General features: G+C 40.2%; 96 protein-coding genes and 2 tRNA genes (2 of these 98 running past the window's edge). 50 read left to right on the forward strand and 48 right to left on the reverse strand.

Going from position 1 to position 115,343, the window contains the following annotated elements; all coding sequences use genetic code 11:
• From DUT71_RS04160 to DUT71_RS04175, 4 genes are all read right to left on the reverse strand, one after another.
• Positions 1-342 carry the beginning of a histone deacetylase family protein gene (locus DUT71_RS04160; RefSeq protein ID WP_113661273.1) on the reverse strand. The gene continues 567 nt to the left of window position 1, outside the view, so the window shows 342 of its 909 coding nt (coding positions 1-342); the start codon lies at positions 340-342; the stop codon falls past the left edge of the window.
• 107 nt (positions 343-449) lie between these two features.
• Positions 450-1,310 carry a bestrophin family protein gene (locus DUT71_RS04165; protein ID WP_113661274.1) on the reverse strand — a complete coding sequence of 287 codons (861 nt, stop codon included), beginning with the start codon at positions 1,308-1,310 and terminating at the stop codon, positions 450-452.
• The gene (gene kynU, locus DUT71_RS04170) at positions 1,297-2,595 is read right to left on the reverse strand and encodes a kynureninase (protein WP_113661275.1); all 1,299 of its coding nucleotides are present in this window, start codon (positions 2,593-2,595) and stop codon (positions 1,297-1,299) included. Before kynU ends, DUT71_RS04165 begins: the two co-directional genes overlap by 14 nt.
• An 81-nt stretch (positions 2,596-2,676) precedes the next feature.
• Positions 2,677-3,618, reverse strand: coding sequence for a 3'-5' exonuclease (locus DUT71_RS04175; RefSeq protein WP_113661276.1), 942 nt, complete (start codon positions 3,616-3,618; stop codon positions 2,677-2,679).
• Positions 3,619-4,258: 640 nt separating this feature from the next.
• Between DUT71_RS04175 and DUT71_RS04180 the strand changes: the two genes are divergently transcribed.
• The 8 genes from DUT71_RS04180 to DUT71_RS04220 all read left to right on the forward strand — a co-directional run bounded on the left by DUT71_RS04180 (position 4,259) and on the right by DUT71_RS04220 (position 17,068).
• Positions 4,259-4,837: an RNA polymerase sigma factor gene (locus tag DUT71_RS04180; protein ID WP_113661616.1), complete on the forward strand. Its 579-nt coding sequence runs from the start codon at positions 4,259-4,261 to the stop codon at positions 4,835-4,837.
• Positions 4,838-5,222: 385 nt separating this feature from the next.
• Positions 5,223-6,320, forward strand: coding sequence for a FecR family protein (locus tag DUT71_RS04190; protein ID WP_113661278.1), 1,098 nt, complete (start codon positions 5,223-5,225; stop codon positions 6,318-6,320).
• Positions 6,321-6,462: 142 nt separating this feature from the next.
• Positions 6,463-10,101 carry a SusC/RagA family TonB-linked outer membrane protein gene (locus DUT71_RS04195; RefSeq protein ID WP_162795935.1) on the forward strand — a complete coding sequence of 1,213 codons (3,639 nt, stop codon included), beginning with the start codon at positions 6,463-6,465 and terminating at the stop codon, positions 10,099-10,101.
• A gap of 11 nt (positions 10,102-10,112) precedes the next feature.
• Positions 10,113-10,796: a RagB/SusD family nutrient uptake outer membrane protein gene (locus tag DUT71_RS04200; RefSeq protein WP_113661280.1), complete on the forward strand. Its 684-nt coding sequence runs from the start codon at positions 10,113-10,115 to the stop codon at positions 10,794-10,796.
• A 5-nt stretch (positions 10,797-10,801) separates the two neighbouring features.
• Positions 10,802-11,572, forward strand: a complete 771-nt coding sequence (locus DUT71_RS04205) for a RagB/SusD family nutrient uptake outer membrane protein (protein WP_162795936.1) — start codon at positions 10,802-10,804, stop codon at positions 11,570-11,572.
• A gap of 46 nt (positions 11,573-11,618) precedes the next feature.
• Positions 11,619-13,028, forward strand: coding sequence for a TlpA family protein disulfide reductase (locus tag DUT71_RS04210; RefSeq protein ID WP_113661282.1), 1,410 nt, complete (start codon positions 11,619-11,621; stop codon positions 13,026-13,028).
• 165 nt (positions 13,029-13,193) lie between these two features.
• Complete coding sequence (locus tag DUT71_RS04215) at positions 13,194-15,170, forward strand: DUF3857 domain-containing protein (protein WP_113661283.1); 1,977 nt, start codon at positions 13,194-13,196, stop codon at positions 15,168-15,170.
• Entirely contained in the window at positions 15,170-17,068 is a 1,899-nt protein-coding gene (locus tag DUT71_RS04220) for a DUF3857 domain-containing protein (protein WP_113661284.1), read from the forward strand. Before DUT71_RS04215 ends, DUT71_RS04220 begins: the two co-directional genes overlap by 1 nt.
• An 81-nt stretch (positions 17,069-17,149) precedes the next feature.
• Here the strand turns inward: DUT71_RS04220 and DUT71_RS04225 are convergent, their stop codons facing one another.
• The 7 genes from DUT71_RS04225 to DUT71_RS04255 all read right to left on the reverse strand — a co-directional run bounded on the left by DUT71_RS04225 (position 17,150) and on the right by DUT71_RS04255 (position 23,943).
• Positions 17,150-18,298 (reverse strand): T9SS type A sorting domain-containing protein, encoded by a 1,149-nt coding sequence (locus tag DUT71_RS04225; protein WP_113661285.1) that lies wholly within the window; start codon positions 18,296-18,298, stop codon positions 17,150-17,152.
• Between the two features lie 121 nt (positions 18,299-18,419).
• A complete protein-coding gene (locus DUT71_RS04230; RefSeq protein ID WP_113661286.1) occupies positions 18,420-19,034 on the reverse strand; it encodes a thioredoxin family protein in 615 nt (204 codons plus the stop codon).
• Positions 19,035-19,056: 22 nt separating this feature from the next.
• On the reverse strand, positions 19,057-19,539 hold the full coding sequence (locus tag DUT71_RS04235) for a TlpA family protein disulfide reductase (protein WP_113661287.1): 483 nt from the start codon (positions 19,537-19,539) through the stop codon (positions 19,057-19,059).
• Between the two features lie 85 nt (positions 19,540-19,624).
• On the reverse strand, positions 19,625-20,188 hold the full coding sequence (locus DUT71_RS04240) for a redoxin domain-containing protein (protein WP_113661288.1): 564 nt from the start codon (positions 20,186-20,188) through the stop codon (positions 19,625-19,627).
• The gene (locus DUT71_RS04245; protein ID WP_240186850.1) at positions 20,188-20,685 is read right to left on the reverse strand and encodes a C40 family peptidase; all 498 of its coding nucleotides are present in this window, start codon (positions 20,683-20,685) and stop codon (positions 20,188-20,190) included. The genes DUT71_RS04240 and DUT71_RS04245 overlap by 1 nt, the downstream gene beginning before the upstream one ends.
• 356 nt (positions 20,686-21,041) lie before the next feature.
• Positions 21,042-23,651, reverse strand: coding sequence for a DNA mismatch repair protein MutS (gene mutS, locus DUT71_RS04250; RefSeq protein ID WP_113661289.1), 2,610 nt, complete (start codon positions 23,649-23,651; stop codon positions 21,042-21,044).
• Positions 23,652-23,658: 7 nt separating this feature from the next.
• On the reverse strand, positions 23,659-23,943 hold the full coding sequence (locus DUT71_RS04255; RefSeq protein ID WP_162795937.1) for a hypothetical protein: 285 nt from the start codon (positions 23,941-23,943) through the stop codon (positions 23,659-23,661).
• 542 nt (positions 23,944-24,485) lie between these two features.
• On the opposite strand from DUT71_RS04255, the gene DUT71_RS20335 reads away from it, so the two are divergent.
• From DUT71_RS20335 to DUT71_RS04270, 3 genes are all read left to right on the forward strand, one after another.
• Positions 24,486-24,890: a hypothetical protein gene (locus DUT71_RS20335; RefSeq protein WP_205313838.1), complete on the forward strand. Its 405-nt coding sequence runs from the start codon at positions 24,486-24,488 to the stop codon at positions 24,888-24,890.
• 195 nt (positions 24,891-25,085) lie between these two features.
• The gene (locus tag DUT71_RS04265) at positions 25,086-25,466 is read left to right on the forward strand and encodes a response regulator (protein WP_113661291.1); all 381 of its coding nucleotides are present in this window, start codon (positions 25,086-25,088) and stop codon (positions 25,464-25,466) included.
• Between the two features lie 207 nt (positions 25,467-25,673).
• Complete coding sequence (locus DUT71_RS04270) at positions 25,674-26,102, forward strand: CBS domain-containing protein (RefSeq protein ID WP_113661292.1); 429 nt, start codon at positions 25,674-25,676, stop codon at positions 26,100-26,102.
• A 95-nt stretch (positions 26,103-26,197) separates the two neighbouring features.
• On the opposite strand, the gene DUT71_RS04275 is transcribed toward DUT71_RS04270, so the two are convergent.
• From DUT71_RS04275 to mqnE, 4 genes are all read right to left on the reverse strand, one after another.
• A complete protein-coding gene (locus tag DUT71_RS04275) occupies positions 26,198-26,713 on the reverse strand; it encodes a hypothetical protein (RefSeq protein WP_113661293.1) in 516 nt (171 codons plus the stop codon).
• Positions 26,714-26,760: 47 nt separating this feature from the next.
• Positions 26,761-27,486, reverse strand: a complete 726-nt coding sequence (locus tag DUT71_RS04280) for a menaquinone biosynthetic enzyme MqnA/MqnD family protein (RefSeq protein ID WP_113661294.1) — start codon at positions 27,484-27,486, stop codon at positions 26,761-26,763.
• Positions 27,487-27,491: 5 nt separating this feature from the next.
• Complete coding sequence (locus DUT71_RS04285; RefSeq protein WP_113661618.1) at positions 27,492-28,109, reverse strand: histidine phosphatase family protein; 618 nt, start codon at positions 28,107-28,109, stop codon at positions 27,492-27,494.
• Between the two features lie 71 nt (positions 28,110-28,180).
• Positions 28,181-29,329 (reverse strand): aminofutalosine synthase MqnE, encoded by a 1,149-nt coding sequence (gene mqnE, locus DUT71_RS04290; protein ID WP_394341135.1) that lies wholly within the window; start codon positions 29,327-29,329, stop codon positions 28,181-28,183.
• Between the two features lie 230 nt (positions 29,330-29,559).
• Between mqnE and DUT71_RS04295 the strand changes: the two genes are divergently transcribed.
• Both DUT71_RS04295 and DUT71_RS04300 read left to right on the forward strand, forming a co-directional pair.
• Entirely contained in the window at positions 29,560-29,979 is a 420-nt protein-coding gene (locus tag DUT71_RS04295) for an acyl-CoA thioesterase (protein WP_113661296.1), read from the forward strand.
• Positions 29,980-30,236: 257 nt separating this feature from the next.
• Entirely contained in the window at positions 30,237-31,661 is a 1,425-nt protein-coding gene (locus DUT71_RS04300; RefSeq protein ID WP_113661297.1) for an MATE family efflux transporter, read from the forward strand.
• A gap of 129 nt (positions 31,662-31,790) precedes the next feature.
• Here the strand turns inward: DUT71_RS04300 and DUT71_RS04305 are convergent, their stop codons facing one another.
• A complete protein-coding gene (locus DUT71_RS04305; protein ID WP_113661298.1) occupies positions 31,791-32,771 on the reverse strand; it encodes a D-alanine--D-alanine ligase in 981 nt (326 codons plus the stop codon).
• A 167-nt stretch (positions 32,772-32,938) separates the two neighbouring features.
• Between DUT71_RS04305 and DUT71_RS04310 the strand changes: the two genes are divergently transcribed.
• The 8 genes from DUT71_RS04310 to DUT71_RS04345 all read left to right on the forward strand — a co-directional run bounded on the left by DUT71_RS04310 (position 32,939) and on the right by DUT71_RS04345 (position 39,340).
• Positions 32,939-33,709 (forward strand): PASTA domain-containing protein, encoded by a 771-nt coding sequence (locus DUT71_RS04310; protein ID WP_113661299.1) that lies wholly within the window; start codon positions 32,939-32,941, stop codon positions 33,707-33,709.
• Between the two features lie 4 nt (positions 33,710-33,713).
• Positions 33,714-34,763, forward strand: coding sequence for an endolytic transglycosylase MltG (gene mltG / locus DUT71_RS04315; protein ID WP_113661300.1), 1,050 nt, complete (start codon positions 33,714-33,716; stop codon positions 34,761-34,763).
• Positions 34,763-35,170 carry an acyl-CoA thioesterase gene (locus DUT71_RS04320; RefSeq protein ID WP_113661301.1) on the forward strand — a complete coding sequence of 136 codons (408 nt, stop codon included), beginning with the start codon at positions 34,763-34,765 and terminating at the stop codon, positions 35,168-35,170. The genes mltG and DUT71_RS04320 overlap by 1 nt, the downstream gene beginning before the upstream one ends.
• Positions 35,171-35,302: 132 nt before the next feature.
• A complete protein-coding gene (locus DUT71_RS04325) occupies positions 35,303-36,283 on the forward strand; it encodes a YihY/virulence factor BrkB family protein (RefSeq protein ID WP_113661302.1) in 981 nt (326 codons plus the stop codon).
• A gap of 4 nt (positions 36,284-36,287) precedes the next feature.
• A complete protein-coding gene (gene bla / locus DUT71_RS04330) occupies positions 36,288-37,043 on the forward strand; it encodes a subclass B1 metallo-beta-lactamase (protein ID WP_113661303.1) in 756 nt (251 codons plus the stop codon).
• A gap of 657 nt (positions 37,044-37,700) precedes the next feature.
• Positions 37,701-38,228: a hypothetical protein gene (locus DUT71_RS04335; RefSeq protein ID WP_162795938.1), complete on the forward strand. Its 528-nt coding sequence runs from the start codon at positions 37,701-37,703 to the stop codon at positions 38,226-38,228.
• Between the two features lie 257 nt (positions 38,229-38,485).
• A complete protein-coding gene (locus tag DUT71_RS04340) occupies positions 38,486-38,884 on the forward strand; it encodes a lipocalin family protein (RefSeq protein ID WP_113661305.1) in 399 nt (132 codons plus the stop codon).
• A 33-nt stretch (positions 38,885-38,917) separates the two neighbouring features.
• The gene (locus DUT71_RS04345) at positions 38,918-39,340 is read left to right on the forward strand and encodes a hypothetical protein (RefSeq protein WP_113661306.1); all 423 of its coding nucleotides are present in this window, start codon (positions 38,918-38,920) and stop codon (positions 39,338-39,340) included.
• 160 nt (positions 39,341-39,500) lie between these two features.
• On the opposite strand, the gene DUT71_RS04350 is transcribed toward DUT71_RS04345, so the two are convergent.
• Positions 39,501-39,585 (reverse strand) — tRNA-Ser (locus DUT71_RS04350).
• Positions 39,586-39,867: 282 nt separating this feature from the next.
• Between DUT71_RS04350 and DUT71_RS04355 the strand changes: the two genes are divergently transcribed.
• Positions 39,868-41,031: a serine hydrolase domain-containing protein gene (locus tag DUT71_RS04355; protein ID WP_205313839.1), complete on the forward strand. Its 1,164-nt coding sequence runs from the start codon at positions 39,868-39,870 to the stop codon at positions 41,029-41,031.
• A gap of 246 nt (positions 41,032-41,277) precedes the next feature.
• On the opposite strand, the gene DUT71_RS04360 is transcribed toward DUT71_RS04355, so the two are convergent.
• Positions 41,278-41,362: transfer RNA gene (locus tag DUT71_RS04360), tRNA-Ser, on the reverse strand.
• A 191-nt stretch (positions 41,363-41,553) separates the two neighbouring features.
• Between DUT71_RS04360 and DUT71_RS04365 the strand changes: the two genes are divergently transcribed.
• Genes DUT71_RS04365 through DUT71_RS04375 form a run of 3 tightly spaced genes read left to right on the forward strand, consistent with a single transcriptional unit; the run spans position 41,554 to position 44,044 of the window.
• Positions 41,554-42,723, forward strand: a complete 1,170-nt coding sequence (locus DUT71_RS04365) for a hypothetical protein (protein ID WP_113661307.1) — start codon at positions 41,554-41,556, stop codon at positions 42,721-42,723.
• A 7-nt stretch (positions 42,724-42,730) separates the two neighbouring features.
• A complete protein-coding gene (locus tag DUT71_RS04370; protein ID WP_162795939.1) occupies positions 42,731-43,441 on the forward strand; it encodes a hypothetical protein in 711 nt (236 codons plus the stop codon).
• Between the two features lie 12 nt (positions 43,442-43,453).
• Entirely contained in the window at positions 43,454-44,044 is a 591-nt protein-coding gene (locus DUT71_RS04375; protein ID WP_162795940.1) for an XAC2610-related protein, read from the forward strand.
• Between the two features lie 12 nt (positions 44,045-44,056).
• On the opposite strand, the gene DUT71_RS04380 is transcribed toward DUT71_RS04375, so the two are convergent.
• Entirely contained in the window at positions 44,057-44,596 is a 540-nt protein-coding gene (locus DUT71_RS04380) for a hypothetical protein (protein ID WP_113661310.1), read from the reverse strand.
• Between the two features lie 217 nt (positions 44,597-44,813).
• Between DUT71_RS04380 and DUT71_RS04385 the strand changes: the two genes are divergently transcribed.
• The 7 genes from DUT71_RS04385 to pgl all read left to right on the forward strand — a co-directional run bounded on the left by DUT71_RS04385 (position 44,814) and on the right by pgl (position 50,888).
• A complete protein-coding gene (locus tag DUT71_RS04385; RefSeq protein WP_113661311.1) occupies positions 44,814-45,374 on the forward strand; it encodes a hypothetical protein in 561 nt (186 codons plus the stop codon).
• Positions 45,371-45,817 (forward strand): hypothetical protein, encoded by a 447-nt coding sequence (locus DUT71_RS04390; RefSeq protein ID WP_113661312.1) that lies wholly within the window; start codon positions 45,371-45,373, stop codon positions 45,815-45,817. Before DUT71_RS04385 ends, DUT71_RS04390 begins: the two co-directional genes overlap by 4 nt.
• A gap of 82 nt (positions 45,818-45,899) precedes the next feature.
• On the forward strand, positions 45,900-46,169 hold the full coding sequence (locus tag DUT71_RS04395) for a hypothetical protein (protein ID WP_205313840.1): 270 nt from the start codon (positions 45,900-45,902) through the stop codon (positions 46,167-46,169).
• Positions 46,170-46,235: 66 nt separating this feature from the next.
• Positions 46,236-46,988 carry an ROK family protein gene (locus tag DUT71_RS04400; protein WP_113661314.1) on the forward strand — a complete coding sequence of 251 codons (753 nt, stop codon included), beginning with the start codon at positions 46,236-46,238 and terminating at the stop codon, positions 46,986-46,988.
• A 45-nt stretch (positions 46,989-47,033) separates the two neighbouring features.
• Positions 47,034-48,452, forward strand: a complete 1,419-nt coding sequence (gndA, locus tag DUT71_RS04405; RefSeq protein ID WP_113661315.1) for an NADP-dependent phosphogluconate dehydrogenase — start codon at positions 47,034-47,036, stop codon at positions 48,450-48,452.
• 111 nt (positions 48,453-48,563) lie between these two features.
• Complete coding sequence (gene zwf, locus DUT71_RS04410; RefSeq protein ID WP_113661316.1) at positions 48,564-50,072, forward strand: glucose-6-phosphate dehydrogenase; 1,509 nt, start codon at positions 48,564-48,566, stop codon at positions 50,070-50,072.
• Between the two features lie 93 nt (positions 50,073-50,165).
• Positions 50,166-50,888, forward strand: a complete 723-nt coding sequence (gene pgl, locus DUT71_RS04415) for a 6-phosphogluconolactonase (RefSeq protein ID WP_113661317.1) — start codon at positions 50,166-50,168, stop codon at positions 50,886-50,888.
• Positions 50,889-51,144: 256 nt separating this feature from the next.
• Here the strand turns inward: pgl and DUT71_RS04420 are convergent, their stop codons facing one another.
• From DUT71_RS04420 to DUT71_RS04430, 3 genes are all read right to left on the reverse strand, one after another.
• Positions 51,145-52,029 carry a Ppx/GppA phosphatase family protein gene (locus tag DUT71_RS04420; RefSeq protein ID WP_113661318.1) on the reverse strand — a complete coding sequence of 295 codons (885 nt, stop codon included), beginning with the start codon at positions 52,027-52,029 and terminating at the stop codon, positions 51,145-51,147.
• Position 52,030: 1 nt separating this feature from the next.
• Complete coding sequence (gene ppk1, locus DUT71_RS04425; protein ID WP_113661620.1) at positions 52,031-54,085, reverse strand: polyphosphate kinase 1; 2,055 nt, start codon at positions 54,083-54,085, stop codon at positions 52,031-52,033.
• 195 nt (positions 54,086-54,280) lie between these two features.
• Positions 54,281-54,889: a hypothetical protein gene (locus DUT71_RS04430; protein WP_113661319.1), complete on the reverse strand. Its 609-nt coding sequence runs from the start codon at positions 54,887-54,889 to the stop codon at positions 54,281-54,283.
• A 135-nt stretch (positions 54,890-55,024) separates the two neighbouring features.
• Here DUT71_RS04430 and DUT71_RS04435 point away from each other — a divergent pair, with 135 nt between their 5' ends.
• Positions 55,025-55,516, forward strand: a complete 492-nt coding sequence (locus DUT71_RS04435; protein WP_113661320.1) for a YajQ family cyclic di-GMP-binding protein — start codon at positions 55,025-55,027, stop codon at positions 55,514-55,516.
• Positions 55,517-55,661: 145 nt separating this feature from the next.
• Entirely contained in the window at positions 55,662-56,111 is a 450-nt protein-coding gene (locus DUT71_RS04440; protein ID WP_113661321.1) for a GNAT family N-acetyltransferase, read from the forward strand.
• A gap of 84 nt (positions 56,112-56,195) precedes the next feature.
• Here the strand turns inward: DUT71_RS04440 and DUT71_RS04445 are convergent, their stop codons facing one another.
• Positions 56,196-57,509: a nicotinamide mononucleotide adenylyltransferase gene (locus tag DUT71_RS04445; RefSeq protein WP_113661322.1), complete on the reverse strand. Its 1,314-nt coding sequence runs from the start codon at positions 57,507-57,509 to the stop codon at positions 56,196-56,198.
• A 350-nt stretch (positions 57,510-57,859) separates the two neighbouring features.
• The gene (locus DUT71_RS04450; RefSeq protein WP_113661323.1) at positions 57,860-58,294 is read right to left on the reverse strand and encodes an Hsp20/alpha crystallin family protein; all 435 of its coding nucleotides are present in this window, start codon (positions 58,292-58,294) and stop codon (positions 57,860-57,862) included.
• Positions 58,295-58,372: 78 nt separating this feature from the next.
• On the opposite strand from DUT71_RS04450, the gene DUT71_RS04455 reads away from it, so the two are divergent.
• A complete protein-coding gene (locus tag DUT71_RS04455) occupies positions 58,373-58,855 on the forward strand; it encodes an acyl-CoA thioesterase (RefSeq protein WP_113661324.1) in 483 nt (160 codons plus the stop codon).
• An 8-nt stretch (positions 58,856-58,863) separates the two neighbouring features.
• Here the strand turns inward: DUT71_RS04455 and DUT71_RS04460 are convergent, their stop codons facing one another.
• The gene (locus DUT71_RS04460) at positions 58,864-59,223 is read right to left on the reverse strand and encodes a dihydroneopterin aldolase (protein WP_113661325.1); all 360 of its coding nucleotides are present in this window, start codon (positions 59,221-59,223) and stop codon (positions 58,864-58,866) included.
• Between the two features lie 117 nt (positions 59,224-59,340).
• On the opposite strand from DUT71_RS04460, the gene DUT71_RS04465 reads away from it, so the two are divergent.
• The 4 genes from DUT71_RS04465 (at position 59,341) to DUT71_RS04480 (ending at position 61,889) form a co-directional block, all read left to right on the forward strand.
• A complete protein-coding gene (locus DUT71_RS04465) occupies positions 59,341-60,531 on the forward strand; it encodes an acyl-CoA dehydrogenase family protein (RefSeq protein ID WP_113661326.1) in 1,191 nt (396 codons plus the stop codon).
• A 225-nt stretch (positions 60,532-60,756) separates the two neighbouring features.
• Positions 60,757-61,143 (forward strand): SRPBCC domain-containing protein, encoded by a 387-nt coding sequence (locus tag DUT71_RS04470; RefSeq protein WP_113661327.1) that lies wholly within the window; start codon positions 60,757-60,759, stop codon positions 61,141-61,143.
• Between the two features lie 38 nt (positions 61,144-61,181).
• Positions 61,182-61,550, forward strand: coding sequence for a nuclear transport factor 2 family protein (locus tag DUT71_RS04475; RefSeq protein WP_113661328.1), 369 nt, complete (start codon positions 61,182-61,184; stop codon positions 61,548-61,550).
• Between the two features lie 123 nt (positions 61,551-61,673).
• A complete protein-coding gene (locus DUT71_RS04480) occupies positions 61,674-61,889 on the forward strand; it encodes a hypothetical protein (RefSeq protein WP_113661329.1) in 216 nt (71 codons plus the stop codon).
• A gap of 146 nt (positions 61,890-62,035) precedes the next feature.
• On the opposite strand, the gene lysA is transcribed toward DUT71_RS04480, so the two are convergent.
• Both lysA and DUT71_RS04490 read right to left on the reverse strand, forming a co-directional pair.
• Positions 62,036-63,196, reverse strand: coding sequence for a diaminopimelate decarboxylase (gene lysA / locus DUT71_RS04485; RefSeq protein WP_113661330.1), 1,161 nt, complete (start codon positions 63,194-63,196; stop codon positions 62,036-62,038).
• 510 nt (positions 63,197-63,706) lie between these two features.
• Complete coding sequence (locus tag DUT71_RS04490) at positions 63,707-65,020, reverse strand: aspartate kinase (RefSeq protein ID WP_113661331.1); 1,314 nt, start codon at positions 65,018-65,020, stop codon at positions 63,707-63,709.
• Between the two features lie 170 nt (positions 65,021-65,190).
• Between DUT71_RS04490 and DUT71_RS04495 the strand changes: the two genes are divergently transcribed.
• The 7 genes from DUT71_RS04495 (at position 65,191) to DUT71_RS04530 (ending at position 77,540) form a co-directional block, all read left to right on the forward strand.
• Entirely contained in the window at positions 65,191-66,924 is a 1,734-nt protein-coding gene (locus DUT71_RS04495) for a phospho-sugar mutase (protein WP_113661332.1), read from the forward strand.
• Between the two features lie 56 nt (positions 66,925-66,980).
• Complete coding sequence (locus tag DUT71_RS04505) at positions 66,981-67,952, forward strand: polysaccharide deacetylase family protein (RefSeq protein ID WP_162795942.1); 972 nt, start codon at positions 66,981-66,983, stop codon at positions 67,950-67,952.
• A gap of 273 nt (positions 67,953-68,225) precedes the next feature.
• Positions 68,226-69,842, forward strand: a complete 1,617-nt coding sequence (locus tag DUT71_RS04510) for a CTP synthase (RefSeq protein ID WP_113661335.1) — start codon at positions 68,226-68,228, stop codon at positions 69,840-69,842.
• 21 nt (positions 69,843-69,863) lie between these two features.
• Positions 69,864-71,666: a membrane protein insertase YidC gene (gene yidC, locus DUT71_RS04515; RefSeq protein WP_113661336.1), complete on the forward strand. Its 1,803-nt coding sequence runs from the start codon at positions 69,864-69,866 to the stop codon at positions 71,664-71,666.
• 390 nt (positions 71,667-72,056) lie between these two features.
• A complete protein-coding gene (locus tag DUT71_RS04520; RefSeq protein ID WP_113661337.1) occupies positions 72,057-74,954 on the forward strand; it encodes a S9 family peptidase in 2,898 nt (965 codons plus the stop codon).
• Between the two features lie 117 nt (positions 74,955-75,071).
• Entirely contained in the window at positions 75,072-76,235 is a 1,164-nt protein-coding gene (locus DUT71_RS04525; protein WP_113661338.1) for a M14 family zinc carboxypeptidase, read from the forward strand.
• A gap of 27 nt (positions 76,236-76,262) precedes the next feature.
• Positions 76,263-77,540: a nucleoside recognition domain-containing protein gene (locus tag DUT71_RS04530; protein ID WP_113661339.1), complete on the forward strand. Its 1,278-nt coding sequence runs from the start codon at positions 76,263-76,265 to the stop codon at positions 77,538-77,540.
• 68 nt (positions 77,541-77,608) lie between these two features.
• Here the strand turns inward: DUT71_RS04530 and DUT71_RS04535 are convergent, their stop codons facing one another.
• The 3 genes from DUT71_RS04535 to DUT71_RS04545 form a co-directional block, all read right to left on the reverse strand.
• Entirely contained in the window at positions 77,609-79,036 is a 1,428-nt protein-coding gene (locus tag DUT71_RS04535) for a SusD/RagB family nutrient-binding outer membrane lipoprotein (RefSeq protein ID WP_113661340.1), read from the reverse strand.
• 10 nt (positions 79,037-79,046) lie between these two features.
• Positions 79,047-82,307 carry a SusC/RagA family TonB-linked outer membrane protein gene (locus DUT71_RS04540; protein WP_113661621.1) on the reverse strand — a complete coding sequence of 1,087 codons (3,261 nt, stop codon included), beginning with the start codon at positions 82,305-82,307 and terminating at the stop codon, positions 79,047-79,049.
• A 105-nt stretch (positions 82,308-82,412) separates the two neighbouring features.
• Positions 82,413-82,856, reverse strand: a complete 444-nt coding sequence (locus DUT71_RS04545; protein WP_205313842.1) for a PaaI family thioesterase — start codon at positions 82,854-82,856, stop codon at positions 82,413-82,415.
• A gap of 28 nt (positions 82,857-82,884) precedes the next feature.
• Here DUT71_RS04545 and DUT71_RS04550 point away from each other — a divergent pair, with 28 nt between their 5' ends.
• Together DUT71_RS04550 and DUT71_RS04555 are read left to right on the forward strand one after the other, a co-directional pair.
• The gene (locus tag DUT71_RS04550; RefSeq protein WP_113661341.1) at positions 82,885-83,295 is read left to right on the forward strand and encodes an OsmC family protein; all 411 of its coding nucleotides are present in this window, start codon (positions 82,885-82,887) and stop codon (positions 83,293-83,295) included.
• Between the two features lie 15 nt (positions 83,296-83,310).
• Positions 83,311-84,204, forward strand: coding sequence for a DMT family transporter (locus DUT71_RS04555; RefSeq protein ID WP_205313844.1), 894 nt, complete (start codon positions 83,311-83,313; stop codon positions 84,202-84,204).
• Positions 84,205-84,493: 289 nt separating this feature from the next.
• Here the strand turns inward: DUT71_RS04555 and DUT71_RS04560 are convergent, their stop codons facing one another.
• From DUT71_RS04560 to DUT71_RS04610, 10 genes are all read right to left on the reverse strand, one after another.
• Entirely contained in the window at positions 84,494-86,521 is a 2,028-nt protein-coding gene (locus tag DUT71_RS04560; protein ID WP_113661343.1) for an FUSC family membrane protein, read from the reverse strand.
• Between the two features lie 176 nt (positions 86,522-86,697).
• On the reverse strand, positions 86,698-87,876 hold the full coding sequence (locus tag DUT71_RS04565) for a glycoside hydrolase family 88 protein (RefSeq protein ID WP_113661344.1): 1,179 nt from the start codon (positions 87,874-87,876) through the stop codon (positions 86,698-86,700).
• A 54-nt stretch (positions 87,877-87,930) separates the two neighbouring features.
• Positions 87,931-89,097, reverse strand: a complete 1,167-nt coding sequence (locus DUT71_RS04570; RefSeq protein ID WP_240186851.1) for an alginate lyase family protein — start codon at positions 89,095-89,097, stop codon at positions 87,931-87,933.
• 10 nt (positions 89,098-89,107) lie between these two features.
• The gene (locus DUT71_RS04575; RefSeq protein ID WP_113661345.1) at positions 89,108-91,570 is read right to left on the reverse strand and encodes a glycoside hydrolase family 2 TIM barrel-domain containing protein; all 2,463 of its coding nucleotides are present in this window, start codon (positions 91,568-91,570) and stop codon (positions 89,108-89,110) included.
• A gap of 385 nt (positions 91,571-91,955) precedes the next feature.
• On the reverse strand, positions 91,956-94,589 hold the full coding sequence (locus DUT71_RS04585; protein WP_162795943.1) for a glycoside hydrolase family 2 TIM barrel-domain containing protein: 2,634 nt from the start codon (positions 94,587-94,589) through the stop codon (positions 91,956-91,958).
• Between the two features lie 129 nt (positions 94,590-94,718).
• Complete coding sequence (locus DUT71_RS04590) at positions 94,719-96,599, reverse strand: RagB/SusD family nutrient uptake outer membrane protein (protein WP_240186852.1); 1,881 nt, start codon at positions 96,597-96,599, stop codon at positions 94,719-94,721.
• Positions 96,600-96,610: 11 nt separating this feature from the next.
• Complete coding sequence (locus DUT71_RS04595) at positions 96,611-99,763, reverse strand: SusC/RagA family TonB-linked outer membrane protein (protein ID WP_240186853.1); 3,153 nt, start codon at positions 99,761-99,763, stop codon at positions 96,611-96,613.
• 294 nt (positions 99,764-100,057) lie between these two features.
• On the reverse strand, positions 100,058-101,983 hold the full coding sequence (locus DUT71_RS04600) for a 7TM diverse intracellular signaling domain-containing protein (protein ID WP_113661348.1): 1,926 nt from the start codon (positions 101,981-101,983) through the stop codon (positions 100,058-100,060).
• Positions 101,984-102,108: 125 nt separating this feature from the next.
• Entirely contained in the window at positions 102,109-102,570 is a 462-nt protein-coding gene (locus tag DUT71_RS04605) for a MaoC family dehydratase (RefSeq protein ID WP_113661349.1), read from the reverse strand.
• Positions 102,571-102,588: 18 nt separating this feature from the next.
• Positions 102,589-103,053, reverse strand: a complete 465-nt coding sequence (locus DUT71_RS04610; protein ID WP_113661626.1) for a pyrophosphohydrolase domain-containing protein — start codon at positions 103,051-103,053, stop codon at positions 102,589-102,591.
• Positions 103,054-103,230: 177 nt separating this feature from the next.
• Between DUT71_RS04610 and DUT71_RS04615 the strand changes: the two genes are divergently transcribed.
• Entirely contained in the window at positions 103,231-105,300 is a 2,070-nt protein-coding gene (locus DUT71_RS04615; protein ID WP_162795944.1) for a sensor histidine kinase, read from the forward strand.
• Here DUT71_RS04615 and DUT71_RS04620 read toward each other — a convergent pair.
• Together DUT71_RS04620 and DUT71_RS04625 are read right to left on the reverse strand one after the other, a co-directional pair.
• Positions 105,292-107,079: a chloride channel protein gene (locus tag DUT71_RS04620; protein ID WP_113661627.1), complete on the reverse strand. Its 1,788-nt coding sequence runs from the start codon at positions 107,077-107,079 to the stop codon at positions 105,292-105,294. The two genes, DUT71_RS04615 and DUT71_RS04620, sit on opposite strands and share 9 nt — an antisense overlap.
• 23 nt (positions 107,080-107,102) lie before the next feature.
• Positions 107,103-107,828 carry an RluA family pseudouridine synthase gene (locus DUT71_RS04625; RefSeq protein WP_113661628.1) on the reverse strand — a complete coding sequence of 242 codons (726 nt, stop codon included), beginning with the start codon at positions 107,826-107,828 and terminating at the stop codon, positions 107,103-107,105.
• A gap of 350 nt (positions 107,829-108,178) precedes the next feature.
• Here DUT71_RS04625 and DUT71_RS04630 point away from each other — a divergent pair, with 350 nt between their 5' ends.
• Positions 108,179-109,021 (forward strand): NAD(P)-dependent oxidoreductase, encoded by an 843-nt coding sequence (locus tag DUT71_RS04630; RefSeq protein WP_113661351.1) that lies wholly within the window; start codon positions 108,179-108,181, stop codon positions 109,019-109,021.
• A 141-nt stretch (positions 109,022-109,162) separates the two neighbouring features.
• Here DUT71_RS04630 and DUT71_RS04635 read toward each other — a convergent pair whose 3' ends face one another.
• The 6 genes from DUT71_RS04635 to DUT71_RS04660 form a co-directional block, all read right to left on the reverse strand.
• Complete coding sequence (locus DUT71_RS04635) at positions 109,163-109,822, reverse strand: 3-oxoacid CoA-transferase subunit B (protein ID WP_113661352.1); 660 nt, start codon at positions 109,820-109,822, stop codon at positions 109,163-109,165.
• Positions 109,823-109,957: 135 nt separating this feature from the next.
• Positions 109,958-110,659 (reverse strand): CoA transferase subunit A, encoded by a 702-nt coding sequence (locus tag DUT71_RS04640; protein WP_113661353.1) that lies wholly within the window; start codon positions 110,657-110,659, stop codon positions 109,958-109,960.
• Positions 110,660-110,803: 144 nt separating this feature from the next.
• Complete coding sequence (locus tag DUT71_RS04645; protein WP_113661354.1) at positions 110,804-111,886, reverse strand: PQQ-dependent sugar dehydrogenase; 1,083 nt, start codon at positions 111,884-111,886, stop codon at positions 110,804-110,806.
• Between the two features lie 297 nt (positions 111,887-112,183).
• Positions 112,184-112,942 (reverse strand): GNAT family N-acetyltransferase, encoded by a 759-nt coding sequence (locus DUT71_RS04650; RefSeq protein WP_113661355.1) that lies wholly within the window; start codon positions 112,940-112,942, stop codon positions 112,184-112,186.
• Between the two features lie 21 nt (positions 112,943-112,963).
• Positions 112,964-113,569: a Crp/Fnr family transcriptional regulator gene (locus DUT71_RS04655; protein ID WP_113661356.1), complete on the reverse strand. Its 606-nt coding sequence runs from the start codon at positions 113,567-113,569 to the stop codon at positions 112,964-112,966.
• Between the two features lie 3 nt (positions 113,570-113,572).
• Positions 113,573-115,343: the 3' portion of an endonuclease MutS2 gene (locus tag DUT71_RS04660; RefSeq protein WP_113661357.1), read on the reverse strand. The gene runs 605 nt beyond the window's last position; only the last 1,771 of its 2,376 coding nucleotides appear in the window; its start codon lies beyond the right edge, outside the window — the gene reads right to left on this strand; the stop codon is at positions 113,573-113,575.

Raw genomic sequence — 115,343 nt, forward strand, 5'->3', positions numbered from 1 at the left:
AACATTAAATGCAATGCCGTGCTTTTGTGCATAAATAGCGCCATCAATCGTTCCTTGCGCTATCCTAATTTCCCTTTGCACCAATTGAGCATCTAAGGGAAAGCCAATCCGGCGTTGCTCTTTGTAAGGTAGGCTGAGTTCTTTTAATTGCTGCCAATAAGCTGTTTCATGGGTGCTGATGATATTTTCTTCGGCAGTAGGTTCAGGAGCAAATAAGTTGGACGTTTCTATGGTCCCTTCGTGCAATAACTGTGCAGGAATCAGCTCATATTTAACCATCGGGAAACGATGTCCCGTAGGTAATGGATGTGCATAAATGGGATGATAGGCGATTTTGATCATATGTTGGAACAAAGATAAAAGAACAAAGAATAAGGAAGATGTTTCCTAACGTTAGATTTTTGCTCCTTACTCCTTACTCCTTATTCCTTACTCCTTGCTCCTTACTCCTAATCAAGTATTTCCTCCACATGTTTCTCAATGTTATCGCAAATTTGATCTACGGGTAAATCGTTGGCATCAGTTCCAAACGGATTTTCAATTTCCTCGGCAATCAGTTCCAAACTGGCTAGTACGTATAAAATGAAAGGCACAATGGGCACTACAAAATAACCTAAACTAAATACCCAGCCAAAAGGCAAGGTAATTACGTAAACGAAAATGAATTTTTTAATGAAAGCACTGTAGGAATACGGTATTGGGGTGTTTTTAATACGCTCGCATGCACCACAAACGTCAGTAAATTGGGTAGTATCGTGGCTTAGGGTAATGAGGTGCTCCGCAGTAATTTTACCTTCTCGTTGCAGCTCAAACAGTTTATTGGTTATGCTACCCGCTACTTGGTTGGGGATGTGTTTTCCGCCATCTATCTCTATTAAAATGGCATTTTTGCCAAAGTACTGTTTTTCACGCAGGTGTTCTTTCAGTGCAAAGGCATATTTAGGGATGGCGTACTTAAAAAACGCCTTGTCCGCTTGGCTCAGGTTCAAAGCATTTATCCTGATTGCAAAGTTTCTGCTCACGTTCACCAAGCTTCCCAATAGTCTTCGTCCCTCCCACCATCTGTCGTAAGAAGTGTTGGTTCTGAACACCAACAACATCGAAATTACAAAGCCTAAAAGATTGTGCATCATACCTACGTTTTTGATATAGGTAGTTTCGGCTAACTTTAAGTAGTTTAGTTCGATATAGGCAATGATTCCTGAGAAAACTGCCACGCTGAGCATCAATTTCCAAAGCTTGTAAAAAGTATCGGCCTTATGGAAACGGAAAATAAAATTAAACCACTCTTTGGGATTATAATTGATCATTTGTTATGGATTTGGCAACTGTTAAAAGCAGTTCGCCTGTTTTAAAAACATCTTCAAAACTGTTGTACATCGGAACGGCAGTCAATCTAATGACATTTGGTTCACGCCAGTCACCTAACACGTTATTGCTAACCAGGTAATCGAAAACTTTCTTGCCGTTTTCTTTGGCAATGATGGACACCTGTGCGCCCCTTTCATCAGGATGTTGCGGTGTGATAATTTTAAAAAGCTCCTCACCTAGTGTTTCATTTACCTCGTTGATGATAAAGCATAAATAAGCCGTTAATTGCTTGCTTTTTTTTCTCAACGGCTCCATAAAGCCAACTTTTTCAAATAATTGTAAAGAGGCATGATAGAGCGCCATGGGCATTACCTGTGTGCAACTTACCTGCCAGCCATCAGCTCCAAATTCAGGCGTAAAGCCTTTCTCCATTAAAAATCGGTTATTTTCCTGATAGCCCCACCAACCCGCAAAGCGATGCAGGTTTTGGTTGTCAAAATGTTTTTGATGTACGAATATAGCACTAATGCCCCCTGGGCCTGCATTTTGATATTTGTACGAACACCAACAAGCAAAATCTACGCCCCATTGGTGCAATTGCAGAGGTACGTTTCCCGCCGCATGGGCCAAATCAAACCCTACTTTGGCACCAATTTCATGTCCAGCCTCGGTAATGGCCTTCATATCAAAAAGCTGTCCGGTAAAATAATTGATGCCACCAAAAAGCACCAAAGCTATTTCTGCGCCGTGTTTTTCTATTTCGCTTATAATATCGCCGGTTTCAAGCGTGTAGGCCCCAGGTTTCGGGCTTACTTCAATAATAGCCTCTTTAGGGTCGTAGCCATGGAAACGCACTTGGCTTTCAATGGCGTATTGATCTGATGGAAAAGCTCCGGCCTCCATAATGATCTTGAAACGCGCTTTGGTTGGCCGGTAAAAGCTCACCATCAACAAGTGCAAATTAACCGTCAAGGTGTTCATCGGGCAAACCTCATCAGGCGAAGCACCAACGATAGGAGCCATTAGCTTTTTGAGTTCCTTATGGTAAAACATCCAAGGTTTATCCCCTTCAAACCAACCTTCAACGGCTAAATTTTGCCAGTTGTCTAGCTGTAGGTTTAAAACCTCTTTGGCTAATTTAGGTTGCAGCCCCAACGAGTTGCCACATAAATAGATCAATGGTTTCCCATTTTGCTGTGGGAACAAATATTCCTTCCGCATTGCTTTCAATGGATCCTGTGCGTCCAAAGATTTTGCGAAGGCAAGGTTATTCTCGAATGTCATTTTTTTTAGCGGTTAGGTACTCGTGGCTAGCAGTTAAATACCAGGGATCAGTTAGGTAGCTACTAACCACTAGCCCCTGTTTTATTTCCCGAATTTCATTTTCAGCTGTTCCAACATATCGTTGGTTAGGGGCTTTCCAGGTTCTGTTTTTTTGAACGATGTATGTTGTGGTTTGGGGTTTGCCGCAACCTGACTGCGCACCTGTTTCTGCTCTTCTTTCTTTTTATTCCAGCGTTTCCAAATTTCGTCCAGCTTCTTTTTGGTAAACAAAGGGAAATCGCCCTGCATCATCCATGAATAGTAACTGGGCTCTATACTAAAAATACTCTCCAGGGTTTTTCCTTTGTGCTTGCCAAAGTTGATGCATTCCTCCCCATTGTCGTTGTAAACAATGCGGCCAGCATAATCCACTGATCTGTTCAAGTTGGTGAACGTATGCAGTGCTTCTACATCATTTTTAACCGGAATGGATTTATTGCCCTGCTTGTCTTCAAACTCCGTATTTTCATACTTATCTAATTGTGCCAGCAGTACTTCGTAGGTTGCCCTAATGTCGGCTTCGGCAGAGTGTGCATTCACCAAATCCTTCTTACAATAAAACTTGTAAGCTGCTTTTAAGGTACGTTGTTCCATTTGGTGGAAAATGTTCTGCACATCTACAAACTTACGGTCGCTCATATCTAAATCAACCCCAACCCTTAAAAATTCTTCCAACAGCATCGGGATGTCGAACTTGTTGGAGTTGTATCCGGCCAAGTCGGCATCGCCAATAAAATCGGCAATCTCTTGAGCCACCTCCGCAAATTTGGGTGCATTTTTAATATCCTCGTCATAAATGCCGTGGATTAGCGAAGTAACCAATGGAATAGGCATTTCGGGATTGATCCGTTTAACCAACAATTGTTCCGTGCCATCGGGCATTGCTTTTAAAATGGCAATTTCAACCACCCTGTCTATTCCCACGTTTACTCCAGTGGCTTCCAGATCAAAAAATGCCAACGGACGTTTCAAGTTTAATTTCATACAACGTTTTTAATCAGCCAAATTTGCTAAAAACCTAGCGTACTTTCTTTTTTTTTGGGTAAAAATGCAACAAAATATTTAATGCTGCCCGGTTTTAAAGTAAACCAAATCCATTTTCATTTACAAACCAATAAAATTCCAGCCAAGGAAATATGCGGACGGCGGGGACGCCGCCCTTTGGCCTCAGGACAATGCCTGGCTTGCCGCCAACCCATGCCCACAGTTTTTAAACAGTTTCTTAATTTATTTCTCACAAATAAAACCCAATTCCATTGGCCCATAGTCACAGCGTAACACAAAGGTTTTGAGTGAACAGCGGGGACGCCGCCCTTTGACCTCAGGACAATGCTTGGCTTGCCGCCAACCCATACCCACGGTTTTTAAACAGTTTCTTAATTTATTTCTCACAAATAAAACCCAATTCCATTGGCCCATAGTCACAGCGTAACACAAAGGTTTTGAGTGAACAGCGGGGACGCCGCCCTTTGACCTCAGGACAATGCTTGGCTTGCCGCCAACCCATACCCACGGTTTTTAAACAGTTTCTTAATTTATTTCTCACAAATAAAACCTAATTCCATTAACTTAGAGCTATTGCTTTAACATCAGTCATAAATTGGCTACCTATGTTTATCAAAAAATGACCAAACCAATCGTCCTATCTGATCAAGAGCTTGTTTCGTTGCTAAAACGAGGAGATCGAACAGCTTTTGCCCAAATTTACGATCGTTACAAATACCTGCTTTACGTGCATGCGTTTAAAAAATTGAAAAACGAGGCCGAGGCGGAGGATATTATACACGATCTTTTTGCCACACTGTGGAACAACCGGGAAACGTTTGAACTCAGAAGCAATCTTGCGGGCTATTTTTATAGCGCAGTGCGTAACAGGATTTTCAAGTTGATAGCACACAAAGACATCGAATCAACCTACGTCACCTCCCTGCACCAAGTTGCAGGGCAAACCACTGAAATTGCCGACCACCGCATTAGGGAAAATCAGATGATGGCGATGATAGAAGCGGAAATTGCTGCACTTCCACCAAAAATGCGTGAAATATTTGAACTCAGTCGCAAGCAACATCTATCCCACAAAGAAATTGCAGCACAATTGAAAATTTCCGAGCAAACGGTAGCCAAGCAGGTAAGCAATGCCCTTAAAATCCTTCGCAAAAAGTTAGGGCTTATCGCCTATCTCCTACTGTTGCTACGGTATTAATTTTGAAAATGGACTACCGTGCAACATGGCCACAGCAGTCCCGCTATCCACTACAAGTCCTCGGTCGTTTCACTTCCCTGTGGGCTTTCCGTTACTATCGGGTTTATTAAACAACGCCTGCGGGTGTTAAAACGGTCAATCCCTTTTAGCTAAAGCAACAAACAAGTTGACGGTTTCCTTCCCAACGGTGGCAGCGCCCCGTTAACCTTAGGTTGGCGCCCTGTTGCCATCAGGAGCAAATGATTAACCCAAATTTTCCTAACAACCAAGCCTCTTGCTTTTCTACTCCAAAGCACATAGCGATCATTCTTGTAAAAAAAATAACCATCCATCTACCTGTAAGCAGTTAGTTAAGGGTCTATAGTTTGATCAAGCATAATTAACTATGGATATACACAAAGTAAAGCAGCTGCTCCAAAAATTTGATGCGGGACAGTGTACAGACGAGGAATTGGCTCTTTTAGAAAGCTGGTACCTTAACTGGCGCAACCAAACGCCCACAAACCTTAACCAAGCAGAAGTAGACGAGCGCTTAACACGCGTATGGAGTCGATTGCAGAACTTGGATGTAAGACCCATCAAGTGGCATAACAACCGCTTTATGGTACGTACCGCTGCCGCGATACTCCTAGTCGGTATTGGTTTAGGTTTTTATTTCTACCAACGTACCGCAAGCAACAATTTGGCAACACAGCCAGTTACCGCAATAGAACCAGGTACCAATAAAGCTTGGATAACCCTGGCCGATGGATGTAAGATCAATTTAAGCCAGCACAAAACGGGTGTAAATGTACAAAATGGCCAATTAACGTATAACGATGGCGACAAAGTGGCCAAAACAGACCCCGCTTTACTGAACCAGTCCATTACCCTGCAAACTCCCCGCGGTGGTACGTATCAAATGCAGTTGCCCGATGGCACACAAGTTTGGCTCAATGCCGCCACTAGGCTAACCTATCATCCAATAAATGACGAGGGACTGCGAAAGGTTGAACTGGATGGCGAAGCTTATTTTGAAGTGGCCAAGGATAAAGCCCACCCATTTATAGTGCAAAGCAATGGGCAAAAAGTAGAAGTGTTGGGCACTCAGTTTAATATCAGCAGCTATGCCGATGAACCGCTTGCAAAAACCACCTTGTTAGAGGGAAGCATTAAAATTAACGGCCGCAAATTACTACCCGGGCAACAGGCCATCCAAAAAAACAGCACCCTTAACATTTACCCTGCCGATATAGAACAGGCCACAGCATGGAAAAACGGAGATTTTGTTTTTAAGAATGAGGATTTTAAGAACACGATGCAAAAAATTGCCCGCTGGTACGACGTAGAAATCCAATATCAGGAGGATGTACCAACAGCGCAGATCCAACTGATCGGATGGATATCCAGACAAAGTAAGCTCTCGGAGGTTCTCAGCCGCATACAGCAAGCAGGCAATATTAGCTTTAAAATTGAAGGAAGGAGGATTATAGTACAAAAATAGACCCTACACCACCTATAAAAAATAAATCAGAAGTGTTGGACACTTCTGATTTGAGTTTGGCTTAGCTCATGATTAATCAACTAAAATGCAAAGTGTAAAGCTTCGAACCCTATTACACGCTGCACCACCAAAACCTAAACAAATGTATAAAATTTATAGACATAAATTATCAGTTGCTATGCGCTTAACCACTGCTATTCTGCTTGTAACGTTCATGCAGGCAAGTGCATCAAGTTACGGACAACGCGTAACCTTGAATATGGAGAAGTCCTCTATTGAAAATATCCTAAAAGAAATACGAAGACAAACCGGCTATGATTTCCTGTTCAGCAATTCCCTTAACAAAAGTGTAGGGCCTATTGATCTTAAATTAAATGATGTAAGCTTGGAAGATGCCCTGAAAAGCCTGTGCCAAAAGGCCAATCTAAGTTATTCGGTTGATGGAAAAATTGTAGTGCTAGAGGCCAGAAATAAAACTACCGCCAATGATCCGCCCCAAGAAATAGACGTAAAAGGCCGTGTGATAGATGAAAATGGAAAGCCATTGGTGGGCGCATCCATAGCCGTTATTCTGCAAGAGTATAGTGAGGATAAGAAAACCACCGATTTTTCCATAACCATGAAGGGCAAAAAAATAGCGGCCCAAACTGATGCCAATGGAGATTTTTTCCTCAAAAATGTGAATGAGAAGGCCATCTTGTCCATTTCTTACGTAGGTTATGAAACCTACAACATCAAGGTGTCGGCCAATATGGGTGTTATTACCCTGCAGCCGGCCAAAAACCAATTGCAGGAAGTGGTGGTAAATACAGGCTACCAAAAGATAGCCAAGTCTTTAAGCCCTGGATCAAGCGTTAACCCTGATATGAAGATCATGACTGAAAGAAGTACTTCCATGAACGTTTTGCAGCGGCTAGACGGTTTGGTACCCGGGTTAGTGATTAACAATGCTCCCAGTGCCAGGGAAAACCCTTTTCTCATCAGGGGATTAACTACCATTAACGCCAATAAAAACCCATTAGTAGTTGTAGATGGCATTGCCATGGATATGGGCAATATCTCTTCGGTAAATCCACAGGATGTGGAAAATATCACCGTGCTAAAGGACGCGAATGCTACGGCCATTTGGGGCGCTAGGGCTTCCAATGGTGTTATTGTAATTACAACTAAAAAAGGCACATCGGGCAACCTTAAGATCAATTACGATGGTTTTGTGAATTTCCAGGGTAAACCTGATTTTGATTATTTTCCTGTGCTTAACAGTGCTCAGTACATCCAGGCCTCCAGAGAAACCTTTGATCCAGCTTACTGGCCTTATGGTATGGCAACCACCTACAATCCTAATATTGGTGTCAGTTATGGGATTTCGCCTGATCGGCAGATTTTGTACGATATGGACAGGGGGGCACTAACGCAAGCCCAGGGGAATGCCAAACTGGATAGCCTGGCCAGATTAAATAATCTGGACCAAATGGGAGATATTTTTTATCGCAATGCCATGCTCATGAATCATACGCTTTCCGTTGCAGGAGGAGGCGAAAAGCATACTTTTTATAACGCAATTGCCTATACCAACAACCACACCGCTACCCCTGGTGCTAAGAACGAAACTTTTAAATTCAATACCCGTCAGGATTTTATATTGAGTAAACGTTTACGCATTTATGCCATTGCCGACCTGAACTATCAAACCACCTCATCGGAAAATTGGATATCCCCAGACAACCGCTTTGTACCTTATCAAATGTTCAGGAACCCGGCTGGTAATCCCATTGATATGTCTTATTTAGGTGTATTGAGCGAGGCCCAACGTCCTTCCATAGAAAATTTGGGCAAGATAAACCTGAACTACAACCCCATAGATGACGCAAGCACTGGTTTTAATAAGGGCAAAAATTTTACTGGGCGTTTTAATTCGGGCGTTAGTTTAGACCTTGTTAAGGGCTTACGCTTTGAAGGAGTTTATGGATATGTGTACGGCAGCAATCGCTCTCAGCAATATCGTGATCATACCAATTATAACCAAAAAATTAACACCCTAAACTTTGCAGTGGCAAATGCTGATGGTTCAGTAACCTATCACTTACCCAATACAGGTGGCCAGTACAGTGTAAATCAAGCCACCCAGCAAAATTGGGTAATCAGAAATCAATTGGGCTACAATGCCAGTTGGAAAAACGACAAACACCAGCTATCGGCACTTTTTGGGCAAGAGGTACAAGAGCAGGTCACGGTGACCAACAGTAGCAGTGTTTATGGTTACGACGTCGATTTGCAGTCTTATTCGATGCTAAATTACCAATCTTTGGCAACCACTGGCATTGAAAATCCCATTTTGGCGCAAGTTGGATCGGTTAACTCGGTATTGAGCGCCAATTCTTTTTTTGGTGAAACAGAAGCAGTGCCAAGAAACCGTTTTGTTTCCTACTATGCTAATGCCAATTATACTTTTGATAGGAAATATACGATAAGCGGAAGTTGGAGAAATGACCAAAGCAATTTATTTGGCCTTAATAAAGCCGCTCAACGTAAACCTGTTTGGAGTATAGGTTTAAAATGGAATTTGGGCAGCGAAAACTGGATACAGGACATGCGATCGGTCATTAGTCAGTTAGCTTTACGTGCCACTTATGGCATTACAGGAAATGCGCCACAGCCAGGTTATGCTACATCTAAGGATGTGCTTGCCTTTTTTGCCAATCCGTATGCGCCCAATGGCCAATCGCTTATTATTAATACGTATGCAAACCCCAATCTTACCTGGGAAAGCACTAAAAATTATAATCTAGGGATCGATTTCGGTTTTTTGGATAATCGTATCAGTGGTGCATTTGATTTTTATTATAAAAAAACCAGCAACTTGCTAGGCAACTTGCCGGTGAACCCCCTGTCTGGCGCCAGTTATATCGACGGTAATGTGGGCAACTTGAGCAATAAGGGTATAGAGCTTTTATTAAACTCAAAAAACATTGTTAACAATGTTTTTACCTGGAGCACCTTACTTACCCTATCGTATAACCAAAACAAGATTACCGATTTGGGGATGTTAACCAGCCCTATCGTTACGGCGATCAATCAAGTGAAAAGCCAATATACCGTTGGCTATCCTGCATTTTCCATTTTTGCCTATAATTATGCGGGGCTTAACAAAGAGGGCAATCCTCAGCTGAAAAAAGCAGACGGTAGTTTAACCACAAGCCAGGCGAACACCCTGCCCTCAGATGCGCTTTACATGGGGGTACATCAGCCTAAATGGAGTGGTGGTTTTTCCAATCAATTTAGCTACAAGGCTTTTGCCTTTAATATCAATATGGTTTACAATTTGGGTAACGTGATGTTCCGTAACGTAAACCAAACCTATACTGGGGCTTATTTGGTGCAAGGCATGGATTTTAGCAATGGAAACCTACATGCTGATTTTGCCAATAGGTGGAAGAAGCCCGGAGATGAGGCGAGAACCGATATTCCGGTTTTTATTGCAAATGCTGGCGATAGTGAAAGCAAGAGATACCTGGATTATTATATCATGGGAAATACCAATGTGGTTAGTGCCTCCTATGTGAAAATAAGGGATATGTCGCTATCCTATCAAATGCCTAAAAAACTGATCGAAAAAATTAAAGCCGATGGGCTGTCGCTCAGATTGCAAATATCCAACTTGATGTTGTGGAAAAACAACGACTACGGTATTGATCCTGAGTTTCAGGATGCCCGCTTTGGTACAGCTAATATGCCAGTTAACCAAAAAACCATTACCGTTGGTGCACATTTAACCCTTTAAAACAGAAAGACATGTTACGTAATCATAAATTTATCACCTGCATGGTTTGCATGGTGAGTCTTTTGGTAGGTTGTAAAAAAGATTTCTTGGAAATAGAACCCAAAGGCAAGCTTATTGCCAAAAATACCGCCGACTACGACCTGCTACTGAACAACCCTGTCCTTGTTTCTTTTAGTCCTATTTCAACACCGGTTATGGGCGATGAAACTGCGGGGATTTCGACGCTTTTTCCAACCCTTGTAACAGGAACCATGTCATTAGCTGACCAAAAAGCCTTCCGTTGGGAAGATGACATCTATTTGCCTTCTGACAATGACTCGGAATATACGCAGTTAATTAGGCAGGTTTATATTTACAACAAGATCATCAATGAGGTGCCAAATTCGGAGCAAGGGAGCGATGCCCAAAAAGCTAGCCTTAAAGCGGAGGCATTAGCAGGCAGGGCCTGGGTTAATTTCATGTTGGTTAATTTATATGGCAAACCTTATCAGGAAGCTACTGCAGCAACAGATTTGAGCATACCAATTGTGAAGGAGGCTGATATTAGCCAAACCAAATTTACCAGGGCTACCGTTAAAGAAGTGTATGATTTGATGGTAAGCGACCTCACCAATGCCATTCCAAACCTCCCCAAAGCAAGCAACAGGTTACGTATGTCGAAAGCGGCAGGCGAAGCCTTGCTGGCAAGATACTGATGTACATGGGTAAATTTGATCAAGCCCTTCCATTATTGGAAGCCTCAATAAAAAACCTTGCTGCTGCCACTATGCAGGTGGGTTTATACAATTTTAATGCGGAACTGGTAGCGGGAGGGGCATTTTACCCCTCTAACCCATTCACTGGGCCGTCAAGAAACGATCCAAATTTAGACAGGGAAATTCTGTATATGCGACGAAATCCATCCAATTATTATTGGTTTGTGACCTCTGGTGTAGTAGTAAATCCCGAGGCCATGAAACTATTTGGTCCCAACGACAAAAGAAGGGCTTTCATGAGTAGTTTCTCCTTTGGTTTTTCTACCGCATATCCACTTGGTATGATGAGGGCCTATGGCCGGCCTTATTACAACATGGGCATTAGCATTCCTGATATTTATTTGCTGCGGGCCGAGTGCAAAGCCAGGTTAGGTGATATTGGCGGTGCTGCCACTGAAATGCTGGCTTTCAGGAAAAATAGAATGCCCGATAGAGATGCCGCCCTTCCTAGTGGTATTGCTGGCGACCAGGTTGCACTTACTAAATATATCCTCGAGGAAAGGATCCGGGAATTTCCGATAACCGGCGAAAGATGGTTTGATATGCGTAGGCTCTCTGTGGATCCTATCTACAAATCAACTATTAGCTATACCCACCGTATTTACAACAACAACGGTAGCATTGCCAACACCTATATGTTAAAACCTGAAAGACTTACCTACAGATTTCCACAATATATCGTGGCTGCCAACCCTACAATGCCGCAGAACCCTTAAACTTTCGCCTTGAACTTAAAAAATTACCCATTAAAGCTTAATAAAAATGAAAAAAATAATTCTGATGCTATCGTTTTGCTTAGTTGCCATATTTGCAACAGCACAAAAAAAGCCCGCCACTATTACCGTTAATTTAGGTGCCTTGAAACTAGACTCACTACGGCTTTTTAAATATGACCAAAATGATTTGTATGCTAAAGCAGATGCTGATGGTAAATACAGGTTTGAATTCAAAGAGATGTTGCCCATAGAAGTTATTCTTATAGGTCCAAAAAATAAAATGATCTACGCCTTTTTGGAAGCTGGGGAAAACCTACAGCTTAAAACAGATTTTGACCAGCAGATTGTTTTTTCTGGCAATGGAGTAGCAAATTCAACGGTACTCAACAACTACATGACCATTTTTAACGAGGCCTATAATAAAATAGACGGCGCTAAAATGTCTGGTCCAAGAGAAATTATGGAAGCGGTTAACAAAGCTAACCAAATTCCTATTGATTTGCTGGAAGCTAACAAAGGAAAAGTTACGCCCGTTTTCTATAACTTTCAAAAAGTAAGCCTTGATGCCAAAATGCTAAAAGATAAAATTTGGGCGAGTTATATGTTGGCAGTTTCGCAAAAGAAATTTAAAATGAGCGAAGCTTTACCCGCTAACTTTGCTGAACTGCTGAAGGAAGTGAAATTTGATGACCAACTACTTTACATCCCTAATTATAGGAATTTAGTGGTGTATTTTTACCCACCCTATTTGCGTAGGCGTGAACTGTTACTGGCAGGGAAATTGGATGGCCCACATGAGATGCAGGATGCAATTAATGATTTTAACATGATAGCCAAGTATTATCCTGCTGGTAAAATCAGGGACGAAGCTTTTAAATTGAATATCAGGAGTGTATTAGACAAGGCAAAAGATGTTACCCTGGCAAAACCGATGATGGACGAATATATTGCCAAATATGCCAACGCTGCAGAAGCAAAGGAACTTAAAGATAAATACAACAGGATGCTTAGCTTAGGTACTGGAAAAATGGCCCCTACTTTTACGTTAAAAAGTTTGGAAGGCAAAGAGGTGTCCTTGCAGGATTTTAAAGGAAAAGTGGTGTACATTGATTTTTGGGCCAGCTGGTGTGCTCCTTGCAGGCAAGAAATGCAGCATGGTGCACCAAAGCTCCATGCCAAGTTTAAGGACAATAAGGATGTGGTTTTTCTGTATGTGAGTTTAGATAGCAAGGTAGATGCTTGGAAAAAAGCCATCAACGATGACAAAATCGTAGGCGTTCATCTTTTATCCCAGGCTGTTTCTGGGGTAGATACACCTATTGCAAAAGCCTTTAACATTTCGGGGATACCGCGTTACGTCATTATTGATAAAGAAGGAAAGATATTTGACAACGATGCACCCAGGCCCAGCGAAGACAGAACGGAACTTAAAATAAGGGAAGCCTTAATGAAATGACATTCTCGCTGAATTTTATCTACAGGTTCAGTACGCTATAAAAACAAGCTTCCAATTGCAATTGGGAGCTTGTTTTTTGTGCTAAAACCTGAAAGCTCAATTTTTGGTTTGTTAAGTATTGTCTATTAAACTTTTTGGCTTAAATTGCGATATTATTTAAGTCTTATGCGCAATCTCTTTATTCTCCTATTCATTCTACTCCCCTTTTATGCGGTATCACAAGAATTTGTCTTTGGTAAAATTACTACCCAGGAAAAAGAATTTAACCGCGATGAAATTGATAGCAATGCTAATGCCGTTTATCTTAATGAATACGGTACCACCCGTTTCTCTTATGAATCAGAAACAGGTAATATGAAATTGATTTACGACTACCACGTACGTATCAAAATATTTAATAAAGAAGGATTTGATGCTGCCAATGTGGTAGTACCTATCCGTAGAACTGGAAATCAAAACAACCAAAGAGAGTATTTGGTAGATTTAAAAGCTTCAACTTTTAACTTGCAGAGAGACCAATGGGAAGAAACTGTCATGTCGGATAAGGCTGTCTTTGTTGAAGAAAAACATAAATATTTGCTGCTCACCAAATTTACCCTGCCTAATGTTGCAGAAAATTCGATTATTGAATATAAATATTCCATCGAAACCCCTTATGTATTCAATTTCAGGCCATGGGTTTTTCAGGCTGAATATCCGAAATTGAACAGTACGTATGTAGCGTTTATTCCAGGAAACTATAAGTATAACATTTCTTTTAAAGGTTTTTATCCCCTGGCGGTTAACAAGGCTGAGCTGGGAACTGCCTGTCTTCGCATTGCTGGAAAAGATATGGATTGTTCCAAGTTGACCTACAGCATGAAAAATGTCCCCGCCTTTTTGGAAGAAGACTACATGACTTCGCCAAACAATTATAAATCAGCCATCAACTTTGAGCTTTCTGAGGTATATTATCTCAGTGGAGGGGTTCAGAAATATACAAAAACTTGGAACGATGTTGAAAAGGAGCTGATTACCGACAGAGAATTTGGTAGCCAAATGAAAAGAAAGGAAGTTTTCAAAAACATTATTCCAACAATTACCGCTGGCTTAACTACTGATCTGCAAAAAGCTATGGCCATTTTTGAGTATATCAAAAAACAGGTGAAATGGAACGACTATTATGGGAAATATTGCGAAACCAGCGTAAAAGAAGTAGTAGATAAACGTTCTGGCAATGTTGCCGATATCAACTTTGCCCTGATTTCTGCAATGGCGGCAGCCGAACTTGATGTTGAAGCCGTTATACTGTCTACGCGGGATAATGGCATGGTGAACAAGCTATATCCGGTGCTAACTGATTTTAACTATGTAATTGCCAAAGTAAACATCGATGGAAATAGTTACCTGCTGGATGCCACTGAACCACTCACTCCTTTCGGCCTGCTTCCACTACGATGCATCAATGACCAGGGACGCGTCATTAGTCTCAAAAAGTCCTCTTACTGGATAGATCTTAAAGCCGGCAAGAAAAGCTCCACAAATTATAGTTTGATAGGTAAAATGACGGATGATGGTAAAATTACCGCCAAAATGACGTCCTATGCCACCGGCCTGCATGCAGTTAACATTAGAAAACAAATGAAAGGGCATTCTTCTATAGACGAATACGTAGAAAAACTAGATGAGCGATTAACTAATATCAAGATCAAAAATTTCAAGATCAGCAATGTGGACAGTGTTGAAAATGCCCTTGTTGAAGAATACGATTTTGAATTTAATATTGCTGATACGGAACAAAACAGTAATTATCTTAATCCCTTCTTTATCAATCCTATCAGAAAAAACCCATTTAAGCTTAACGAACGTAATTTCCCTGTGGACTTGGGGGCCGCTAGTGAAGAAAGGATAACGATAGACATTAGCCTTCCCGATAATTTTCGCGTGAAAGAACAGCCCAAAGACATTTCATTGGCCCTGCCAAATCAAGGTGGTCGATATCTTTTACAAACCCGCATAGAGGCCAATCGTTTAATGGTTAATCAGCAGCTTCTATTTAATAAAGCTATTTATACTTCTGATGAATATCATTACCTTAAGGAGTTTTACAACCGGATTATCCAAGCACAAAAATCAGACGTTTTAATTACAAAGAGTGAGTAATGAAGGTAGTTGGCTTTACTATAGCGCTTTTTTTAGCAACATTTTTATCCAAGGCCCAAGGTTATTCTGTTGAAAACATACCCGCATCCCTAAAAAACAGAGCTAATGCGGTAATTAGGGACAGCAGGACGATTGTGGATATGAGAGCTGCCGACCAGGTGGTTTTAAAGGTTAGCAATGCCATCACGATATTGAACAGGAATGGTGAAAAATATGGCCATTTGGCTTTGTTTTACGATAAAAACACTTCGATAAAAAGTGTTAAGGGCGAAATTTACGATGAATTTGGAAAGCAGGTCAGTAAATTTTCCCTGGGTAATTTTAAGGATGAAAGCGCCGTTAACGATTTTTCGCTGTTTGAGGACAGCAGAGTGAAGTATTACATTCCGCAACTGAACAGTTACCCTTATACCATTGTGTATACCTATGAGGTGCGCCATAAACAAAACCTAATTATTCCACAGTGGAAACCAGTAGCCGGTTTTGATGTTTCTGTTGAAAAAAGCAGTTACCAATTTCTGCAATTGCCCACAGAAGAGGTTCGCATATACGCCATAAAATATCAAGGCGAACCCGAAGTAACCGCTGACGACAAACAGAAGAGCCTGCAGTGGACGCTTCGGGGATTCAACGCCCTAAAAAAGGAGGCTTATGCGCCCAATCCTGAAACCTACTTCCCCTCAATCAAGGTTGCACCTAATAACTTCCATTATTATGATTTAAAAGGGAGCTATACGGATTGGCAAAGTTTGGGCAAAGTTATCTACGATCATTTGTTGAAAGGTAGACAGGCATTGCCATCTGAAACGGCAAACTTCATCACAGACTTGGTTAAAGATGAAACCTCCGATAGAGCGAAGGCCAAAAAAATCTATGAGTATTTTCAAAAGAAGACCCGTTACATCAGTGTACAAATTGGTATCGGAGGATTTCAGCCTATGAAAGCCAGTGAGGTAGATAAACTTGGCTATGGTGACTGCAAAGCGCTGGTGAACTACATGCAGAGCTTGTTGGATGTGGTGGGTATCAACGCCTATTATTGTGTAGTAGAAGCGGGCGATGAAAAGACCGATCTCATTCCGTCTTTTGCCAGTATGGAGCAGGGAAACCATGTAATTTTATGTTTGCCGCTGCAAGGCGATACCACATGGCTGGAGTGCACCAGTCAGGATGCACCTTTTGGGCATTTGGGATCTTTTACGGATGATAGATGGGTATTAGCCTGTACAAAGGACGGCGGCAAATTGATGAAAACCCCAAAATTTGAAGCTGCAAGCAGCCGCCAGATGCGCTCTGCTCAGCTTTCATTATCCAAAAATGGTACTATTTCAGGAACAGTGAATACCACATTTGATGGTTCACAATTTGATAATCACTCGTATTTGGTAGCTAAATCTGCCATAGAAAAAGAGAGAGCCCTGAAATACATTTACGATATCAATAACATCGAATTTAAGGAGATATCACTTACCGCAAACAAAGACATCCCTTTGTTTACGGAAAAATTTGTGGTTGCAGTGGATAGATACGGTATCGAAAATCATGGAAAGCTACAGTTGAGCCCCAATATGTTCAATGTTAAACGAAATGTGCCTTCGTCCAGAAATAGAATATTCCCATTGGACCTTAAACGCGGATATATTGATGTCGACACCATCACTTTTACACTCGACGATGGAATTGTACCAGTGGTTATTCCACGAATCTTGAAAACGGAAAGTAAGTTTGGTATCTACCAAGCCGAAATCAAAATGGTTGCGGACAAATTGCTTTACAGCAGAAAATTGATTATGAAAGACGGGATTTACCCAGCCGAAGACTATGAAGCTTTTGAAAATTTTGTAAATGAGATAGCCAATTACGATAATGTTAAACTTACCTTGGCACTAAAAAAGTAATTTCAGTTTAACTGCAATCACTTTATAACGATAAAAAAAAGCCTAAACGAGTATCATTTAGGCTTTTTTTATTGTTCGTAATTACTTTTTTATAATTTTCTGCGTGTAAACATTTAATTTATCTGAGTACTTTAATAGATATACCCCTGAAGTAAGCTGTTTCATATTAATTGAAAAACTTGTACCTGAAATAGCAGATTTTTGCACTGTTTTTTGGTTGATATCTATAAGAGCAATAGTGCCGTTATCTGCTATTTTGCCATTAATAGAGCCGTGTAGCGTTTCGATTACTGGATTTGGATAAGCAGTTATGGAAAAATTTTCGAAGTTTTTAACATTGGCGTTAACAATTTGAGAATACTGTGCATTATCGTTTTCTTCAATCAATTTCAAGCGGTAGTAATTGTCACCTAAACTGGGGTTTTCATCTATAAAACTATAACTAGATGCTTTTCCGTTCGCTTTAAATGAAGCAATTTTCGTGAAATTAACACCATCTATATTTCTTTCCAGTTCATAAACGTCAGTAGCTGATTCACTTAGTGAAGACCATTGGATTTTGTTCTTAGATCCCTCGTTTTTTGCCGTAATATCCTTTAAATTTATTTTTAGTATCGAAATAGGATACCAAGTAATACTTCCTATAAAACCTCTTGGATAGTTTCCAGGCGTGGCAGGGGCTGTTACTCCTCCCCAACTAACTCCGTCCCCGGTAATTAAATTTACCCCACCACCACTAAAGGTATTCACTGATCCGACTGTAAGCGTGCTATATTGTAAGGTGGAGGCGCTAAAAGCAAATCCGTACGTGGTATTCGCAGGAATGGTTATCGTTAGGCCATCAAGGGCTTGGACAACACCATTGCCAGAATTGCTATTTACGATTGCAGATCCTCCGCTAATCCATCCATTTTGTCCCGCACCTACAATCCCGCCATCCCAAGGTGCAGCAATGTCATTTACTGGATTTACATGGTATAATAAAGAAACGTTATTATTAGCTGATGTTCCTAGATGACAGCTGATGCTTCTAATTACAACAGGAACATTGTTGGTGTTTTGTATATTAAAAGTAACCAGGCCATTACCATTGTTGTCTAAATGGTTTGTTGAAATAACTGTTTGAGCATTTACCTTGTTCGGGATGATCATTGCAATGATACAGTAGAAGCCGAGCGTAATTAGAATTTTCTTTTGTTTGAGCTTTAATAAAGAGTAATTGTGTTTCATATATTAATTTAATTAGTTAATAAGGATAAATAAAAAGCCCGCTCCTTACATGGGTAAAAAGCGGGCTTTTCCATTTTTTGAGCATTTATACTCAAATATAGAGTAAATATGCAAATAACAACTACTTGCTAGCCTCCTTTTTCCACTTAATGGTACAACCTATAGCTTTGGTTGAAGCTACCGCAGGTTTTTCCCCTTTTAAAAGTTGGTTCACAGCATTTTGGACATAATTATCACGTTGGGGGTTGGCTTCCTGCTGGTCGTTATCTATTGCCCCAATATAAGCTACTTCGTTTCCTTTGGCGGTTTTATGTAATACAAAAACATGCGGTGTACGCATTGCGCCGTATTTTTTGGTAAATACATGATCTGGATCTTCTAAATAAGCAAAGCTGAACCCCTTTTCTTTAGCTCTTTCCTGCATTTTGGCATAAGTGTCGCCAGGAGAAGCCACAGGGTCATTAGTGTTGATGGCAATTACCGGATAGCCTTTTGCGGCGTACATTTTATTTAGTGCCTCCACACGGGCTTCGTAGGCTTTGGACACTGGGCAGGTGTTGCACGTAAACACCACAATGTAACCTTTGGCATTTTTGTAACTGGCCAGCGATACATTTTTGCCATCTACATTTTTCAAGTTAAAATCCGAAGCCAAATCACCTACCTGATAGCTCGTTTGAGCATTTAGGGCCGTTACCAAAAACATTGATAAACAGGCCAGAATTAATTTTTTCATTTCGATATGGTTTTATGAAGATTTAGGGTTTAATTGCCGTCGAAATTGTGCGCTTCAATTGTTCGTAAGTAAATGCTTGTTCGTAAAATGATCTTACTTTCTTGTCTGTATTTAAAATTAATGTGGCAGGTATAGCTCCAGACCAATGCTGATCTACCCTATCAATAAATTTTTGTTGATCTGGCTCATTCACCACATATACTTCTGATTTGATCTTATGCTTGGCCACAAAGGGCATTACATCCGTTTTTAATTTTGATTTAAAGTCTAAGCTCATGAGGATCACTTTTACTGGTTTACCGGTATTTTCGGCATTTACTTTTTCGAAATATGGAAGCTCCTCCACGCAGGGCCCACACCATGTTGCCCAAAAATTAACTACGTAAGTGGTGTCTTTTCCTTTGGTAATACGTTGTTCTAATTCACTTAAAGTTAATAATTTAACTTGTGCATTAACGTAATGTCCAGTTAAAATCAATAGAATTGTTACGATATATTTTTGCATGGTGGTTTATTTTAGGATAGGTGGCTTACGAAATTTTCGAAACTTCGTAAGTTTAAACTGAACTTATCATTTTGAAATGTTGTAATTAATGAACATTGCCCGCTAATAATTTGTTTACTTCCTCTTCTACATATTTCTTTGTGGCGGGAGTCTTTTCATCGGGCTGGTCGTCGATATTGCCTATATAAACGACTGAAAAGCCCTGTTTTTCTTTTTGCAGAACCACCGCTTTTGGCGTTTGCCTGATGTCGAATAGCCAGGTATATTTAAATTGCTCATCGGCCAGGTAAGGAAAGGCGAAATGTTTTTCATCCGCCAGCTTTTTCATGGCCGGCATTGCATCGTGCGGATAATCCTTTTCATTATCGCCGTAAGGGCCAATACCAACTACGGGAAAACCTTTGGGCTGGTATTTACTGTTCAATGCTACAATCCGTTTTTCGTAAGCCAAACAATGGTCACAGCTTGGAGTCATGAATATCAGGATAAAACCCTTCGCTTTTTGCTTAACCAGTTCGTAAACCTGTCCGTTGGTGCTTTTTAGAGCAATATTGTGAAGTGTATCGCCTGGTTTAAGTACTCTTTGCTGAGCTTTAGCGCTTATGCCAAGGGCCAAGCCACATAACATAGATAAGATTAGTTTCTTCATTAATTTAATGTTCCTGTTTTAACAATCGCTTTTTGGTAAACGGGCAAGGTTAAGTCATCTACAATAACTCCTCTGGTAGTTGAGGCATGTACAAAGAAATCGCCATTTAAATATATGCCAACGTGGTCCACTTCTCGTCCACCAAAGGAAAAGAAAATTAAATCGCCCTCTTTTAAATTGCTGTAGTTTCTGCTTTTGACCGCATCAGCCTGATCTTTGGACCGTCTGGGCAATGTTTTTCCGTAGATATCTTTTTGAAGTAATAGTGCAAAACCAGAACAATCAATCCCGCTTTTATCCAATCCGCCTAGCTTATACCTTACTCCTGTCCAATTGTTAATGAAACGGTATAAAGGCTTGCTTCTCAATTTGGCCATGGCATCGGCCGCACGGGAAGCTTTGGTGTCGGTAGTGTGCTTTCGGCTCCCGCAGGAAGCCAAAAAACCAATGAGCGCTATACAAAGACATAAAATGTAACTTTTTTTAATGGCCATCATATTTACGGTTTAAATGTTAATCCCTTATCGGCTAACACGGCTTTAAGTATCGGCATGCTGGCTTTTCCCGGCCGTGCAATTTCAATATATCCTTTTCAGTATAGGTACATCTATTTTTTTGAATAGGTTTTAGGTGGCTCCTACTGTTTCTTAATTTCAATTTTCTTTCCTTCCCCTGCTTTAAAATCATTACCATGAAACCCTGCTAAAAGACCTACTCCATCTGTCAAAAGTGCACCAGCAACGGCTTTTTCCCCGCTAAAGCCTTTTTATTAGATGTTAGTTGAGTTGATGAACATTTTGGACAACCTATTACAAAATCATCTGTCATCTAGCCTAGTTTGGTTTATGTTTAGTTAGTTTTTAATCAATCTCTGTATCTCATCTAATTTCAACAAAGCCTCCACAGGAGTTAACGTATTTACATCCAGATTATTCAGCGAATCACGAATTTTCACCAAAACAGGATCGTCAATGGCAAACATTTGCAGCTGGTAGGCTTGGTTTTGCACTTTTTTGATACTGTCTTTGATGCTCTGTCCCTCCGTTCTGTCTATTTCCAAGCGCTTCAAAATTTCGTTTGCACGGCCAATTAATTTAGCTGGCATTCCAGCCATTTTAGCTACCTGGATACCAAAACTGTGCTCGCTGCCGCCAGGTACCAGCTTGCGCAAAAAAATCACCTTGTTTTGCAATTCTTTAATGGTCACGTTGTAGTTTTTAATGCGGGCCATGGTATTTTCCAAATCATTTAGCTCATGGTAGTGCGTGGCAAATAACGTTTTAGGGCGTGCCGTTGGATGCTCGTGCAGATATTCAGCAATGGCCCAGGCAATGGAAATACCATCATAAGTGCTCGTCCCTCGTCCAATTTCGTCCAATAAAATCAAGCTCCTGTCTGAGATATTGTTTAATATACTGGCCGTTTCATTCATCTCTACCATAAAAGTACTTTCGCCACTCGAAAGATTGTCCGAAGCACCTACCCTGGTAAAAATCTTATCTACCATGCCAATACTCGCCTCTTTCGCAGGAACAAAACAGCCCATTTGAGCCATCAGTACAATCAAGGCTGTTTGGCGTAAAATAGCCGACTTACCCGACATGTTTGGACCTGTAATCATCAAAATCTGCTGCGTATCGTTGTCCAGAAACACATCATTGGTAATGTATTCCTCACCTACCGGCAAACGTTTTTCGATCACGGGATGACGACCGCCCTTAATGTCAATTTCCTTTTTATTGTTTAGCGAAGGTTTTACGTAATAGTTTTTGGCCGCCAATTGCGCAAAGCACAATAAAACATCCAATTGTGCCACCAAATAAGCATTCAATTGTATCGGCTTAATGAAATGCGATACCTGGTACATCAGTTCGTTGTATAAACGTACCTCAATAGCTTGTATCTTTTCTTCGGCTCCTAAAATCTGTTCTTCATATTCTTTCAGTTCTGGCGTGATATATCGCTCGGCGTTAACCAAAGTTTGTTTACGGATCCAGCTTTCGGGAACTTTATCTTTATGCGTATGGGTAACCTCTAAATAATACCCAAAAACGTTATTAAAAGATATCTTTAAAGATGGAATGCCCGTATTTTCAATCTCTCTGCGCTGAATTTCCACCAGGAACTCTTTACCGCCAAAAGCAATTTTACGTAGGCGGTCCAGTTCCTCATCTATGCCGTCGGCAATCACATTTCCTTTAGCTAATAATGCCGGCGGGTCAGCCTGCAATTCTTTTTCCAGCCGCTCCTTAATGCTCGTACAAGGATTAAGCTGTGTTGCCAAAGTTTCTAACGACGGGTTTTTGCTCCCCTCGGCTAATCTTTTGATTGTTTCAATATGAGATAAAGCTCTTTTTAACTGCAACAACTCTCGTGGCCCAGCTTTTTGCAGGCCAACTTTCGAAATCAGTCGTTCTAAATCACCGATAGGCTTAATATGCTGCAAAAGCTCCTCAGCCAATGCTTGGTTTTGCACCAGAAAATCAACCGTTTCCAAACGCTCCTGAATTGGTTTCAGCTCCTTTAGCGGCATGATGATCCACTTGTGCAATAACCTGGCGCCCATTGGAGTACAAGTTTCATCAAGCACATCAAAAAGGGTTACGCCATTATCGTTTGAAGAGCTTACCAACTCCAAATTGCGGATGGTAAAGCGGTCCAGCCACATGAAACGCTCTTCCTCAACCCTTGAAATGGAAGTGATGTGCTGTAGGTTACGGTGTTCCGTTTCGCCAAGGTAGTATAATACCACGCCAGCGGCAACAATACCAGCCGTAAGTTTATCCACGCCAAACCCCTTTAAGGAGTTTACTTCAAAATGTTTGGTCAACACTTCATGGGCATAATCTTGGGTAAAGGCCCAATCATCAATATGGAAGGTGTAAAATTTATCTCCAAACAACGCCGGAAATTCGGAGCGTTTGCTCTTTTGAAACACAATTTCCGTAGGTTTAAAGCTTTGCAAAAGTTTGTCAATGTACTCCGCACTTCCCTGCGCTACCAAAAACTCGCCGGTAGAAATGTCGCAAAAAGCAACGCCCATCAAGCCTTTATCAAAGTAAACAGCCGCCAGGTAGTTGTTCGATTTTTGGTTAAGGATATTGTCGCTGTAAGCTACGCCGGGCGTAACCAGTTCGGTAACCCCGCGTTTTACAATGGTTTTGGTCATTTTTGGATCTTCCAACTGATCGCAAATGGCTACCCTTTGTCCTGCACGCACCAATTTCGACAAGTAGTTTTCCAGCGAGTGGTGCGGAAATCCTGCAAGCTCTAAGGCACCATTGGGCCCCGTGCCTCTTTTTGTTAAAACAATGCCCAAAATCTGAGCGGTTTTAACAGCGTCTTCTCCAAATGTTTCGTAAAAATCTCCAACCCTAAACAATAATAACGCACCTGGATACTTTGCCTTAATCGCGTTGTATTGTTGCATTAATGGGGTTTCTTTTGTATTTGCTTTGGCCAAAATTATCCTAAATTACTAAGCCGTAAATATACCATTTGCCTATTGTAAGGGCCGTTGTTGTTGAAAAATAATGCAGATGTTGATAGACATTGTTTAGGCAATCCGAAGCTACGGTATAACAACGATAATGTGTAATTATTTCTTTTTGGAAAAGCAGGTTCCTCCACACTTGTTCAAAAGCAGTCTTTTTCATTACAAGTCCTTGCCTCGCTTTACTCGGCTGTGGGCTTTCCATTACAATCGGGTTTAATAAACCTGGTTTCCATGAGCAAAAAGTATAAACCTTGTCCATAAATTCAGGTTTAAGACCTCGAAGAGGTCAAATATTTATAAAAATAGGCCTATGTGCTTTGTGTACGACTCCTACGGAGTCGCATGATTTCGCGTACATATTTCTCTATAAGGATTGAAATCCTTCGGATTTTCGCTTCTCTAATGGTGGGTGATAATACAGGGTGCTAGTTTAATTTTGTAATGGATGATGACAGTACAAGCCATAAGCTCATCTACTGATCGTCATTATAAAAACATCAAATTCTATTTTTGAGAAGCAATGTTCGTCAGCTTTTCATCGCAGCATTAGTCCCTATCCGCTTTACTTCGCCCTGCGTAAACTTTGGGCTACGTGCCCGCTGCTATCAAGTTTAGTTAACACCGTGTGGTTATCCTAGGAACTAAAACACGAAGTAGGTACCGCATTTAAATGGTCAACGTAATCGATCCCTTTTTGAGCGGCGCAATCACGATAGAATATTTCTGTTTGTCCAAGGTCATTAACCGTTATTCATCAAAATTAACAGACATAAACTATATTTGCGGATATAAAAATCAGATATGGCAATTTTACATCGAAAAGAAGAAAAGATACAAGTAGTTTTAGGAAGGTTGCCTAAGCAATACGATCATGAGCAATTTGTAGAAATGTTCATCAAGTTATACTCCAAAGATTGGGGTAAAATCAAAAGTGCCTACATCAAACAATCTCAGGACAAGGAACCAGGAACAGTGGTAAATATGCCAAAGCCCGAGCTTTATTTGAAGCAGTTGCTCGAAACTTACCTTGCAAACCGTCCGGCAGCAACAGAAGTTGTATCGGCGTTAAAAGCGAAGGCGGCGCCAAAACAGAAAGCCGAGCCTGTTACAGTGGGCGAAATTCCTGTTAAAAAGGCAAAGACCGCTGCTAAAAAGACAGCAGAAGTAGCGGAACCAGTAAAAGAAGCTAGGCCAAAAAAGGCTTAAAAGAATTAAATTCTCATTAAAATCGCTAAAGTGCGATCATGTTTTAAAAGGTTCGGGACTAAACTCCGGGCCTTTTTTGTTGCTGTTGGCCCACTTGTTGTAAAGCCAAAAGTGGAAAACTCTGCCGGTGTGGACAAATACCATAAACTACTGATTTATAAGCAACGTTTATAGATTAAACTAAAGTTTAAAGTTATGGAAACAACAGATAAAAAATGCGTTTATGTGTTGGAAGATAACGCCAACATCGCGGATATCATTGAGTTTTTGTTAGTAGAAGAACTTTATGAAGTGAAAGTTTGCAAGAACGTGAACAGTTTTTGGCAAGAAATGCGTGAACATACACCGGACATGATTGTATTGGACGTGATTTTGCCTGATGGCAATGGACTTGATATATGCACCAAATTGAAGCGGGATATTAGGACCCACCACATTCCGATCATGATGATGTCGGCAAATAACCACCTGAACAAGGTAAAATCTAAATGTGATGCCGAAAGTTATATCAACAAGCCTTTTGACTTAAATGACTTTATGCAAAGGATTGATTATTACAGTCATGTCGCATCATGATTTTTTAAGCCACAGTTACACAGATCGCTTTTTGATCAAACCTGTGCGCCTGTGGCTACTTTTCAACTTTTTTACTGGCCTTTGCCGAAAATTGCTTAGTCGTCCCTCCTCGCCATGACTTAAAAACAATCAGCTTTTTTAGTGACTACCGTTACTATTGAACAGCGGAACCTTTGCCATATTTGATGAACAATTTAATTGTCAGATATGAAACAGCACGTCCCGATTTCTGAAATTATGACCAAGAATTTGGTTACCGCCAATGTTAGCGACAGCTTAAGGCACATCAATACGTTGTTGAAAGAAAATAACATCAGTCATTTGCCTATTGTTTCAGGCAGAACATTGGTGGGCATTGTGAGCAAATCCGATATGTTGAGGTTGAGTTTTGCCGATATTTATGATGACCAGACCAATGTGGACGAAACCGTTTTTGAAATGCTGAGAACTGAACAGGTAATGGTTCACAACCCTTTAACGGTTGATGTTCATGATACCGTTAGAGAAGTGGCCGATATCATGAGTAAAGTAGAGTTTCATGCCCTTCCGGTACTGGAAGAGGGAAAAATTGTAGGTGTTATTTCATCAACAGATCTTATCAAATACCTGCTGTTGGCACAACAATATCAAGAATAATTTAGAGTTGGTTAATTAATATCAAGGCCATCTACGCTTAATGTTTAAACAACCTTGCGTATGATGGCCTTGTGGCTTTAACCCAATACTTTAAGCTATATCCTATTGATTTTTGGCGCAGGATTGGCGCTTAGGATACCTGGCAACTTCGAATCCAGAATTACTTTTTTGCCGGCAATTTCTGCATGGTTTCCGTTGTCGTCCTGTTTAACCAGTTTGTATTGGTTTAAACCTTTAAACGGGTCTTCGTCATGGAAAATGTAAAGCGAAGGTTCCTTTGGATTGCCAACGATTTGTTTTTCCCCAATTTTAACGAAGTTATTGCTATCATCACTTCTGTAAATGATGTATTTGCCACTTTTTAGTTCAATGGTAGACCAACTTAAGATTGTTTGGTTAGATTGTACAATGATGTTAAAATGAGCTCCTTGTTCGGAAAATGAAGACACAGGTGTAAGGTTGGTAACAGTTGCGTTGGATAACGCTGGTACGATTTCGTTTTGTTTTACAGGTAGTGTGTGTTCAGCTGCAAAGGAAAGGTTGGTGATTAAACAAGCCATTAGCATGATGCCCAGCTTGTATCTTGATAAAGAAAAATGTTTTTTATTCATGTGATTTTTTATAGATAGAGCGTTGGTAATAGAATTGCAGTGATGAGTTACAACTCCGTGATAAGTTTTAAAAAGAGATCTTTTGCTTTGGTTTTTTCTGGTGTAAGGTTAAAATTAAGTTTTTTTTGCAGGTAGTTGGCAATATCTATGCCACTATTGGCAGGTAGTTGTGTAATTACGGTGGGGATATTTTCGATACCCTTAGCTAGTGCGGCATCAAAATCTTTCAAAAATGTTTCTGGGAGCGGCCTGTTGGCTACCCAGGCTGCGTACATAAAGGGCAGCCCCGTAAATTTCATCCACTCCTCTCCCATGTCATATACATAGCTGAAATCGCCTTTGCGGCCAAAAGTCCTGTCTCCAATTAAAACCATGGCATCGGTATCGGCAGATTGATCAGTCACGAAGTTTACCGCTACTTTGAAATGGTTTTTCAACAGCACTTTGGCTAAGTTGTTGGAAGTACGCGACTGCGCATCAAGCTTAACCGTTTTGATCTCCTGAACGGGTACATCAGAGAATATAAAAACCGAATCTACCGCACCGATAGATCCTATGCAAAAGGAGCTGATAATTTGGGCGTTGGGCACAAACGGAATGGCGGCTACCGGAATTAGGCCAATGTCCACCTGTTTTTCAATGAGCTTGCTTGCACAATCAGCAGGGATATCTAAGCTTAGATCAATCTGTGCTAATACGGGTGAATGTTCTATGCCATAAATAAACGGCTTGGTGTTGGTGTAGGAAACGGCAGAAACTTTTATCTTTTCCAAAACAATTATAATGATTTTTCTAGGTGTGAGGTATTGTTCGAATCGAGTAATGTAAATTTTTTGTCATCAAATTGCAGACGGTATAGCGTGGTATTGGAATGGGGAAATTCTTCCATATCACTAAAGGGTTTGTTGAGTAACATGCACAAAATTAACCGCATAGCCCTACCGTGCATGCAAATCAGCACGCATTTTTCTGCTGTTTGTTTTTTGATATGCGCTATGGCTTTTGCCAAGCGGACACCTACATCGTTTGGGCTTTCGCCGCCTTCAAATTTAGCATGGTAGTTGCCCAATTGCCATTGCCTTACTATTTCCCTAAAAGCTTCTCTAGCTTCCTCGGTATTGGGCTTCCCTTCCCATTCGCCCCAGGCCAGTTCATCTAGGCCATCCAATTGTTCCCAGGGCAGGCCCAGCTCAATAAAGCCTTTAACAGTTTGGTGTGTCCTTTTTAAGGATGAGGTATAAATCTTATCGAATTTTACACGATTGTATTTGTTGAAAAACGCCGCTGCCTGTGCAATTCCAGTATCGTTTAAATCGGCATTTACGCCCCTTCCCTGCACAATTCCTAATCTGTTGAGTTCTGTTTCGCCGTGACGGATGATATAAAGTTCTTTCACTAATTTCAATTTTGAATGATAAGATGATTGGATTGGTTAAATGTTTTTATTCCAAATTCAATCACTATACCCTAATTAACCACTGGTAATTTATAGTAAGATGGTTTTATTTCCTCTTCAAAAACATGGTTGGTATAATCCGTTACTACATTATAAAGCGTATCACGCTCAATGGGTTGGCGTTTTACATTTTTAATTAGCTCTACCAGTTCCTTAGTACTCATTGCCGGCGTTTGCTCTTCGGCGCCTGCCATCGAGTAAATTTTGGTGGTATCATCTAAAGTGCCGTCAATATCATCTACCCCAAAATTTAAGCTCAATTGGGCCGTTTCCCTACTTATCATTGCCCAGTAGGCTTTAATATGTTCAAAATTATCCAGATAGATTCGTGCAATAGCGTAATTACGTAGGTCTTCTACGACAGAAACTTCTGGCACATCACTCATTTGATTGTTCTGGTTTCTGAATTTCAATGGAATAAAAGCCTGGAAACCGCCAGTTTTATCCTGTAGCTGACGTAAACGCTCCATGTGATCAACCCGGTGCCAAAACTGCTCAATATGGCCATAAAGCATGGTTGCGTTTGAACGCATGCCCAGTATATGTGCCTGTTCATGAATGTCTAGCCACTGTTCAGCATTACATTTGTCGTGGGCAATTTTTTCTCTTACTTCAGGATGGAAAATTTCTGCACCGCCACCCGGCATTGAATCAAGTCCGGCTTCTTGGAGATATTTCATGCCATCGTAATGACTCAATTTTGCTTTCTTAAAGATGTAGTAATACTCTACGGGCGTAAGCGCTTTGATATGTAAATCAGGACGATGTGCTTTTGCTTTTCTGAAGAAACTGGCATAAAAATCCAGGTTTTGCTTAGGTACTACCCCTCCGGTAATATGAACTTCCGTTACAGGCTCATCGTCATATTTCTTCAAGATGTCGATCATGCCATCTACTTCCATTTCCCAACCTTCTTCACGCTGCTTAATCATGCGGCTATAAGAACAAAACTTACAGTCATATACACAGATATTAGTAGGTTCAATATGGAAATTTCTATTGAAATAGGTCCGGTTGCCATGTTTTTGCTCACGAATGTAGTTGGCCAGTACACCTAAGTAACTCAGTTGGGCATGTTCATATAAATAAACACCTTCATCAAAAGTAATACGAACACCACCCTTTACTTTTAGGGCGATCTCTTTTAACGATGGAGCCAAATTGGGGTTTTGTATAAGAATATCTAACGATTGCACTATGGGGTCTCCTTAAGATTTAGGCAAAAGTACAATATTGCCTATAATGAACATCATTTTGTTGTAAAATTGGCTTATTTAGATTGCTTATGAGATAAGCTTTAGTTCATTGGTTCATCAGTTCACTGGTGGTGCGGCTTGCATACGATCTAAAAAACCAGAAAACTAAGCAACCAAAGAACTAACTTTGCCGTATGATTGAAAACCAATTTAGCATTTTCGAGAGCGAATTAAATGTTCGTCCAGATGATATCGACATGTTTAACCATGTACATAACAGTAAATATTTGGATTATGTGCTGGCTGCCCGCTATGAACAGATGGATAAATTTTATGGCATGAGCTGGGAAAAGTTTGAGGAACTGGGCTATGGCTGGGTAGTATCTAAAGTTAGCATCTCCTTTAAACGTCCGTTGAAGATGGGCGATCAAATGATTATCAGGACTGGGATTTTGGAAATGAGCGAGAAAGGCAGCAACGTACAGTTCGAAATCATCAATAAAAAAACAGGGAAAGTGTGCTCAGATGGTGTTTTTGAATATGTAATGATTGATTTGAAGACTCAGCGTTCCTGTAAAGTTACTCCAGAAATGATTGCTGCTTACAGTATTTAGCTCAATTTTAATATTTTAGATAGCGGAAATTTTTTGGCCCAATAAAGTATGCGGATATCAGAGAAGAAGTATTAATTTGATTTTTTCCTTTTGATTTTGCCCGTTTTATCTATTTTTGTGCTACAAAATATCACGAACCATGAAGTTTTTTGCAGTCCGTATCAGAATAGCTTAACCGAAGCGAGGACTCCTACATCAGAAAAACAAAATTAAGGGTGCTTTTCAGCATCTCATGGTAATCTTTTTATAAATTATATATGTCACAACCTGTAGAGGCAAAATCACGTTTGTCTAATTTTTTTAAGGTATTAATTCAAGCCTTCAAGGGCATCGAAATCGATTATACGACGATCAGCATCAGAAAAGCCATTGTACTTTTGGCGGTTCCCATGATGTTGGAAATGATCATGGAATCAGTGTTTGTACTGGTAGATCTTTATTTTGTTGGCCATTTGCCTAACAGTGCCGAAGCCATACAGATTGTAGGCTTAACCGAATCGGTACTCACAATTATCTATTCCTTGGCCATGGGCTTAGGGATGGCTGCTACTGCGGTGGTAGCCCGCAGAATTGGGGAGAAAAATACAGAAGCGGCTTCCAGATCGGGCATGCAAACCATTGGTTTGGCTGCTGCTATTTCTATCATTATTAGCATATTGGGGGTTGTTTTTGCCAAAGATATTTTGCTGTTAATGGGAGCTACGGAAGCTACGGCGGTTCAAGGTGTAACCTTCACGCGAATTATGATGGGTACCAGTATGGTCATTATGTTGCTGTTCCTGATCAATGGTATTTTTAGAGGTGCTGGAAATGCTGCTATTGCGATGCAAAGTTTGGGCTTGGCAAATGCGCTTAACATCATTTTATGCCCAATATTGGTACGTGGTTTTGGTCCAATACCTGCTATGGGGCTAACGGGCGCAGCTTTGGCAACTGCTATTGGACGGGGTACGGGCGTACTTTTCCAGGTTTACCATTTAGCTAAAGGAAGCGGTGCGCTAAAAGTGAAACTGGCTTATTTGAAACCTCAAGTGGATCAAATTAAAGCCATTGTAAAAATTGCCGCACCGGCCGTTTTACAATTTGTAATTGCCTCCTGTAGCTGGATCTTTTTGGCAGAGCTAGTGGCTACAACGGCTGGAAAAGTAGGATCAGCAGGTTTTTTAACGGCTTTAAGGCTGATGATGTTTTTTATACTGCCTGCTTGGGGCCTAAGTAATGCAGCAGCTACTTTAGTGGGACAAAACATGGGGGCAGGCAGAATGGATAGAGCTGAAAAATCAGTTTTTGTAACCATTAAATATGCCATGATTTTTATGGGTATGGTAATGGTACTCTTTTTAACCTGCGGCCATTTGTTTGCCTCTTTTTTTACAGATGATCAGCAAATCAGAAACGTTGCGGTAGAAGCTTTACAAATCATGAGCTATGGTTTTATTCTTTATGGTGTTGGAATGGTATTGATAAGTGCATTTAATGGTGCCGGCGATACTTGGACACCTACCAAAATAAATATTGTGGCTTTTTGGTTGTTCCAAATCCCTTTTGCTTATTTCTTGGCCAAGTACCTGGGCATGGGCCCCACGGGCGTATTTATCGCCATTCCGGTAGCTGAAGTAGTAATCACCGTGGCGTCTTATCTGATATTTAAAAAAGGTAAATGGCAGAAAACAGCGGTTTAAAGGACTCAAAAATCGCTCATTATTTCAAGCAGAACTTAGTGAAGTCGAGAAATCTAGCCATCGTTGCTAGATTTCTCGACATTTTTCTCTCTCCACAACCTTAAACTGGGGCCCAAATGGCAGAAAATCCTATATGGTTTCTTCTAATACCTGTGTATAAAAATCCTGAAGTTTCATGCCCATTGCAGCAACCTGTTGTGGGATAAAGCTGGTGGCTGTTTGCCCAGGAATAGTGTTAATTTCGATAAAGTAGAAATTTCCGGTACCGTGTTCCAGGAAATAATCGATACGGACAATGCCACGGCAATTCAGTTTTTGATAAACATCGGCAACCACTTGCTCTACCCTAGCCTTCTCTTCATCGTTCATGTCGCCAGGGGTAATCTCTTCGGTAACACCGGGAGTATATTTGGCATCAAAATCGAAGAACTCATTTTTGGTTTTTACCTCGGTAGTGGGTAGTACCACAATTTTGCCTTTGGTTTTAAATACACCAATTGAAAATTCCCTGCCTTCAACAAATTCTTCTACCAATACCTGGGTATCTTCATTAAATGCTTTTTCAAGGGCCGTATCCAGTTCATCAACGGTTTTTACCTTGCTCATGCCTATGCTGCTACCGCCATTGTTAGGTTTTACAAAATAAGGTAACTTCAGCTGTGCTTTTACCTCATCTGCACTATAGTTGTCCTTAAACAACTGTAAGGACTTGGCTACATTTAGGTTTTTAATGCCATTTACAATGGCCTTGGTATAGCCCTTGTTCATGGTAATGGCGCTAGTTAACGCATTGCAGGTGGTATAGGGAATGCCCAACATATCAAAATAACCTTGCAATTTGCCATCTTCGCCCGGCGAGCCGTGTATGGCAATAAATACACCATCAAAAACAATTTTCTTGCCTTTTACCGTTAGGGAGAAATCGTTTTTATCTACTTCAATTTTCACTGAATCGGCGGGTTCGTAAAACCATCCGTTTTCGGTGAGCATTATTTTGTACACTTCATACTTGCTGGTATCGATGTTTTGGCCAATGGTTGCAGCACTTTTAACAGATACTACCCACTCGCCAGTGGTGCCGCCTGTTAGTAATGCAATGGTTTTTTTCATTTTGTTGAGTTTAGGTTTAATTTTTGATCAATGAGCCTGGGCTCCGTAAGTGCTTAAAAAAAGTTATGGTCAAAAATAAAAATTAGTTAAACAGATTTGTTTTTAATTTAAGATAAATATTTTTTTAAGCTAAATTTGGGCTTCATTTATTAAAAAACGGAACGCGAATGGGCAACTTCACCGAGTACCTTAAAACCAAGTCATTCAGAAAGAATATTATAGCCGCAATTTGTACTTTTTTTGGTTTGTTGCTGATCGCTTTTTTCAGCTTACGTTACTACACCAAACATGGCGAAGGTTTAAATGTTCCTTCATTGAAAGGACTAAAGATAGAAGATGCCATTAGCAAGCTCGAAGGTCTTGGCTTGCGTTACGAAATTGATTCAGTTTATGTAATGGACCAACCTCCGGGTATTGTAACCGATCAGGATCCAGATCCTGAAACTTTCGTGAAGGATAACCGAACGATTTATTTGACCATTAACACCAATAATGCGCCAAATGTGCGGTTTCCAGATGTTGAAACCAAATCTCTGCGTGAGGCAAAATCTATCATAGAAAGCTATGGTTTGAAGCTGGGCGATACCACTTATAAACCTGATGTAGCTAGAGATGTGGTGTTGGAAGCTTTGTTTGGCGGCCAACCGATCAAGCCAGGCGAAAGCCTGCCAAAAGGCTCGCGAATTAATTTCGTACTTGGTGATGGCCGTGGAAATGAAGAAGTAGAATTATCTAACCTGATTGGATTAACCTTGGATGAAGCTAAATTTTCCCTAAAAGGTGCCATGCTCACCATTGGTACCATTAGCTATGAGGGCACGATCACCGATACTGCAAATGCGGTAATCGTGAGCCAATTCCCCTTGCCTACCGATAGCGTAACTAAAGTGCGCATTGGAACCCCTATTAACTTAACGCTTTCAAATAAAAAACCTTAAACCCATGAGCACAAACAAGCCTAATAAGAAAAAAACAAAGATAATTATCGGCATTTTAGCCATAGTTGTAGCAATTGGCGGCTATTTTGCCCTTAAATTCTACAACACTTACTTTGCCCCAAACGTTACTGCCAAAGAAAAGTACCTGTATGTAAAAACCGGATATGTATTTGAGGATTTGGTGACCGACCTCCGTTATAAAGATATCCTGAAAGATATTGGTACCTTTTGGGAAGCCTCGGAGCGTATGAATTTACAGGGGCCGTTAAAGCCTGGTAAATATCGCTTAAAAGAAGGTATGACCAATAGGGCTTTAATCAATATGTTAAAGGCAGGTAACCAAGAGCCCGTAAAACTGAAATTCCAGAATATTAGGAAAATTGAAGGCTTGGCCAGTTTACTTGCGAAAAACTTGGAGCCTGACTCGGTTGCCTTTATGCGCTTATTAGACTCGGCAGCCTTTGTAGAAAAATATGGATTTAACACCGAAAACGTTTACACCATGTTTATTCCAAATACTTATGAAATGTATTGGAATACCTCCAGGGAAGATTTCTTCAAAAAGATGAATGAGGAGTATCTTAAATTTTGGAATGACGAGCGTAAACAGAAAGCTGCAGCGCTTAATTTAGATCCGATTAAGGTAACCATTTTAGCATCCATTGTAGATGCCGAAGCCCTTTATGACAAGGAAATGCCAACCATTGCCGGACTTTATCTAAATCGTTTGAAAAAGGGAATGTTGCTACAGGCCGATCCTACGGTGATTTTTGCCAACGGCGATTTTACCGTTAAACGTGTTACCGGTGCTTTGTTGGGCGTTGATTCTCGCTATAATACCTACAAATATGTTGGTTTGCCTCCAGGCCCTATCAATATGCCTAGCATTAACGCCATCGACGCAGTGTTAAACAAAGAGAACAACAACTATTTATATATGTGTGCCAAAGAGGATTTTTCTGGTTACCATAATTTTGCGGCTACCGTTCAGGAGCATAACATTAACGCCAAAAAATACAGAGAAGCCTTAAATCAGCGAAATATTTATAGATAATGTTTACCTACGAAACGCAAGTTAAAGTTAGATACGCCGAAACTGATCAAATGGGTGTGGTTTACCATGGCAATTATGCCCAGTATTATGAAATAGCCCGTACCGAGTGTTTTGAAGCCTGCTCAGGAATGACCTACGCTTCCATGGAAGAAGACGGCGTAATGTTGCCCATATTGGAGTTGCAATCAAAATATTTGAAGCCCGCACGGTATAATCAGGTGCTCACGATTAAATCTATCGTGCGTGAACTGCCAAGTGTGCGCTTGCATGTGGAGTACGAAATTTACAATGAATCTAAAGAACTGATCAATATCGGAAAAACCACTTTGGTTTTTGTAGACAGCCAAACACGTAGGCCATGTCATCCACCTGAAAAGTTCATGAAGAACGTAAGACAGTATTTTTAATTTACAATAGTATATTTACGATTTTAGATTGAAGTTGCGGGCATACGAGTTTGATAAATAGCTTGATAGCAAGCCAGCTAAGTAATTAACCGATTTAACGGTTAACCTCCAATTAAAAAGTTAGCCCCTAATATGAATTGGTTACACAAACAGCTTTTAAAATTTAGGCCCTACGCAATGTTCATTGCCTGGACCAAGGTTTGTGTGCTCCCAGGATTTAGCCCCTTACCTATTTATACCGTTGCCACTTTCTTTTTCCGGGAGGTAGGTAAAGATACATTGGTGAATAAGGCTTCGTCGTTGGCCTACAATTTTATGTTGGCTATCTTTCCGGGAATAATCTTCTTATTTACCTTAATTCCGTATATCCCTAAAAGGATTGGTTTTCAGGATCAATTGATGTCACTTTTGGCCTTGGTATTGCCCAATAATGCCTTTTTAGCCTTCGAAGCTACTATTAATGACATCGTGAATATCCAAAATGGCAGCTTGCTATCTATAGGTTTTGTGCTATCCCTTTTCTTTGCCACCAATGGGGTGCATAATTTGATGATGGCCTTTAACAAAGCCTCTTTGATTGTGGAAACACGAACACTGTTGAAACGTAGATTGGTAGCCTTAGTTTTAACAGTAGTATTGGTGCTATCCATGATTGTTTGTATCGCCGCCATGGCCCTAGGCGAAATCACCATTAACTATTTAAAAGAAGAGATAGAATATGAAGGTAATTTGACCATCCACCTCATCAGGTTTACCCGCTGGGCACTGCTGGGCATTTTATATTTCATCAATGTTTCTATCCTTTACCGTTATGGCCCGGCACATGCCAAAAAATGGAAGTTTTTTAGTGCGGGGTCGTGGTTGGCCACCATTTTGGCTTTTTTAACCATCTGGGGATTTTCATTTTACATCAACAATTTTAGCGCCTACAACAAACTTTATGGTTCTATCGGGACCTTAATGGTGGTCATGATTTGGCTGTACCTTAATTCCTTAATCTTGTTGATTGGTTTTGAGCTTAATGCAAGTGTCGACCTCTCCAAACGAAGTGTAAAGATCATCAGACCAAATTTCAATCTCTTTAAAAGCAGATCTTCGGACTCCAATTCTTAAACAAATGAAAAACCTGATCAAAACATTTTTGGTAATGCTGCTTTTATGCGGTGCTTTGGTGGTAAATGCTCAAAAAAATGAAATATTTAAACCTAAAGTGGTTTATCAATCTGATGATTTGATTATTACCCAAGTTTCCAAGAGTGCTTACGAGCATGTTTCCTATTTACAAACCCAAGAGTTCGGGAAAGTACCTTGTAATGGTTTGGTGGTAAGCGATGGCAAAGAGGCCATTATATTTGATACCCCTACCAATAACAAAAGTTCGGAAGAATTAATCAAATGGATTACCAATAAGCTTCATTTCAGGATAAAAGCCATCATCCCCACCCATTTTCATGATGATTGTTTGGGTGGATTAAAGGCCTTTCACGATCATCACATCCCATCTTATGCCAATTTCAAAACGATAGCGTTTGCCAGAGAAAAGGGTTTTGTAGTTCCTCAAAATGGTTTTAAGGATGCGCTAAAGCTTAAGGTGGGTAAGCAAACCATCACGGCTAAATTTTTTGGAGAAGGACATACCAAGGATAATGTAGTGGGTTATTTCCCTAGTGAAAATATCCTATTTGGTGGTTGTTTAATCAAAGAACTTGATGCAACGAAAGGCTATTTAGGCGATGCCAATGTGGAAGCTTGGGCCAACACCGTAGAGAAGGTTAAAAAGGAATATCCGAACGTAAAGCTGGTGATTCCAGGGCATGGTGAACGTGGCAATTCAAAATTGCTGGATTATACCATTAGCTTGTTTCGAAAATAAATCGTTTGGCATTTAAGCTGTGTTGGTCGTTACCGTGAATTTATTCAGGGCTTCGTTGCTAAAAAAATGCTAATGTTTAGCAAACTTTCTCCTACATCCTTCTAAAAGTGCATTTATAGAATTTGCGCATTTCAGCTCAACATGGCAAACGTATGATCTAAATCATTGCCGACGTGCAAAAAAATAGGAAATTCAGCATACCTCCGTCCTTAATCAATCCGAATGCATTCTTCCCTCCATTTCGAGGGGGTATCCCATTATTCTATATAGAAGTAAAATACGATAAGATTTTAATTTTTATACCAATTTTCCATAATCATATTCCTTCTTTTTGTAGTTTTTTATAAGCATTATAGATATAAGTTGTAAAATAAATTTGTTTTTATAAAATGTTGTTTATTAGATATTTAGTTTTTAAAATTGATTAAAATATTAAATACATATACTATGAAAACACCACAATAAAAACCATTATCTTTTTTACTCATTCGTCGATATACTACAAAATAACTTTTGTCGCTTAGGTATTCTTTTTCAACTCAATCTGCCCATTTTTAATATACGCCAATACAGAGAAAATAAAAGAATCCGGAGGTACATATTTCAGGTCTGCTTCAAAATTTGTTATTGTTGGTCGAACACATACCGGAGATGAAAATGGAATCAGCACTTACTACCAAGGATATATCTACCAAGGATAATTGTTTAAGATATCTTTTATGTGATAATTTAAATTTATTAAAAATGAGAAAAAATATTTTATTATCCCTTTTAATTATTGTGATCGGGGTACAAACATATGGACAACAAGTTTCAAAAATATCCATAAGTGTAAAACAGGATCAGGATTATTCTCATTATTCAAGAACACATAAAACTTTGAGAACTTTGGGCTGGGTATCTTTAGGAACAGGCATAGTTTCCAGTGGGTTGGGGTTAATAGCTCATGTGACAAGTGCAGACACAGACACTGGAGAAAAAGAAGACTGGTTAATTGTAACTGGTGGAACACTTATAGCTGCTAGTGTCCCACTTTTTATTGTTTCCCATCATTATAAAAACAAAGCAGCTTCCACTTTGTCCTTGGGTAGCCAAAAGGTTCATATTCCGCAAAACGGTGGTCGTACGGTTTCAGATATGCAACCTACTGTCACATTGGATATTCCGTTGAATGGACAATTCTAGAAGTAAAATAGCAAGGTAAGATTGGAGTGCATGCTGATATTGTTCGGGTGATTGCATATCAGATATTGATTCAGTTTATGATACATTTTGCTCCGAGCCCAGGCGGCTGTGGTTTTGCCGAAGCTGGTATTGCGGCCTTGTTTTCCAAGCATGTAGATACTTTGTATATCGCTTAGTATTGGAGGTCGCATGTATCGGTTTTACCTTTATAACACCTGATTGAGTAACTAGCTTAATTTTAACTAAATAAAGATACAATGAAAAACAGCTTAATCCTGATGCTAACTCTAGCATCGATCATCGCCTTAACAGCTTGTAAAAAAGATAAATTTGCCGACAAGCCAACACAAGAAAAAATACTAGGCAGATGGAAATTTGTGTCTCTAACTACCGAAATCACTATGCCACCGGCCCCTGTTCAAACCAATACCGAACACGGCTCGGAAGGTGATTATTTTGATTTTCGTACAGATGGAAAGTTGTACTGGCACATTGGGGGCCAAGAAGAGTCTTATTCTTATAGCATAGCAAACGAAAACATGCTAATTATTGATGGAGAGTCTTATACGATAAAAGAACTTACTGAACAAAAGTTGGTCATCGAATTTGTAAGTACAACCGCCACCCGAAAGCAAATCTATACGCTCAGCAGGTAATATCATTTTTAAAAATATTTTAAACAGATCTATATGAAAACTAATCGATTTTTAATTGCAGTGATGCTGTTCGCTGGAGCGATAATATTCATCGCTGGTTGTAAGAAAGAAAGCCCTATAAGTGAAGAAGAGAAAGCGGTACAAATGATACAGGAAAAAATGCTGGGTCGCTGGAATTTGATAGAATTTATAGAAGAAACAAAAAAGGGTAATGAGCCTCCTGTAATCATCGACAATGATCCGAAAAACGTTTACTTCGAATTTTTTGCCAATGGCAGAGGAAAAACCAATGCTGAAGGCGAGGAAGAATTTTCCTATGAAGTGAAACCAAACATCTTGGTATTGTGGGGTGCTGAGCAGGCTATTATCGAACTAACTGATAATAAATTTACCTTTAAAAATACAGTTACTTTAAGTGGCGTCACCTACACGCAAACCTATTACCTAACCCGCTAGCAATAACATGAAAAAAATAATGGCTTGACACTGCTAATTAGGTAAAACCTCTGTTGTAACTTTTGCACCACGCGTTTGTGCTAAAACCATACAACGAACGGTACGGAAAAAATAGAAAATATACGAAAAAGGAGCGATTTTCAATCGCCCCTTTTTTATGCGGAGAGTGAGGGATTCGAACCCCCGGACCTGTTACAGTCAACAGTTTTCAAGACTGCCGCATTCGACCACTCTGCCAACTCTCCGCCGCAAAAGTACAAACTCTAGTCAATTTTGCAAACTCTGATTAAAAAAATGTTAAATAAAGTTTAACTGGCTTTATGAAACCCATTGTAAACCAAAAAAATAACTTTAAAACGAAGCTGTAAATTACCGACAAGAAAAATACTTAAGGCTATAAATTTTGATAGAAATACACTTGATAGATGATATTTTGCTAACCCACTGTACTTAATCATTTCTGTTATTTAAGGATTTTTTGAGTACAGAAGAATTTATATTTGTAACCTTAACAGAACTGATAAATCATGAAAACCTCCCTCCTCCTTATTTTATTATTATCTAGCCTGCACTTATCATCGCAATCAATCCATGTAGATCGTAAGGATATTTCCATGCCGGGGGCTGATCGTGTTAAAAATGTAGTTGATAGTGCCTTAAATAAAATGATCAGGAAGCCATTGATTCATTCTGCTTCGATTGCCGTGGTTTTTAATGGAAAGGAATATATAGGGCATTATGGGGAGTTGGAGGAAGGGAAGAAGAATATTCCGAATAATGAAACAATTTATGAAATTGGCTCATTGAGCAAAACGCTAACCGGGATGTTGACCGTGAAGGCTGTACAAGATAAGAAATTGAATATTGATGATGACGTACAAAAGTATCTAACAGAAAGCTATCCCAACCTGAAATTTAAAGATCGTCCTATCAAAATCAAGGATCTCCTATCCCACACCAGTGGTATGCCTAATATGCTTCCCTCCGAAGCAAATCCAATCCTGCAAAATTTCACAGATCATGATACGCCAGCTAAGCTCAATAAATTATATCAGAATTACCAAAAAAAGGATTTCTTAAGAGATCTACATCAAGTAAGAATAGATACTGTACCAGGTTATAAATACAATTACTCCAGCGCTGGCACCCAACTTATGGCTGCTATTTTAGAGAAGGTTTACAACGTGGATTTTGAAAAATTATTGACAGATTATCTATCTGAAAATATGGCGATAGAAAATACTAAGATCAACCTTTCCAATCTGGAGTTGCAAAGGCTTGCCGTTGGTTATCATAGTGATAATAAAGTAACTACATTTCCAATGCCGATATTGCCTTGGGGTGCTTCTGGTAATATAAAATCCACTTTACCTGATATGGTAAAATACATGCGGTTTTTGTTGCAAAAAAATAAAGCTACCGCAGAAGCATATCGACCAATCGTAAATTTTAATCCCGAGTTTAGTGTTGGATATTTTTGGAACATTATTACAGAAAACGAAAAATTAGGAACATATTATTTGCATCATGGAGGTGTGCCTCGTTCTCAATGTTACATCTATATTGTTCCAAAATATGAATTAGGTTTTTTTATTATCACCAATCAAAGCGGCAACAATACAGCTTCAATAATGGATGAGGCATTAATTGAAATATTTGATAAGATAATTAAATCTAATAATAGGAACTAAGTATGAACTGTTCTAGTTTTTTTGAGTAATGTAAGGGCGGTTGTTTAAAATTCTAACTGCGTTAAAGTTTTCTCAATTTATAGTAATTATCTACTTACCTACTCCCGTGGACTCTTCTCTTTTTAGCTGTTAGGATACCTTCAGATTTTACGAATCCTGCATTTGTAGTGCTATAAAATAAACTGGATTTGCTGATCGATTTGTACAAAAAAAGGGGATGATTTTTACATCATCCCCTTTTTTGGGCGGAGAGCGAGGGATTCGAACCCCCGGACCTGTTACAGTCAACAGTTTTCAAGACTGCCGCATTCGACCACTCTGCCAGCTCTCCGAGGGCAAAAGTACAAACTCTAATCAATTCCACAAACTTAACTAGACGGATTTTGTGAAGTTTACTTTAAGCACTTCGTTATCAGCTTGAAAAAATAATTCAAGTCTGCGGATTGGTTGAATTGGCACGGTTATAGCCGTAAAATTGTACAACTAAATGAAGAGTTAACTCCAACCAGCTATTAACGAAGTATGTATATTAATCTTAAAACGGCGCTCCTTGCTGCCATTTTATTAGCCTTCACTTATTTTTACTATTTCGGCGGACGAACACTCAACTTTTTGAGTTTAGGTACAGTTGTATTCTTTTTGCTTGGCTGTGTGGTCATCCTAGCGCTCACTACCCTACTCATCGGTCTTATCGCCTATTTGTTGAATACGGGTGTCATCTATCCAAATACGGGATTGTTAATCTCGTTGGTGTTTGTGTTGCTTTTGTGCGTGTTTTGGTTGGTTTATGGTTTTATGCAGCTCCCAAGCTTCGCTGATTTTAGTGCCTACCGGATTTTCATCAAGCAATTTCTAACGTCTCATTTATTATACATTGCGGTCTGTTCTGTGGTCATAGGTGGTGGCGTTCGTCTTTTTTTATACCGCTCCCAGCAGGCAGCTGCACCCGAAGCAATGCCAGGCAATATCAAATTTATCTTCTATATTTTAGCGGCTCTGGTGTTAAGTGTGCTCTCCTTTTACTGGATGAAGAAAATTAAGCAAGCACCCATGCAAATTGAAGAGCAGGCTTATCGTAACCTGCCGCTAGCGCAACAACTGCTAAATACCAAGGGAATTTATATCGCTTCAAAGCCTTATTATCTTCCAGAAAGCCAAGAAGTCATCATTTTATTGGAGTATCCTAGCTCCAACAAAAAGGTTCCTGTTGGCCAAATTTTTAGGATAGATAAGGATGGTGCAATTAAGGACAGTCTTAAGACCTCGGATTTAACGATAGAGCGCTTGATCTTCGATAATGGTTTGTTGATCTCTCAAGATAGTGATAAAGTATATACCTGGATTTTTGACGGTCAAAAAAGTGCACTGGATAAGGGTAAAGCAACGGCCAAACGTATGGAAATAATACCATTAACTGAAAACGCCAAAGCGGTTAAACTCGTCTATTTTAAAAAAACGGAAAAGGCTGCTTGTGATACGGGCGCCGAAGAAATTTGGAATGGTACCAAGTACTATCATGTCCTTACCAAAGCCGATACCTTGAAAATAAAGCTGAATAATGTATATCCAAAGGCCAGCGATGGGCAATGTGTAGAACAGACCTTGGAATACTACAGCTTGGATAACCTTCCGTATGGATTAATGAGAATCGGTGAAAATGCTTATTACGTAATTGGCCCTTCAAACAAATAAGATACAAATGAAAATACTGTACCTATTGTTACTGATCAGTTGCTCTTGTTATGCCCAAAATAGCAACATGACCACTATTGGTTATGCCAATCAGTTTGACCTGCTTCCGAAGTTGAATTTTGAAAAAAGCACCCAGGCAAAGTATGACAGCATTCCTGCGACGAATATGCTTACACAGCCCAAGTTGTTTGGAGATGCCAGTCATTTTTCCATTCAAACGAAGAAAGGCATGTTGAACTTGAAAAAATACAACGAGAAAGTTAATTCAACAGAAGGTTTTAAGGGCTATCAATATGCTGGTTATTACCCTACGCTACAAATGCATGCGCTTTTCAGCCACCATACTGCTGAGCATATTGGTTTTAGCGATCTTATTTTAGTGGATGATTTAAGTGCCAAAAAATACGCCATCGCATCTGTGGGAGACGATGCCGTACAATTGCCCATCCCTTCGCCAAAACAACAGTATTTGGTTTATTTTTATAATTGGATGTATCAAAAAAACAGTTCTTTTATTGGGGTGTTAAAAATAGGCAGTAGAAATCAGCCTCAAACCCTTCTCGTTGAAAAAGCGAGCTACGAAACTAAAAAATGGGCTGTTGAGGGAATTAAATGGGTAAATGATCGTGCTTTTATCGTGAAAGCATTTACAGCAGAGAAAAATGGCACCGTACAGGTGAAACGATACGATTATTACCTGGCCCAGCTTCAACCTTAAATTGACATGTTTATGCAGAAACTATGGCTTTTAACCATTTTGCCGCTTTTCTTGAGCTTTGTAAGGGATTGGAAATATTTTTATCCCTTTAATGATCGTAGCTATGTTTTGGCTATTGAGGAAAGCCGTTCGAAACAAGCAGAAGAGCGAGTTTGCACAGTCCGTTTCTTTCGTCATGATTCTGGCTCGCAAACTACCCTCTGGGAACAAGATTTGGCAATCCAATATGGTCGCGAAACTAAGCAGACAGACTTTAATGGTGATGGCTTTTCAGATTTTTTAATCCTGAAAGGTACTGCCGCAAGGGGAAGTAATGAACTTTATTATTTGTTTTTGGCTGATCCAAAAGCTAAGACACTTACCAGGGTAAAAGGCTTTGAAGATTTGCCTAATGCCAGCTATAACCCCAAATATCAGGTAGTTATCACTTATAGTTTTGCAGGAAAAAATTACTACAGTATCTATCGTATCAACAAAGCAAACCAACTGATCCAGGTGGGCAATAGTTTCGAAGATTCTTTTAATAGCGACGAAAATGTTTTAGATACCAAGATTGCTGCAGCTTTAAGAAAGCACCATACTGGTAAAAAGAAACCATTGTGATGTGCCGGAGCACTACTCTCCTACTTTTTTATAATCGTTGGAAGTGCTGGTGTTGTTATTGGCCAGAAAAAGAAACACCCATCCCCATTCATTGTGCAATTGATCCAAATGCAAACTATTGTCCTGATTTAAGGATAACTGCACCTGCTTGTTCTTGAATTTGCCGTAAAGGAGCGGTATAGGTACTGCACTGCGTTTAGGTTTGGCAACAAAGTAACCATCTTTGAATTTTCCTTTAATTTCAATGCTTTTAGACGTACTTCCTTCCGTTTCTAAAGTAGCCCTTATTTTTCCGTTATCCAATGCAAGTAGTGTGATGGTTGCACTTGGCGAGGTAATGGTATCTATTTGCCCAATACTGTTCAGGTGGTACCATAAAGTATTATAAGTGCCATGGCTCTTGGTTATTCCAGTATTCTGATAAACACCATTTAAAGTACTCAATGACTTTATTTGAAGCATGTCGGTTCTTTGCGGTTGTTGCAGTGAGGTCGCACATCCAGTAAGCAGTGCAGTACAGGTTAAAATAAACAAGCAATATAAGGGCTTCATGTTGAGCGGGCTTTGGTCTGTCAATACCGTGCAAAATTTGTTCCAAGTCCTTAAGTATAACTATTCATTAAACCGTTTAGGCGAAAAACATTTCAGAATAACTGGCTTTTATGATACCTTTGGACCATAATCAAGAAGCCCTTTTTCGAAGTGCTCGATATAAGGAAATCATCTAAATACCTCAGCTCCTATTTTTGATGTTAATTAAGCTTGTTTAATGCCCAGAAAGAAGATTAGAACATTTACCATTGCCCTTACGCTAATCATACAACTTCTATTTTTATCCGCCATTTTTATGGAGAAACTGCAGAACGTTTATACGCCTTTTGCCATCATTGTTCTAAGTCTGTTGCTGCTGATTTCCTATATTAAGGTGCCCATTCATCACCGAACCAATTTACACGAGCATGTGTTGATTGTGCTTTGGATTCCGGCCGGGGCATTGGCTTGTTACGCACTTAATAATGTTTACCATTTGGGGCCGGTAATTGCGGCAGGTATTGTGGGTACATCGGCATCGTTTATACCACTGTTGAATAAAAAATCTACTTATTTAAAACAGTTGCCTGCAACATTTTACTGCGGAGCGTTTATCGGAATGACCAATATTGCCATTGCCTCTTCGGTTTATTTTGTGTTGGCCGCATCTTTTTTTGCCGGAGTTTTGTTGTTGGTTTCCAAAAGTTTGTTTAACGGCCTGGGCGGTAAATTGGGCACGGTAGCTTTTACCGCAGTAACCATCACTTCGTTTATCTTTTTCCTGTTGTTTAAAAAATGATTGCATTTATCCTTATTCTCGTTGCAATAATTGCCGCAATGCTCACTTTTTATGTAAACCACCAGCTCAGGCAAGGTCCCGTAAGATCTTCTGCATTGTTGTCTTTAATTGTTGCTGCAACCTTTTATTTCTTTCCAAACCTGTTGCCAACAGAATTGGCTAAAAATATTCCGGTTGTTTTTATAGGAGGATCTTTCATCGGAATGGCTTCCAAGAAAATCATCGATAATTATATCAAGTTGGCTATTTCGGGTTTAGTGTTTGCGGTTATTTACCTCAATACCAGTAGCTTTTTTAATGGGTATGGTGGTGCACTGGGAGCGTCTGCAGGTATTTCACTCCTGTCGGTTTTAAGCTTGCCATTTTTTACTCCTAAAAAACATCACCTTACCAATGGGGTGCTCCAATTACGAAAAATCATTTTCAGAAGGAATAAAGATTAATTCTTAGTAAATTAGCGACATGTTTTACGCAAATAAAAAACATACTGCCCCGGTAAATTCGGCTGAGCAAAACGCTAAAATCTTGACAAATGTTAAAGGGTTATTGGAAAAAAAGCTCGTACAGATTAACGGCAATGTGGTTTCTTTATACCCTCAGCTTTGGAAAGACCAAGAAAAGGCGGTCAACTGGATCAAATGCCTCTACATTTACTGCTGCCTAAAAAAGCAGATCAAGGCCAAGCAAGCACTTTATTTTGAAGATATCGCTACGAAGCAAATTATCGGCTCAATGGTAAATAATGTACCTAAGGTCATCAACTTTGAATTTACTGATCAAACCCACAAAATTTGATTTTTAAATAACTTTTCCCCTTTGTAAACTAGCTATCTTTGACTAGCATCACCATAAAAGCCAATTATGTCAGTAAAGAAAATCTCAAAAAAAGGAAACGTACTCACCATAGATATTGGCGGAACAAATATTAAAGCTTGCATTTTGGATGATAATGGTAAAATCATTACCGATTATATCTCAGAACCTACTCCAAAAAATGCTGGACCCAAAGAGGTGATCGAAACCATTAAAAAGCTGACCAAGGGGCTGAAAAATTTTGAAAAAATTTCTGTGGGTTTTCCGGGCTATGTAAGGGATGGTGTGGTGCAAACAGCTCCTAATTTGGCAGAAAACAAATGGGCCAATGTAGATTTAGCAGATCAAATTAGCCAGTGGTTTAACCTCCCCGTAAGGTTGGTTAATGATGCGGATCTGCAAGGCTTGGGTATTGTAAAAGGCAAAGGCCTGGAAATTGTATTTACCCTGGGTACTGGTTTTGGTACGGCCCTGCTCTTTGATGGCGATTTGCTGCCTCACTTTGAACTGGCACATTTGCCCATCACCAAAGGAGAAAGCTACGACGAATATATCGGTAAAAGAGGTTTTGAAAAAGTAGGCAAGGAAAAATGGAACGAGAGATTGAAATATATCATCGAAATATATAAAACGGTTTTTAACTTCGATGTACTTTACATTGGTGGTGGAAACGCTGCAAACATCAATTTTAGGCTAGACCATAATATCAAAATTGTTTCCAATAAAGATGGTATTAAGGGCGGTGCCAAACTTTGGAAAGCCAAAGAGAAATTCTTGGTTTGCACTAATCTGCATGATTAGAAATATCAATAATCTTTAAATTATTTTGTAAAAAGCAACATAAAAATGAGTATCAACAACACTGAAAAGAACTACAATTTCGGCATGATTGGTTTGGGAACCATGGGCAGAAACTTGCTGTTAAACATGGCCGATCATGGGTTTTCTGTAACCGGACATGATAAGAGCGAGAAAATGCTTGCCTTGTTAGAAGAAGAAGGTAAAGCGCATCATCTGAAAGGATTTGCCAAGGTAGAAGATTTTGTAGAAAGCTTAACTTCTCCGAAGACGATTATTTTGCTAGTTCCTGCAGGTAAGATTGTAGATGAAGTGATTGCAGAAATTACACCTTTATTGAGTAAAGGTGATATTATTATCGATAGTGGAAACTCTTATTATGCTGATACGACCAGAAGATCAGTGGCATTAAAAGAGCAAGGTTTCCATTTCTTTGGCATGGGTATTTCAGGTGGTGAAGAAGGTGCTCGTTTTGGACCTAGCTTAATGCCAGGCGGCGATAAGCAAGCCTACAGCGTCGTAAAAGATTTACTAGAGGCGGTATCTGCTAAAGTTAATGGCGAGCCTTGTGTAGCTTACATTGGTCCTGGCGCTTCTGGACACTTCGTGAAAATGACCCACAACGGTATCGAGTATGCTATTATGCAATTGTTGGCTGAAACCTACGATATCCTTAAAAATGGCTTAGGTTATGATAATCAACAGATCCAGCAAGTATTTGAAAAATGGAATAATGGCCGTTTGAAATCTTTCTTGATGGAAATTACCAAAGATGTTTTCTTGTTTAAGGATGAAAAGACTGGTAATTTATTGGTAGATGAAATTAAGGACCAAGCTAAATCAAAAGGTACTGGTAAATGGACCTCTCAAATTGCGATGGACGTTGAAATTCCATTAAATACCATTGATGCTTCGGTAGCGGCTAGAAATTTATCTAAGTTGAAAGATTTACGTGTAGAATTAGAAGGTGCATTTGGTAAATCGGCAAGCATTTCGCAAAACAACGATTTTGAAGCACAATTAGAAGAAGCATTTTATTTTGCCATGGTATCGGCTTACGCCCAAGGCATGCATTTATTGTGGAAAGCTTCCGAAGAATATGGCTACGAGTTAAATATGGCCGAAATTGCGAAGATCTGGAGAGGTGGTTGTATCATTCGTGCCGAGTTTTTGCAAGATATTTACGAAGCATATCAAAAACAACCGAGCTTACAACACCTTTATCAAGATGCTTCTATCCAACAGAAACTTCAAAAAGGTTTAAAGGATACTCGTAACGTGATTGCATCTGCTATTAGCGCCGGTATTGCAGTGCCTTGTTATGCAGCGGCCATCACTTACTTCGATACTTTGAAAACCGGAAGAATGCCGTCTAACTTGATCCAGGCACAACGCGATTATTTTGGCGCACATACTTTTGAGCGTATTGACAGTGAAGGCGTTTTTCACGCAGAATGGAGTAAATAAGTTAAAAGTAAAAATTCAAAAGTTAAAAATAAACTAGCCGCAGATACACAGACAAGAAATTGAGTGTTACATCTGTGGCAAAAACGAAGCTCTAATTAAGCTTTTAAAAAAATGAAAAAAGCAAGTAAACTTAATCCTACCATATTTGTCATTTTTGGTGGCACAGGCGATTTAAATAAGCGCAAACTAGCTCCGGCATTATATAATTTATACACCGAAGGTTATATGCCAGGCAAGTTCGCTATCATTGGAACGGGAAGAACGGCATTTACCGACGAGAAATATCAGAAAGAGCTATTGCATAGCGTTAATGAGTTCTCTAGAAATGGAAAGGTGAAAAAGGATAAATGGGATGTTTTCAGCCAGAGCATCCACTACTGCACTATCGACATCAAATCGCAGCAGACTTTCGAAAACCTTAAGGGTGAAATTGAAAAATACCAAGCTGATTTTGGGGAGAAAACCCAGGTGATTTTCTATTTGGCGGTAGCGCCTAACCTATTCCCGTTAATTGCCCAATGCTTACACCAGTATAAGCTTACCGGTAACGAAGAAAATTGCAGGATTGTAATTGAGAAACCCTTTGGTCATGATTTAGAAAGCGCAAAGGAACTGAACTTGTTGCTAAGCGGTATTTTCACCGAGAAGCAAATTTACAGAATAGACCACTATTTGGGTAAGGAAACAGTACAGAACATGATGGCTTTCCGTTTTGCCAATTCGCTGTTTGAACCATTGTGGAACCGTACCTACATAGAGCATATCCAAATTTCGGTAACGGAACAATTGGGCGTGGGCGATAGAGGTGGTTATTATGAAGGTGCGGGCGCTTTGAGGGATATGATTCAAAATCACTTGCTACAGCTCCTTTGTTTGGTGGGCATGGAAGCCCCTATTTCTTTCAATGCCGATGAAATCAGGGACAGAAAAGTGGAGGTTTTAAAAGCCGTTAGGCCATTTAAACCTGAAGAAATTAGTGCGCATGCTGTTCGTGGCCAGTACAGCAAAGGCTGGGTAGAAGGCAAGGAAGTGCCAGGCTACCGTTCAGAAAATGGCGTAGATGCTCATTCGAATACAGAAACCTTTGCTGCCGTTAAGTTCTTTATCGATAATTGGCGCTGGCAAGGTATTCCATTCTACTTGCGTACAGGTAAACGGATGAACCAAACCTCATCAATTATTACCATTCAGTTTAAGGATGTTCCGCACCATATTTTCTCTAACAACGTAGCGGAAACTTGGCAGCAGAATAGGTTAATCATCAGCATTCAGCCAGAAGCAAGTATCAGGTTGCAGGTACAATCTAAGCGCCCGGGTTTGGATATGGTGTTAAACCCTGTGGATATGGTATTCAATTACAAAGGCACTTATGAGAACGATTCGCCAGAGGCCTATGAAACCTTGCTTTTAGACGCCATTTTGGGTGACCAAACACTGTTTATGCGTGGTGATCAGGTAGAAGCTGCTTGGGAACTCGTGATGCCAATCATCCATACTTGGGAGAATAAAAAATCGCTGAGCTTCCCTAACTATGCGGCAGATAGCTGGGGACCAGAAGAAGCCGAAGCGCTGATAGCGAGAGATGGTTATCACTGGTTTACCTTGCCGATTAAAGATTAACCCCTAAATCCCCCGAAAGGGGACTTTTGGAATAGAGGTTATAGCAAATTATTAATAAACATTTTATAAAAAGCCCCTTTAGGGGTTTGGGATATGAAACTAAACATATTTAAAAGCCAAGATGAACTTAACGAGCAATTGGCACAACACGTGATTGAAATTTATCACCAAGCAATTGCCGAAAAGAACCGCTTTGATTTTGTGCTTACCGGCGGAAATTCACCGAAAGGGCTTTACCAATTGCTATCAACTACTTACAGGGCAAAGATAGATTGGGATAAGGTATATTTCTTTTTCGGAGATGAGCGTACGGTTTTGCCTTTTGAAAAAGATTATAACGGATTAATGGCCAAAGAGAGTTTTTTTGACAATTTGGAGTTGAAAGACGGCCATGTTTTTTACGTAGATACCAATTTATCGCCTGAGGAAGCCGCCGCCGATTATAAGGAAAAACTAGATCAACATTTTGGCAATTACCCAATTGTTTTTGATTTGATTTTGCTGGGCATGGGCGATGATGCGCATACGGCCTCAATTTTCCCTCATACTACTTTGGTGACTAACGAAGCAACCACTGTGGCCAGTGTTTGGGTGGAGAAGTTACATACCAATAGGGTGAGCTTAACCGCTCCTTTAATTAATCAAGCTAAAAACATTGCTTTCATCACTTTTGGTGCAAACAAGGCCAACGCTTTACAAAAGGTTTTGGGTAACGAAAAGGACTATGCAAACTATCCATCGCAATTGATTAATCCTGTTAAGGGGAATTTACAATGGTTTGTAGATGAAGCTGCCGCGAGTTTGTTAGCGCAATAGTTTATATAGAGACTTACGAAGTTTTCAAAACTTCGTAAGTCTTTTGCAATGTCGCTCAAATTTCCCCGTCAATTTCGAAAGGAAGTTGATTTAGTAAGTTGTATGCTCGTCAGCTCGAGCGGACCCCATTGAAGTCGAGAAATCTTTAAAGTTAAATGGACTAATGATATGCTTGAAGCAATTCTAAATTGCGCCATTTTGCGAAGCTTCAGTTGAAATAAGAGAGAAAGTACGATTATGCTGACCACCAAATACCCTACAGGTTTTCCTCTATCAATAAATTGATGATCCCATCAACCATCCCCACTTTGGGAACAAAAATCTGTTTAACACCTGCCCATTTCATAATGGTAAGGTAAATTTCACAAGCCGGGATAATAACATCGGCTCTATCCGGATTAAGTTTCAGTAATGAAATACGTTCTTTTAAAGAATAAGCATTCAATTCGTTATACATATTCTTTACTTTCAGGAACGACAAAGGCATATCGTCCTTTTCTCCACTCATTCTAAACAACTTATTGATGTTGCCCCCAGTACCAATACCAACTATTTGTTTTAACTCTTTGGTGTGCAGCTTAATCCATTCTTTCATTTCATTCCACGTTTCGTCCTTGTCTTGGTTGTCAAGGATACGGATGGTACCGATATTGAAGGATCTTGAAGCAACCGGTTGTTTATTTACAAATACCGATATCTCAGTACTACCGCCGCCTACATCAATATAAAGGTAGCTTTTCTTGATGTCCAGATTTTCTTCGATGTGGTTGGAGTAAATGATGCTGGCTTCACGCTGCCCTTCAATAATTTCGATGTTTATGTTGGCCAGCTCCTTTATTTTTTCAATTACTGCTTTCCCGTTTTTAGCTTCACGCATAGCGGATGTTGCACAAGCCAAATATTCCGTTACGTTATAAACATCCATCAAATTTCTGAAAGCGATCATTGTTTTCACCAAATCATCAATCTTTTTGGGCGATAACGCTTGATCTAAAAAGGCATCATCCCCTAAACGCAATGGCACCCTTACCAAGGTGTTCTTTTTGAAAGTAGGCGCTTTGTTTGCACCTGGACGGGTAATATCTGCAATTAATAAACGTACTGCATTGGAGCCAATATCAATGGCGGCATATCTTAACATGTTACTGATGTTTATTTTTTAGGTAAGTATAAGTTTGTATTTGGGCCCTTATCTTATTGGTTGATCTATTTTTATGATACCTGTTATCGTTAGTTTTGGTAATGCTTCTAGCTTTTACGTTGTCCTGAAGCTGAAAATCGATAATGTCTCTGATTTCCTGCCTTACCTCTTCATCCAGAATTGGGAAGCCTACTTCTACCCTATGCTCAAAATTACGAGACATCAAATCAGCTGAAGAAAGAAATATTTCTTCTTTACCGTTATTTCCGAAGATGAAAACTCGAGCATGTTCCAAAAACCGATCAATAATGCTGATCACGGTAATGTTTTCGCTATATCCTTTCATTCCAGGTACCAAGCAGCAGATTCCGCGTACAATTAATTTGATCTGCACTCCGGCATTGCTGGCTTCGTATAGTTTTTCTACAACACCTTCATCGGCCAAGCTGTTTACCTTCAAAATCATGTAGGCTATTTTTCCAGCCTTGGCGTTTTTGATCTCTCTATCAATTAAACTATAAATACGATGTCTGGAGTCGATGGGAGAAACAATGAGATTTTTAAAGCCCTTGGCAACAGTGCGCTTATTTAAAGCGCCAAACAGTTTTACCAACTCTGAAGTGATCTGTGTATTGGTGGTAAAAATACTGTGGTCGCAATAAATACGAGCGGTTTTCTCGTTGAAATTGCCCGTGGCCAAATTGGCATAATAGGTGGTTTTTCTTTTATCGATTCGCTTAACCAGGCAAATTTTCGAATGTACCTTAAAATCGGTCAGGCCATAATTAACATTTACTCCTTCTTCCATCAAGCGATTGGTCCAGAAAATATTGGCACTTTCATCAAAACGGGCTTTTAATTCTACCAAACAGTTAACTGTTTTGCCATTTTTAGCGGCATTAATCAATGCGTTTACCACTTTGGAATTTTCGGCCAACCGATATAGTGTAATATTGATTTCCGTTACTTTTGGATCAATAGCAGCCTCTCTCAAGAACAAAATGATATAATCGTACGATTGGTAAGGTAGGTGCACTACATAATCTCTCTCTGCTATTTTTTTGAAAAGGCTTTCGGTACGATGTAGATCTTTTACTTTCAACGCAGGCATTGGTGCATATTCCAGCTCTTTGCCACCCACGTTTGGAAAAGCAATAAAATCGCCAAAACGATGGTATTTGTTTCCTGGTATAAGCCCATCAGCCCCTACTTTGAGCTTGCTTACTAAAAAGCTCAGCATATCAAAGGGCATATCGCTATCATAAAGTAAACGCATGGGCTTGCCACGTTTTCTTTTATCGATACTTTTGCGAAGCTCCTCGATAAACTTATCACTTACATTTTTGTCGATATCAAGTTCTGCATCCCTAGTGAGCTGAATGGAAAATGCCTGGATCTCTTTGTAATTGAACACGTAGAAAATGTCGTCCAAACAATATTTGATGATATCTTCTAAAAGAATAATGAACTTAAGGTCATTCGTTTCTGGAAGTACCAGAAATCTGGAAATACTATCCGGAAGTTCTAATATGGCATATTTCCTGTTTTTACCAGCGTTGTTAGATAGTTGTACAAAAAAGTACAATGCCCTATCCTTAAGTTCCGGAAAAGGTTTGTTAACGTCAATCATAACCGGAACTAGATTAGATAAAATCCTGTCCCTAAAATGTTGTCTCACAAACTCGCCCCTAGCCACATTAAGTTGTGTATGGTTAAGAATGAAAATTCGCTTTTGTGCAAGTTCCGTAATGAGAATATCTTGAAAAAGCGTTTCGAAACGGCGTTCCAACTTCACCACAATATTCTTAATTTCATCAAGTACCTTTTTGGGATTAAATCCCAAAAGCGATTTTGCCTTTTCATTTAAATTGACCAGCCGGTTTAGCGAAGCCACCCTCACGCGGTAAAACTCGTCGAGGTTAGAGGAAAAGATGGATAGAAATTTAATGCGCTCTATTAAGGGCACTGTTTCGTCTGCCGCTTCTTGCAGCACACGTTCGTTAAAGTATAACCAACTAATCTCTCTATTTAAAAACGGTAGCTTCTTTTTGGCCATCAGGTTAATTGAAAAAATCCTCCAAAAAGCAGTCATATTTGTTTAAACCACACCGGCAAATATTCACCTGCAAAATCATCGTGTCACAAATCATCTGCGTGCCTATTGTAGTTAATTTTAGCCGCCTTCAAAGGATTTCCAAATTTGGAAAATTTAATGTTAAGTTATGATTAATTGTAAGTTAACAAAAATCAATTATTTAACATTAGCGCTTTTTGTGGTGCGGGGTTTAGCAGCCGTTGCAGTGGTGGCAGTGGTTTTGGCAGCGGCCTTTTTTGCCACCGTTTTTGCGGGGGCGTTTTTGGTTGCCGACCTGGCTGCAATAGGTTTTGGTGTTGCTTTTTCGGCAGTACTTGTGGTGGTGGAAGTTGCTTTTTTCACCGGAGCCTGTACGGCTTTCGCTACTTTCTCCTCAGTTTGCAGTGGTGCTACTTTAACGCTGCTTACAACGGGTTTAGCCTTTTTAACGGCCTTTTTAACAATCTTGGTGGTTGCTTTATCTACCTTTTTAAGCGGCTTCATCTCCTTTTCTACTTTCTTCTTCGCTTTGGCCACTTTTTCTTTTTTAGAAGTGGTAATGTCTTCTATTTTATGTCCTACTACCTCCTTTACATCGGTAAAAGTTTTAGCTATTTTTTTGGCTACGGCTTTGCTGGCCTTGGCCACATCGGCACCAAAAGCTTCTGCGTTATGCCCCAAGCCTTTTACGGCTTCCAGGAATTTCTCGGTTAAACTTTGCTCCAATTGTTTTTTGGCAGCTCTTTTGGCTGATTTTTTGGTTGTTTTAGATTTATTGGCTTTCATGTGCTTGAGATTGGTTAGAAGGTAATATGTTTTTTCGATTCGTGTTTTTTACTAAATATTGATGGTTTACAGTTATTTTTTTCGTTTTTTGTAACCAATTAAATTTATCAATTCTTTTTCAATTAAGATAATATCATGCCAAGTTTCGATATCGTGAGCAAAATAGATGGCCAGACTTTAGATAATGCCATCAACAATGCCAAAAAGGAAATTTTAAATCGTTATGATTTCCATTCTTCAAACAGCAGCATCGAGCTGGATAAAAAGACCAACATCATCACTATTTTAACAGAAGATGATATGCGATTGAAGGCAATCACTGATTCTATCATTTCTCGTATGATGAAACAACATTTGGATGCGAATAGTTTGGATTTTGGTAAAGAAACCATTGCTTCTGGTAATATGATCAGGAAAGAAGTAAGGGTGAAAGAAGGGATTGACAAGGAAACATCTAAGAAAATTGTAGCTAAAATTAAGGACAGCAAATTGAAGGTGCAAGCCTCTATGATGGAGGACCAGGTACGGGTACAGGGCAAAAATATTGATGATTTGCAAAAGGTCATTCAATTATGTAGATCCGAAGATTTTGGACAACCTTTGCAGTTTATCAACATGAGAAACTAATTAAATAATAGAGTTTTGAATGATGGCGTGAGTAGATATTTGCATGAAGTTTAAGTTGCTCCATGAGCCAGTTCCTACAATTGGTATAGAATTGGTTAAGGCGTATGTAAGGTTTATTCAATCATTCAATCATCCAAAATTATAGATGGAAATCAAGGAAAATGGCTTTGTATTTTCGGATGACCGCAATTTGGTTGACGTAAAGGCTGTACATTATTATTTAAGCACGCAATCTTATTGGGCAAAGGATATTCCTTTTGAATTGGTGCAGCGAGCAGTGGAAAATTCACTCTGTTTTGGTGTTTATAAAGAGCAGCAACAGGTAGGGTTTGCCCGTTGGGTTACGGATAAGGCAACCTTTGCATATTTATGCGATGTTTATGTGGAAGAAGCTTTCCGTGGCTTAGGGCTATCCAAAAAACTGATGTCGTTAATGCTTTTCCATCCTGATTTGCAGGGCCTACGCCGTTACCAATTGGCTACTTTAGATGCCCATGGTTTGTATGAGCAGTTTGGTTTTAAAGCCCTTGAAAATCCAGAACGTCAAATGGGCATTGTATTTAAGAACCTGTATAGTGAACACGCCAAGCACTAAAGTGGTTGGCCATAGCTGTACAGATTAATAGCTGCTATTGGATTTTGAATAAATCTGTGCAGCTGTGGCAAAAAATAAAAGAGTCTAAACGGTTTTTACTTCTCCTTCATTATAATCCTTAATATCAGTGATATAGTTGTTTAAAATAAGAAAATCAAATAATGGCTTGGCTTCTGGCGATACCGGCATATTTTCCGTAGTAATTACGGTATTGCTTTTCTTATCAAGGAAAGGGTAAGCAAACAACCTTACATTTCGGCTAAACATATCATTTACGTAGCTTAATAAGTGCCCGGTATAGTTTTCGCCAAAATTAGCAGAGTTAAACACAAACTTTAAGTTGTTGATGTTGGTAGACATCCCCACGCTTTTTGGTCGGCATCTGTCTAAGTATTTAGCCAATCTGTTTTTTCGGGTAAAGTTGGATACAATAACAAAGTTGCCTGTTTTACACATCTCCTCTGCCCTTTTAGCCACTACTTCCAAGTCAATATCGTCGGGCGTTTCCTGAGCGGCGGTTAAAACATTGGTAATCAAAACCTCAATCATTACAATCATGTTGTGGTCTTCCACTTTGTTGATCAGCTTAAATTGATCTGTAGCCTTGTTAAACAAACTAAAGTTAGGGTTTGATTTCTGGCCATATTTGGTCCTCAAGATCATCACATCCTTCTTATAAAGCAAATCTTTAGCCTGCCTTGGATGAGCATCGGCATCAAAAATAGCTGCTGTGGAAAAGTCCTTAACAATTAGGTATAAGTTTAAAAGAAGATTGTTAATCTCTTTAAAAGCAGGACCCTGAACAGAAATTAAATCAATTTCTACCGAGCCTACGTTTAAATTATCCACTAAAGATTCAATCATTTTTTTGGAGTCGTTGGCGTAGTAAAAAGCAGCATATACCAAGTTTACGCCAATCATTCCCAAAACACGTTGCTGCATCTGCACATCAGTATCGAGCAAGCGCACATGAAAGTAAATCTCATTGGGCAGCCCACCTGGTTCGCTCTGAAAGCGAATGCCTACCCACCCGTGTGGATCGTTAGTACGGGCGTAATTAAGCGTGGTAACCGTATTAGCAAAAGCAAAGAAAGTTTTTTCTTTATGCTTTTCGCCTTTCAATCGATCAATAAGCAAGTTGTACTCGTGGTCCAGCATTTTAATCAGCCTCGTTTGGCTTACATACCTGCCTGAATCTTCCGCTCCGTAGATTTCATCACTGAAAGTCATGTCGTAAGCTGAAATGGTTTTTGCCACTGTTCCAGAAGCAGCACCAACATTAAAGAAAGCTCTTGAAACTTCCTGTCCTGCACCTATTTCCGCAAAAGTTCCATAAATTTTAGGGTTAAGGTTAATTTTTAATGCTTTACGCTTAATATCGATGATTTCTTGTTGCATGCCGCAAAATTACTAAAATCACTTCATTCCTACAGGGCGTCGTTTAATTTGGTTTGGTTCTAAACTAGAAGTATTGGCCACAGATACACGGATGTTTTCTAAGTGATATGAGAAATCATTAATTATTTACCCAGAATGTATTGCTTTTTCGAAAAGCCCATGAGTATATGGGATTGCTTCGTGCCTCGCAAAGACGCTAATAGGGCCGTCACTGCGAGGCACGAAGCAGTCTCTATGATTTATAAGGCATCATGATTTGTGCATCGGTGGAAACAAAACAAGGGCAACATTTTTCAATGCGCCCTTGCAACCTTAAACTCACTACCCAAATGGGTAATCAAACCATTGTATTATGAAACTACAATTTCTTTATGCTCATCTTTTGCTTTCTCTTTTTTGCCGATGGTAATATTCAATATTCCATTGATATACTCGGCGTTAATTTTTTCTGTATCAACTCCTTCTGGCAATACAAATGATCTTGCAAAAGAAAAATATTCAAACTCTTTGCGGGTATAATCTTTTTGTTGCTCGGTTTGCTCAGATTTTTTTTCTGCCCAAACAGACAATTGATCTTTTTTCAACTCTATCTTGAAATCTTCTTTGTTTAAACCTGGTGCAGCTAATTCAATTTTAAAATCTTCTGCAGTTTCCAAGATATTTACTGCGGGCATCTTACTTACACCATAGTTTTTATTTAAGGCATCGCTAAACAAAGAATCAAATACGTTGTTAAAGTATGGTGCCGTGTTCCTGGTTCTGTTGTTGAATTTTACTAAGCTCATTTTTATATTCCTCCGTAATTTTTTAATTTTTTTATAGATAATTATCCTTATTCAAACCACATTCCAATCCGAAAAAATATGATATTTAAGACATTTTGGCGTAAAAAAGAAAAATTAGAAGACAAAAAGGCAGTTATGGGAGCCAAAACGGACATTTTTAAATATAGAACTGATTTGGAAATGCGCTTTACAGATCTGGATATGATGGGGCACGTAAACAATGCAATGTATTTTACCTATATGGAAATTGGCCGCACCAAGTATTGGACACAGGCCATTCAGTGGGATTGGAAAAAGACTGGCGTAGTGATTGGCCAAGCTAGTATTACCTACCTGAAACCATTGCATTTGGGAGATAAAATCAGTATTTACGTGCGTACTTCGCGTATTGGTAACACCAGCTTTGATTTAGAATACATGATGGTTAAAACTGTTAACGGCGAAGAGATACTTTGCAGTAAGGGAAAAACCGTGTGCGTAGTGTACGATTATGAAACTAAAAGCCCTGTTAAAATACCGGATAGGGAGCGTAATAAAATGATCGAATTCGAGCAGTTGTAAGCAAGCGTTTAATCTGCCTTGTAACTCAGTTCAACAAAAGAATGCCCTATTTGGCCGGGCATTGGCGGATTAAGTTTCCTGATGCCAACTTTTGCGGACAGCAGAAAAGGATAATTGCTTTTGATCTCTTCCAGGATATGATAAACAACTGTTTCCAATAGCTTCTGGGTTTTTCCCATTTCTTTGATTATGATATGGTTTAGGACTTCGTAGTTAACCGTTTTCTCTAGGTTCTCAGTGTCATCGTTGGGTTTAAAGGTCACTTCGGCATCTACAAGAAAATTGCATCCAATTAAGTGTTCTTCTGGATAAAAGCCATGAAAAGCGTGGCATCTTACATCTCTTAGTGCAACGGTTTGTGTGTACATTTCAACTTACAGTTTGATATCGCAATATTAGCTAAATTTTATTTAGGGATTAAGGTATTTTACTAACTTTGGACGACAACCATTGATAAACCATTAATCCACTAAACCTATTTAAAAATGAGTAAATCTGCGAAAAAGGACCTTTACGAAGCACCTGATTATTATTTGGTAGACGAACTTTTATCCCAAGAGCATTTATTGATCCGTTCAACAGTGAGAGACTGGGTAAAAAAAGAAGTAAGTCCAATTATTGAAGATTATGCGCAACGAGCTGAGTTTCCTAGGCAACTTATTAAAGGTTTAGGTGAAATTGGTGCTTTTGGCCCAACTATTCCGGTAGAATATGGCGGGGCAGGCCTCGATTACACCGCTTATGGGATCATCATGCAGGAAATTGAACGTGGAGATTCTGGTGTCCGCTCTACAGCTTCTGTGCAGGGTTCTTTGGTAATGTACCCCATTTACACCTACGGAACCGAAGCGCAACGTAAAAAGTACTTGCCTAAACTGGCTACTGGTGAGTTGATGGGTTGTTTTGGCCTAACCGAACCTGATCATGGCTCAAATCCTGGTGGCATGGTGAGCAACATTAAGGACATGGGCGATCACTACCTGTTAAATGGTGCTAAAATGTGGATTTCTAATGCTCCTTTTGCAGATATCGCCGTGGTTTGGGCTAAAGATGAAGAAGGAAAAATCAGAGGAATGGTGCTGGAGCGTGGTATGGAAGGTTTTACAACCCCTGAAACGCATAACAAATGGAGCTTAAGAGCATCGGCCACTGGCGAGTTGGTATTTGATAACGTAAAAGTGCCTAAAGAAAACGTATTTCCAGACATAAAGGGCTTAAAAGGTCCATTAGGATGTTTAAACCAAGCTCGCTATGGTATTGCCTGGGGTGCTTTGGGTGCGGCCATGGATTGCTATGACACGGCTTTGCGCTATTCGAAAGAACGCGTTCAGTTTGGTAAACCTATTGGTGGTTTTCAGTTGCAACAGAAAAAACTTGCCGAAATGATTACCGAGATTACCAAAGGACAGTTACTGGTTTGGCGTTTAGGCCAATTAAAAAGTGAAAACAGGGCTTCGGCCGAGCAGATTTCGATGGCTAAACGTAATAGCGTGGAGATTGCCTTGGACATTGCCCGTAATGCCCGCCAAATGCTAGGCGGTATGGGCATTACTGGTGAATACTCAATAATGCGCCACATGATGAACCTAGAATCAGTAGTGACTTATGAAGGTACACATGATGTACATTTGCTCATTACAGGTATGGATGTGACTGGAATTAATGCGTTTAAGTAGCATAATGTGGTCTCTTGATTAATTTTGGCAGTACAAGCTTGCAGTTTAAAAAAGTTTATAATTCAAATTCGAGATATAATCCACCACAATAACGGATCAGCATTTACAGAAGTAAAGGATTTTCATGATCATAGTCACAATATAAAAAGTACACTGTACCTAATAAATTAAGAAATTAATGACAAATTTGTCATCCTGTTAAAACCTAAAATCTAGTAAATCCCGATGAAGACGTTTAAAAAATATATCCTCCTACCCGCTCCTCCCGAAGAAGTTTATTTAGGTTTAACCAAAGCCCAAAGCATTCAATTGTGGACGGGCGCCGAAGTAGAGTTTGTAGAAGAAGTAGGCACGGAATTTTCCTTGTGGGAAGGCGATATCGTAGGCAAAAACTTAGAGCTTGATCCAGGAAAGAAAATAGTACAGCAATGGTACTTTGGCGAGGAAAATGAACCTTCTATCGTAACGATCAAACTACACCCTGATAAAAAAGGCACTTCTTTGGAATTTGTACAAACCAATATTCCTGACGAAGATTTCGAGGAATTTACCGCAGGTATCAACGAATACTACCTTGGCGGCTTAGCTGATTTCTTTGAACTGGAGTACTAATAGAGGTTAAAGGTACCTGCGTAACATACTGAAAAACCATGACAAAGGACGAAATTTTAAACTTGGAGCATAGACTTTATCAAGCCATTAAAGAAAGTGATGTGCAGGTACTTGACGAATTGCTACATGAAAATCTACTTTTTGTTAGCCCAGGTGGAGATGTAGTAACGAAAGAAATCGACCTAAACACTTATCGCAATGGCGACCTCAATATAAATGAGCTTACGCCTACGGTCGAAAACCTAAACATTATTGATGATATGGCAGTAATTACCTTGACCATAGCATTAAAAGGAAGCTACAAGGAACAGCCTTTTGGCGCTAAATATCGTTACATCCGATTTTGGAAAGAATTTCCCAGTGGTATTAAAGTGATTGGCGGAAGCGGAACTCGAATCGGAGCTTAATTCCCCATAAGGGTTTGCCTATAACAAAATTATTGAACTGGTTAATACACCTACTAAAGGCAAAGAAACGAGCTTTTAAAACAATTTCCTTTTAATACTGTTCCCTAAATAAAATCAAATATCATGGGAAAATCATTAGGCGTTGTATTAATTGTAGTTGGATTAATCATGCTCGTATGGAGCGGTTTTACCTACACCAAAAAGGAAAAAATTATTGATGCCGGTGCTATCCAAATTAGTGCAGACAAACAGGAAACTGTAAACTGGCCGCCCTATGTAGGGGCAATTGCGATGGTTGCTGGAGTAGTGATTTATGTTGCTGCTAAGCGTAGGCAATAAAAAATGCAAAATTCTTGCCTTAATCCCCTAATTCCTTAATGGTTTTTATTTAAGCTATAACAAAACTCCATTTTATTTTGAACCATTAAGAGATTAAATTCCATAGCAGCATGGTTTAATTTCTTAATGGTTTTCTATCTATCTAATTAAGATGAAGCAACATCATCGCTAGTCACCGTTACAATCGCATCACGCAAATTGTAGTTAGAGGCCATCACCTCTCCATAAGCACCAGTACTTCTAATCGCAATCAAATCGTTTCTAAAAGTTTCCGGTAAAGCCACTTCTTTTCCAAAGCAGTCGGTACTTTCGCAAATCGGTCCCACTACATCGTATTTAACAGAACTTGATTTTTGGCTCAAATTCTCAATCTGGTGATAAGCTTGGTAAAGTGCTGGACGCATCAATTCAGTCATGCCGGCATCCAATACAATGAAGTTCTTTTTCTTGCCATTTTTTACATAAAGCACGCGGCTAATCAACGATGATGATTGACCTACCAGTGCCCTACCCAGTTCAAAATGCACTTCTTGATGAGGTTTGATGTCCAAGAAATCCGCGAAAATCTTGAAATAAGCTTCAAAGTCAGGGATTTGGGCATTTGGATGATGATAATCAATCCCCAAACCACCGCCAACATTCAGTACTTTAACCGTAAAGCCTTTATCCTCAAACCAAGCGGCAAATTCATTTACACGCACGCAAAGGTTTTTGTAAACGTCTAAATTGGTGATCTGCGAGCCAATATGGAAATGGATCCCCACAAACTCCAAATGAGTTGAGGCATTCAAAATTTCCGCCGCCGCAGGCATATCCCACGAGTTGATCCCGAATTTATTTTCATCCAAACCAGTGGTAATGTTCGCATGGGTATGCGCATCAACGTTCGGATTGATACGGATAGCCACTTTCGCTATTTTCTGTTTCTTTTCGGCCAAATCGTTAATCACCTGCAATTCTTGCAACGACTCCACGTTAAAGCAAAAAATATCCTGGTCTAGGGCATAATTAATTTCCTTATCCGATTTACCCACGCCTGCAAAAACCACTTTGTTTTTAGCAAAACCACTTTCAATCGCTTTCCTTACTTCGCCACCACTCACGCAATCAGCGCCAAAGCCAGTTGCATTAATTTGTGCCAACACTTTATCGTTAAAGTTGGCTTTCATGGCGTAGTGCACATGAAAATTATAGGTATTTGCCGCATTACTACAAGTTTTTAACGTGTTACGCAACAAGTTAAGGTCGTAATAATAAAATGGCGTTTCTAAATTCGAAAAATGTGCTATATCTTTATCCGAAAACATAATCTTGAAATTTATACTCATCCTCTTCCTCGCCTTTTTAGGTTTTATCTATGCGGGCAACTACATCGACTACCGTCAAGGCAATATTAGCCGCCGAGAATTTGAAAGAAGAGTTCGTATCTCAATTGTACTGATATTAATCGTTATTTTTATCTATTTCTACTATCGCTAAACTATTTTGAAAAGCAAAGCAGTAGTAATTATTTACGTCAGTCCTGCTTTTCGCTGCAATCTTTTTGTCCCAACTAAGTCATCCTCAGCTCGTGAGGATCTATTTCATAGCCATTTTTACCGCGTATGTACGGTCCTTATCAACAAAAAGTATTTACGCTTCAATCAGGTTTAACTAACCCGTTTCAGTTTTCCAAACAAACTTTTGTATGTACGTCATTTCAAATATGGTGTAGCCCCGAATTTTTGGAAGAGAAATCTTTAAACTAATTTAATCCAAAGATTTCTCCATTTCGCTACGCTTCAGTCGAAATGACGACCGACTCAAAGTCCTAAAGCTTATTCAAAAATCCTGTTGTGCAGGCTTCTTAATGCTTCAACCTTATCTTCAGTTTTTACCAATAAAGAAATGTTGTAAGCACTACCACCGTACGAAATCATCCTTACCGGAATATGTTTAATTGAATCTAATACTTTTGCCGCAAAACCATGTTTCTCGGCACCAAAATCACCTACCACGCAAACAATGGTTTGGTCTCTGTCCAGCTCAACGCTACCAAAAGAGTTTAGTTCCTCTACAATTTTATCCAGGTTGTCTGTAAAATCAATGGTTAAAGACACCGCAACCTCCGAAGTAGTGATCATGTCAATTGGCGTTTTGTAACGCTCAAAAACCTCAAATACCTTGCGTAAAAACCCGTAAGCCAATAACATTCGGCTCGATTGGATTTTAATCGCCGTGATACCGTCTTTAGCAGCGATAGATTTGATTTTTCCTTTTTCGCTATCTGCACTAATGACCGTTCCCAGGGCTTTTGGCTCCATGGTATTTAGCAAACGCACAGGGATTTTATATTTCTGTGCAGGAAATACCGATTGTGGATGCAAAATTTTGGCACCAAAGTAAGCCAACTCGGCAGCCTCATCAAATGACAAGTGGGAAATAGGTTTGGTACCTTTCACCACACGAGGGTCGTTATTGTGCATGCCATCAATGTCCGTCCAAATTTGAACTTCATCCGCTAAAATAGCTGCCCCCAACAATGAAGCGGTATAATCGCTACCCCCACGACGCAAGTTATCTACTTCACCAAAGCTGTTTCTGCAAATGAAACCTTGAGTGATAAACAACTTGTTTTCAGGATTTGACTCCAAAATCGGCATTAAATTCTCTGTTGTATAGGGAATTACAGGTTCGTTATCCTCATCAATTTTCATAAAATCTAAAGCGGGCAACAATACCGAAGGCACGCCAATTGATTTTAAGTAAACATGGTAAAGCGTGGTCGACAATAATTCGCCCTGCGCCAAAACCACTCTATCCTCAATAGCGGTAAAAACGTTGTTAGCCAAAGAAAGCAGGAAGTTGAAATGATAATCTACCACTTCTTGGCCTTGCTCCCTAAACTCGCCAGCTGGCAAAAGTTCTACAACAAAATCATTGTACTTCTCTTGTAAAGCTTTAATTAATTCAGTGCCCTTCTTCTTGTCCTCCTTCAGTAACGCATTTGAGATTTCAACCAAACTATTTGTAGTTCCAGACACAGCTGACAATACTACAATCTGTCTTTCTGATGGATCGATGATATCCAACAGTTTTTTCATACGTTCTGGGCTACCAACCGAGGTACCACCGAATTTTAAAATTTTCATTTTTGAGTTATAGAATATAGAATTTTGTTATAATTGTAACGGGGCGTGAAAATAAATAAAAGACTGTTAATTTTAGTCAAAGTATCGAAATAAAATGCGGTTTTTTTAATTTTGACCCAACCCTACCGAATATTATTTGTTTCTCCTATCGACATTAACCCTAATTTAATATGCAGTTAGATCCACAAACGCAAACAACCATACAAGCGTGGCTTGACGGAAATTACGACGAAATTACCAAATCAGATATTCAAAAATTGTTAGACCAAGGAGCTTATACCGAGCTTACCGATGCGTTTTACAGAAACTTGGAATTTGGCACGGGCGGTTTACGTGGCATTATGGGCGCTGGCTCCAACCGAATTAACAAATATACCATTGGAACAGCTACCCAAGGGTTGGCCAATTATTTATTAAAGAAATACCCGAGTGAGAAGATTTGTGTAGCCATTGCGCACGACAGCCGAAATAACTCCGACGTATTTGCTAAAATCACGGCGGATGTATTTTCTGCCAACGGCATTAAGGTTTATTTCTTTTCGGCCTTACGCCCAACGCCAGAGCTTTCTTTTGCCATTCGCGAACTGGGCTGCAAAAGTGGGGTAATGCTAACCGCTTCGCACAATCCTAAGGAATATAATGGTTATAAAGCTTACGGCGCAGATGGCGGCCAGTTTACCTCTCCTGATGATAAAATGGTGATGGACGAAGTAGCGGCTATCCAAAGTATAGATGAGGTGAAGTTTGATAGGATTGATAGCAATATTGACCTGATTGGTGAAGACATTGATCAAAAATACCTGAATAAAATCACGGCCCTCTCGGTATCTCCCGATGCCATTGAAAGGCAGAAAAACCTGAAAATTGTTTACTCTCCTATTCACGGTACGGGCATTACTTTAGTGCCAAAGGCTTTAGAGCAATTCGGTTTTACCAATGTAACTATTGTAGAAGAACAAAGTAAACCTGATGGAAATTTCCCTACGGTGGTTTATCCAAATCCAGAAGAAAAGGAAGCTTTAACCTTGGCGCTTAAAAAAGCACAGGAAATTGATGCTGATTTGGTTTTAGCCACAGATCCAGATGCAGACCGTGTAGGTATTGCGGTAAAAAATACAGATGGTGAATTTGTGCTTTTAAACGGTAACCAAACGGGAAGCTTATTGGTGAACTACATGTTAACTGCTTGGCAAGAAAAAGGTAAATTAACTGGAAATGAATATGTAGTAAGTACCATTGTAACCACCAGTTTAATTAAGGCCATTTGTAAAGAAAAAGGTGTTGAATATTTTGAAACGCTTACTGGCTTTAAATGGATTGGTAAAGTAATGACCGAGCTTTTAGGTAAAAAGACCTTTATTGTGGGGGGTGAAGAAAGTTACGGTTACTTGGTTGGCGATTTAGTGCGTGATAAGGATGCTGTGATTTCGTGTGCTTTTATTGCCGAAATGACCGCGTTTTACAAAGACAAAGGCAGTAGTTTATTTGAAGCCATGATTGAAATGTACGTGAAATACGGCATGTACAAAGAAGATTTAGTGGCCATTACCAAGAAAGGAAAAACAGGTGCCGAGGAAATTAAAGCGATGATGGAGAAGTTTAGAAACAACCCTCCTGCTAAGCTTGGCGGTTCTGCCGTAGTAACCTTAAAGGACTACGAACTAAATAAAGAAACCGACATTAAATCGGGTAGCACTAAAGCACTAGGTTTCCCTAAATCAGATGTATTGCAATTTATTACAGAAGATGGTAGCATCATTTCTGCACGCCCAAGTGGTACCGAACCTAAAATCAAATTCTATTGCAGTGTAAATGAGCCTTTGGCTAATAAAGATGATTTTAAAGCGACTGAGCTGAAGTTGAACGAAAAAATTAAAACCATTATGCAGGATTTGCAGGCATAAACCAGTTGGGTTTAGGACGAAAGCAATCCTAAACCCAATTTAACAGCTCTTTGGTAATGAAAAGGCTTATCTACATATTTCTTTTCTTCATTCTTTTCAAAATTGGGCATATCCAAGCGCAAAATCCCATCCGTAACTACACCGTTAATTATGGATACCTGAACATAAAAGGGCAACAGTTGGTTGTTCTCCGGAAATTTCACCAAGCTGGCAAAACCAAGTATTTTGCAGTTAATGTGAATAGTTTGCAAACGTTGCTGGTTGACTCCATGGCCGTTTTTGTAAAAGCTACTACTTGGGCGCAGTTAGGTAATGTTTTTTCTAAAACACCCTATTTCAAGGCCATTGCCAAAGCCAATGCCCAATCGTTCAGTTTACAAGATGCGGGCCTCATACACGGCTTTCCAAAAGAACAGGGTATTACCTTAACCATTGATTTATGTCCTTCGCATAAACCTTTAGACAGGAGCATCTTTTCTTCGTTAATTTCGGCTTATGCGAAAATTGAACAACCAGTACCTGTGGCCCTATCTATTTCGGGGAAATTTCTGCTTACCCATCAAAATGACATCAACTGGTTGAAGCAGTTGGAAGATAGCGGAGAAATTAAAATTACCTGGATTAATCATACGTTTACCCATTATTACAATCCAAAAGAGCCTTTGGCAGATAATTTTTTGTTGAAACCCGGCACTAACATTTCATACGAAGTATTGGCTTTAGAAAAGGCGTTATTGAGCAATGGTTTCATGCCCTCTGTATTTTTCAGGTTCCCAGGGTTGGTTTCAGATAATGTGATAGTTCAAATGATTACTAATTTTGGTTTAATTCCTATAGGTAGCGATGCTTGGTTGGCCAAAGGTCAGGCGGCAAATAATGGTAGTGTGGTATTAATTCATGGCAATGGCAACGAACCTTTAGGTGTACAGGATTTTATTAAGCTGTTGAACCGTAATAAAAACAAGGTTTTGAAACAGCAATGGCTGATGTATGATTTGGGAGAAACAGTAAAGGATGAATTTCAGTAAAGCTGATTAAAACGTAAGCGGTCATGCTGAGTTTGTCGAAGCATCTGCAAGTGATTAAACAAATCCTCCGGCGAGTTAGGGAACGCCTATGAGGCTTAAAAAAACAAAAAAAGATATAAACAGCGCTTGTTTTCAGATTATCATTTGTAGGTCAGCACATTGCTGCCTCAAAAAATATATTATCAACAGCGCAGAAACAACGGCAATATTTTCTTACCTTTGTATCCCGTACAAAAAGCAACAAAATGTATTTGTTGCACCAAAAATTCATTCATGACTAAGTATATTTTTGTTACGGGCGGTGTTACTTCCTCATTAGGAAAAGGCATCATCTCCGCTTCTTTAGCTAAACTTTTACAGGCCAGGGGTTACCGCGTAACCATCCAAAAATTCGATCCATATATCAATATCGATCCGGGAACTTTGAACCCTTATGAGCACGGCGAATGTTTTGTTACCGAAGATGGCGCAGAAACAGATTTGGATTTGGGGCATTATGAGCGTTTCTTGAATGTGCCCACTTCACAAGCAAACAACATTACTACGGGTCGTATTTACCAAAATGTCATCAACAAAGAGCGTCAAGGTGAATTTTTAGGGAAAACAGTACAGGTTGTACCACACATTACCGATGAAATTAAGCGCAACATGCGTATTTTGGGCGAAAGCGGCGACTATGACATCGTGATCACTGAAATTGGCGGAACTGTTGGCGATATCGAATCATTACCGTTTGTAGAAGCTGTGCGTCAGTTTAAATGGGAAGAAGGTAACAACAATGCCATTGTGATCCACTTAACCTTGGTGCCGTTTTTAGCCGCCGCAGGTGAATTGAAAACCAAGCCAACGCAACACTCTGTTAAAGCATTATTGGAATATGGTATCCAACCAGATATTTTGGTGTGCAGAACAGAACACCATATCAGTCAGGATATTAGAAGAAAAATTGCCCTGTTTTGTAACGTTAACATCAACGCAGTAGTCGAATCGATGGATGCATCAACGATTTATGATGTGCCTTTGTTGATGTATAAAGAGCAGTTGGATAAAACGGTATTGAGTAAATTAAAACTTCCTACCAAGGCCGAGCCTGATATGGAAAGCTGGAAAGATTTCTTAGGTCGTTTGAAAAATCCAACTTCGGAAGTGAGAATTGGCTTGGTGGGTAAATACGTTGAATTGCCAGATGCATATAAGTCTATTACAGAAGCATTTATTCATGCTGGTGCAAAAAACGAATGTAAGGTTCGCGTAGAATATATTCCTTCGGAGAGTATCTATGCCGAGAATGTAAAAGAAAAATTGGGCCATTTAGATGGCGTATTGGTGGCTCCAGGATTTGGTAGCCGTGGTATTGAAGGTAAAATTGATGCCATTAAATATGTAAGGGAAAACAACGTACCTTTCTTTGGTATTTGTTTGGGCATGCAGTGCTGTGTAATTGAATTTGGTAGAAACGTGTTAGGTTTAACTCATGCCAATACTACTGAAATCGATGAAAATGCCCCTCATCCAGTAATTAACATGATGGAAGAGCAAAAAAGCATTACTACTAAAGGCGGTACCATGCGTTTGGGAGCTTATCCTTGCGATGTTAAAAAAGGTACAAAAGCCTATGCCGCTTATGGTAAGCAACATATCTCTGAAAGACACCGTCATCGTTATGAGTTCAATAACAAGTATTTAGAGCAATATGAAGCAGCTGGAATGATTGCTTCGGGGGTTAATCCGGAGAGTAATTTAGTGGAAATTGTAGAATTGAAAAACCATCCTTTTTTCGTTGGTGGACAGTTTCACCCAGAATTAAAATCGACAGTTGCTAATCCTCACCCACTTTTTATTAAATTTGTCGCCGCTGCAATGGAGCATGCGAAAAAGAAAACGAATTAATAGTCGTATCAAAACAATATAATGGATAAAAATACCTTCACGGGGCTGTTCCTGATTATGATTATTTTGGCTGCTGGTGTGTTCTTTATGAGACCATCAGAAGCTGAAGTTAAAAGAGAACAACAGGTTCAGGACTCGATTAAAAGAGCAGGCACTAAGGCGGCCAACAATCAAGCAAAATCACAGACGCTTAATGCTGCAGCTGCCCCAGCGGTAGACTCAGCTGCTTTAAAAGGCCCTTTTGGTGGCAACATCAATGGAACTGAGCAAACCACTACCTTAGAAAATGAAAACCTAAAAGTTACTTTTAGCAACTTAGGTGGTAAAATTCAGTCGGTAGAAGTTAAAAATGAAGAAACTTATGGTAAACAACCTGTGGTTTTGTTCAGCGGTAACCAAAATAAATTTGGTTTAAAACTAAACATCAACGGGAAAATTGTTAACACGAACGATTTATATTTCACCGCTACCAAAACTGGCAACGGCCTTACCATGCGTGCCAACTACAGTGCCGATAAATATGTAGATTTTATTTATACCATTCCAGCTAATACTTATAACGTAGATTTTAACATCAACCTGAATGGTTTAAACCAAATATTGCAAGGAAATAACGTTGCTTTAAATTGGGAAACTACCTTATTGCAGCAAGAAAAAGATGCTAAAAAAGAGCAGGAACATTCAGGTCCCTACTTTAAATATACAGAAGAAACTCCTGACCATTTGAACCTTCATAAGGATGAGAAAAAAGATCTTGCAGAAGGTAAAATTGAGTGGTTCTCCTTTAAACAGCACTTTTTTACTTCGGTATTAATTCCTGCAGTACCTTTTGAAAAAGGAGATTTAGAAGTTAAAGTAGCTACTGAGCCCGGAAAAATCAAATGGTACAATGCAAACATGCAATTGCCGTTTAACCAATTAGCTGCTCAAAACTATAGCTTCAAGTTTTATTTCGGTACCAATAAGTTCAATATCTTGAAAGATCAAGGTCATGAACTGGAGAAACAAATTGACTTGGGTTATTGGCCATTGAAATACATCAACCGTTTTGTGGTATTGCCTGTATTTAACTTCCTGGAAGGTTTTGGATGGGGATATGGCCTGATTATTTTGGTATTGACCATTCTTTTGAAACTTGCCATGTCGCCGTTAACCTATAAATCTTATGTTTCTATGGCGAAAATGAGGGTTTTAAAACCTGAAATGGACGAGATTAAGGCAAAAGTTGGCGAAGACAACCCTACCCTTTTACAACAGGAATATTTGAAGCTGTACAAACAAGTGGGCGTTAATCCATTAGGTGGCTGTTTGCCAATGTTGCTACAGTTGCCCTTTGTAATGGCTTTCTTCTTTTTCTTTCCTAACTTGTTTGAGTTAAGAGGTGAAAGTTTCCTTTGGATGAAAGACCTTTCTACTTATGACAATTTCATCAATTTTGGTTTTAACGTTCCTTTCATTGGCGATCACTTAAGTTTGATGTGTATTTTGATGACCATTTCTACATTGATCTACACTTATTTTAACAACCAAATTTCCGGTGCTACCGGTCAAATGAAATACATTGGTTACATTATGCCAATCATTTTCTTAGGAGTGTTAAACAGCTACCCTTCTGGTTTGAACTACTACTATTTCTTAGCAAACATGTTGACTTTCTTGCAACAGTTTATCATTAGAAAAATGGTGAATGACGATAAAATTCACGCTATTTTACAGGATAACAAGGCTAAGCCGAAAGTAGAGAAAAAGAAATCTGGTTTCCAAGCTCGTTTAGAAGACTATATGCGTCAACAACAGCAACAAGCAAATCAGAAAAAGAAATAAGAACATCACAACAAAACAAATCAATGAAGATCCCACCTAGGTGGGATTTTTTTTTGAATAGTGAACAGGAATATCTTCCTTTAATATTGTATCTTGATTACTCCCAATGGACCAAATTCAATTAAAACAGCACGTTTGTATTTAAGATCAATAACACCTAGGTTGGGAGGTCATCTGTGCAAACCTGAAGCCCCAATTGTTACGCATTGCTCAAACTGGATTGGGATGGCGTTTACTAGCAATCTGCAGTAGCCATATTCTTATTTAGTTTATCAAATGGCATCCATCACGTGCTTTGTAAAATTTACCTTAACATTTGTTTAAAGGCACTTTTATTATCATTTTTAACTTAAATTAACCAACAAATTAAACTGACTTTTTAAAAATAAGATGCAAAAGAAACTTTTTTTGTTTTTTGTGCTATTCAGCAGTGCTGTATATGCGCAAAAAAAGCCTTTAGATCATAGCGTTTATGATGGATGGGAATCTGTGGGGAACAAGCAGCTGTCAAACAATGGTGTGTGGGCGGCCTATGCCATTAACCCGCAGGAAGGTGACGGTAATTATTACTTCCAGGAAACGGTTGCGCCTAGTGGACGTAAAATAAAAGTACCTCGAGGTACAAATCTCACTTTTAGCAGCGACTCCAAATTTGCGGCACTGGCTATCAAACCGCTTTTTAAAGAGGTTAGAATGGCCAAAATCAAAAAGAAAAAACCAGAGGAGCAAATAAAAGATACTTTGGCCATTATAAATTTTGCGGCGCTAAGCGTTAATAAAATACCTCGGGTAAAATCGTTTGCTTTTCCTGATAATGGTGCATCAATAATTGCCTATAACCTGGAGAAACCTTTAGATACTGCTAAAAAGGCCAGACCATCTGCGCCGCCAATTGAACAGAAAAATGATATGGATCGGTTTTTCGCAGATGATGCCCCTGGTACCGGAGCCGCCGCTAAAGAAGGTTCTGATTTAATCGTAAAAAACCTGATTACCGGTGTAGAAAGAACCTACAAGTACGTAACCGACTATACATTTAGTAAAAATGGTAAGCTGTTGGTTTTTGCTGCTTCGGGTTCTAAAAAAGATGCAGCAGCTAAGCACGGCGTATTTTTATTGGATACCGAAAAATGGACTTTGAAAACCTTAGTTAAGGATAAAGGTAATTTTAAGGGTTTCATTTTCGATGAAGATAGTGAGCACCTGGCCTTTTTAGGCGAAACAGATCCCGAGAAGAAAGAAATTAAGGATTACAACATCTACTACAATTCGCTTACCTTGGACACCGCCCAAATTTTGGTAGATAATGAAATTGCGGGCCTGCCTAATAAGTATGTAGTAAGCGGCGATGGAAGAATTAACTTTAGTAAAGACGGCTCGAAGCTATTTTTCGGCATAGCTCCTGTCAAAAAGCCAAAAGATACCTCTTTGGTAGATTTTGAAAATGCTAAGCTCGACATTTGGGGATATAAAGACGATTATTTACAAACCGTACAGCTTAAAAATGCTGACAGGGAGTCTAAAAGGACCTATCTATCCGTGATTGATGTCTTTAGTCCCGATCCAAAAATTGTACCGTTAGCCGACGTTAAAATGCCCGAAGCCAGCTTGGTAAACGAAGGTGATGCTTCTTATGTACTGGCATCAACAGACTTTGGCAATCGTATTGCTTCTCAATGGACAGGCGGTACCAAAAGAGATTATTATTTGGTGGATATTAAAACGGGCAGCCGTAAAAAAATCATCGAAGGTTTAAATGGAAATGTTCAAGCATCGCCCAATGGCCAATACATTCTTTATTTCAACAAAGAAAATGGCAATTGGTACACTTACCAGGTAGCTACGGCCAAAGTAACTTTGTTGACCAACAATATGTCGGTAAAGTTTGCCGATGAAGAAAATGACGTTCCTGATTTCGCTAACAGCTATGGAATGGCAGGTTGGACCGAAGATGATAAATTGGTATTGATTAACGATCGATATGATGTTTGGGCCTTCTCTCCAGATGGAAAATCAGCTCCTAAAAATATCACCATTGGTTTTGGCCGTTCGAACAATATAACCCTTCGCATAGAAAGAGTTAGTATTGGCGGTGGATTGATGGGTATGAGAAATACTGGTGGTAACAGCAACGAGCGTTTTTTCAAAAAGAACGAGTTGCTGTATTTTGATGGTTTCAATAACGCCACCAAAGAAAATGGCATTTTCCGTAAAGCTATTAACGATAACAAGCTTCCTGAGCAACTGGTGATGGAGAAAGCCAAGTTCTCTGCATTATCCAAAGCCAAGGATGCGGATCTTTATATTTATGATAAAGGTAGCTACGTCAATTCTCCGGATGTTTACATTTCAAAAGATTTTAAAACGTCAACCAAATTAAGCAGTACCAATCCACAACAAGCTAATTACAATTGGGGAACTTCTGAATTGGTGAAATGGACTACGCCCAAGGGCTATAAATCGGAAGGTATCCTGTACAAACCTGAAAATTTTGATCCGAACAAGAAATATCCCATGATCGTATATTTTTATGAGAAACTTTCTGATGGATTGTACACTTATCAGGCCCCAGCCCCTACGCCTTCACGTTTGAACATACCTTTCTTTGTAAGCAATGGTTATTTGGTTTTCACCCCAGACATTAGCTATGAAGTTGGTCATCCAGGAAAATCAGCAGAAGAGTTTATCAATTCTGGAGTTGAATATCTGAAAAAGAACGCTTGGGTTGATGGTGCTAAAATTGGTATCCAAGGGCAAAGTTGGGGCGGTTACCAAGTGGCGCACCTAATTACGGTAACCAATATGTATGCCGCTGCTTGGGCAGGTGCACCTGTAGTAAACATGACTTCGGCTTATGGCGGGATTCGTTGGGAAAGTGGAATGAACCGACAGTTCCAATACGAAAAAACACAAAGCAGAATTGGGGCTACTTTATGGGAAAAACCCGAGTTATACATCCAAAACTCGCCCCTATTCAATTTCCCTAAGGTAAATACGCCTGTAGTGGTAATGGCAAACGATGCTGATGGAGCAGTGCCATGGTACCAAGGTATAGAAATGTTTACTGGTTTACGACGTTTGGGCAAGCCAGTGTGGTTGTTGAATTATAATAACGAAGCACACAACTTGGTGCAACGTCAAAATAGAAAGGATATCCAAATACGTGAGCAACAGTTTTTTGATTACTATTTGAAGGGTGCCAAAGCACCAGTTTGGATGGTGGGCGGTATCCCAGCCACTGAAAAAGGTAAAACTTGGGGATTTGAACTTACTGACGAAAAACCATAGTTAGTTTACAGTTAACAACTCACGAAATCGCCATTGCGAGGCAAGAAGCAATCTATCTATCGGAAAGATTATTTCTCCTAACCCGCAATGGCGATTTTTCTTTAACTTCGATTTCAAATGAATATCCAAACCATCCTAAGCAGTTACACAAGCTTTGCCGAAAAAGCACTAACCAACCGTTTTTTTAAACACCAAAACCTACTTCCGTTAATTAATCATTTACCTTCCGAATTTAAGGTGGCTATACTTGGCAACTCGGTAAAAGGTAACAGTGTCCAAGCTGTAAAATGGGGAAATGGCCAAACCAAAGTGATGTTGTGGAGCCAAATGCATGGCGATGAAGCTACTGGAACTATGGCCCTTTTTGATTTGTTCAACTTCCTGCAACAGGATCATGAAGCAGTGAAATTGCTTAGTGAAAATTGCGAACTGTTAATGATTCCCATGGTAAATCCAGATGGGGCCGCAGTGTTTACTCGCAGAAATGCACAGCAAATTGACATCAACAGGGATTTTTTACAAACGGTTACACCAGAAGCAAAAATATTGAAGCAAGCAAGAAATGATTTTGACCCTGATTTTGGTTTTAATTTGCATGATCAGACAACGCTTTGGAGTGTAGATGGAACCTTAAAACCGGCTACGCTTTCCTATTTGGCACCGGCTTACGATAAGGCCCTTTCCGTAAATCAAACCCGCAAAAATGCCATGTTGGTAATTGCGGATATGTTTAAGGAGCTTAACCCATTACTGCCTCAACATATTGCGCTTTTTGATGATGAATATGAGCCTCGGGCCTTTGGAGATAATTTCCAACGAGCGGGAACTTCGACCATTTTAATTGAAGCCGGAGGTTATTTAAACGATCCAGAAAAGCAGCAGATCAGAAAGTATTATTTTGCCTCTATCCTATCAGGACTGATTTCTATTGCGAACAGGAATTATGAAAAACAAAATACAGCGAATTACTTCGCAATTCCTCCAAACAACAAGCAAATTTTTCACATCCTTATCCATAACCTCGTTTTGCACGGCATTAAAGTGAGCGTAGGTATTAACTATGAGGAATGTCCAAATCAGGACGGGATGACCACCTGCAAATCGTACAGCATCCAAGATATTGGAGATTTGAGTTTCTGCGACGCTTATGAGGTTTATCATGCGGAGAATTGCGAATTAAATGGCGTAATAACTTTTAATGAAGCTGCTGACTTTGAGCTGCTAATGGATGAACAAATTATTTTAGCTTTTAAAAACGGAGAATTACTGCAAAAACACTAAATTCAACGCATAAATAAACAAAAACAAATGGCATTAAGTAGAATTTGGTCCGCATTTATCATTGTTGCTATTGTGGTAGCGGCGATTAAGTGCTTCTTTTTTGGGCAAACAGAAATTTTTAGCTGGATGGTAATTGGCAAGGCCGATGATCCTACCAACTTAACCAAGGTTGATGGTGTAATACAAACCTGTTGGAATGCTGTAGAAATGTGTTTAAAACTTATTGGCATTTTGGCTTTTTTTATGGGATTGATGAGCATTGCCGAAAAAGCGGGCGGCATTCGTTTATTATCGAGAATTGTGGGACCGTTCTTCTCTAAATTATTTCCAGAAGTACCTAAAGGGCATCCTGCTACCGGTCACATGGTAATGAATTTTTCGGCCAACTTATTAGGTTTAGATAATGCTGCCACGCCTTTTGGTTTAAAAGCTATGGAAAGCTTACAGGAACTTAATCCCAATAAATCCACTGCTAGTAACTCGCAAATCATGTTTTTGTGCTTGCATGCTGCTGGACTAAGTTTAATCCCCGTAAGTGTAATTGCATTAAGAGCTTCTTCCAATGCCTCAGATCCTACGGATATTTTTATCCCCTGCCTAATCGTAACCTTTGTAGGAACGCTAACCGCAATGTTGATCGTTTCCTTCAAGCAGAAGATAAACATCTTCCAGCCAGTAATTTTAGGATGGATTTTAAGTATTAGTGCGGTAATTGGCTTACTGGTTTGGTATATCACTACTTTAGGTTCCAAAGAAATCACCTCATTTTCTGGTTTGCTCAGCAGCGGCGTCATTTTATTTATTGTCCTGGTGATTTTGCTAGGCGGCGTCTACAAAAAGATCGATGTTTTTGATGCTTTTGTAGATGGGGCAAAAGGTGGATTTGAAACGGCTGTAAAAATCATCCCCTATTTAGTTGGGATGTTGGTAGCGATCAGCATGCTACGCACCAGCGGTACCTTTGATGTAGTGATTTTAGGGATTAAAAATTTCTTTACCTTTTTAGGTGCTGACACCAGATTTGTAGAGGCCCTCCCTACTGCACTGATCAGACCTTTAAGTGGTGGTGGTGCCCGGGGAATGATGGTAGATACGATGACTGCTTATGGCCCAGATTCGTTTGCCAGCAGGTTATCTGGTATTTTCCAAGGTGCTGCTGATACTACTTTCTATGTGATTGCCGTTTACTTTGGTTCGGTTTCCGTTAAAAATACTCGCTATGCTGTAGGCACCATGTTATTGGCAGATTTAGCGGGTGTTTGCACGGCCATTGGTTTAGCTTATTTGTTTTTTGGGAATAGCTAAAAACAAATCTTCAGGATAAAAAAAAGCCGCACCAATTTTTTAGTGCGGCTTTTTTATGTGGGGGATACTTACGGTTTATCCCACCAAACCCTAGTGGTTAAGTTATCTGCACCACCGTAAGGAAGCGCTGCTATGGCTGCATTATAGCTGGCCTTGTTAATCTGGCTTTCGTTAGCTGGATAACCTTCTCTACGAGGTATTGACGGTATACTTCCCGCGGGTGCCGGAGCAAGTACCGGATAACCTGTCCTTCTCCATTCGGCCCATCCTTCATATCCATGTAAAAACAAATGCACCCATCTTTGGGTAGCGATTTTTTCAATAGCATTACTGCTGGAGTATGCCACCTGAGGCTGTAGCAAATAAGCTGCAACGCCAGAGGTATTCCCCACCCATTGAGATATGGATGCGGTAATTGCATTTTTATAATAAGTTTCTGCGGCAACATCTCCGCCGGTTATCCAACCTAGATGCGCCGCCTCAGCCAATGCAAATTGGGCTTGTGCATAGGTTACCAGGTAAACGGGAGAATTTTGTTTTCTAACGGCAGCGCCCAACAAAGAGTAATCATTGGGTTCTACCACTACGCCAGTTCCGTAAGCCAGCCCAACGTATTGCCCCCCATTTGAAGCGGGATCGGCGTATATGGGCAGCCTAGGATCATTTAATGGTTTCATATAGTCCATTAGCGGTTTGCTAATAGCATACCATTTTCTATTGCTTCTGGTGAAAGAGGTGTACCAAAAGTTCTCATGAGCAGCTTCGGCAAGATGCGGATAAAACAGATTATCACTATTGCTGGCCATAATGCCGTTTGCCTGTGCAGCTAAAAATTCGGCTTTGCCTTTTATTTGATCTACTTTAGATAGTCGTAGTGCCATTAATAGCCTGATAGTATTAGCTAGCCTACGCCATTTTGCGGCATCTCCTTTGTAAATAAAGTCATTTTTCACCGTACCTGTAGTTGGCGAATTTGCTATGAGTGTATTGGCTTCATTTAAAAGTGTAAAAAGCGAGTTATAGATATCCTGTTGCTTATCGTATTTTGGCGTATAATTCTTATCCCCCTTTAACGCCTCGCTATAAGGCAAATCACCCCATCTATCGGTCATAAACCACATAAAATAGGCTTTAAGGATCTTGGCAATTGCCAACTGGTAATTTACTGGTCCTTCGTTTGCATTCAGTTCACTATTGATCACGGTTTCCAGGTTGTTTAACGGCCCGGTGTAGAAAGTGTTAAATGAAAAACTGGTAGCGTTATAGAGATCTGAACCCGGAAATAGGGTTAACGAAAGGTATTGTGGGTAGTGCACGCCATAAGTGGAGGTGCCAACACTACTTAAATAAAACTCGGAATTGGCGATGAGCTGAGTTCCGGATGCCTTACTGGGGTTATTGGGATCTACGTTTAAATCTTTATCAAATTTAGTACATCCCGTTATGAATATTCCAGTTAATAAAACGGAATATATCTTATTCAAATGCTTTCTCATTGTCTAATTATTAAAAACTAACGTTCAAATTCAAACCAAAGGATCTAACGGTTTGCAGTTCACCTTTTTCAATCCAGCTAATTGAAGCGCTGCCCGCCGACAATTCAGAAGGATCTAGTCCTTTAGGTGCTTTTTGCCATATCATCAAAGGATTTCTGGCGATAGCAGATATTTTCAAATTCCTGAAAGGTGTTTTCGACAGTAGCTTGTTACTTAAGGTATAGCCTAAAGCCAGCTCCCTAAGTTTAACATAAGAGGCATCGTACAGCCATTCTTCATAAATCAAATTACCCAAATAGGTACGGTAATATGTTTTTGCATCCACATATCCAGTAAATTCCTGTCCGCCAACATTGGTTGGTACGCCATTAATTGTTTTCATTGTTCCCGGAGCATATATGCCGTTTATTTTAACACCACCGCCGTTAGCTAAAGGGTCGCGTACGTTAACTCCTTTATCGTTGGTTGCGGCGGTAATTTCCGCAATCCCTGATTTTACAGACAACATTTGTGTCCAGCTAAAGAATTGACCACCTTTTTGGAAATCAATCATGACAGATAAGTCGAAATTTTTGTAACGGAAAGTATTCCTGAAACCACCGGTAAAGTCTGGTAATACCGACCCAAAGTCCTTGTTTGTTTTCATTACCGGATAGTTGCTGGCATTAAGCAAAATTTTGCCCGTAGCAGGGTCCCTGTCGTAGCCTTGTCCTACCAATGTACCAAAGGCAGCACCTTCGTTTGCATATAAATAAACCGTATTTGTTGAATTGTATGTGTTTGCGTCCAAGGTTAACGATTTAACGTCGCTGTGTAGTTCTTCAATTTTACTGGTGTTTTTAGCAAAATTCAATACCGAGTTCCATTCGAAATCCTTCGATTTCAATGGGATGGCATTTAAAGAAAGCTCAAGGCCTTTATTTCGTATTTTACCGGCGTTAATTTTGGTCGAGCTATATCCACTGGCTCCAGAAACGGTCAAATTAATAATCTGATCTTCGTTTAATTGGTTATAATAGGTTAGGTCGGCACCTACTCTATTATTGAAAAATTTTAATTCAGTACCTATTTCTATCGATTTTGCAAAGGAAGGTTTAATATTCTGGTTGCGCAAGGTACTTGGCAGGGTCATGGTATTAATGATAGAAGTACCATCTGCATAAGTAGCCCCGGCAACGAAAATCGGCGAAATTTCGTATGCTGCTAAATCTGAACCGGCTATGGCGTAAGAGGCTCTTAATTTACCAAAACTGAGGGGTTTCCATTTCATAAGATCGCTAAAAACCACACTTCCGGAAACTGAGGGATATACATAGGAATTATTGTTGGAAGGCAGGGCCGACGAGATGTCATTACGGACCGTTGCATCAATGAAATAAATGTCTTTATATCCAAAGGAAGCCATGGCATATAAGCTTCGCACCTGTTTCTTTCTTAGGTAGTTGGAAACCGAAGGCCTTTCTTTTGATGCTTCTACGTTATAGAAACCAGGGCTCGATAACCCGCCTACGGTTGATTGGGATAAGTAAGAATATTCTTGTGTAAGAATATTTCCGCCCCCGTTTACGTTTATCGAGATATCACCGAAAGATTTGTTGTACTGTGCCAAAAATTCGTAATTGTTTTCGGTATTTTGGTACTTACCTTCTGAATATCCATCAATATTGCCACCAGTTCCTCCCAATGCACGGTAACCCCTTAATCTTTGCACGTACATGTCAGACCTGATGAAACCGGTAAGCTTGAGTTCGGGCAGTACTTGATAGGACAGATTAATATCACCAAAAAAACGGTTCCTGTCATCGTAGCTTAAATTCTCATAAGCATCAAAATATGGATTGTTCCAATCTGGAGGGATGTTGTTAACGATAGTGCCTACGGTAGCACCGCTAGTGCTGGGATTTACGTTCCAGTGTTTGATGGTACCATCGGCGTATTTATAGTTTTTAAGTTCATGAATGTCCAAATTTCGTTGAAACCATTGAGATGCTCCAGTGAATGATCCTTTGTATCCCTGTGCAGGACGCAGGGCATCATTATTGGCATAATTTAGGTTGGCGCCGGCGGTTAATTTTTCTACAATTTTTAATGAAGTACTTAAGCCCAGGTTGTTTCTCTTTAGGTGTGTATTGGGATAGGTACCTTTAATATAGGTATTATTATAGCTTACTCTAATTGTAGCGTTGTCATTACCGCCAGAGATGTTAATTCCGTTATTGGTACTTAGCCCGGTTTCATAAAAATCTTTAATGTTATCAGGTTGGGGCAAGAAAGGAGTTAATTGACCAAACCTCGGATCCTGTGGATAAAAGGAATAATACATTCGTACTGGTGTACCATCCATTTTTGGTCCCCAGCTTTCGTCGTAGTTATCAATATATCGCTGTCCGGCCAATGGTGTAGATGTGCCAAAGGTGTTAAAGGTTTGGGTGCCCCCAGCGCCGTATAGGTTTTGCATAGGCAAAAAATTACCTACTTTTTCTATCATGTTGGCACTGCTAAAATCTACCTTGGTTTTTCCTTTTACACCTTTTTTAGTGGTGTACAAAATGGCGCCGTATTGGCCTCTTGAACCATATAGCGCGGCAGCAGCGGGTCCTTTTAGGATACTAACGCTTTCAATATCCTCTGGGTTCAAGTCCTGCGCCAGGTTTCCCAAATCCACGCCGTTGCTGGTGGAGCTACTAAAGTTTCCATTATTAAAGGGGGTGCCATCCACTACAATAAGCGGCTGTCCGCCGCCGGTTACAGAGTTTACCCCTCTTAGTTTAATCTTCTGCGTACCGCCTAAGCTGGCGCCAGAGGATCCGGTAACTTGGGCACCGGCTACTTTTCCGGCCAAGGAACCTATCACATTATTGTCTTTGGTCATGGTTAAATCTTCGCCTTTAACCTCTTGCACGGCGTAGCCAATTGACTTTTGCGAGCGTTTAATGCCCAAGGCCGTTACTACCACACCTTCTAGTGTTTGGGCATCTTCTGATAAGGTAATGTTCAAGGTAGCTTGATTTCCTACAGCAATTTCTTTGGTGGCGTAACCAATGTAGCTGAAAACTAAGATTGAGTTGTTTGACGGGACATTGATGGTAAAAGTACCATCGTTGTTGGTTGCTATGGCGCTTCCGGTTTGTCCTTTTACCGAAACGCTTGCGCCTGGAATGCCTGTTCCATTGGATGCATCAGTTACCTTGCCCCTTATGGTTTTTTGGGCATAAGAAAACAACGCAAACAGTAGCAAAGCCAACAAGGTTAGCGTAAACTTTTTGTTCATGGTTTGTTTTGTTAGTTGAATGATTAGTTGATTGTCAACTGAATATACGCACAATTACGCAAACTTCATCACAAACCGTTATTTTTTGTTAAATTTTGTTAAAACCTATCCTACGTTTAACATATTTGAATATCCTCGGGCTATCAGGCGGTTTTTAGTGGGCAGAAACACTTCGCACTGGACGTTGATAATGGTTCTCCCCTGTTTAACGATGCTTGTTTTTGCGGTAATTGTATCGCCTTCCTTTGCGGGTGCAAAATAATCGATATTGTTGTTAACCGTGGTATAGGCATTTGGTAAACCGAGGGTGAAAACGGTGGCGCCAATTAGGTCATCTATAATGCCAGCGGTAATGCCACCATGTAAAATACCGTAAGGATTGGTCATTTCTTTTCTAACCACATAACTGCAATGTAAACTGCCTTTTTCTGCACTAATTACGGTTGGTTTTAACCAGTTCATAAAATTGGAAGGTGAATTTTCTACTTCCTTTCCAATAAAGGACTGAAAAATTTTTAACCTGTTGTTGGCGTGGTTTTGTTGTTCCATTTCATAAATTTAGGGAAAATATAGGAACATGAGTAAAAAGCAGATTACCGCCGTAGTGGAGTTGGACAAATCGAGGTATAAGACCAAAGTTTTTGCCGATGGACATTTTATTTACGCAGATGAACCCGAAGAACTGGGCGGCACCGATGAAGGAATGGCCCCAGGAGCTTTACTGCTTGCTAGTTTGGGCAGCTGTACTGCCATTACCGTACGGATGTATGCCGATAGAAAACAATTCCCTTTGGAAACGATCACGGTAAGTTTGGCAATATGTGCCGAAGAGGAAATGGACAAAGGTACTGTGATAGCGCGGGAAATTAAGTTTACAGGAAATCTGGATGAAGACCAGATCAAACGTTTGATGGTTATTGCAGATAAATGCCCTATCCATAAGATGTTAAGCAATCCCATTAAGATCATAAGTAAATTATCCGTTTAAGCTGATTAAATCGTAGTGCGTTCCAATAAACCTTTCCTCAATTTCCTTTCGGGAATTACCTTTGTAACCCTTTGGTCTTCTGCTTCCTCAGCTACAAAAATTGGGCTAACAGCCGTACAACCATTGGTATTGTCTATACCCCGTTTTATTTTGGCGTCGGCCTTAATGTTGGGTATTTCCCACTGGTTTATGCGTAAGCCTATCCCTAGGGACAAACAGATTTGGAAGCAGATCATTGTTTATGGTTTTTTTAATGTGGGGCTGTATTTAGGTTTATATGTGGTGGCCATGCAAGAGGTATCTGCGGGATTAGGTTCATTATTTATTGCCATTAATCCGGTGCTTATTATGCTCATCAGTACCATTTGGTACAGACAGCCCGTTAGGCCAGTGGCCTTATGGAGTTTTGCCTTGTGCATGTTGGGTATGGTTTTGGCCGCTTATCCCCTTTTGCATGATAGCCACGCTAGTATTTTAGGCTTAGCTTTATTACTGCTTTGTAATATCTCCTACTCTGTTGGTGCCATCTATTTTGCCAAACAAGATTGGAAAGATACTCCTATTTTAACCATTAATGGCTGGCAAACCTTGGTAGGCTGCATTTGTCTGCTACCTTTTGCGGTTTACTTTTATAAGCAAGGTGCCAATGTTTTTAACGGCGCTTTTATAGGTTCTGTGGTTTGGTTGGCTATTCCGGCTTCTATTGTTGCCTCGCTGCTTTGGATGATGCTATTGAAGGATAATCCGACAAAGGCTTCGGCTTGGTTGTTCTTATGTCCCGTTGCTGGTTTTGCCATTGCGGCCGTTTTAATGGGCGAACCACTTACACTTTATACTTTGGCTGGAGTGTTGTTGGTTGTGGCAGGACTGTATATGGTGCAACAAATGAAAAGTGAAAAGTCCAGCTAAAACAGTTTGGAAACTCATTTGCTTCGCTTTCTTTAGGGTGACGTTTTTAACGCGAAGGTTTTGGAAGTTTTCGCAAAGGAGCGCTAAGTCTTTTATGGTTTGTGTTTTTGCGTTGTTGGCGTGTTTTTTTTGTGGTGATATTTTTAACGCGAAGTAGCTGTACTTTTTAAAATAGCCCTGATTGAAGTGCAAATACTTTTGCGTATTGGATTAGCGATGGGTGCAAAAGATTGGAACGGAAAGCAGGACTTTCGGGAGTTTTATGCAGGATTTTGCGCTTCTAAAAAAATTAAGCCCTGATGATTTTGTTTAAATGTGCTGAAACCTCCATTAAGTTTAAGGGTTTGTTTGTCCACGATGGCAGTGGAAACTGACGGTGCAAGTTTAACGTTTCGGCGTTTTTTAGGGACATCCGCAGGGATTCATTGATCTGGTCGATTTGCGCCGTTTCCAGCAATGGCTTGTTTTGCCGCTGCATGGAACCTAAGGTGGCGATCAGCACGTTTAGTTGATAGTTCAAAAGTTGCAGGCGGTTGATCAAGGGCCAGTTTAGCTTTTTGCGGAAAGGTTCCTTGTGTGCGGCCTTAATGGCTTCACTGAGCATTGACAGGCGTTGGTGACTTAATTTACGGGCCAAACGGGTTTGATGAATAGATGCAAGGTGGCTAGGTTTTAATGCCAAGGTTGCTTCAAGATATGAGTAGTTTGCCTTTAAAACTTCTGTCAATAAAGTGCTTAGCCTGGGGGCACTCCAAATAGGAAATAAAAAGGTGGCCGCTAAACACAGGGCAATGCCCAGCACGGTAAATAAAACCCGGTCTGATACCAATTGCCATAAATTGCCTTCGTAAACGTTTAAACATAGAATTACGCAAAGGGTAATGCCAATAACGCTGACGCTATAGGCCACGCGGTTAAAGGCAAAGAAAACAAATAGGCCAATAACGCTAATGGATAATTGCCAAGGAATGCCAACGCTATTAATGACCAACCAGCCTATTGCAAGGCCAATAACGGTTCCTCCAAAACGCTCTGCATTACGTTTGATCGTTTGCCCATAGCTTGGCCTGCTTACGATAACCATGGTTAGTAACAGCCAATAGCTATAATGCTCGTTGGAAAGCCATGTAATGAGCAATAAGGCAATTAAACACAGGGTTGATAAGCGTAAGGAAAAACGAAATATGGGCGACCGTAGTGAAAAATGCTGCTTGATTGCGCTGGCTTGTATGGGAGCCGGGGTTAAAAAATCCCGAACCCGAACTTCTTCTTCGTTTGATGGAATGGTGATATTTGGTTGATGGATAGCGGCAATTAGGGTGCTTATTTCATCGATATTGGTTAGGATCTGTTGGAGTAAACTGGCCTTTTGGTGATCTAGCTCATCCACTTTGTGACGCAATTGTAAGCGTAAACTTTCAAATTCGGTTAAGGCATCATTTGTGGGGCGGCTTAATAACTTGGCCAAAAGCTCAATGCTATGTTGGATAAGTGGTAAGGCTCCTGTAGATACAAATTGATTGCGCAGGTATGGGTAATCATAATGCACGGCACTTACCTGCTCATAAAGGTCAATAAGGTTGGTCGATTTTTCCAAAAAAAACTTTCCTTTGGTACTCACTTCACGCATTGCTCTTTCATCACTCAGTAACAGCTGCCTAATGAGTTCGTGCTGATTGGCCAGTTTTAGGTGCAAACGCATATTGCTTTGGTTGAAACCCGATAAACTGAACGCTGGATCGTAGCCTTTTGCCCTTAGTTTTAGCAAGGCTGCCGTATCCCTTTCAGTTTGTTTGATGGCCCTGCGCAGCGAGCGGTAGGGAAAAATCCAGATTTGGGAAAGGCTGATGATGGAATACCACAGCCCACCCCAAAAAATATAGCTGCCATACCACAAAGGATTTGCAGGTTTAAGGCCAATGGTAAACGTGGCCAAAATAATGCCCATTAAACCAATGGCATTCATGCGTTGGCCTACTATGCCCAGCATGGTTAACGTAAAGGTTACGAGGATTACCATAATAATCATTAAAGCCGGAAAGCTGGTACTCCAGGCGGTAATGGTAGCCACAAAAGTAAAAATAAGGGTACTAACCCAGGCAGCTTTGATTTTATCGCTACGGTTGCCGGGTAAATCAGTCATGCAAATCATGAGTGCGCCTATGCCAATGCCAATGGCCGTGGTGGGCCAGCCCAAATAAAAGAAGTAAATAATTGGAAGGATTACTGCCAAAGTATTGCGCAGGGCATCAACGCTGTGCTCACTTTTAAATAGCCTAACAATGGCCGAGAAATGCTTTTTTGGTTTGCTGCTCATTTGCAGCGGCAAAGGTAGTGTATTTTTAAGAGTAGTAAGGCCCCAGTAAATAATTTACCGGGGCCTTAATGCTTGTTTTGAATAGTTGGCACAACTGAGCTGGCAGCAAGGCCGGCCAGAGTTTGTTTTAGAAGCTCTACCTGTGGTTGGTGTGATCACCAATCTTAGCCAGCTAACTAGAAATTAAACTTGCCTTTATATCTCAATAACGCTTCGATATAGTAATAGTCGGCGTAGTTGATCGGGACATCAATTTCTGAATTTGCGGGAAGGTGCCCTGTGCTATGTTCCAATACGAAACCATAGTTGTCGCCAATTTTACTGGTGTAAGCTGTGCTTAGCGAGTATAGGATTTTATTGGCTGCTGCTTTGTAGCGTTTGGCATTTTTACTGTATTTGGCCAATTCGTATAGTGCTGATGCGGTAATGGCTGCCGCCGATGCGTCCCTGGATACATTCGGGATTTTAGGGTCGTTGTAATCCCAATAAGGAATGCCATCTGTCGGAGTGGTTTTGTTGCTTAAAATGTAGTTGGCAATGGCATCGGCCTGTGCTAAATAAGCGGCTTTTTTGGTGTAACGATACGACATGGTGTAGCCATACAAACCCCAAGCCTGGCCCCTAGCCCACGACGATTCGTTGGCATATCCCTGAGCGGTGGTTTTTTTGATGATGCCCCCTGTTTTTACATCATAATCTACCACATGCCACGAACTAAAATCAGGGCGATAATGGTTTTTGATCGTATTGTCTGCATGGCTGATGGCAATTTTATAGAAAGAAGAATCGCCAGTGAACTTGGTAGCCTCGAAAAGTAGTTCGAGGTTCATCATATTATCGATAATTACGGGATATTGCCATTTGTCGCCGTTGTGGTCCCAAGATCTGATTACACCTACGCTAGGGTTAAAGCGCGTTGACAATGATTTTGCTGCCTGAATAATGACCGACTTGTAAGCCGTATCGCCAGTTAGGCGAAGCCCGTTGCCAAACGGACAAAAGATCATGAAGCCCAAATCATGGGTGGCTCTGTTGAATTGTTCTTTCTTGATGTCCTCGGTATATTTTTTAGCGAGTTCAAGCCATTTTTTATCTTTAGAAAATTCGTAATAATACCACAGTTGTGCTGGGAAGAAACCACTGGTCCAGTCTCTGGAAACCACCATTTTTAACTGGCCTTTTTCCACTGTTCGGGGTGATACCTGATTGGGCTTGGTTTTTCTGGCCGAATCTACATTCTTTACCAAAATATCGGTTTGTAGTTCAGCAGATTTAATCGACTTTGCAACATCTATCTTTTGCGCCTGTGCTCCTAAGGCGGCCAGCAATAATGCGGCGGTAATTTTCAGTTTCATACGTTTATATCAGTTTTTTGTGTGTTTATGTACAATGGTTGTTTTTAGTGCCAACTACATCCAGATTAATGGATGCCGAATGGGTAAATTTCTGATCACTTCTGCATTGGTGGGCTTTAAATCCAGGCTTTTCCAAGTGTTAAACCAAGTTTGCTCACAAAAGTAATTGGCGCCAAATAAAAGAAAAGGTTGCGCTACCGGCCAGTTTTCCCAATACATTACGTCAGGTTTTAACATCCATTTTGATTTGTCGGCAATGTAGGGATATAGATACTCCAGTCCTTTTTTGATGGATTTGCCGTCGGTGGTTTCGTAAGTCCATAAATTATCTTTTGGTGTAGATAAAATTTGGCATAATGTGGTCATGGCATCTAAATTGAAAATGGCATAGCCATAGGGTTTGGTTCTTTTCATCTCCAAAGGAAAACTGCCATCATTGGCCATTTGATTAGGCAAAAACACCTTTTTGTACTGTAGCCTTAACGAATCGAGCATGGGCTGATCGTTTACCAATTTGGCAAATGAAGCTACTTGCATGGCCCAACAGGTTCCGTGGTTGTTTTTGGCGTTTTTTTCCGCAATCCCATTTTTATCGGTGTTTAACCAGAGGATATAGTCAGCAAACCATTTTTTAATGGTGGTTAAAGTAGCCTTGTCCAATGATTTTGATTGCTCCATCACCATTATTCCCTGGGCCACTTCCATTAAATGTATGGAGTCGATAATTCCCCAGCTACGGCCCGTAAACAAGCCCTTAATGGCTTGCGCATAAGCTAAATTGGGGTTCATTAGGGTTTCTTGGTTTACAAACCACGCTTTTAGGTGCACCATTGCTTGCTTCACATATTTCTCCTGGCCAGTAATTTGGTAAGCGGAGGCTAAAGCACCAATAATTTCGCTAAAGCGGATCATGGCATGACGGTGGGCCATAAAGTTTTCGGGGTTCGACATGCCATCTCTATTGATATATGGACCATCAGGGTTTTTGGGATCGGGCCAAAAATAATCGGCCTCTGAAAAGAAATCGTGTTTACCACCAGCGCTTTTTGGCGAACTGCTTGCGGTAACGGTAACAGGTTGTTGTTGCAAGGCCCAAGCTGCTTCCTTCAATACTTGCGCTTTTAAAGCGGCTGTAGCCTGCGTTTTAAAGCTGTTTTGAGCAACTACGTTGGTAACGGCAATGGCAGTAAATAATAGGAATAGTTTCAGGCTTTTCATCATGGTCATTTTGTTATTCGATGTTTAGAAAAACGGTTGGCAAACCGTTTGCACTTACGGATACGATACTTTTCTTTTGGTTGGTTTTAAGTTTAATAATTGCTCTTCCGTTATAAAGTTGCACTTTAGAAGAACCTGTTGAAGTACCTTGATCTTTAATTAATTCTCCGTCGCCAATTAAATTAAAACTCACTTCATTGGCTGCGTCCAAACATCGTACTTTATTGGCATCGTAGGCTTTTACTTCAATGGTGGCTATGCCATCGGCTTCGCCAATTTTATTTAAGCTCAGTTGAGTTGGTTTGCCCCATTTTTCCGTTTGATATTCTTGCGTAATTTCATCGGTAACAATTACTTTTCCTTTTTTAGCTACTACCTTAAAATGATAGTTTCCTTGTTGCATGGGTACTGCCCAACGTAGGCCAGCTGCAGGAAAATCTTGGCTGTTGCGTTTCCTGATGCCTGCGCTTTTACCATTTACAAAAAGTTCCGCTTCATCACAGTTGGAGTACACTTTCACCATTTTTTCTTCGCCTTTTGCCCCCCAACGTACTGGCCATGAGTGCCCATAAATATGCGCCATGGGCGTATTTGTCCAATAAGATTGGAAAATATAGAAGGATTCTTTTTTGGTGAAATCACGTTCGATTACGCCCTTTTGATTGACATAAGGCACAGGGTTTTCGGGGCGTATTGGCGTGCTAAAATCTTTAAAAGGCCAATAGGCGGTTCCTGAAAGCCAGGGCATGGTTTCTTGTTCTTTCAAATGCCAGTCGATGAGGTTGGCGATATAGCTTTCGCTCCAATCACCATCTTTACTTACCCTAGCAGCACCGCCATATAGGGAAGCATCTCCTGCTCTTTCATCGGCTCCGCCGCCTTGCCTGATCTTCAGCAGCGCATTGTCTGGATTTTCGGCGTGGCGCCTTGCGTGGCTATCTCCGCCCCATTCTACGTGCAGGAAACGGTCTGATTTATCAAACTCAGCCTGCGATACACTTTTATATTCGGTGTAATTACCGCGGTACCATCCTGCCCAAATAGATGGCGAATAGACATCAACAATATCCCTGCAAAAATCACAACGCCTGATGGCTGTACTTCTAGAAGGATCGAGCTGGTGCGAAAGATTGTTCAGTTCTTTCATGTAGGTGCGTATTTTTTCTTTGTCAAACTCGCTGAAATCGCCAGGCCAATCGTTTTCGTTACCTAGGCCCCAAATAATAATGGAAGGATGGTTGTAGTGCTGCTCAATCATGTTGGTAAGCATGCGTTTGCCTTGCGCTTGATAAACAGGGCCACCCAAACCGCCACGGCACCAAGGAATTTCTTCCCAAACCAATATTCCCAAACTGTCACAAAGATCAAGGATAATTCGGGATTGCTGGTAGTGCCCCAACCGGATGAAATTTACGCCCATTTCCTTCATCATCTTCATTTCGGTCACCATCATTTCTTCGGTCATGGCGGCGGCCACACCGGCATGATCTTCATGTCTGTGGGTTCCGCGTAGCAATAAACGTTTGCCATTGAGCATGAACGGTCCCTTTTTAACAAACTCGAAATGCCTAAATCCAATTTTTTGGTTCAGTTGATAGGTTTGGCCATTGGCTGTTAAACTCAGTTTTACTTCGTATTGTTGCGGCAATTCTGTTGACCATAGCTTTGGCGATTTAAGGTCGGTTTGAAGTAGTAGGGAATCTCCTTGAAAGGTATGGATACTTTTATCGATATTTAAGATATTTTTCCCGTTTGGATCAACCAGGTTAATTTTTAAGGAGGCATTTTTGAGCTGGGCCGGATTAAGCAACCTTGCTTTGATAGACAGCTTGCCCAAGCTTCCTTTTGCGTCTACCGAGGCATCGGCAAAAATCTTATCTACTGCTAATACAGGGTTGTAAACAAGATTTAGATAGCGATAAATTCCGCCATACACGTTAAAGTCGGAAAGACTGGAAGGCATCATTTCTAAATCTCTGCTATTGTCGCAACGGATAATAACCGGAATTTTGCCCTTAAATTGAGTTTTGTAAACGGGTAATTTCTTAAATGCCGCTACGGCATCGGTAATATCGGCGGTCCACTCATCATAGCCACCTACATGAGTAGCTACTTTAGTGGTATAAATGTAAACTTCTGTTTTTTGTCCTGCACCCTCAAAATGGAGCAGGGTTCTGCCATTGGCGTAAGGATTTTCTACGTCGATATTTGTGCGGTACCAACCTGGCCCCTGATAGTAATGCACATTGGGATCAGTGGCATCGGTGGCGTTAAAACAGTGCGGAAGGTTAACTTTTTGCCAAAATGGAAGCTCCTCAGGGTTACCTTTTCCCACTGGACGTACGGCTTCCCAAATACCGCCCAAATCTTGTTTCACAAATTCCCAACCGGTATTTAATCGTTTCAAATTTTGGGCCTTTAAACCTTGGCTTGCTGCAATGAAGCATAGTAACAGCAGTTTGATTTTTTTTAACATACTAAGTTTTTATTTGGTTCAATACAGGGTTTTTCCTGCATTTTTATCCCTGTAAGCTACAAAACCCATTTTACTTCACAAAAGCGTAGCCTGTGCCAAATTTGATGACTATTGGCGTTGATAGCACTGAAGTTTAGCTTTGTTGGTGGAATAAATAACTTGAACACTTCGATTGTTTTGATGGTTTTTGGTTTTAATTTACTTAAAAACAGCTTGTTATGATTATTTTTTTGCGATGTAGGCAATACGTTAATGCTTTTTTTTCCAATAAACGACACTTTCTTTTAGCGTTAATTTAGCCGAAACATGTGGAAAAATCATTACTGAAAAAGTACGAAAACGTTTGCGTTTTACGCTTTCCTTTAATTTTGTTTTTGGCGGTGATTTACTTGAGTTTTTTCACTTGTATCGCATTTAAAACGGGTTTTCCTTCAATGCCTTTAAACGAAAGCCGAATACCCTTGTCATCGGTAACTGTGCATTCAAATTTTTGGTGTACACGTTGGGCGATACCATATTTAGCGGCTAAATTTAATGCCTTGATTATGGCTTTTCCATTCAAGTAAACATCAAAGATACGTTGCGGCGGAATTTCCTTACCTTCGGCAACCAAACTATCTAGGTTATAGGGCAAACTGGTTTGTATGCCGTTTCCCATCAGTTCAGCAAAATGTAAGGTAATTTCATATTTTCCTTTGGGCACAGTAAGCTGATAACCTTCTATGCCCACCTGCTGCGTTTGGTAGATAGGGTCGTTTTGGGTTCCAATGATATTTTTATCAGAGCCGTAGGCCATTCGGCTACTGTTTTTGATTTTGAAGGCCTCTCCTCCAATATGTCCCCAGGTATTGGTTTCATAGGCTTTGCTTGGCAGCCAAACTTGTTGCTGATCGTCGGTAAATTGTCTTTGTGAACCCATCAGGATATTAAAGGAATGTGTCCCACTTAAGAAGGCTTGCGGCTGTAATACAAAGTCAATGGTACTTTGGTCGGTATATGATTTTCTATTTTTATAGCCTTTGGCAACGATGATGTTTTTTCCTGGCTTAAGGCTGATATCCCAACTGGCCAATGCTTCGTTAAAGGCCTTTTTTTCATAGCTTTTACCGTTTACCATCAATGTTGCACTATCTAAATTGCTCATTACAGTTAGGTTTTGTTTGGCCTTAATGTCCGATCTTAATGTCCACGAGCCGTCGCCAATTTTGATATAAGGCGCCTGGCTAAAGTTTGCTTTATATAAGAAGTAGGTGTTTTTGGGTTTTCTGTCCAGTGTTAGCAGTCCTTTGTTGTTAATGCCGGGCATGGTTTCGCTTCTGGATTCAGAACTGAAATCTGCTAAATTCCAGGCAGCTGCGCCAGCAATAAAAGGGCGTTGCATAATGGCTTTGATATAGATTTGATGGTATTCCATCCCATATTCTAAACTTTTGTCGAACCTCATTGGAATATCTGCATGTATTCTCGGATCAATGTCTGCGCCGTACTCGGTAACCATCAATGGTTTATCGGGCATAGCGGCATGTATCTTATCCAGGTTAGGGCCAAAATCCGCCGATTTTCCGCCGTACCAACCTTGATAAAGGTTCCAGCCCACCACCATGGGAATTTTAGTTAAACCGGCATTGGTATATCCGTTAACATCGCCGTGATTGCTCATTAAGGTGTAGCGCAACGGATCCAGTTTTCGGGTTAAGTCTTCTAACTGCTGAGCAAGATTTTCAATGCTTTTTAAATAGGTTTTCTTTCGTTGTGGATCATTCCCGTAACGCATTTTAAGCAATACTTCGTTCATGTAGGCCCACATCACGATACTTGGGTGATTGTAGCCCTGCTTGATCATTTCTACCTGCATCGCTTTACAGTTATTGTAAAAGGCTTCACTTTCGGTGATTTCATTTACGATGGGAATTTCAACAGAGGCCAAAATACCTAAACGATCGCAGGCATCTAAAATGGCCTGGTCTTGTGGATAATGAGCCACACGCAGGAAATTTCCGCCCATTTCCTTGAGCATCTCCACGTCTTTAACTTGTAATGCTGTAGGTACGGCGTTGCCCATTTTGGCAAAGTCTTGATGCCGGCTGGCACCAATCAATTTCAATGGCGAACCGTTTAGGAAGAAACCTTTGTTGGCATCAAAGCTGAAATACCTTAATCCAATGTTTGTGCTGATTTCGTCTAATACGATATTTGTTTCAGGATCAATCAATTTGGTAGTTGCCCGGTAGAGGTATGGATTTTCAGGGGACCATAAAATGGGATTCTTGATTGCTATGGCTGGAAGCTGAAAAGCATCTGTACCTGTTATGGTGCTTTCACCAACTTTTTTAGCGGTTGCATCAGTAATGGTTGTGACTATTTTTAGCAGTTTGGCGGTGGCCTGATTAACCACATTCCCTTTCACCCGGATGGTAGCGTTTTGTTGGCCTACATTTTCGGCATGGATATAAACTCCATTGGTGCCGTACTGTGCTTCTCCAAAATGCGCTTCATTAACCACTACCAACGACACATTTCTGTATAGGCCTCCAAAGAAAGTAAAATCGCCCGATAGTGGGGCTATGGCCTCATTGTGACTGTTATCAACTTTAACAACAATTTCATCACTGCCATTAAACTTTAATCCGTTTAATGCAATGGTGAAACCAGTGTATCCGCCAATATGCTGCCCAATTTTTTTGCCGTTTAAATAAACTTCCGTTTCTTGGTTAGCGCCCCCAAAATCAAGGTATATTTTTTTGGCTTTCCAAGCAGGCAGTAACTGGAGCTTTTTCTTGTAATATCCCACTCCCCGGTAATAACCCGGTACATCATCTAATACATCGAAAGCATTCCAGGTATGTGGAATATTTACGGACGTGTATTTCAGTTGAGCATAACCTTGGGATTTCTGATCTTTAGAGAAACTCCAGTTTTGGTTGATATTGATGACCGTTCTGGGGGTGATATTTATTTTCGGCTGCGAAAAAACCTGAAAGAAGCTAAATAAAAGAAGAATAGTGAGTTTTGTTTTCAAGAAAATATTTTTAACGTGAGTGATGTGGTGAAGCTTATTAGAAATTATGATTATCAAGTTGGATCAATAAGGAGCATCCCTGTGGATGCTCCTCCAATCAACTAACCTATTTTATGAAAAAAAAATTGACTATTCAATTTTGTCCTTAGCGGGCACATTGCTTTCATAACCTATATAACCTTTGTTTTGGTTAATATGGCCAGTGGTATTAAACCTTTGTGCCGATGCTGGAACTGGCCATAAAACGTGATATGGTGCAATGGTGAACTTTACGCCTTGTAAGGTAGGGACGTTGTTTTTGTAAAAATCATTTTTCTCCATGATACGGTCATAGAAGAAATTATTATCAGAAAATGTGGCCAAATTATAAGTTTTACCGTTATAAGCTGGTTTGCCTGTTTGTGCAAAAATGAAGGCCATACGGGTTAACTCTGTTTTACGGCCTTCTTCCCAAAAAAGCTCCCTTGCACGTTCATCTAAAATGGTACCAATGGTAATTTTGCTGGCATCCGTTAAAAGTGCGGCATTGGCACGTCTTCTTACTTCATTGATATCGGCCATGGCCAAGCCTAAATCGCCTTTCCAATAGTGAACTTCGGCACGCAACAAATAAGTTTCTGCCAAACGGAATACATACCAGTCGGTATTGGTGCCACGAGGCGGATTCCAATAAGGATCAACCGCTAAGGCATTGGTTGAATTGATGAACACTTTATAGTGCGGCCAGCCAAACCAGTGGCGGATGGTATCTAAGGCACCATTTTGGAACCTTTGGGCAACGTTGGAAGAGTTATAAGGAAGAAGTGGCTGTCCGTATAGGGCCTTATCAGCGGCATTGCTGGAGTTTTTCAGTGCTGGATTGTTGTAAACCAGATCTGTCATATCCATCCACATACCTTTTGCATGCCTGTAGTCGGTATTGTCTGTCCAAATGTACTGCGTGCTATAGGGCGTACCACGGTATCTTCCAATCCCTCTGCCGTACATTCTGGTCAAAGGAATTTCCGCTGTTGCGGCGTCTGTCATTGCAGTAGCTCCTGATGGGGTTTTTACGTTGGCAAAGTGCCATGCCGGTACGGTGTTACGCATAAGCTGCGAACCGTTGCCAGTAGCGCCCAAATCGCGGAAAGCTTCTCTGTCCAATACTAAAAATAAGGCCTCCCGGTTTGACGGAATGGCTTTGTTGTCCATCCTATGCAAATCCCAGACTACATTTTTGGTGATATCACCAGCCGTGCTGCCAAAACGGGTAGTCATTAAGGCATATTTACCACCGTTGATGACATTATTTGCCGAAGCTAGGGCGTCGTCAAATTTGCCTAGTGCCAAGTTTACCTTGGTTAGCAAATGGCTCACTGCCCCTTTGGTGACATCGCCCCTGGCAACGTTATCAGATACCCAGGTTTGTGCAAACTCCAAATCCGCTTTCATTCTGGTCAAAATCACCTCGCGTTTGGTCGAATAGAAGTCGGTACGGGGCGCATCTAGGTCTTTTAACAATACCGGAACATCGCCAAATTGATGCACTAGCCTGTAGTAGAAATACGCTCTGTAGAAATATGCAGCGCCCAAAATGGCATTCTTTTCTGCATCGGAAGCATATTTTGGAATATCGATATTGGTAATAATGGTGTTGGCCTGTCTTATTCCGCGATACTGGGTAGTCCAATACCATCCAATTTTATTATAATCGTCGCTGTTCAAGTTGGCATCGGGAGTAATACGAGTTACCAAATCTTGGGCGGGTGTACTTTTATCGGTAGTACCTTCTACGGCCACATCTGAAAAGATAGACTCGGTTAACATAGGTGCCGAATCACCAAAATACTCGCTTCTTACTACTAACGATACCCCAGATAATGCAGAGCGCATTGCTCCAGGGGTGTTTAAGCTGATGGGCTGGTAGGTAGATAGCATATCGGTATCCAAGAAACTCTTTTTACAGCCCATATCGGCCAAGAAAAGTACTGATAAGCATGATACAGCAATTTTTTTATTTATATTTTTCATTTTCATTGATATTATAGAGAAACATTCAAACCTAAGGTGTAATATCTTGGCGTAGGTCCATTGTTTTCGGGATCCCAGAAATCCCAATCCTTGGTCCATACATAGGCGTTGTTTACGTTGGCATATATTTTGGCATTTTTCACTTTTACTTTGCTTAGTAAACTTTGCGGCAATGTATAAGCTACCGCTACAGAATTCAACCTGATGAAAGAATTGTCCCTGTACACATTGAAGCTGGTACCGCTTGTTCCTGAATTTAACCTTGAGTAATCGTTAATAGGGTTTGATGGGGTCCAATAAGGCACCTGGTACGAGCTCATACGGGCAAACCCCACACTACCAGGTTGGTTTTTAGCAGTGTTGTACTGTTTCAACTGCCCCCAGTTAGAAAGTAGCTGGAAGGAAACATCAAAATTTTTGAAGATGTTGAACTCGTTCCTCATGGCAAATATGAAGCGAGGCGTGGTGAAACCTAAAAAGTCTTTGTCTGCATCACCATATACGTAGTTTCCATCCCTATCTACCAGTTTAAAATCACCTGGCCTGATGGCCTTATTGAATTTGTTTGCTTCGGCAACTTCGTTTTCTTGCCAAACTCCGGCCACTTTGTAGTCCCAAACCACATTTATATCTCTTCCAATAAACCATCCGTTTGCAGGGTCATCGGCTGGGAATGCTAGTTTTACAATTTTGTTGCGGGAGAAGGACATGGTAAAATTGGTATTCCATTTAAAGTTGTTGCTGCTGTAGTTTCTGCTGTTCAAGGTAATGTCCATGCCCTTGTTTTTAATCTCCGCAAGGTTAGAATAAACGTATTCGTAGCCAGTTACATCGGGCAATCTTTGTTCAACTAAAAGGTTGTTGGTTTGCTTTGCATAATACTCCACTGTTCCACTTAAACGATCTTTTAGGATAGAGAAATCCAATCCAACGTTAAAAGCTTTGGTTTCTTCCCATTTCAAGTTGGAGTTGGCCATACGACTTCCGTTAGCTAAGGTGGTAATTGACACGAAGTTGCCGTTGGCGTCAACCCCTACTGCTTTACCGGTAGTAAGTACCGCTAATGCTGCATAGGGCTCTACCGTGTTGTTGGTAGGGTTGCGCAAATCTCTATTACCATTAACCCCGTACGACAAACGCAACTTACCATAGTTTAGCCATTTGATGTTTTTCATGAACGATTCTTCGGTGAAGGTCCAGGCTACTGCGGCCGAAGGGAAAGTTGCATCTTTGAAGTTGATGCCAAATACCGAATAACCGTCCTTTCTTAGGGACAAGGTAAGGTAGTAGCGTTGCAACAAGCTATAATTTAACCTAGCCATTAGGGCATCACCAGAGTAAACTTTATCTTCGGCATTTACGTTGGGTAAAATACCTGATGCCAGGTTGTGATAGCCCAGAAGATCACTTGGAATAAAGCCCGAGTTGCCCGCATTTGTCCACCAAGTTTGATATTTCTCGGCATTGGCCAATAAAGTAACATCTACGTTGTGTATTTTATTAAAGGTTCTGTTCCACTTCAATAAATTATCTACTTGCCAATTGTACCTTGTTTCATGAGCACGGGTAACCGATCCTCCAGGGGTAATTACATTAGGATTTTGGGAAGATAGGTGGTTAAATGTGCGGTACATATCGATACCAGGACTGAAATTTAACTGGTAAGTAATGCCAAACGGAAGCGTTATTTTGGTGTACAAACTACCAAACAAGGTGTTTTGCTTATTCAATCTGCTATTGTAGGTCATATCCAAAAATGGATTTCTGGCGTTTAAGCCCACATCATCTGTAGGAATCCTGCGCAAGCTACCGTCGGCATTGTATTTATCGCCATAGGGAGAAAGGTTGATCAACTGCCCCCAGTCTGCTTCAATAGCGCCTTCATCTCTAACTGCGTACTGGATGTTGGCGCCAACGGTCATAAATTTGGCAATTTGGCTTTCCAGATTGAGCCTGAACCTTACGGTGTTAAACTCCCCACCTTCAATTAGATTTTCGTTTTTTTGGTAGCCTAATGACATGTAGTACCTAATATCTTCTTTGTTACCGCTGATACTTAAGGTGTGGTCTTGTCTAAAACCTGTTCTGAAGATATCGTCATACCAATTGGTGGTTTTTCCTGCTAAATAATTTGCTTTTTCATTAGCGGTTAAGCCCAATCTGTTCAGCCATAAATCAACTGGATCTGTAGTGGTTTGTCCATTGAGCCATTGAGCCATGGTTACCCCGGCAGGCAGGTTTCTGGGGTCGTTGTAAATGTATGCAGGCGTTGAGGCGCCACTTCTCATCACGTCGGCACGCCAGTTTAAGAAACCAGGGCCATCGTAAGGCCGCATGTTTTGTGCCAGTTGCGCTAGTCCAACATTGGTGTTAAAGGTAATGGTAGGCTTGGATCCTGTTCCCTTTTTGGTGGTAATGGCCACTACGCCAGTGGCGGCTTTTGCACCGTAAACTGCCAGGGAACTTGCATCTTTAAGTACGTCAACGGTTTCAATATCATTAGGGTTGATATCTGATAGCTGGCCAAAGTAGATAATCCCGTCCAAAACAATAAGCGGTTCATTGCCTGCGGTCAATGTAGACTTTCCGCGAACCAATAATGCGCCCCCGCCTTTAGCGCTGGTGTTTAAGCCTACGCTCATGCCGGCAACGTTGCCTTTTAAGATATCGGCAACACTTTGAGGGTTTTCATTTTCTAATCTTGTTGCACTAACACTGGAAATAGCACCGGTAACGTCTTTCCTGCTGGCTGTACCGTAACCAATTACTACTACCTCTGATAGTCCCTTGGCATCTTCTTCGTCCAGGCTAACGGTAATGTTGGTTTTCCCCTCCAAGGCTATTTCTTTAGTTTTGTAGCCTATGCTGGTAAATACCAAGGTTGCATTTGGGCTATTGGTTCTGATGGCAAACTTTCCTGAGCCATTGGTTACTACCGATAATTGAGTGTCTTTTACTTTAACACCAACACCTGGCATTGGGGTACCAGAGGCGTCTGTAACAGTACCGGTGACTTCCGTTTGCACGTTTCTTTTAAATATTCGTAATGATTTTTCAGATTCAGCATTGTGGACACTAGCTGAGGCTTTAAGTTGCAGAAAAAAACACCAAAGAAGTACCATGGCTACATTCTGCAAAATCCTTTTGGATAGAATTTTACTCATACAGTTAAAAATTTGGTTTAATGGGTTATCGTCAAAAAAAAAAGCGTTTTGACAACCGTAAATATAGTGGTGTTAAGACGATATTTACAACAGTTTATCATATGTAAATAACTGGTAATTAGAATGTTGTATTTGATTTGATACGCTTAAATCACAACTGAAAAATAGAGTAAGTAACTGATTATTTGCCATATCAATACAGCGCAAAGCTCTATATTGATACGTTTAAAACGCATTAAAATAAATTGTAAAAAAATACGAAAACGTTTGCGCTGAAGGATGCAAAGATGGCATTTATGCCTTTTTGTCGAGTACTAATTTGGCCCAGCCAGATTTGCCCACGCCACGTAGGTCTTTTTTACGCTCGTCCATGACCTTTTTTACCTTGGATGCATAAGCCCAGCAGGTGCTTTGCCTGATACCAAGTTTTTCAGATAACTTGTGCGAGGAAATTGTTCCCTTGGAACTATACATCAGGTAAACCAGATAAAAGGCTTTGTTAATGGGAATACGGTTATTTTCAAAAATAGTGTGGTGTAATACCGATTCTTCATAGGCGCATTTGGTGCAGCGCCTGTTATAAGGTGTTTTACCATTACAATAATTGGTATGGCTACATTTTAAGCAAGTATAACCTCCGTTCCATTTCAGTTCCGAAAGAAATTTATAGCAGGCTTCTTTATCAGGATATTTTAAGCTGAATTCATCAAAATCAAGCTCAGTAGCATTTACACGAGCATCGGTAACTTTCTCAATGCTGGTTTTAAGGTTGATGTTATCATTTTCCAACAAAACGTTCATCCTGGAGATTTCTTCCGCTTGTTGTAAAAGCAGGTCGTTTTTTACCAAAAGCTCAGCATTTTGCTGTTCAATGGTTTCATTTTGTTTTTGTAAAGCAACGGCCTGCTGTTTTACCTCAATGGTTCGTTCCTCCACTTTGGCCTCCAGCTCTCTGTTCAAATTATCCTTCATTTCTGCATTTAACTGCATCTGTTTGATAATCTGTTTCTGGGCATTCTCTTTTTTCTTTTTTAGGATACGGACCTGATCGCCGATGGCAAAGGATAAAAACACCATTTCCAGTAAAAACCCAAAACTTAAGCTATAGAAGCCCAAGGCGCCGGGAATATGTCGGGCGTAGCCCAAAATATGGACAACCTTGATTATAAATCCGAGAAACAGGAATGAATAACCTACTACAAAGAATCGTGCCGGGCGGTATTTTTTGCGCCACAGAATATAAATGCCCGTGACAAATCCAATAGAAAGCGGGACAAACTCAATAAATTTATACTTAAACCAGTCGGGGTTATAAAGTATGCAAACAAGGAAAAACACCAAACGTAGCACGAGCACCACGTTAATCAATTTCGAAAATATTGGCGCTTTTTGCTTAACGTGCAATAGTTTCTTGGTAAAGATAAGTGCAAAGGAACTGATACAAAATAGTGCAATGCCATAGGCATATTCATTCCAGACAGGGTGCTGAGGCCAAAGATATTGGAAGGCGATGCCATCAATAGAAACTTCATACAGGCCCACACTTAAGATATACAAGATGTAGTATAGATATTGGCTTCTTCGTACAGCCAAATACATCAACAAATTATGGAAGCTGAAAATGAAGATCATACCATAGAACAAGCCATAGGTCAGGTATTCCGTTAGCCCGTATTGGATAAACCGTTCGATGGTTCTGAATACGATAATCACGTTCACCCTATCTTTTGATTTGACTTTGAAATAATAGTAGTACTCCCCTTTTTTGAGGTTTTTGATCAGAAATTCGAAGTTTTTGTGCCGGTATAAACGCTCTTTAAAAGATAGGTCAGCACCTGAGCGGGCATGTACGTATTTGCCATTTTCATCTGGAAAGTAAACGTCGATATAATCAGTAACCTGATCAAAAAACTCAATAACGCTTGATTTTTCAAAGTCGTCTTTAAACCGAACTTTTACCCTGTACCAATAAGTGGAGCTTCGGTGATAATTCTTGGGATAATAATCAATATTTGGCGTAAATTTATGTTGGTAGGCCTTACTTGAAATGGAGTCAAAGCTTAGTTTTCCGGTGGGGTCTTCTAGCTTTACAATTTCCTTCGATTTAAAAATATATTCGGCCGTATTTTTATCAAGCACTACCGTTTGTTGGGCACCAACTTTAACAAAAAACAGTAGGAATAGCAGAAATGAAAACGCTCGCGAGTAAATTTTAAACATTACAATGGGGTGCCAATATAATGGCTAGTTTTATTTGGTAACGTTAAATATAGTCACAAAAATTGAAAGAGGCACCCAAAATGCAAACTTTGGGTGCCTAAATCTTGATATCAAAAGATAATTTCTTAAGCATGGAAATGGTAAAGGAATACCACATCGCCGTTGTAGGCAGGTTTTGGTTGGTCTTTTATTTCCAAAATAATATTTACTACTACTTTGGTAGTGCCTCTTAAGTTTAAAATAGACTTTAAACTGGCCTTTAAGCGAACTTCGCTATCAACCGTTACCGCCTGGCCAAACTTCAGGCTTTCTATACCATAGTTGATTTCCATTTTAAGGTTGCCAATTTTAACGATCTGTTGCCATAGATATGGCACTAACGAAAGTGTTAAATAGCCATGTGCAATGGTGGTTTTAAACGGGCTCTCTACAGCAGCTCTTGCCGTATCCGTATGAATCCATTGATGGTCAAGCGTAGCATCGGCAAACTTGTTGATTTGCTCTTGCGTAATTTGGTACCAAGCAGATGTGCCCAATTCATTTCCCAAATAGGAAGCAAAATCATCATGGTTGTTAATTTCAATCATATAATAAGTATTAGTATTCTATAACAGTCCTTTAATATCTGCCGGCGAATAGTTGATAGATTTCAAGGTTTTATCATCTCCTTTGCGATAAACCAAAAACAAACCTTCTATTTCCTTAAAATAAGCGTCTACATTGTCTTTCTGTTTGTAATGGGCAATAGTTGCCTCAGCTTCTGCTACTGTTTTGCAGGCCTTACTCATGTTTGAGCGGTGTACTTCGTCAAAAAGTGCTTTAAATTTAGCCCCAAGGCCAAATTCTAGTACGGCACCTGCCAATACGTACTGCAAGTCACATAGGGCATCGGCCACTTCAACCAAATCATTGTTATCTACGGCCTCCTGTAGCTCTTTTAGCTCCTCGGCAATTAAATCTATCCTCAATTTGCTTCTTACTTTAGATGGGATGGCCGCCTGTTCCACAATCGGATGTTTAAAAGTATGGTGAAACTCTGCTACTTGGCTTAAAGCACTTAAATCTTCCATAATGATATTTTTAAGAATGCTAAGGTTTAACAATTTAGGATGAATAGCAAATTTTCTTATCAACATACAAAAGCATGCGAACCGTGATATTTGGCAAACGGTACGCTAAAATGTTGAACTTCATTATTTGGCTATATTTTTATAGATTTGCTTGTCACTTAATAATATTTTTGATTGTTGGAAAATCTATCAATATTTAAATTAAGTCTGCCTTTTACCAAGTTTCTCAATTCTAAAAACTTTTTTGTTTTAACGCTTGTATTTTTTTCCTTTTTGGGCTGTACTTCCAATCACAAGCCCAATGCAGAGCAAAAGAAAACCATATCTGTTAATTTCAAGCGAGTAGATAGCGTTTATCTGACCAGTAACCTGGAGGCAACAGTGCGGCTTTTAGATAGTTTGAAGCCTCAAATTGATGTCGAAGATATTGATGGGCTCACGAACTACTATTATTACATGGGGGTATCTAGCTATAAGGATACCCTATCGATGAACCGTTATGCGGATAGCGCTTTAGCCTTATTTGAAACTACTGAGCGCCAAGTGCAATACCCCATGGCCTTTGCCAAAGCATTGATGTTAAAAAGCGATGTTTATGTGTTCTTCAAAAAATATGATAAGGCCCTGGAAAACTATTTCAAGATAAAATCAACCCTGAACAAGGTGGACGATCCTTTGGTGTATGCGGGTTATATTACCCGTATTGCACAACTTTATTACGTTCAAAATTTATTTAAGCAAGCAGCCAGATACCATTTAGAGGCATTTGATATTATTGAAAATGTAAAGGGAGTAAATGCCAGAAGTGTTTTTTATCTAAAACAAGGGGCGCTTAACAATGCCGGATTTTCCTATGAAAAAGCTGGGATGTTGGATAGCGCTGCTTTCCTATATCAAAAAGGACTGTTGTTTATTAAAGCACAGTTGGAGAAAAAAACGGTCACCACCAATCAATATAACCAGTCCCGGATTGTTATTTTAGATAATTTTGGAGGCCTGATGGCCAAACGTGGAGATTTACTTTTGGCCGAGAAGCTGCTCGAGGAGAGTATTGCATTGGATAGTTACGCTCACGAAGACATTAAAATTACGGCCTTCATCAAGCTGGCAGATGTGTACCGCAGGTTAAATAAGCTGAAACAGGCTGATTCGTTATTTACCGTTGCCAAGAATGTAATTGAAGAAACACCGTTTGACCCCTACTTGTTTAAACCAAGATGGAACAAAGCTAGAAGCGAGTTATATGTGACCGAGGGTAACTACAAAGCTGCCTATCAACTGCTTGCCAGGTACACCGCCGAGATGGATAGTATTAATGCAGAAAATGAGCTGTCGAGGGTTGATTTGAATGTTCGGTTCCAAAACAAACAAATAGCGCAAGATTTAGCATTGCTTACCAAAACCAATGAGGATATCACCTTTTACCTGGTATGTGCGGCTATTTTCATCTTGATGCTGATCTATATCGTTTTTTTGGTGATTAAAAATGCCAAACAGGCACGTAAAACTGAAAAAGCATCTGTAAAGCACAGTGTGGAACTGGAGAAAGCGATGGTGCGTTTGGAAAACAGGAATAAAGATTATGCCAAGATGATGAAGGTAATGGCCCACGACCTGAAAAATCCACTAGGCGGTATGGTAGGCATTAGTAACCTATTATTGGAAGAAAAGCGATTTTTAGAAGATGACCGGGAAATGCTTCAACTTATTTCAAGCTCGGGAAACAATGCCATAGAAATGATCAACCAGCTGCTCAACTCTAACCTGGCCATCGAAAACGAAGTGCTTACCAAGGAGAAACTCGACCTACAACACCTCCTACGCCAATGTACGGAGCTTTTGCAGTATAAAGCCGACGAGAAGCAGCAGAAAATTATTTTCGTTAGCGGCGGACCAGTCTTTTTACAGCTAAGTAGGGAAAAGATATGGCGGGTTTTCAACAACCTTATTGTTAATGCCATTAAATTTAGTCCGGCTGGTAGTGTTGTAAAAGTAGTTTTGGAGCGTCTACAAAAAGGAGTTAGAATAGCGGTAATTGATCAGGGTATAGGCGTACCAGACCAAGACAAGCAACGGATTTTCGAAATGTTTACCGCCGCAAAGCGACCTGGAACCGCTGGCGAGCAACCTTTTGGGATTGGCCTATCCATTTGCAAACAAATTATAGAAAGCCACCAAGGCAAAATATGGCTAGAGGATAATCGTGACGGTGGTACCATCTTTTACGTGGAACTGCCGCTAAGCTAAATAATCAGCCTGTTGGCTTAAAATAAAACGATATTTGCTGAAAATCGATGCTTTAGAAACCAAGCCAACGTAATTTCCAAAATTATCTACTACCGGCAACACCCATAAATTGTCGGCCTCCATCCTATTTAGCACCAGTTTAACATCGGTATTAATGGTTACGGGACTAATTTCAGTACACATCAAATCATTTACCTGTAGGTTGGAGGTTTGATCAGCCACAACTTGTTCCAAAATAGTATCAACATAAACAACCCCCTTAAATTTACCATTAATGTCCACCACAGGAAATACGTTTCGTTTTGATTTTAAGACGCTGTTCAATCTATCCCTCAATGAATCGTTGGCCATCAATATCAGATGGTTTTTTTCCACCAGGCTTCTTAGGCTCATCATGTTAAGAACGGTAGTGTCCTTATCCGAATGGTGCGACAGCTCTCCCTTATCAACCAGTGGTTTGGTATAAATGGAGTATTTATTTACGCTCCTGTTGATCAGGTATGCGATAGCGGTGGTAATCATCAAAGGCACCATCAGTATATACCCGCCAGTAATCTCGGCAATTAAAAATATGCCCGTTAAAGGGGCGTGCATTAACGAGCCCAACGCTGCTGCCATTCCGGCAACAATAAAATTGGCGGTATTTACCTGGGCCAAACCAGAAATGTTGATGCAGTACGCCAAGGTAAAACCAATTAAACCTCCAATAATTAAACTCGGTGCAAATGTACCTCCATTGCCACCAGCCGATAAAGTTACCAGTGTAGCTACTGATTTTAGCATAATCGTAGCAATCAAGAACGCAATTACCGCTAAAGGCAAATTGCTAAACTGCGCAAAAATACTGTTGCTGATAACCGTATTGTAGTCACCTTTTAACAAGTTGTTAATGGTAATATAGCCCTCGCCATACAACGTAGGGAACAAAAAAATGAGCACGCCTAAAATAAAGCCCCCAAGCGCTACCTTTTGGTAAGGATTTTTGATTTTATAGAAAGCACCTTTGATACGGCCATTTATCTTTCCAAAATAAATAGAATAAAGCCCAACCAAAACCGCCAAAACAACATAAAAGCCCAAAGCGTTAATTTTCCAGCCTTCGGTAACGAGGTAAAATAACTGTTCATTGTAAAATAACCGGGCCACCACCGAGGCAGTTGCCGCCGATAACAATAAAGGAATAAAAACTGGGATGGTAAACTCCGGGAGCAATATTTCAATGGCAAAAACAATGCCCGCAATAGGGCTGTTAAATGCTCCCGCAATTCCCGAAGCCGCACCACAGGCCAGCAGCAAAGTTGTTTCCCGATAGCTTAGGCCTAAAAACCTCCCCAACGTTGAGCCTATAGATGCTCCGCTGGTAGCTATTGGGGCCTCCAAACCAGTAGAGCCGCCAAAGCCAACTGTAATGGCCGAAGTAATGATTTGCGAATAACTATTATGGGGCTCTACCTTGCTCGATTTTTTGGAAATAGCATAAAGCAATGGCGTTAAACCTGTTTCAAAACTTCCTTTCTTAATAAACCTACGGACATAAAGTACCGACAAAAAGATACCAATGGTAGGAAATAAAAGATAGAGGTAATACTTGTATTGCCACTGTAAATCAGTTTGTAAAAAATGTTCTATCCTGTGGGTAATGCCCTTTAAAAGCGAAGCCGCCAACCCAGCCAATATCCCTACCAAAATAGAAGCAATGATCAGAAAATTCTTGTTCGAAATTTTGCTTTGTCTATATTGGTTAAAACGGTCTACAAAATTTACAAACTTGATGTACATCACCATTATTTTTAGTTTAAGGACTAACTATCAAACTTGTCCAATAGTTTCAATAAAGTAGCAAAATCTTTGGGGTATGGCGCTTCCACCAAAATATCCTGTCCATCCAAGCCCTTAAAGGCAATTTGTTTGGCATGCAGCGCAAAACGCTTCATAACAGGCTGTTCCTCTTCGTCGGTTAAACGATAGCCCCTTTTAATTTTCGATAGAAAAACAGGTTTACCCCTATACATGGTATCCCCGCAAATAGCCGCACGTTGGGTAGCTAAATGTATTCTAATTTGGTGCATGCGGCCCGTTACAGGCTTGCACTCCACCAAAGTATAATGCTTGTAGTATTTTAACGAGTTAAAGTAAGTTTCGGCACGTTTGCCCTCCTGCCGGTCAATGGTTACGTTTTTGTTGCCGTCATTCAAAATTGGCAAATCCACAAAAAGGTGGTCAAACTGAAACTGCCCATCAACCACCGCATGATAAATTTTGCTCACTTTTCGTTTCTCAAACTGTATCGAAAGGCTACGGTAAGCCTCTGGATTTTTGGCAATGACTATTGCCCCCGAAGTTTCCTTATCCAACCTGTGGCAAATCTGCGCATCTTCCGTGTACAACTTGGCCAAACGTAAAATGTTTACTTCGCCCGCACCGGCAGCACCTCGTTCGTCTAGTGAAGCCACAAAAGGAGGTTTATTGATCACGATATAATCGTCGTTTTCAAATAGGATAAGGTCTTTAAAATTCGGATATTTCAAAAGGATATAAATTAAAGGTGCAAAAATACAATACATTTAGCAATTTATTGGCTATATCGTAGCTGTAATTTCCTGATATCAATTTTAAGAAGAGCAATTTCCTGCGCCTTTTGGTCCCGAAAGTCCTGCTATCCGCCTTTACACCCTCGTTGTGTTGCACTTCACTCGGTGGTATCGGCTGCTATCAGGTCTAATTTGCAAAGCATGTGCAAGTAGTTATAGCGATCCTTGTACCGAAACGAATGAATATCTAAATTAGCGAAAAAATAAGCTGATGTACTTTTTGGGCTAGTCCCCAACATATTTTAGTCAATACAGCAGCTCAAATCATTACATTTAACCAAAAAATAATGAGTCATACCACATTAGGATGGATAGGTTTAGGCAACATGGGAAATCCTATGGCCAAAAATCTGATCAAAGCAGGCTATCCTGTATCCGTTTATAACCGCTCTGCCGATAAAACAGCAGATTTTAAGGCTTCAGCTACCGTTTGTGAAACGATTAGCCAATTGGTACAAACAAATGAAATTGTCTTCACGATGCTTACCAATGATGAAGCCGTTAAACAAGTTTATGCCGAAATACTTAAGGAGAACTTGGAGGGCAAGCTTTTTATTGATTGTAGTACCATTTCTCCAGAATGCTCATTGGCCATAGCACAACAAATTAAGGCTAAAAATGCTGGTTTTATTGACGCTCCAGTAGCAGGCAGTACCCAACCAGCAGCAGAGGGCACATTGATCATAATGGTTGGAGGCGATGAAAAAGACCTTGCGAAGGCCCAGCCTTATTTTGATCAACTAGGTAAGTTAACCAAACATCTGGGCGAAAATGGTAAGGGTATTGCAGCCAAGTTATCCATCAACTATTTTCTTTCATTAATTTATGAAGGCTTGGCAGAAACGGTTCTGCTATCTGAAAAATTGGGGATCCAACGTAAGGACATGCTGGAAATCATCAACCAAAGTGCCAGCGGAAGTGGCGCCACCAAGGTTAAAACACCGTTGTTGATCCAAGACAGCTATCCAGCGGCTTTTGCGTTGGATTTGATGCTTAAAGATATTTTATTGGCCCAAAAGGCAGGTGCCAATTTCCCATTGTCTGAAGCGTTAATCAACACTTATCAAGTTGCACACGATCAAGGATTGGGTAAAGATGACGTGATCGGGATTATCCAATCATTCAAGTAGTATTTGAGTTGTTTCGTCATTTCGACTGGAGCGCAGTCCCCAATATTCGGGAGAGAAATCTTTCGACTAAATACTCTTAATTAAATGTTTGAAAGAGACCTACGAAGTTTCGAAAACTTCGTAGGTCTCAAACAGCATACATTAATCAATCACCATTTCTGGTACATCATCGTCAGCATATAGCTTACCAGCCGTAGCCTCCCTAATTTCGGCTACGCTTACCCCCGGGGCTCTTTCCAGTAATTTAAAGCCTCCTTCGGGCAGTACATCCAAAACGGCCAATTCGGTAACAATTTTTTTAATACATCTTACGCCCGTTAATGGCAGGGTACAAGTTGGTAGCAACTTGCTTTCACCTGCTTTATTTACATGTTGCATGGCTACTATAATGTTTTTGGCCGATGCTACCAAATCCATCGCCCCTCCCATTCCCTTCACCATTTTCCCCGGGATTTTCCAGTTGGCGATGTCGCCATTTTCCGAAACTTCCATAGCTCCCAAAATGGTCAGGTCTATTTTTTGGGCCCTGATCATGCCAAAGCTCATGGCCGAGTCGAAGATGGCAGAACCGGGCAAAGTGGTAATGGTTTGCTTACCAGCATTGATCAAATCAGGATCTTCGTCCCCTTCCAAGGGAAACGGGCCCATGCCCAATAAGCCATTTTCTGATTGTAGCACTACATTAACACCATCTGGGATATAATTGGCAACGAGTGTAGGGATGCCAATCCCCAAATTAACATAGTAACCGTCTTTTATTTCTTTAGCGATACGTTTCGCTATGCCGTTTTTATCTAACATAAGTTAATTGGTTGATGTCGTAATTTAAACAAGTTCTAGGGATTGCTTCGTCGTTCCTCCTCGCAAAGACGAGAATGGTGACGTTATTGCAAGCTTTGCGAAGCAATCTTTGGAGATTAATAATTATCTCATTACCTAATCTCTCTTTCTTACCGTTCTCTGTTCAATTCGCTTTTCATAGTCCTTACCTTGGAAAATCCGGTGTACATAAACGCCGGGTGTATGGATGTGATCAGGATCTAATTCCCCTACTTCTACCAATTCCTCTACTTCGGCAATGGTAATTTTACCAGCCATGGCCATTATCGGGTTAAAGTTTCTACTGGTAGAGCGGAAGATCAAATTCCCTGTTGTATCGCCTTTCCAGGCTTTTACAATGGCAAAATCAGCGTCAAAAGCATATTCCATCAGGTAATCTTTACCGTCAAAATTCCTAACTTCTTTACCTTCGGCAACTTCGGTGCCTACTCCTGCGGGGGTAAAAATAGCGGGCATACCATATCCTGCCGCCAAGCAACGGGTGGCTAAAGTTCCTTGCGGAATAAGTTCTACCTCAAGTTCACCACTTAATAACTGCCGTTCAAATTCTGCATTTTCACCCACGTAAGATGAAATCATTTTCTTTACCTGGTGTTGTTTCAACATCAAGCCAATGCCAAAATCATCTACGCCAGCATTGTTGGAAATACAGGTTAAATTTCTGGTGCCTTTTTTAACCAAGGCAGCGATGCAGTTTTCGGGGATACCGCACAAACCGAAACCGCCCAACATCAGGGTTTTACCATCCATAATGTCAGCGATGGCCTCATCGGCATTTGCTACAACTTTGTTGATCATATTTGGTGTGTTTTGCCACTAAAATAGGATTAATCTATCGCTTTGCAAAAGCGAAATATGGTTCACAATATTGTACAGGCTACACTAAGGCATTGTTTATAATGAAGATTAACAACTGATTAAGGAATAGCTGAAGCCTATAGTCTATTTGTAAATTTCTACAATCTTATCACCTGAGTTATTGCTTGTACATAAGTATATTTTACCTTCCGGCGATTGGCAAACGGCTCTAATCCGTCCAAAATCACCCACAAACAAGTCTTTGGTTTCAGCTATGGCGGTTTGAGTTTCATTTAGGATTAACTGCCTTAGCCTGGTACCTTTTAACAAGGCTAATAACAAGGAGTTTTTAAATTGCGGAATGTAGTTTGAGTTGTAATAGATCATCCCGCTTGGGGCAATGGTTGGTGTCCACTGCAAGATAGATTCTGCTACATTATTCTGGTTACAAAAGGCAGTTTCATTACTTGCATCGCATTTGCCTCTTACGGTTGGCCAGCCATAATTACGCCCTTTTTCAATGATATTGATTTCATCATCCGTATCAGGACCGTGCTCTGAGGAAAATAACTTGTTGCCTACCAAGGCCAAACCTTGGGGATTACGGTGGCCAAAAGACCAAACCGGATTGTTGGGAAACGGATTATCGGCTGGAATACTCCCATCTAAATTAAGGCGCAATATCTTGCCTGCTAAAGCGTTCAAATTTTGAGGTGTACTGGTATCGGCAGCATCGCCAGTAGTGACCAATAGTTTATCACCAACAATCAATAATCTTGAACCATTATGAATATTGGCGGCAGGAATATTATCCAACAAAGTTTGTGGACTTGTTAGGCTGTTGTTGTTGTAGGTGAACCTCACCAGTTTGTTTTTGTAAGGATTTCCGTAGCCGTAAAATACATACACATAAGGATTTGATCCAAAACTTGGATGAAGTGCCATTCCCAATAAACCGCCTTCGCCTTGCGAAATTACCTCGGTAATGCTATGTAGTAACGTTACTTGGCCATTGGCGGGATTTAATCGGCTGATTTTTCCCGATTTTTCGGTGAACCAGATCAGGTTGTCGGGGCCATACACCAGTTCCCAAGGTAAAGACAGGTTGGAAACCAGTGTCCTCGTTTTGATGTCTGCCGGTGTGTCATCGTCGCCACGGTTATCTCGGTCTTTTTTACATCCAATACTCAAGAGCAATATGCCAAAAACAATCCACAACTTTTTCATATCCTAATATTTTAAGGACACAACAATCGGAAGCCGCTTTTGGTTTATAATCAGTTAAATAGACTACTTGGTTGTGCCTGGTTAATACATATCCAGAGTTCGATATCTATGGTTTAATTATTGATTAGCCAGTAGAACTGATGCTGAACTAAATTCAGCATGACGGAGCGTCGACTTAGCGTCACCCTGTGACCGGTAGCAAAGCGGAAAGCTATGTAATAAACCGAGCCTTGGCGAGCTCACCGAAGGTAATTTAGTTCAGGGTCAGCGATATCGAAATAGTTAAACATTTATAAATTAGCGCACATAGTTTCTGATGATAAAGTCTTCCGTGAAACCAAGCCTTTTATAAATTCCCTTTCCCAGTTCAGATGCCTGTAAAGTGGCATAAGGAATGCCAGCGGCAATGGCTCTATTGAGCAAAATGCACATAATTTCCTCTGCAAACCCTCTCTTTCTCATTTCTGGAACAATCCCTACCCCATGTATACCTGCTACTTGTTCGCTAGGATAATAAATAGCCGTACCTACCAATTCATCCTTGAAATAAAAAAGATGGTATTCAATTTCATTCATCGTGCGGTTAAGTGTTTCTTCACTAATCACATATCCAAAACATTTGGGGTAAACCCCGGCCCAAAGCCTTGCCTGATTTGCATTGAGTACTCTTTTGAATGTTAATGATTTAGATGAAGTAAACGACTTATTTAATTGAAGTGACATACCCGTTTGAAACGATTTTTGGGTAAAACCTTCCGATGCTATTTCTAAGCCTTTACTGGGGTAAATATCCCAATGGGGAAAAACCAAAGTTTGCTCACATGATGCCATTTGATGAGTTAGGGCCGTTAAAAGTTCTTGCGCAAGTGGTTGCTTAGTCCATATTTTATTGGGCCACTCAGCGTTTTTCACTAAGCTCAATTCGTAACCGTTTTCGTTTGTATAAAGCCCTGCCGCCTGGCCAACTTTAGACCACAGGGCGGTAAGGTTGGCTATATTTAATTGATTAATATCTTCCATGAGGGCAAAGTTCCGATACTTGTCAGGAAAAAACATTTACATATGTTGATTTTGATCTTATTTTAAATCTTTTCTTATCCGACTTAATTGTGTAGGTGTAATTCCCAAATGTGAGGCTATATGATGTAATGAAATCTTTTGATCAATATCAGGATATCTTTCCCTGAATTTTTGATACCTGACGCTGGCAGTTTCCATCACTAAGGACACTTCTCGTTGTTCTTTATCAATCACCCATTCTTTTTCTAAATAGGCGATGTAATAGTTTTTTAGGTCATCTTTTTCATGAATGAGCTGTTTGAACTTACTGAAGTTGATACTGAGCAATACGCTGTCATTTAGTGCTTGCAGGGTAAATGAAGACGGTTTTTGTAGCAAGGCCGAAACCATTGAACCTACCATTTTACCTGGCAAGAAAATGCTTTTGTTATAGGTGTGCCCCTGCTGATCACTAGAATAGGCCCTGACCACCCCAGTGCATAAGAAATAGATATTTTTGGCGATATCTCCCTCGTTGAGTAAAATTTCATTTTTAGAGATTCGTTGAAATTTAACTAGCGCTTTAACTAATTCAAATGAAGATGAAGTGATGCTCGAATAATGGGATAAGTAAGTTTCTAAATTATCCAAATACAGTACTTTATCTTCATTTGAGATGTTCATAAGCTATTTCATGTAAACATAGGTAATACCATCTCCGCCTCTGTCCAAATGTTCATCTTCCATCCTATCTACCTGCTTATAGTGCTGTTTTAGATGAGTTCTGATCAGCTTGCGTAAAATACCATCACCTTTTCCGTGTATGATTTTGATGGATGGAAAACCTAACATAATGGCTTTGTCCATATAGTTTTCGAGTTCTTGCAAAGCTACTTCGCCTCGCATCCCGCGTAAATCAAGCTCGGCCCTAAAATTGCTTACGGCGTCGCTTAAACTATTGGTGAACGAAGTGCGCTGCACGAGCTTTTTCACTTGGCGGTTACTGATTTTTTGTACGCGGTTGCGTTTTACCACCGATCGTAAATCACCAAAAGCAACCACTAAGTTGTTCTTGTTGATTTCTAAAATCTGTCCAGTATTTTCGGTACCAAGCAATTGAATCCAATCTCCAACCTCAATCTCGGTGTCCTCAAATTCAATCACAGGCTTGGGTTCCTCTATTTTAATCTCGTTTTTAGCCAGGCCTTTCTGTAGATTTTGCCTGATTTCTTTTGTTGCCTCTTTATCCGCTTGTTTCTTCTTGATCTGTGCGATGGTGTTTTCTACCAGCTTGTTGGCGTCTTTAATGATGTTCTGTGCCTGTACTTTAGCATCTTTAATGAGCGCTTTCTTGTTCTCTTCCAGAAAAGATTTTTGCCTCTCATTTTCAGACAGCAACTGATTTAGCCTATTTTGCTGGTTGGCTAGCTTTGCTTTGGTTTCATGCACTTGGCGTTTCTCTCGCTCCAGGTTTACCAACAAGCTATCAATGCTATTCTGGTTGGTGCCAATTTTCTGTCGGGCCAATTCCAATACTTCTTTCTGTAGGCCAATATTTTGTGCAATTTCAAAAGCGTATGAGCTACCAGGTTTGCCAATATCTAAAATATACAAGGGCTTCATTCGGCTGTTGTCAAACAACATCGAGGCATTTTCTAAACCTTCGGTATCGCCGGCAAAAAGCTTCAAGTTCGAATAGTGGGTGGTAATTACACCACGTACCTTTTTCTGGTTAAGTACTTCGAGTACGGCTTCGGCCATTGGACCACCAAATTGCGGATCGGTTCCCGTTCCAAACTCATCAATCAATACCAAGGTTTTAGGATTAGCATGAGCCACGAAATAGCGCATCTTGTTCAAATGAGCACTATAGGTACTTAAATCAGATTCAATAGACTGGTCATCGCCAATGTCGGCAAAAATCTGGTTAAAGATTCCCATCTCACTATGTTCATCCACAGGCACCAGTAAGCCGGTTTGCAGCATCATCTGTAAAAGCCCAACCGTTTTCATACAAACCGATTTGCCCCCAGCATTGGGCCCTGAAACCAGCACGATACGCATGCCGTCGTTGATATGGATATTTAAAGGTACTACGCTCTTTTGTTCATTAGCAAAGGAAAGCAATAGCAAAGGATGCCGGGCATTAATCAGTTTGGTTTTAGCTTCCTTTACCAATATGGGCATTTGTGCGCCTATTTTAATCGCAAATAATGCTTTAGCCCTTACAAAATCCAATTTGGTTAAAAACCCGTGGTACGATAATAAAATAGGGATATACGGCCTTAGCTCTGTAGTAGTGGCAATCAGGATACGGATAATTTCCCGCCGTTTATCAAACTCCAGGTCGCGTAGCTTATTGTTTAGGGTAAAAACTTCTTCGGGCTCCAAATAAACCGTTTGCCCGCTGGCAGATTCATCATGGATAAAACCTTTGATTTTACGCTTGTTTTCGGCC

Source organism: Pedobacter nanyangensis, assembly GCF_003313505.1.
Taxonomy (GTDB): domain Bacteria; phylum Bacteroidota; class Bacteroidia; order Sphingobacteriales; family Sphingobacteriaceae; genus Pedobacter; species Pedobacter nanyangensis.

Bases quoted from the DNA above. Each gene is read 5' to 3' on its own strand.
- DUT71_RS04165 (WP_113661274.1), bottom strand. From the start codon at position 1,310: ATGATCAATTATAATCCCAAAGAGTGGTTTAATTTTATTTTCCGTTTC.
- kynU (WP_113661275.1), bottom strand. From the start codon at position 2,595: ATGACATTCGAGAATAACCTTGCCTTCGCAAAATCTTTGGACGCACAG.
- DUT71_RS04175 (WP_113661276.1), bottom strand. From the start codon at position 3,618: ATGAAATTAAACTTGAAACGTCCGTTGGCATTTTTTGATCTGGAAGCC.
- DUT71_RS04180 (WP_113661616.1), top strand. From the start codon at position 4,259: ATGACCAAACCAATCGTCCTATCTGATCAAGAGCTTGTTTCGTTGCTA.
- DUT71_RS04190 (WP_113661278.1), top strand. From the start codon at position 5,223: ATGGATATACACAAAGTAAAGCAGCTGCTCCAAAAATTTGATGCGGGA.
- DUT71_RS04195 (WP_162795935.1), top strand. From the start codon at position 6,463: ATGTATAAAATTTATAGACATAAATTATCAGTTGCTATGCGCTTAACC.
- DUT71_RS04200 (WP_113661280.1), top strand. From the start codon at position 10,113: ATGTTACGTAATCATAAATTTATCACCTGCATGGTTTGCATGGTGAGT.
- DUT71_RS04205 (WP_162795936.1), top strand. From the start codon at position 10,802: ATGGGTAAATTTGATCAAGCCCTTCCATTATTGGAAGCCTCAATAAAA.
- DUT71_RS04210 (WP_113661282.1), top strand. From the start codon at position 11,619: ATGAAAAAAATAATTCTGATGCTATCGTTTTGCTTAGTTGCCATATTT.
- DUT71_RS04215 (WP_113661283.1), top strand. From the start codon at position 13,194: ATGCGCAATCTCTTTATTCTCCTATTCATTCTACTCCCCTTTTATGCG.
- DUT71_RS04220 (WP_113661284.1), top strand. From the start codon at position 15,170: ATGAAGGTAGTTGGCTTTACTATAGCGCTTTTTTTAGCAACATTTTTA.
- DUT71_RS04225 (WP_113661285.1), bottom strand. From the start codon at position 18,298: ATGAAACACAATTACTCTTTATTAAAGCTCAAACAAAAGAAAATTCTA.
- DUT71_RS04230 (WP_113661286.1), bottom strand. From the start codon at position 19,034: ATGAAAAAATTAATTCTGGCCTGTTTATCAATGTTTTTGGTAACGGCC.
- DUT71_RS04235 (WP_113661287.1), bottom strand. From the start codon at position 19,539: ATGCAAAAATATATCGTAACAATTCTATTGATTTTAACTGGACATTAC.
- DUT71_RS04240 (WP_113661288.1), bottom strand. From the start codon at position 20,188: ATGAAGAAACTAATCTTATCTATGTTATGTGGCTTGGCCCTTGGCATA.
- DUT71_RS04245 (WP_240186850.1), bottom strand. From the start codon at position 20,685: ATGATGGCCATTAAAAAAAGTTACATTTTATGTCTTTGTATAGCGCTC.
- DUT71_RS04255 (WP_162795937.1), bottom strand. From the start codon at position 23,943: ATGGACAAGGTTTATACTTTTTGCTCATGGAAACCAGGTTTATTAAAC.
- DUT71_RS20335 (WP_205313838.1), top strand. From the start codon at position 24,486: ATGGCAATTTTACATCGAAAAGAAGAAAAGATACAAGTAGTTTTAGGA.
- DUT71_RS04265 (WP_113661291.1), top strand. From the start codon at position 25,086: ATGGAAACAACAGATAAAAAATGCGTTTATGTGTTGGAAGATAACGCC.
- DUT71_RS04270 (WP_113661292.1), top strand. From the start codon at position 25,674: ATGAAACAGCACGTCCCGATTTCTGAAATTATGACCAAGAATTTGGTT.
- DUT71_RS04275 (WP_113661293.1), bottom strand. From the start codon at position 26,713: ATGAATAAAAAACATTTTTCTTTATCAAGATACAAGCTGGGCATCATG.
- DUT71_RS04295 (WP_113661296.1), top strand. From the start codon at position 29,560: ATGATTGAAAACCAATTTAGCATTTTCGAGAGCGAATTAAATGTTCGT.
- DUT71_RS04300 (WP_113661297.1), top strand. From the start codon at position 30,237: ATGTCACAACCTGTAGAGGCAAAATCACGTTTGTCTAATTTTTTTAAG.
- DUT71_RS04305 (WP_113661298.1), bottom strand. From the start codon at position 32,771: ATGAAAAAAACCATTGCATTACTAACAGGCGGCACCACTGGCGAGTGG.
- DUT71_RS04310 (WP_113661299.1), top strand. From the start codon at position 32,939: ATGGGCAACTTCACCGAGTACCTTAAAACCAAGTCATTCAGAAAGAAT.
- mltG (WP_113661300.1), top strand. From the start codon at position 33,714: ATGAGCACAAACAAGCCTAATAAGAAAAAAACAAAGATAATTATCGGC.
- DUT71_RS04320 (WP_113661301.1), top strand. From the start codon at position 34,763: ATGTTTACCTACGAAACGCAAGTTAAAGTTAGATACGCCGAAACTGAT.
- DUT71_RS04325 (WP_113661302.1), top strand. From the start codon at position 35,303: ATGAATTGGTTACACAAACAGCTTTTAAAATTTAGGCCCTACGCAATG.
- bla (WP_113661303.1), top strand. From the start codon at position 36,288: ATGAAAAACCTGATCAAAACATTTTTGGTAATGCTGCTTTTATGCGGT.
- DUT71_RS04335 (WP_162795938.1), top strand. From the start codon at position 37,701: ATGGAATCAGCACTTACTACCAAGGATATATCTACCAAGGATAATTGT.
- DUT71_RS04340 (WP_113661305.1), top strand. From the start codon at position 38,486: ATGAAAAACAGCTTAATCCTGATGCTAACTCTAGCATCGATCATCGCC.
- DUT71_RS04345 (WP_113661306.1), top strand. From the start codon at position 38,918: ATGAAAACTAATCGATTTTTAATTGCAGTGATGCTGTTCGCTGGAGCG.
- DUT71_RS04355 (WP_205313839.1), top strand. From the start codon at position 39,868: ATGAAAACCTCCCTCCTCCTTATTTTATTATTATCTAGCCTGCACTTA.
- DUT71_RS04365 (WP_113661307.1), top strand. From the start codon at position 41,554: ATGTATATTAATCTTAAAACGGCGCTCCTTGCTGCCATTTTATTAGCC.
- DUT71_RS04370 (WP_162795939.1), top strand. From the start codon at position 42,731: ATGAAAATACTGTACCTATTGTTACTGATCAGTTGCTCTTGTTATGCC.
- DUT71_RS04375 (WP_162795940.1), top strand. From the start codon at position 43,454: ATGCAGAAACTATGGCTTTTAACCATTTTGCCGCTTTTCTTGAGCTTT.
- DUT71_RS04380 (WP_113661310.1), bottom strand. From the start codon at position 44,596: ATGAAGCCCTTATATTGCTTGTTTATTTTAACCTGTACTGCACTGCTT.
- DUT71_RS04385 (WP_113661311.1), top strand. From the start codon at position 44,814: ATGCCCAGAAAGAAGATTAGAACATTTACCATTGCCCTTACGCTAATC.
- DUT71_RS04390 (WP_113661312.1), top strand. From the start codon at position 45,371: ATGATTGCATTTATCCTTATTCTCGTTGCAATAATTGCCGCAATGCTC.
- DUT71_RS04400 (WP_113661314.1), top strand. From the start codon at position 46,236: ATGTCAGTAAAGAAAATCTCAAAAAAAGGAAACGTACTCACCATAGAT.
- gndA (WP_113661315.1), top strand. From the start codon at position 47,034: ATGAGTATCAACAACACTGAAAAGAACTACAATTTCGGCATGATTGGT.
- zwf (WP_113661316.1), top strand. From the start codon at position 48,564: ATGAAAAAAGCAAGTAAACTTAATCCTACCATATTTGTCATTTTTGGT.
- pgl (WP_113661317.1), top strand. From the start codon at position 50,166: ATGAAACTAAACATATTTAAAAGCCAAGATGAACTTAACGAGCAATTG.
- DUT71_RS04420 (WP_113661318.1), bottom strand. From the start codon at position 52,029: ATGTTAAGATATGCCGCCATTGATATTGGCTCCAATGCAGTACGTTTA.
- ppk1 (WP_113661620.1), bottom strand. From the start codon at position 54,085: ATGGCCAAAAAGAAGCTACCGTTTTTAAATAGAGAGATTAGTTGGTTA.
- DUT71_RS04430 (WP_113661319.1), bottom strand. From the start codon at position 54,889: ATGAAAGCCAATAAATCTAAAACAACCAAAAAATCAGCCAAAAGAGCT.
- DUT71_RS04435 (WP_113661320.1), top strand. From the start codon at position 55,025: ATGCCAAGTTTCGATATCGTGAGCAAAATAGATGGCCAGACTTTAGAT.
- DUT71_RS04440 (WP_113661321.1), top strand. From the start codon at position 55,662: ATGGAAATCAAGGAAAATGGCTTTGTATTTTCGGATGACCGCAATTTG.
- DUT71_RS04445 (WP_113661322.1), bottom strand. From the start codon at position 57,509: ATGCAACAAGAAATCATCGATATTAAGCGTAAAGCATTAAAAATTAAC.
- DUT71_RS04450 (WP_113661323.1), bottom strand. From the start codon at position 58,294: ATGAGCTTAGTAAAATTCAACAACAGAACCAGGAACACGGCACCATAC.
- DUT71_RS04455 (WP_113661324.1), top strand. From the start codon at position 58,373: ATGATATTTAAGACATTTTGGCGTAAAAAAGAAAAATTAGAAGACAAA.
- DUT71_RS04460 (WP_113661325.1), bottom strand. From the start codon at position 59,223: ATGTACACACAAACCGTTGCACTAAGAGATGTAAGATGCCACGCTTTT.
- DUT71_RS04465 (WP_113661326.1), top strand. From the start codon at position 59,341: ATGAGTAAATCTGCGAAAAAGGACCTTTACGAAGCACCTGATTATTAT.
- DUT71_RS04470 (WP_113661327.1), top strand. From the start codon at position 60,757: ATGAAGACGTTTAAAAAATATATCCTCCTACCCGCTCCTCCCGAAGAA.
- DUT71_RS04475 (WP_113661328.1), top strand. From the start codon at position 61,182: ATGACAAAGGACGAAATTTTAAACTTGGAGCATAGACTTTATCAAGCC.
- DUT71_RS04480 (WP_113661329.1), top strand. From the start codon at position 61,674: ATGGGAAAATCATTAGGCGTTGTATTAATTGTAGTTGGATTAATCATG.
- lysA (WP_113661330.1), bottom strand. From the start codon at position 63,196: ATGTTTTCGGATAAAGATATAGCACATTTTTCGAATTTAGAAACGCCA.
- DUT71_RS04490 (WP_113661331.1), bottom strand. From the start codon at position 65,020: ATGAAAATTTTAAAATTCGGTGGTACCTCGGTTGGTAGCCCAGAACGT.
- DUT71_RS04495 (WP_113661332.1), top strand. From the start codon at position 65,191: ATGCAGTTAGATCCACAAACGCAAACAACCATACAAGCGTGGCTTGAC.
- DUT71_RS04505 (WP_162795942.1), top strand. From the start codon at position 66,981: ATGAAAAGGCTTATCTACATATTTCTTTTCTTCATTCTTTTCAAAATT.
- DUT71_RS04510 (WP_113661335.1), top strand. From the start codon at position 68,226: ATGACTAAGTATATTTTTGTTACGGGCGGTGTTACTTCCTCATTAGGA.
- yidC (WP_113661336.1), top strand. From the start codon at position 69,864: ATGGATAAAAATACCTTCACGGGGCTGTTCCTGATTATGATTATTTTG.
- DUT71_RS04520 (WP_113661337.1), top strand. From the start codon at position 72,057: ATGCAAAAGAAACTTTTTTTGTTTTTTGTGCTATTCAGCAGTGCTGTA.
- DUT71_RS04525 (WP_113661338.1), top strand. From the start codon at position 75,072: ATGAATATCCAAACCATCCTAAGCAGTTACACAAGCTTTGCCGAAAAA.
- DUT71_RS04530 (WP_113661339.1), top strand. From the start codon at position 76,263: ATGGCATTAAGTAGAATTTGGTCCGCATTTATCATTGTTGCTATTGTG.
- DUT71_RS04535 (WP_113661340.1), bottom strand. From the start codon at position 79,036: ATGAGAAAGCATTTGAATAAGATATATTCCGTTTTATTAACTGGAATA.
- DUT71_RS04540 (WP_113661621.1), bottom strand. From the start codon at position 82,307: ATGAACAAAAAGTTTACGCTAACCTTGTTGGCTTTGCTACTGTTTGCG.
- DUT71_RS04545 (WP_205313842.1), bottom strand. From the start codon at position 82,856: ATGGAACAACAAAACCACGCCAACAACAGGTTAAAAATTTTTCAGTCC.
- DUT71_RS04550 (WP_113661341.1), top strand. From the start codon at position 82,885: ATGAGTAAAAAGCAGATTACCGCCGTAGTGGAGTTGGACAAATCGAGG.
- DUT71_RS04560 (WP_113661343.1), bottom strand. From the start codon at position 86,521: ATGAGCAGCAAACCAAAAAAGCATTTCTCGGCCATTGTTAGGCTATTT.
- DUT71_RS04565 (WP_113661344.1), bottom strand. From the start codon at position 87,876: ATGAAACTGAAAATTACCGCCGCATTATTGCTGGCCGCCTTAGGAGCA.
- DUT71_RS04570 (WP_240186851.1), bottom strand. From the start codon at position 89,097: ATGATGAAAAGCCTGAAACTATTCCTATTATTTACTGCCATTGCCGTT.
- DUT71_RS04575 (WP_113661345.1), bottom strand. From the start codon at position 91,570: ATGTTAAAAAAAATCAAACTGCTGTTACTATGCTTCATTGCAGCAAGC.
- DUT71_RS04590 (WP_240186852.1), bottom strand. From the start codon at position 96,599: ATGAAAAATATAAATAAAAAAATTGCTGTATCATGCTTATCAGTACTT.
- DUT71_RS04595 (WP_240186853.1), bottom strand. From the start codon at position 99,763: ATGAGTAAAATTCTATCCAAAAGGATTTTGCAGAATGTAGCCATGGTA.
- DUT71_RS04600 (WP_113661348.1), bottom strand. From the start codon at position 101,983: ATGTTTAAAATTTACTCGCGAGCGTTTTCATTTCTGCTATTCCTACTG.
- DUT71_RS04605 (WP_113661349.1), bottom strand. From the start codon at position 102,570: ATGATTGAAATTAACAACCATGATGATTTTGCTTCCTATTTGGGAAAT.
- DUT71_RS04610 (WP_113661626.1), bottom strand. From the start codon at position 103,053: ATGGAAGATTTAAGTGCTTTAAGCCAAGTAGCAGAGTTTCACCATACT.
- DUT71_RS04620 (WP_113661627.1), bottom strand. From the start codon at position 107,079: ATGTACATCAAGTTTGTAAATTTTGTAGACCGTTTTAACCAATATAGA.
- DUT71_RS04630 (WP_113661351.1), top strand. From the start codon at position 108,179: ATGAGTCATACCACATTAGGATGGATAGGTTTAGGCAACATGGGAAAT.
- DUT71_RS04635 (WP_113661352.1), bottom strand. From the start codon at position 109,822: ATGTTAGATAAAAACGGCATAGCGAAACGTATCGCTAAAGAAATAAAA.
- DUT71_RS04640 (WP_113661353.1), bottom strand. From the start codon at position 110,659: ATGATCAACAAAGTTGTAGCAAATGCCGATGAGGCCATCGCTGACATT.
- DUT71_RS04645 (WP_113661354.1), bottom strand. From the start codon at position 111,886: ATGAAAAAGTTGTGGATTGTTTTTGGCATATTGCTCTTGAGTATTGGA.
- DUT71_RS04650 (WP_113661355.1), bottom strand. From the start codon at position 112,942: ATGTTTTTTCCTGACAAGTATCGGAACTTTGCCCTCATGGAAGATATT.
- DUT71_RS04655 (WP_113661356.1), bottom strand. From the start codon at position 113,569: ATGAACATCTCAAATGAAGATAAAGTACTGTATTTGGATAATTTAGAA.